Here is a 115,343-nt window from a genome sequence, read left to right as displayed (position 1 = left end):
GATCTGGAGATCATCGAATTTCCGGCTTGGGATTGCCTGCCCTATGACCGCGCTTCACCAGCCTTGCATACCACATCGGAACGCCTTGCCGCTCTGTCCCGGTTAGCCGCGCCCGCTTCGACGGCTCAGCTGGTGATTACCACGGCCAACGCAGTCACCCAAAGGGTTTTGACACCTGAACGGGTAAAAGAGCTCGTTACCCGACTGGCCCCCGGAACGATGATTGAGCAGGAAAAGCTTATTTCTTTTCTCTATGCAAATGGCTTTGTTCGGGTCGATACAGTCGCGGATAGCGGTGAGTTTGCCGCCCGCGGCGGACTGATTGATCTGTTTCCTCCAGGCGCCGAGATGCCGCTGCGTATCGATCTTTTTGGTGATGAAATAGACACATTGCGCCAATTCGATCCCGCCGATCAGCGCACTATTGGCAATATTGATGGGCTTGATCTGCTACCCGTATCCGAAGTTTTGCTGGATGAAGAGAGCATCACCCGCTTTCGCACCCGTTATCGGGAGCTATTTGGAGCCGTGGCTACCAGTGATCCGCTATACCAATCTCTTTCGGAGGGTCGGCGGCTTTCCGGGATGGAGCATTGGTTGCCTTTGATCGAAGATAATCTGGCGAGCTTCTTTGATTATTTTGCGGACGACTCGCTGATTTTTCGCGATGCGGCAGTCACTGCAGCGGCTGACGCGCAGTTTTCCTCCATCCAGGACTATTACAAGAACCGGCAAGAAGCGGACAAAGCCAATCTTTCGAGCTATCGTCCGCTGAAGCCTGAAATGCTCTATCTTGAATCTGCAGAATGGCGAAAGCTGCAGACCAATTGTCCCATCCATATCATCAGCGAATTTGATGAGCCGGAATCCGCTACTGTTCAGTCGCTATCCATATCTTCCCCACGTGACTTCTCTCCGGAACGTGCGCGTAACGAGAATATTTACAAGGCTTTGGCTGCACATGTGAATTCGCTCACAAAGTCTGGCACCACGGTTGTCTTGGCAAGTTATAGCAAGGGTTCTCGCGCCCGGCTTTTTGACTTGTTGAAAGACCATGACGTCAAGACGGCAATGCTCTGTGACGACTGGGAAGCCTGCAGTACGGCGGACGCGGCAGTTGCCTTGACCATATTGCCACTGGCAGCGGGTTTTCGCACAGACAGCCTGGCCTTGCTCACCGAGCAGGACATTTTCGGCGACCGCTTGGTCCGCAAGTCCAAAAGACGCAAAAGCGGTGATGCATTCCTCGCGGAATTGTCAGCACTCAGTCAAGGCGATCTGGTCGTTCATCTGGAGCACGGCATTGGGCTTTACGAAGGGATTGTCTCGATCCCGGTCGGTGAAAGCCCGCATGACTGCGTCTCCCTGAAATATGCCGGTGGCGACAAATTATTTGTACCGGTGGAAAATATCGACGTTCTCAGCCGTTATGGCGAAGGCGGTGAGACAGTCGTGCTGGACCGCCTGGGCGGAGAAGGCTGGCAGAGGCGTAAATCCAAACTCAAAGAGCGTATAAGAGCCATTGCGCATGAATTGCTCAAAACCGCAGCAGCGCGGGCATTACAACCTGCGACACCGGCGCAGATTGAAGCCGGGGACATGGCCGGTTTTGTGGATCGTTTTCCCTATCAGGAAACAGACGATCAACAACAGGCCATCGAAGAGGTCCTGGGCGATATGGGATCGGGCAAGGCGATGGACCGGCTCGTTTGCGGCGATGTCGGCTTTGGCAAGACCGAAGTCGCCATGCGTGCCGCTTTCGCAGCAGCCATGGCCGGTATGCAGGTCGCAATTATCGCTCCCACCACTTTGCTCGCCCGGCAACATTTCACCAATTTTGAAGAGCGCTTTCGCCCATTCCCACTTAACATTGGCCGATTGTCTAGACTGGTACCGGCTGCAGAGGCGAAGAAAACCAAAGAAGGTATGGCCAATGGTAATATCGATATCGTTATCGGCACCCACGCTCTTCTAGCCAAATCTGTCGAATTTCAACGCCTTGGACTGATCATCGTAGATGAAGAACAAAGGTTCGGCGTCACACATAAAGAACGTTTGAAGGCGATGAAATCGGACGTTCATGTCCTCACCCTAACGGCAACACCGATCCCCCGAACGTTGCAAATGGCGATGACCGGTTTGCGGGAGCTGTCAGTTATTCAGACACCGCCCGTCGATCGGCTGGCAGTGCGCACATATGTCATGCCTTGGGACCCGATACCCCTGCGCGAGGCATTAATGCGGGAACATTATCGCGGCGGACAGAGCTTCGTCGTCGTACCGCGCATTGCGGACTTGCCAGAAATTGAGGAATTTCTGAAAGAATATGTGCCTGACATCACCTATGTTGTAGCCCATGGCCAGATGCCTCCGGCGCAGGTCGAAGAGCGTATGTCCGCCTTTTACGATAAGAAATATGATGTGTTGCTGGCGACCACCATTGTCGAAAGCGGGCTCGACATTCCAAGCGCCAACACATTGATCATCCATCGCGCCGACCGGTTCGGTCTTGCGCAGCTTTATCAACTTCGCGGCCGGGTGGGACGATCAAAAACACGGGCCTATGCCTATATGGTCACACCAAAGGACAGGATCATCACCGAGAAGGCTGAAAAGCGCCTGAAAATTCTCGGTGACCTCGACAGCCTGGGTGCAGGCTTTGAGTTGGCCAGCCATGATCTCGACATTCGCGGCGCGGGCAACTTGCTCGGCGACGAGCAATCCGGTCATATCCGGGAAGTCGGCTTTGAACTTTATCAGTCGATGCTCGAAGACGCGATTTTGGAGGCCAAAGCCAAGGGTGCCGGTCTGGATGCAGAAACCGAGAGCTTCTCGCCGCAGATTACCGTGGATGCTCCAATCCTGATCCCCGAAAATTATGTGCCCGATCTATCGCTCCGCATGGGCCTGTATCGACGCATGAACGGGCTTGATAGTCATCAGGAAATTCAGGCTTTTGCTGCTGAAATGATTGACCGCTTCGGAGAATTGCCGGTCGAAACCGACAATCTGCTCAAGTTGATGGAAATCAAACTGAACTGCGTGAAAGCCCATATCGCCAAGATTGAAATGGGACCTCGCGGTGCGTTGGTGAGCTTTCACAACGACAAGTTCCCCAATGTTCCGGGACTACTTGCCTATGCTGACCGCCTCAAAGGAACGGCGCGGATCAGGCCGGATAATAAACTGTTTATCGAACGGCGCTGGCGCGATCCCAAGTCGCGTCTTCATGGCCTCACACAGCTGACCACGGGATTGTCAAAGCTAGCGCAGAAGCAATCTGCGTAGAAACCAAGGGCTAGTTGCTTTTCAAAGCAAATATCTCAAATTCGTCGGGTGATATTGGCCCAGATCGCAAGAAGCCTTGAAAATATTCACATCCTTGTTGTGCTAGCATTTCGAGTTGTGCTTCTGTTTCAACGCCTTCTGCAATCACAGAAAGATCAAGACTTCGGGCCATATCGATAATCGACTTCACCACCACCTGGTCTTTGACGGATCCGCCAATATCGCTAGTTAAACCACTATCGATCTTCAGATAGTCGAGCGGCAGGTTTTTAAGATAGCTCAGGCTACTATAGCCTGTTCCGAAATCATCTATCGCAATATGCAGACCTTTTTTTCTGATTGCTGAGAGCCTTTGCGCCGCACTCCTTACATCACCAATCAGCTCAGATTCGGTAATTTCAAGAGTGGTTCGATCTGGCTCAAAGCCGGTTTCATCAATGGCCTGGATGATATTTTGCACGAAAGCAGCGTTTGCGAGATCACCAGCGGTTATATTTACTGACAATCTCAAAAACGAGAGGCTGTCGGGCCATTTGGCTGCCGTGGCAAAAGCCAGCTTGTGTATATGGATTGAAAGCAATTCCATAAGCCCCGCCCGCTCAGCCACGGAAAATAATGTTGCCGCTCCTAGAAAACCGAGTTTTGGATGATTCCAGCGCGCTAACGCCTCGGCGCCTGCCAATTGACCGGTATCCACTTTAATCTGAGGTTGGAGCGCTATAGCGATTTCGCCCCGTTCCAGCGCATGGGCCAACTCCCCTTCCAGTTGATGTTCCATGAGTATATTTTTTTCTGAGGAACCACTGATCCTTATCGGCGATGCATCAGATATCATGGCTTCAGCCAGGGCAAGAGTTGCACGCCTGATCAGAAGGCTTTCATCAGTTGAATCCTCGCCCACAGCAATACCGGCCCGCGCCACCAACCCGATTTCGCGGCCTTCTATCGTGATCGATTCAAAAATATCACCAAGCAGCAGCCCGGCATAGTCGACACACTTTTGTATTCCACCGTCAGCGGAATCATCAAAGGTCATCGCAACACCAAAATTCTGGCCATCCAATCGGGCAACCATACAGTCATCTGGCGGATGATCTATCGTTTCCGCGATCAGGCGTTGGCCAACGCGGCGCATGACTTCATCACCGATTGCGCGCCCATAGGCAGCGTTTATCGTTCCAATATTCTTGAGACCAAGAATGATCAGTCCGAGGCTGTTGCCTCGTTCGAGGCAAGTCCGCATCCAACTTCGAGCCGCAGAACCGTTACGCAACCCTGACAGAAGATCCTGACCTGACCAACTATGATCCGTCGGACTGTCGGTATTTCTCTCAATTCGACCGTGTATACGTTCACCTGAATCATGAAGGTGGTGAATGACCTTTTCCCCGTTCAACATATGCGGCACCGCTGCCTGCGCAGATCCAGTCTTCAGCCGGCCCAAAGCCCCCCGGACGCGTTTGCGTTCATGATCCGACAATTTGCGATACATGCCGCTTACCGGATAGTGATCAAAGTCGGCGTCGTTCAAATTCAATTTCAGTTTTTCACTGACCCAATTATCCTTGATATCCTTTTTTGAGAAGAACCAATGCTCGTCGGCTTGTGCCAGCAGGCCATTGAAATAATAGGTCGATTCTTTGCCACCACGGATATTCTCAACATAACGATAAGCAAAATTTATCGCTTGATGGAGATCAGCATGCTCATTGGCGATATCAAGAAAATGGGTAGCCCCCGCATCATAGCAAAGGTGAGCGATATTTTTCTGAACTGATGGGTCTGCTAGAGCCAGGATCGCAATCCCGCGATTTTCGTCCAAGCCCGCAATCTCAGCGATGGCGGTTAAGCCATTCTCCGCCGCACCACGCATGTCAACAACCGCAATCAGAGCATGAGAAGACAATAACCGGCCCCGCAGATTATCCTTTCGCCGAGCAGAACTCACACGCCATCCCTGCACCGAAATCGCAGCAGCCAATGGGTCGCGATCATGAAAAGATAGCAAAAACAAATGCTTTGCTTCCTTTTGACCTGGTTCTGATGATCGGCGAGTGATTTACAATACCCCTATTCTGTCTATCTTCGGCTTCATATAACGCCGCAAAACTTCCCTATCCTTTTCCATAGCCCCAAATTCTTTATATGCCGTTGCCTGCCATCTTACAAAACGCTAGCATTTGGGTTCATTCTGAATTGGAACAATGTGATGCTCGACGGATTTGGCCGCAAAATCGATTATCTACGCATTTCGGTCACCGACCGATGTAATTTCCGCTGCCAATATTGCATGTCTGAAAATATGACGTTCATGCCAAAGAGCGAATTGCTGACTTTGGAAGAAATCACCCTGATTGCAGAGCGTTTTATTGGACATGGTGTGAAGAAAATTCGTCTGACCGGAGGAGAACCCCTCGTCAGACGAGATATGAGCGACGTGATTCAACGCCTTGGAAGAAAGGTGAATTCTGGCGAATTGGAAGAGCTTACACTTACAACCAATGGATCTCTCCTCAGCGAATATGCGGACCATCTCGCTGCCCATCATGTGCGCCGAATAAATGTCAGCATGGATACGCTCGATCCTGATAAGTTTTCCGAAATCACCAGAGGAGCATCGGTAGAACAGGTGCTCGTAGGGATAGCGGCGGCCAAAGAGGCTGGTATAAAAGTGAAGATCAATATGGTTGCCTTGCGCGGGTTTAATCAGGAATCGCTGATGCCGATGGCGGAATATTGTGCGACACAGGGCCATGATCTAACGGTGATCGAGACCATGCCTCTTGGCGATGTAGGAGCTGATCGAAAGCTCGAACATATCCCTGCGGAAGAGTTTATCGCTCCACTGTCCGACAATTACGAGTTACGCTCGATAGCGCATAAAAGTGCTGGTCCGGCACGTTATATGTCCGTTGAGCCGCTTGGCCTTCGCCTTGGCCTCATCACACCACTCAGCAATAATTTCTGCGATAATTGTAATCGTCTGCGCCTAACTACCGACGGTAAAATATTTATGTGCCTTGGCCACAACGCGCATGTTGATTTACGCGCCGCCGTGCGCAATGAAGGAATAGAGGCGGTTGATCGGTTGCTTCAGAAAGCTTTGAAGCTCAAACCGTTACGACATGAGTTTAATGCGCAATTGGACGGGTCCGCAGAGATATTGGAGCGTCATATGAACGTCACTGGCGGATGAGCGAAATAAAATGGGCACTGATCGTGTCCCCTACTCCTCAGGCACAAGAAGCGGGAGACAAGCTCAAACCTTTGATGGACTGGGTACCGGTTGAGGATGCGGATCAAGCCGTTGTACTGGGCGGCGACGGTTTCATGCTGCAAACCCTTCATCAGATGCTCAATCGGCGCAAGATTATGCCAGTCTATGGGATGAATCTCGGTACGGTCGGTTTCCTCATGAACAATTGGCATGAAGATGATCTGATTCGGCGGATTGAGGGTGCCCGTCCGTTTAAGGTTCGTCCTCTCAAGATGGAAGTCGAAACTATTTCCGGTGCCAGCTTCGTGTTGCCAGCGATCAACGAAGTTTCATTACTAAGAGAAACCCGCCAGACCGCAAAACTGGAAATTGAGGTAAATAACCGAATCATGCTCGAGGAACTGGTATGTGACGGAATTTTGATCGCAACGCCGGCAGGTTCGACAGCCTATAATCTATCTGCGAACGGCCCAATCTTGCCACTTGGCTCTAATTTACTGGCGCTAACACCTATCAGTCCGTTCCGTCCACGACGCTGGAAAGGCGCCATTTTACCAGACAAAATGCCAATCAGCATCAAGGTTCTAAATGCCGAAAAACGGCCTGTCAGTGCGGTTGGTGACCAGCAAGAGGTTCGCGATGTTGCTAATGTAACGGTCTCCATTGACCGCAATCAGACACTGACCATGTTGTTTGATCCGGAACATGCTCTGGATGATCGGATCGCGATGGAACAATTTGTTGTTTGATGGCTTGCCGGGTGCGAATGACGTTGCTATAGCCGCGCTCGTTGTGATGCAAATCGCTTCTATTCCCCGGTAGCTCAGTGGTAGAGCAATCGACTGTTAATCGATTGGCCGATGGTTCGAATCCGTCCCGGGGAGCCATTTTCTAAAATCTAGAAATGCACGATGTCACCTGACACAATAAGACGTTTTCAGGCAAATTGTTGCCAGATTATGCGGATTGCTACGTACAGGATCAATATAGCGGTCAATCGTTTAATCCACAGCTCTGGCAGTGCTTTGCTCGCCAGAATGCTGCCAGCCTGGCCGCCGACGAGAACCGCAAGATAGAGCGGCCAAAAGCCAAGTAAAACATCTACCCCCTGCTCCCAATTCGATTTCATCAACTGACCAGCAAGACCGCTAGCTGAGTTGACAAGTATGAACAGGCTGGCTGTTGCGGCTATCCTCCGTCCATCGGACCAGTTGGTCAGCAATAATATGGGGGCGAGAAATATTCCTCCTCCGATGCCTACCATTCCCGACAGAAATCCGATCCCACCACCGACGACCGGTGCAAAGCTTACATGCTTTGCCCAGTTACCTCGCTCTAAATTGCTGCGATCACGCAACGCGGGCTCCACCAGCAGCAATGCCCCGGCGACCAACAATGAAGACCCCAGCAGTATCAGAAAACTGTCACGATCAATCGGCAAACGTCCCCCTGCCCAGGCCGCTGGTACCGACAAGAGAAGAATGGGCCAAATTCTTTTCCAGTCGATCAAACCTCTAGCCTGAAACCGCAGCGTTCCGCCCAGAACAACGATGATGTTGCAAAGCAATGCGACAATTGGAAGCGCTCGATAATCGACATCAGAAAGCGCAAGCAGCGCGATATATGTTGACCCGCCACCAAATCCAACAGAAGCGTAAAGCGCCGCCGTCAGAAGAAACAATAGCGCTAGACCGGTGACACCAAGAGCCACATCAGGTCTCGCTCGGCATCGTGATCACGATATCAATACTTACCGTGGCAATGCTTGAATTTCCGCCCCGAACCGCAAGGACATGGCGCATTTCTACTTACGCCATCAAAGTTGATATCGGCTGCAACCGCCCCGCCTGACTGACGTGGCGGTAATGTCGCGGAGACCGTACCCAATGTGCCGCCATCAATATCATTACTGTCATCTTCGCCAGTAAGTGGATCAATATGCGTGGTGAGAAAGTCAGGCAGCTCCGGCAATTCCGGTACTTCGATTTCTTCCTGGCGATGGAACTGGCTGACCGCGATTGTCTTTGTAACGCTTTCGCGGATCACTTCCAACATGCGTTCGAACAGACCAAAGGCCTCTTTCTTATACTCATCCAGCGGTTTTTTCTGGGCATAAGCACGCAAAAATACGACCTGACGCAGTGCATCCAAGGTTGCGAGATGTTCTTTCCAATGATGGTCAAGAGACTCCAGCAATATCGATTTTTCGATCTGCACCCAGATCTCAGGATCGATTTGCTCTACTTTGGCATTGAAATCGGCGTCTGCCAGCTCAGCGATGCGAGTTTCCAGAATCTCTGGCTCTACCGCATCCTCTTGCATCCACGCATCAATATCGGGAGTTAAGCCGAACACCTCTTCAACGCGTTTCTTGAGCAAGTCTATTTCCCATTGCTCAGGATAGCTGCCAGGAGGGCAACTGTCGGCAACGATTGCATTAGCGGTCTCGTGCCGCATATCTTCTACAACATCGCCAACGGTTTCGGCGTCCATGATTTCAGAGCGTTGCTCATAAATCACCTTGCGTTGGTCGTTCATGACATCATCATATTCAACGACCTGCTTACGCGCTTCATAATTACGCGCTTCAACCTTTTTCTGAGCGGTTTCAATTGCCTTCGAGAGCCATTTGCCACCGATAGCTTCGCCATCTTCCAGATTCTTATTCATCATCTTGGCAAACATTGTCTCGGTGCCAAAAATCCGAAGCAAATCGTCTTCCAGGCAAAGATAGAAGCGACTGAGTCCCGGATCACCTTGCCGACCGGAACGGCCACGCAGCTGGTTATCAATGCGGCGGCTTTCGTGCCGTTCCGTGCCTAGAACAAACAAGCCGCCCGCTGCACGGACCTGTTCGCGTAAAGCCCGGACTTCCTCTTCAATTTTTGCAATGGCCTTATCCCGTTCAGGACCTTCTTCCAATTCGGCCAGTTCCTGCTCGATACGAAAATCAATATTTCCGCCGAGCTGGATATCCGTACCGCGGCCAGCCATATTGGTCGCGATTGTCACGGCACCCGGACTACCGGCTTGGGCAACAATATGCGCTTCCTGTTCATGAAAACGGGCATTCAGAACATTATGCGTCACATCTTCTTTCTTCAGAAAATCGGACAGGAGTTCTGATTTCTCAATCGACACTGTACCAACCAGAACCGGTTGGCCCTTGTCGCTATGTTCTTTGATCTTTTTTGCGATCGCAGCAAATTTATCGAGCGTATTCTTATAAAATTCGTCATTTTCATCAATCCGCTGGATCGGTCGGTTGGTCGGAATGGTAACAACGTTCATTTTGTAGATTTCAAAAAATTCTGCCGCTTCCGTCTCCGCTGTGCCGGTCATACCAGACAATTTGGGGTACATACGAAAATAGTTCTGGAAGGTGATCGATGCCATCGTCTGGTTTTCGGGTTCGATCTGAACGCCTTCTTTGGCTTCCACCGCCTGATGCAAACCATTGGACCAGCGGCGGCCATCCATCATACGTCCCGTAAACTCATCGATAATGATAACCTTGCCATCTTTGACGATATAGTCCGTGTCACGCTTGCGCATGACGTTGGCCATCAAGGCCTGGTTAAGGTGATGAACAACCTGCGTATTTTCATAATCATAGAGGTTGTCACCCTCAAGCAATCCGGCTTCTTCAAGCAAACGTTCTGCTTTCTCTGTTCCCTCTTCCGTCAGGGAGATATTGCGACTTTTCTCGTCCTTTTCGTAATCCTCTTCGTCGATATGCTGAACAATCTCGTTCACCGAGATGTAGAGGTCTGATTTATCGTCCGTCGGACCCGAGATAATCAGCGGTGTCCGCGCTTCGTCGATCAGGATTGAATCGACTTCATCGACAATTGCAAAGTTGAAAGGCCGTTGCACCATCTGACCACGATCATGTTTCATATTATCGCGAAGATAGTCGAAACCAAATTCGTTGTTGGTGCCGTAGGTGATATCGGCGGCATAGGCTTCGCGCCGCTGCTCTTCACCGATATTCGGAATGATTGTCCCTACACTCATGCCAAGAAAGTTATAAACCTGGCTCATCCATTCGCCATCGCGGCGAGCAAGATAGTCGTTCACGGTAACAACATGGACGCCTTTGCCTTCTATGGCGTTGAGATAACAAGCCAGCGTGGCGACAAGCGTTTTACCTTCACCCGTCCGCATTTCGGAGATTTCGCCCCGGTGCAATACGATACCGCCGACCATTTGAACGTCATAATGGCGTTGGCCCAAGGTTCTTTTTGCTGCTTCACGGACGACTGCAAATGCCTCTGGTAAAATATCGTCGAGTGTTTCGCCATTGGCTACCCGTTCCCGGAAATACGGCGTTTTAGCCGCCAGTTCTTCATCGCTAAGCGGTTCAATTTCTGGTTCGAAAGCGTTGATCTTATCAACCACTTTCATGATGGATTTGACGTAACGGTCGTTAGAAGACCCGAATAGGGATTTGGCAAAGCCGCCGATCATGATGATTTCCGATATTTCTTTAGATATTGGACGTATTTAGCGCCCAGTCTTGTCTGCATTTAGGGATGAATTGGAACAAATCAACGTACGTGATTGTCCGGGCGTACAGCTAAGGCGCGCCTTCTTCATGCTCCAGCTTGTCGCCGATCGTGAATTGGACCGGCAATACGGACCAGATAGATGCAATATCGCGTCCGCTTTGCAAGCGAATTGCAAAGGGTGCCTCACTTTGGATGAAGGTTTGGGCAACTTTACCCCAGTCTGATGGTGTAGTTGCTTCGGCTTCAGACGTGACCTCATTGCCAGCGGTCTCAGTTGCCATAGCAGCAGCCGGCGGATTAACGCCAACTGCATTGAAAAGCAGCAACATAAAACTTGCAATATAGACGTTCATCAATAAGCCCTGTGAGAAGATCTTCGCTTTAGCAAACCAATAGATAAAGGCAAGTTAAGTGTCAGAAACTATATCGCCTCTTGCCCCCGCAGACATCCCAGAGCTTCCGGACATTTCCGGCGTCACCTGCCGCATCGCTCGCGCCCAATATAAGCAATGGGACCGCTGTGACCTTACTTATATCGAATTGACCGAAAGTACATCCGTCGCCGGCGTGCTAACCCAGAGCAAATGTCCGTCCACAGAGGTGGAATGGTGCCGCAAAGCCTTGCCCGGCGGCAAGGCAAGAGCTTTGGTCGTTAATGCTGGCAATGCAAATGCTTTTACTGGCGCGCGCGGCATGGAGGCGGTGCAACGGATATTGTCCCTCACCAGCGATCATCTCGGCTGCACAGAGCAAGAGATATTTGTTTCCTCCACCGGTGTGATCGGTGAACCTTTGCCAAAAGACCGGGCCGAAGCGGGTCTAGACGCGGCTTTCACAGTCGAGCCTTGCAGCTGGCAAGAGGCTGCGGCCACGATCATGACGACCGACACCTTTCCCAAGATGGCGACCACTAGTGCGATTATCGGCGGGAAAACCGTTCATCTCAATGGTATCGTCAAAGGGTCCGGCATGATTGCGCCGGATATGGCGACGATGCTGGGCTATATTTTCACCGATGCGACCGTGGATTCTGATCTGCTGCAGGAAATGCTTGATGCGGCGACTGCAAAAAGCTTCAACTGCATCACGGTCGACAGCGATACATCGACCAGTGACACTGTTTTGGCCTTTGCTACAGGACAGCGTGACATCCCTGCCCTAACTTCATTTGATGATGCCGGCGCTGACGCGTTTCAAGCGGCGTTAAGCGATTTGTGCATGCAATTGGCACATCTTGTTGTCCGCGACGGGGAAGGCGCAAGCAAGTTTATCGAAATTGCGGTGACGGGCGCGCAAAGTGATGAAAGCGCCAAACATATTGCCCTCTCCGTGGCCAATTCTCCACTCGTTAAAACCGCTATTGCCGGAGAAGATGCAAACTGGGGCCGCGTGGTTATGGCGGTTGGCAAAGCCGGTGAACCCGCAGATCGCGACAAGCTCTCCATCGGCTTTGGCGGCATCACGGTTGCGCGCGACGGCCTGGTTGTTCCCGATTATGACGAAACACCGGTTACCGAGCACCTGAAAGGCGATGTAATTGACATCAGCGTTGATATTGGGATCGGTGACGGGAAGGCCACTGTCTGGACCTGTGACCTGACCCATGGATATATCTCGATAAACGCCGATTACAGGAGCTAAAATGACCGAAATCATCTTGCATCACTACGAAAACTCTCCCTTCGGACAGGCGATGCGGCTCGCTCTCGGTTTGAAGGGCATTGACTGGAAGTCGGTTCAGCAACCTGACATTTGCCCCAAACCCGACCTGAGCGCTCTGACCGGCGGATATGAACGCATACCAGTGCTACAAATCGGATCAGAAATCTATTGCGACACGGCTGTCATTGTCGATGCGCTGCAAGCCCTTAAGCCTGAGCCAAGCCTCTATCCAAAGCCTTTGGGCTTCGCCGGTCGGATCATTGCTTTATGGTCAGGCGGCCTGTGGTTCATGCCAGCAGTAGGGGTCGCTCTCGGCACCAACCCTGACATTGTCAGCGACGAATTTTGGGAAGACCGCGCAAAACGCTTCGGCATGGATCGGCAGAAATTTCTGCCGATGGTGCCCCATCTGACCGGGCAATTTGAAGCAGGAGCGGCTTTGGTCGCGGAAACCCTGGCCGATGGGCGAAACTATATCAGCGGCGACAGTGCCGGTCATGCGGACCTGATGCTATACATGAACATCCGTTTCGCCAGCTTTGCCGGTAAAAAACCATCGGACTTTGGCGCTGATGTCGCTGCCTGGTATGACCGTATTGACGGCATTGGCTATGGCAGTTTTGAAGAATGGACCGGGCAGCAGGCGATTGGCTATGCCAAGGCATCAGAGCCAGTGAGCAGCGGTTCAGTGGATACGGCATCCGGTTTTTCAGCCGGTGACAATGTTTCCGTGAGAACCGAGACGCCTGATCCTGCTGCCGTCAGCGGGACATTGGTGGGCCTCAATGATAGAGAGATAATCATCAAACGAGAGGATGAGCAAACCGGCGCATTGCACGTGCATTTCCCACGTCTGGGCCAGATATTGACTCCTGCATGAACTATTCCAGCCTCAAGCTCTCGGTGCAGAATATCCTGAAAGATGTGGCGAAAAAAGTCGTACTCCCACATTATCAAAACCTCAAAGCCGCCGACATTGAGGAAAAATCGCCTGGTGATCTGGTGACCATAGCCGACAAACTCAGCGAGGAAATGCTTAGTGAGAAGTTGGGTGCGCTTCTCCCCGATGCCGCCGTTGTCGGGGAGGAAGCCAGCGCTGCTGATCCTTCAGTCATGGATCATCTCGGCGATAATCAGACCTGGATTATCGATCCTATCGATGGGACCGGCAATTTTGCTGCAGGAAAGCCGCCTTTCGGTATGATTGTCGCACTGTCGCAGGAAAACGAAACCGTTGCTGGTTGGCTTTACGATCCTCTGGCGGATCGGCTATGCTATGCGGCAAAAGGGCAAGGTGCCTTTATCAATGGTCAACAGCTGACTGTGTCAGGCAATCTGGATGGAAAACCAGTGGCTGCGCTAGCGACTGGCTTCATGACGTCAGAGCAACGCGACATGCTTCTTCTCGCGGCTGAGGATCATTATAAGATTGTTGATATTCCGCGCTGTGCAGCAGAGCAATATCCGCGATTGGCTCTAGGCACCAATCACATCTCCACCTTTGAACGCAGCCTGCCCTGGGATCATGCCGCAGGCATATTATTTCTCAATGAAGCGGGCGGCAAGGCGGCGCGCTGGAATGGCGACGCTTACCGGCCTGCCGACCGCAAAACCGGGTTGCTCGGGGCCTCATCACCGCAATTGTGGGATGAGGCCGCCGAGCTTCTGGGGGATGTTCTCAGCAGTTAAGCTGGCAGACTTTCTTCCAACCAAGATTTCAGCTGGCTTTTGGGCGCCGCACCAACTTTGGTTTCCACCGGCTCACCATTGTTGAACAGGATCATCGTCGGAATGCCGCGTACACCGTATTTGCCAGGCGCATCCGGACTGTCATCAATGTTGAGCTTGGCAATGGTGACCTGCTCGCCCAATTCATCGCTGATTTCCTCCAGCGCAGGGCCGATCATCTTACAGGGGCCACACCATTCTGCCCAGAAGTCGACAAGCACGGGGCCGTCGGCTTTCAGGACATCTTGTTCAAAACTCTCGTCGGTAATTGCTTTGGTAGCCATAGGGAATCTCCTTTGCTGGTTTAAATACAATCTAGGCCTGCGCGATCCATTGCTCAAGTCTCTGCCCGAAAAGGATTTTCATGGGCGCGAAAAGCTGGTCTTGTTACGGGGTAATAAGGTCTGGCCTGTGCTGATCGATAATATCGTCGGAAAGCTCCAGCAAATATGGTCCGTGCGTATACAGCAATGCAGCTTTGATCGGTCGGTCGGGAAATATCTTCCGCAGCGCGGTAACATAGGCAGACATCTGGCGTAGATATGAAAGCGGGACATCTGAGCTGTCTTGCGGCACCAAACGACCGGTTTTGAAATCCACGACAGTAATATTCTCTTCCGTTATCAAAAGTCGGTCTACAGTCCCCGAAACAACATGCTGATCAACAACCGCAGCAATAGGTGCTTCGGCCAGACTTTCGGGACCGAAAAGCGAAGACCATGCCGGATTGTCCAGTACCGACAGAACAATATCGACCAGTTCTTTTCGATAGGCCGCATCAGTAATCTGCTTCTGTTTCTCGAGCCAACGATTTGCAACAGTCGCGCGTTTCTCGACGGCAATATCAGGCAAGCGCTCAAACAGACTATGCAGCAACTTACCACGCTCAGTTGCAATACGCATAGTTTTGGTGGGCGGCGGATTAGCAGCGTCATCGGGGCCGAGATCGGAAGGCGTCAGCGGTCGCGGGGGACGAGCTTCCTTAGGCGCAGGCGCACAGATCCATTCCGGTAATGGTTCGAATCCTTCGCCAGTTGTCTTCTGAATATGTCTTTCTCGGACTACTTGTTGCTTCAAAGCTTCAGGGCCGCCGTAAGTCCGTTCGGAAATCCAACGCGCAGAGTCATCCCATTCTGTTTGAAGTCCTGCCATCCCCTGCTCGACAGCTGCATACCAGCTGGTTTCAGGCACTTCACCGCGTGCTTTCGGCCCCAACGTCCCCGCTACCACCAAATGCTCTTCGGCCCGGGTCATCGCGACATAGAGCAACCGCCAATGTTCCTGCATGTCTCGCGCATCGGCTACGGTCGCATAAGCATCCAGCAGGCCGATCCGTTCGGCTTTACGGATCGGCACCACCGGGTATTCCAATTGGTCATCGGGGCGTATTGGATCCGGTATATCGAACCCTCCGCTTCTTTTGTTGGCAGGATCAAAAGTTGCATTTGCGAGGATAACCAACGGCGCTTGCAATCCTTTTGCCCCATGCACGGTCATCAATCGGACTTCGTTACCGCCCTCCAACTGATCACGTTTAATTTCAACATCGCCGCGATCAAACCAATCCAGAAATGCCTGCAATGTAGGGATATGGTCCTGCTCAAAGGCAAGTGCGGTATTGAGTAGTTCTTCGAGTGGATCGAGCGCTGCGTGGCTTAAACGCGAGGTCAGTTTCTTGCGCCCATCCATCGGTCCTGAAGCAATCGTTTCCAAAAATTGATAAGGCGTATTGAAATCCGCCATTGAGAGTAATGCGCGTAAAGGTGCTAATCGATCTTCAGCGGCATCCTGTGATCGTAAGTAGTCCCAGAGGCTTTTTTCCCTGTGCGCATCGCCACGATAACCACGCTCAAGCAGATCCTCCTGCGTCCAACCCAAAAGCGGTGACACCAATAGAGAGGCAAGGTTAAGATCGTCATTTGGTTGTAGCACGAAACGGATGGCAGCAAGCATATCCTGCACCACCAACGGTTGGTTTAACCTGATCCGATCAATGCCCGCCACTGGCACATTTTCTGCAAACAAACGCGCAACGATCAAGGCACTGAGATCATCCCGCTTGCTAACCAGAATCATTACGTCTTTGGGCTCCAGCGGCCGATTTTCATGATTTAGCCAGAGTGCGGTTTCGGGCGAGAGCCACTCTTTAATCTGAATCGCAAGTCTTTGAGCAAAAACTCGTTTTTCATCGCTCAACCAGTTTTCATCATCATCGATATTGCCAATCGCGCCATGAGCAACCGGCTTCCAGAGTGTCACGCTGCCTGTTTCTCCAGCATAATGACTTTGATGTCGCGGGATAGCTTTATCAAGCCCCAGCTCCTGTGCGCCAACATGATTCAGGACTTCATCGACAACCTCCAATACCGGCGGTGTAGAACGAAAGCTTCTGTCCAGGGAAAGATCGCTGAATGTTCGATCCGATGCTTCAGCGCGGGCGAAAAAATCGTCGCGCGCCTTCACATAGTTATGCGGGCTTGTCCCCTGAAAACCGAAAATCGCCTGTTTGAAGTCACCGACCGTGAACAATGTCCGAATTTTGTCGGCGCTTGCGCCCATGCCTGCGAAAAACTCACCAGCCAGTGCCCGGACGATGTCCCACTGCGCCAAATTGGTATCCTGCGCCTCATCGACCAATATGTGATCGGTGCGCTGATCCAATTTGTAACGAATCCACTCAGCCATATTGCCTTGATTGAGCAGTTTGGCGGTCATTCGAATCATATCATCAAAATCAACAACCCCTTGCAATTTCTTGGCCTCTGCATAGCGATGATAAAATGCCCGGCCTGCATTCAGAGCGCCAGCAAACAAGTCTGCATAATCAAATAATGCCTTGGTTTCGATCAACTGGCGGCAATGATCATAAAGATCGACGCTCAATGTTTCATATTGCGGTGCGACCTTATGCAGTCCCTTGGGCACCGAGCGCCAATCGCCGTTCGCTTTTGCCCATATCTTATGCAGTTCGGGTAACTGGGCCGCTCGTTCAGCGTTGTCCAGCGCCAGCCAGCTTCGTATCTGGGCTATATGTGCATGCGCTGTTTTGGTTCCCCAGGCTTCAAGCGCTTCCGCCATATCCTGTAAATTCGCCAGATCAAATGCGTTGTCGCTGCAATTCTGCTCCAGCCAGTCTCGCGCATCCATATCTCTTGGTAGATCGACCAACCCGCGAACAAACGGCAAAACAGCATTCGGAAGCTGGTCCATCGCCTCAGCCTTAGATGCGCATGCCATGAGGTATTTTTCCGTGTCCTCTTCGCCCATGCGAACACTGAGAGATTGTATTGCCTGGATTATTTCAACATTTTCTGATGCTTCCTCGTCCAACAACAGGTCGCCTAAGGCCTGACGTGCCAATATTTTCTGGTCCCGCTCTTCAATCGGCTTCAGCAATGCCGGGATATCAGCTTCTTCAGGAAAACTCGCAAGTAAGGCCTGACAGAAGCTGTGGATCGTCATGATCCGCAATCCCCCGCCCCGTGCATCTAGAACGCGAGCGAATAATGTCCGGGCGTACTCCCGCGTTTCCGGTCCCACTGGCGCACCGATTGCCGACAGGTCAGCGGCCAATTTGGCATCGTCCAATCTCACCCAGCTGGCCAGTTGCCGGTGGATGCGATTCGCCATTTCCGCTGCGCCTGCTTTGGTAAAGGTCAGGCATAGAATATGCTCGGGATCGACATTCTCCCGCAGCAAAAGGCGGAACACTCGCGCCGTGAGCACCTGGGTCTTGCCAGTTCCAGCGGATGCGCTCAGCCAGATATTATCATCTGGCTGTACCGCATCACTCTGCTTGTCAGCGAGCGGAAAAAGAGTGGGCGTTTCACTCATGTTCGCTCGCATCGTCTGGTATGTCCGCACGGCCGTACCATTCTTCGAGCCGCATCAATTGGTCGTAATCCGCATAAGGCGCATATTCAGGGTGCAGTTTCGCGGTCATCGGTTCTTTGCCCAAAATGTAGCTGTTCACCGCCTTGGTGACTTCAGTGACTGCATGATCCACCATTTCATTCGCGTCGACCCTGTCTGGGCTGCGGGGATTGGTAGGAGTTGCGATATAACCAAAGCGATCCTTGCCGCCTTGCTTAGCAAGCGACCAATATTCAAATCCGGTTGCTTTACCCGACAAGCCTCCGAAATCACCTTTTTCAGCGATCGCACCAAGCAGTCCGAGTTGTAATGAAAAGCCCTCTTTCACAGATTTATTGGAAGGCGGACCACCGGTTTTATAATCAACGATAGCAAGGCCACCATCAGGCATTCTATCGATCCGGTCGGCTATGCCAAATAGGTCTATACCAGCGACAGTTACACTGCCTATCTGCTCTGATTTTAGAGGTGTTCGTCCGTCAGTACGCTGCTGTGCCACCGTGTCAGAAACCCACAACAGTCCTTCCATCAACCGCGGCGCCCATAGTGTCCGCATGAGCGGGTGGGAGGAGCGTTCATTGAGGAAGGCCAGGGCTCGTTTTTTCAGGGCATCGGGATCATATTCGTCCTCTTTTGCCCAGCGATCCAGAATGTCATGAATGATCGTGCCTCGCCATGCAGCGCTTGGTTCTGCGTCGATCATGTCAAGTGATCCCAAACCCATAATCTTCGCAGCATAAAAGGCGAAAGGGTCTGCAATCAAACGATCAACATTCGTCACCGACAGTTTAACTTTGCGTTGATCCACCGTCGGCGCAGGCGCGGGTTGCCCAATCCGGAGCGAAGCTTCGGGTTTATCTATCCGGCTCGCCCAGTCTTGTGCGGTGGTGTGCTCTTTCAGGCTTTCCCCGCACATGGCTTTGAGACGCAACAGGAACCGAGAGGCGATTGCCGGACCTGATCCATCGCGCTGCGCTCGCGTGAGAACAACATTTTGTCCTCCCATGGCACCGACCAGATCATGAGCTGAAAGGCCTATTTGCCGTTCCTGCGCCGGCAATCCCAAGGATTTTCGAACCATTGGAGCAAGCCACGGATCCGGTGTGATCGCTTGTGGCCAGCTGCCTTCGTTGAGGCCGCAACAAATAACCAGATCAGCTTGCTGCAATCGTGCTTCCAACAGGCCGTAAAGGGCAATCCGGGGGTGACCACCATAAGGTGGACGAACCGGGATATCTGAAAGATATGTCTCGAAATAGCCGGCAATTTCTTGTGGCTGAATTTTCACTGGACCAAGTCCGGCACGCTCCTCCATGTCGGACAGGAAATCTGCCAATTGCCTGCCAGCAGGACCGGCCCAGACTTGTCCATTAGTCAAACGTTCGGCCAGTTGCCGTATTTCATCCAGCATGGCGGCCCAGCTCATCGTTCCACCAAGTGCAATGGCAGCCGGAGTGAAGACCTCACGCACGCCTTCCCACCACGGCAACAATTGATTTCTAAGCGCTTGGGTTCGGCGGTCATTGCTGTGAAACAATCCGTCAATACCAGCTAATCCGGGAGCTGGACGTGGCCCGCGCATCAAAAGGTCCAGCTTGCGAACATTGTTTAGCCATTCCAATCGATCATCGCCCGCGCGAACCAGAGGATGTTTCAGCAACGACAGAAACTCCGCCGGAGGGAAGCCGTCTGTTGTGGCAGACAAAAGCGCAAGAAAGAATATGCCTTCCGGTTTTTTAGAAAGCGGCTGCCCCGCGGTATCGTCCGCATTTATCATCCATCGTTGTAGATGCGCGGATATACGGCCCGCCAGCGCACGGTCTGGTGTGATGATTGCGACGCGGCGTTCCGGCATTTCCAAAGCCTCACGTGCCAATAGAGCGACAATCTGGGCTTCTTCGGCACTATTGCGCGCTTCGACGGTCTGCACACCAGCCAGACTCCGTTGATCCGCTCCAAGCGATTGCCATCTCGACGTAAGCTTCGGAATGGCAAAAGCGTTGCTTAAGGCGCGGCTGCGCTTGGCGGCGGCGCCGCTTATCCCGGTCCGTGGCCAGCGCATGATTTCTCCGCGAGCAATCGACATACGCTCAAGCAGCAATTTCATGTGATATTGCGGATGAGTCTCCTGTGCCCGTTTGACATGACCAGTTTCCGCGTCAGGTTTAAACGGTCCCAGCATCTCCCACTCTTCATCAGCCATGACCAGATCAAGATCCGGCAGGACAACCATACCCGTAGGGAGAAATGCAATAGCTCGCAAAAAACGTGCTATAGCCGGAGCGGAAGTGGTGATGCCGGCAGCAACAACAAAATGCGGTGGTGGTTCAGATTTCCAGACCTTCACGCTTTGATCGAATAGCGCATTTCGGCGAGCCGCCTCATCTACAGCGCCTAATTCAGACAGCCTGGTTTGCCATTTCTCTGCGATTACACGGAAAAACGAGAGCGAGTTCTGCCAATGTCCGGAAAGTTCGGGCTCTACGTCAATCTCAAATAGATCTTTGAGCCCGATTTCCTCGATAGTGAGCTGGTCCAGTGTCAGAGCGAATGCACGGGCCAACCGCAACGCTTCTTTCGACAGCATGGGTTGGCGTCTTGCCGCACTTTCCGTTTCGATCATGCGGGCCAACATTAACAGGCGATCTAGCGGATCGATGGCAGGAGGAATGTCCAACGAAAGCTCTCCACTATCCAGGGCCACGCCAATCGATTCGTCCAGTTCCAAATCCCCGATTACTGCCATTTGCGGAAGCAGCAGTCCGTCTTCACTCAGCCGCACAAACGCATCATGAACCGCACGACGCGCCCGATTGTTCGGCAAAATGACAAGACCGGACGCCAAACCGAGCGGATCCTTGGCAAAACGATCAATCAGCCCTTGCGCAAGAGCATCGGCAAAGCCGCCATGAGCGGCAATATTATATATCGCGGGCTGGAGCCGCTTGCTCATGCAGCTCTACACACGCGCCAGCGCCGCCTCGGTTGGGGCGATGGCATCCGGTGACCCGACTTCGAACCAACTGCCTTCATGAACCAATCCAAATAGCCGACCCTCCTCTATCGCTCGGGACCATAATATATTGGTTGAGAATGGTCCCCCTGGCGCATCGCGTAGCAAGCGCTTTGAAAGCAACTGGATACCGGTGTAGATAAAAGGTGCTTGCCGGTCAGGCAGACGCCGCGAAACTCGGCCAAGGTCATCAACATTGAAGTCCCCTGCCCCTTTGTAATTATGCGCTGACGTTTGCGGCACCAGCAGCAAAAGTGCATCCATCTCATCATCATTCCAACGCTGTTCCAGACGTTGCAAGTTATTGGTCGGACCGTCAGTCCAGAGATTGTCGCTGTTCAGAGCAAAAAATACATCCTCATCAATCAAAGGTGCGGCCTGTACCATGCCACCACCAGTTTCCATCAACTGCTCACGTTCATCGGAAATGCGGATATCGAACGGATAGTTCACCGAACCAAGGTGCGCTTCCAACGCATCAGGCAGATAGTGTGCATTGACCACCACTTTCATTACGCCCGCTTCCCAAAGTTTATCGAGACAATGATCGATCATCGGCTTACCTGCCACCTTGATCAACGGTTTGGGCCTTGTCGCGGTCAGCGGTCGCATTCGCTTGCCAAGACCGGCAGCCATGACCATTGCCGTTTCAACTTTGCTCATGCCGACACCGAAGTAATCGGCCGGCTGCGGACCTCAACGGGAACATTATCGTCGAACCATTCAGAAACCGAGGCAAGATCTGGATGCGCCAAATCCTTTTCCAGCAACCGCCACATCCGGGGTAAAAAATCGAGATAGCGCGCTTTGCCATCGCGCTTATAGAGGCGCGTAAAAATACCGATTATCTTGGTATTTCGCTGTGCTCCCAGAATGGCATAGTGGCTGCGAAATGCTTGTGCCTGATCTGTTGATTGATCGTCGAGATAATATTGCAGCATAGTTTCCTCTAGATCATCCGAAACATCCCGCCGTGCGTCCTGTAGCATCGAAACCAGATCATAAGCTGCATGACCAGCAAGAGCATCCTGGAAATCGAGCAAACCCAACCGATGATCATCAAGCAGCATGATATTTTCAGCATGATAGTCGCGCAGAACCGTCACTGGTGATGTTTGCGCGGCAAGTACCGATTCCAGCACATGTCGCCATGCATCAACAAAAGCAGGCTGATTGACGTTCAAAGATTGTGCCGGGCAGTACCATTCCGGAAGCAAGTTCACTTCCCTGAGATACTGATCCCAATCATATGCCGGCACATCGGCAGCTGGCTCCTGATGTAATGCTTTAATCAGATCGATGGTCTGGCGGTAAATCCGTTCTTCATCCTCGGGATGGTGATCAAGATGTTCCCGCATCCTTTGGTCCCCAAAATCTTCTAGTAGCACCAGGCCATGGGAAAGGTCTTCACCGTATATCTCTGGCGCCGCGAAATTCTGAGCCTTGAGATGGCGGGCTATATTGATAAATGGCCGAGGATCTTCATGTGGCGGCGGGGCATCCATTAAGATCGCTTTGCGATCGGGCGTGATAACGCGAAAATAGCGGCGGAATGATGCATCACCGGCGACTGGTAATATCTCGGCACCACCCCACCCTTTTTCTTTCAAGAATTCCTGCGCCGCTGCCGGCGGTGTCATGTTATTGGCCATCTGTCTTTCCAAGCGGGGCCAGCGACCCAAGTCAACCGGCGAATGTTATCAGATTCTATATCGAGAGAAATTTGCAAAGCATCACGCCAGAAACTGTCAGGGATCCGATCCGGCCATTCGGCAACCATGGCACCGTCGATCAGAATATCATCCAGACCGAGTTCCTGAATTTCGTCGGGTTCCTCGATCCGATAAAAGTCAACATGTGCCAGTGGTAACCGGACTTCTGGCTGTTCATAATGCTGGACAATCGCAAATGTTGGACTGGGCACATCCTGCGTAAACCCCAGACCGCGCAATATGCCTCTTGCCAACGTAGTTTTGCCAGCTCCAAGAGTTCCGGACAATGCGACCTTATCGCCTGCGCGCAAAACATCCGCAATCTGACTTCCGAGAGTGGTGGTCGCAGCTTCATCCTGCAGGATCATGGAGTGCTCAGTCATTGGCGCGGAAGATGAATTGTGACCAGTGTTCCCTGACCCGGCTCGGAAGTCAGCGTAAGCTCGCCGCCATGGGCCAGCAATAATTGCCGGGCAAGCGGCAAACCGAGCCCACCAACATTTTCTCCACCTGTCTTTCGGGAACGGGCAAAGCTATCAAAGGCCTTAGATTGCTGACCGGCGCTCATTCCGGGACCATTGTCCGAGATATGGATCACCGCTTGTTTGACATTGCCACTGGCGTTGATGAGTATGCGTCCGCCCTCTGGGGTGTAGCGAATACTGTTGTCAACAATCTGCGCAACGGCCTGTGCCAATCTCTTTTGATCGGCCAAAGCGGAACCGAGCGTCTCATCAAGCTGCAACTCGACTTCAATCTGCTTTGCCTTGGCATCATCTGCAAATTGCTCTGCGACATCCTCGACCAGCTTGTTGAGATTCACCTTCTCTTTTGCAATCGGCAAGGCTCCAGCCTCGCTCTGGCTGAGGTCAAGAACATTGTCGATCTGCATACCTAGCCGTTTTACAGATTGTAATATGGCTCGGGCATATTCATGCCCCTGCTCGGTCAATGGCCCTGCTACTTCATTGTCGAGCAGTTCTGCAAAGCCTCCGATTGAAGTCAGTGGAGTTCGGAATTCGTAGCTCATGTTTGAAAGGAAGGTGGCTTTGATTGAGTCCGCCTCCACCAACGCTTCATTGCGTTCCCGCAACGCCAGTTCGATCCGACGGCTGTCCGATATATCAAGCATCGTGAAAAGCGCATTCCCGTCGGGCAGAGGAATTGCTGCAAATTCAAATCGCCGCCCGTCGGCAAAGGAAATCTGGCCGCCTTGTTGCTCTCGCTCCGAAGTCGCGGTGCGGACCATTGATCGCACCTCCGAAATCCGTGCAGGCTGCTGCAACTGTACCGCCATTTTCTGCATCAGCGTGTCAACGCGTGGATGCTTGCCCAGATCCTCTTCAGCCAGATTCCAGTTGCTCGCAAACTGGTGATTCCAGATATTGAGCTTACCATCCGCCGCAAAGACAGCAACTGACTCAAACAGATTGTCGAATGTCGCCGTCCGAACCCGCAGCAATGTATCTCTTGCACTCGCTAGTTGGACCTGTTCAGTGCGATCTTCGATAATCATCAATAGGCCGCCATCTGGCGTCGGATTGGCAATGACCCGCAAATGGGTGCCATCGGCCAAGAGCCAGTTTTCCTCGATTGATTCGGTTGACTTGAACCACTGGGTCCGTTCCTCACGCCATTCTGGAAAATCCCGCATGTCAGGGACGCGATTCATTTCCCGCATCCGGTCCAACACTCTCGGAAACTCGGGCCGCTCTGCAATCCACTGCTGCCGCATCGAGAATATCCGTTGAAACGGCATATTGCAGAATTGCAGCGATTTATCCGCGTCAAATTGCACCACCGCAGCGGAAATCTTGTCCAGCATATCTCGCTGCGATTCGTTAAAGCGCCGCTGTTCCTTGCGAGAATCGATCAATTCCTGGATGTCGATCGCATAGCCGGCAATACCCGATTTTCCGAGCGGAACATCCACTACCTGGGTCGTCCGGCGCTCACCCCCGATTGTGGTTGCGACGACACGCTCATAGGGCTCCCCCTTCTGTTTGGCTTGTGACGCTGCATCGGTTGGGCTGATCCCGTTGATCGTCTCGATCAGTTCGATCCCCTCTTCCACAACCTGCGCCCCATCCTCTGCATCCACTGCTTTGACATAGGCACTGTTTACCAGCGTCAGCTTCATGTCCGTTGAGCGGTGCCACATCGGGACCGGTGCAGCTTCAATGAGAGCCGACAACGCATCAAAAGCCGTGCGAGCCTCTTCGTTTTCTGCACGTAACTCTTCGATTTGCCCTTCACTATCGGTGGCATCAAATATCCATAACAATGCGCTACCATTCGGAGCAATTTTCTGATCCGCCAGTCCACCCCTGATGAACAGAGCCTTGTCTGATCCCACGACCTTCATCGCGCGAGTGAAGCTACTGCCGGATTTCTGCGCAATATTAACATCTTGCGTCAGCCCTTCCAAATCTTCACGGCTCATCCCAGCACCGGGACTGTGCAACTCTGAAATATGTGCAGGTAAATGATCAAATCCAAACCAATGCATCAGGCGTTGGGATGCTTCGAGTTTCCCGTCAGAACGCACCAGCAAGGGTAAAGCCGGCGACGTTTCCAACAGTCTTCCCAATCGCCCCGACTGCCTTAGTGTCGCTTCTGCGCGGTTTTTCATCGCCAGGCCGGTCCATACAGCCCATGCGGCCGCAGCCAGCCATGCGGCGAGAATCAAGCCCAATATGACAGCGGTTAAATCCGGAACGTTCGACATTATTACAAGCGATTAGACGGTTACAGCTGCGGCGAAAACCCCCTATTCTTTATGGCTTAGAAAAGTCGGATAATATGGGTTATAAAGCAGCCGAAAAATCATCGGAGAAACGCATGCCTATCGACGAAAGCCGGACGTTTAAACCCATTAATATCGCTATTCTGACCGTATCTGACACGCGCAGCCTGAAAGAGGACACATCCGGTGAAATATTAGCGCAGCGTATCGCTGATAAAGGGCATAATCTGGTTGACCGCCATCTGGTCCGGGATGAAACTGCGAAAATTATTGCCCAGCTCCATCAATGGATTGATGATCAAGCGGTCGATGTAATTATCACCACAGGCGGAACTGGACTGACCGGACGCGATATCACGCCCGAGGCGCTCAATGCTGTCAAAGACAAGGACATACCTGGCTTTGGCGAATTGTTCCGCTGGCTCAGCTATGACAAGATCGGCACGTCCACCGTACAATCGCGGGCTTGTGCTGTGGTATCGCGCGGAACATATATTTTTGCGCTCCCCGGTTCCAATGGTGCGGTCAAGGACGGATGGGATGGCATATTGGACACCCAGTTGGACAGCCGCCACCGGCCTTGCAATTTTGTCGAACTATTGCCGCGGTTACAGGAAAAATAGATATTTGTTCTTTATATGTTCTCATGCTATATGATAAGTATGGAACAGAAGCAGCGCCTTACCCCGCCGGCCCTAAAGGGACGCGGAGCGGTTACCAATGATGACAGTCGTCGGTTCAACTTGCCGAGCCGCGACGCTGATGGCGACTGGCTTGACGAGCGCGACGCACTGGGGGATGCGAGTGGAAAACTGCGCACACAGGTTACCGTTGAAAGCCCGAAATCAATTCTAAGTTTCAACACTTCGCCAGATATTCCTTTTGATCGTTCGATCAACGCCTATCGCGGCTGTGAACATGGTTGTGTCTATTGCTATGCGCGTCCCACCCATGCTTATCACGACCTCTCACCCGGGCTGGATTTCGAAACGCGGCTTTTTGCCAAACCAAATGCCGCCCAGTTGCTGCGTGACACGCTCGCCAAACCGACCTATCGGCCCGCCGCTATTGCAATCGGGACCAATACGGACCCCTATCAGCCGATTGAAAAGCGCTACAATATCACGCATCAGATATTGGAAGTTATGCTTGAAACCCGGCATCCGGTAGGCATTACAACCAAATCAAACAGGGTGATCGACGATCGCGAAATATTGGCAGAACTCGCCGCTCTGAACCTGTCTGCTGTGGCTATTTCAGTTACAACGCTGGATCGCAAAATTGCGCGCCTGCTTGAACCACGCGCGCCATCACCAGCAAAAAGACTGCAGGCAGTTAAAGACTTACGAGCGCTTGGGATTCCGGTTCATGTGAACATCGCACCGGTCATTCCAGCAATCACTGATCATGAGCTTGAGGCCTTAGTCGCAGCCGCTGCTGATCATGATGCACAATCAGTTTCGGTTATTCCGGTGCGCTTGCCGCACGAAGTTGCGCCGCTGTTTGAACAATGGCTTGAGGCGCATTTTCCAGACCGTAAGAACAAGGTGATGCACATCATCGAATCACTCCGTAGCGGCAAGAAAAATGATCCTAATTTCCATAGCCGGATGAAAGGCCAAGGTCCGTGGGCAGAATTATTGCATCATCGCCTCTCCCTTGCCGTCCGCAAAAACGGGTTGGGCAAAGCCAAGTTTTCATTGCGAACAGATTTGTTTCAAAGACCCATCGTCAGAGGCAGTCAGATGGAGCTGTTTTAGAAGCCCTCTATCTTCATGTTCAAGGTTATGAGTATGACACGATCGACAAGCCAAAAGCATGTTTTCAGATCAAGCTATCTGAAGCTTTGCACTCAGGCGTCAGTTAGGCTTTTCAACTTATAATCCTTATATTCATCGCGCAGAGCCCGTTTCAGGATCTTACCGGTTGCCGTATGTGGCAGTTCATCGATGAATTTGACTTCATCCGGCAGCCACCATTTGGCGACCTTGTCGGTGAGATAAGCAACCACCTCTTCCTGAGTAACCTCAGCGTCCGGTTTTTTGACCACCAACAGCAGTGGCCGCTCATCCCATTTCGGATGATACACGCCGACGGCTGCTGCTTCAGCAACACCTGGACAGCCGACAGCCGCATTTTCAAGCTCGATCGAACTGATCCATTCACCACCTGACTTGATGACATCCTTTGCCCGATCGGTAATCTGCATAGTGCCATCGGGATGAAGCACAGCCACATCGCCGGTATCAAACCACAGATCATCCTCGACCGCATCCTCATCAGCGCGGTAATAGCGTTGAACGATCCAGGGCCCTCGGATTTCCAGCGTTCCACTAGACTCACCATCGCGCGGCAGGACGTTGCCCTCATCATCTACAACGCGCAATTCCACACCGAAGGGAGGGCGCCCCTGCTTACAAATCACATCAACTTGCTCGTCAAAACCAAGATCATCCCAATTGGCCGGCAGCGATCCGGCAGTGCCAATCGGTGATGTCTCTGTCATGCCCCAGGCATGAGCAACTCGCATGCCGTTTTTCATCAATCGTTCGATCATCGAGCGCGGACATGCCGATCCACCGATTGTGATCACTCGCAGCTTGCCGTAATCGCCACCGTTGGCGTCCATATCGGCAAACATGGAAAGCCAGACAGTCGGCACGCCTGCACTATGCGTGACCCCTTCCTCGCGAATCAACTTCCACAGAACGGGAGCCTCATTACTGGCAGAAAAGACCATTTTTGCGCCAACCGCAGCACAGGCAAAGGGCAATCCCCATGCATTGGCGTGAAACATCGGAACGATCGGCAACATCACAGAGCGGGTGGCTAAGTCCATTATGTCAGGCTGAACTTCGGTCAGTGCATGCAAGACATTGGAGCGATGTTCGTAAAGCACACCCTTGGGGTTGCCAGTTGTTCCGCTCGTGTAGCACAAGCCGCAGGGGTCGTTCTCATCGACATCCACCCAGTCAAAATTACCATCTTCAGCATCAACAAGCTCACGAAAGGTCGGATAGTCACCTTTCTCTCCGTCAAACTGGATATAATGCTCCACCGTTTTTAACTGCGGTTTAAGCATTTCGATAATCGGCGTGAACATCTTGTCGAACAACAGTACTCGGTCTTCAGCATGGTTGATGATATAGACCAATTGCTCTTCAAAAAGCCTCGGATTGACGGTGTGTAATATGCCGCCAATTCCTGCCGAGCCGTACCAACTGATCAAATGATGCGCATGGTTCATCGCGATAGTCGCGATCCGGTCGCCTTTTTCCATACCAAGACGCTTTAGGACTTGTGAGAACTTGCGCGCATCACTGCCAATTTCACCCCAGTTACTGCGGGTTAGCGTGCCATCTGCCCAATGGCTTACGATCTCTCGCGTGCCATGCTCACGTGCCGCATGATCAATCAGATTGGTGATTTTGAGCGCACTGCCCTGCATAGCTCCAGCCATTTGTCTCTCCGTTTTTATAGATTTGTTTTTTGACGCAAACGGCTCAGCTTACAAGCCTTAAATTGGGTTTGCGATGGCGGACTGGTCGTGATCCAGTGGCCGGCCCCAACCGGATATTCGACAGGCCCGCCACATGGCTAAGCGTTTCCGCAAATTGAGCATCAAGCTGAAAGGAGCGGCCGAGACAGATATCGGCGCTCTCACCTTCGAAGCTTGGCAAACGAGCGATCAATTCGCTCTTGCCGCCGGAAAGTGGTGCAACGAGATTCTTGAGTTCCTGAAGTCCCTGCAAATCATGCACATCCAGCTCCAAACGGGTTCTCGTAGTCTTTTCCAGACCGTCCATGGCCTGTGCACGGCGAATAACGACACGGGGACTTTCATCATCCGATCGCTGGTCAAGCTCGACATTCAGTAATGCACAACTGCCTTCCTTGGCCATATCAGCGAGCAGCTCACATTGCTCTTCTTCAAAACAGCTACCGGAAAACTGACCGCTGCTGTCCGAAAGATCGACAAGCACGAAACGCTTGCCGCGCTTGCTTTCCCGCCAACGCACGCCTTCGACCAATGCCGCCATAACCGCAGGTTTGCGCTGCCCTTCGGCAATCGGGCCCTCCTCACACAAGGCCGCATATGTCATTGCACCATGCGAAGAAGTGACCGCCTGAAACTGAGTCACGGGATGGGAAGCGAAATAGAAACCGAACGCATCGCGCTCATGGACCATGATCTCGCTCAAATTCCAGTCGCTATTGGCTGGCAGGCGGATCGCCTGCATATCGTCGGCACCCCCTTCACCGAACAGACCGCCCTGCCCGCTATTGCGGGATTCGGCAGCACTGTTGGCAACAGACATTAACATTTCCGCGCCCTCGTAAACCGCCGCGCGATTGGGCTCGATATCGTCAAAGGCACCAGCGGCGGCAAGGCTTTCAATCTGGCGCTTATTCATACCTGTCGGATCAATGCGATTGGCAAAGTCATCCATTGACTGAAACGCACCACTCTCGGCACGCTCATCGACCAGTGCCTGCATCGCCTTCTCGCCAACATTTTTAAGGCCGGCAAGGGCGTAACGTACAGCAAGGAGCGCCCCATCCTGCTCTTCAACAGCAAAAGAGGGTCGGCTTTTGTTGATAGAGGGCGGCAATATGGTCACGCCAAGCCGTTTCATATCATCCACAAAAATGCTGAGCTTGTCGCTCTGGTGCATATCAAAGCACATCGATGCTGCATAAAATTCATGGGGATAATGGGCCTTGAGCCAAGCCGTTTGATAGGCCAGCAACGCATAAGCCGCCGCGTGGCTTTTGTTGAAACCATAGCCGGCAAATTTATCGATCAGATCGAATAGCTCATTGGCTTGTTCCGGTCCGACATCATTTTTGGCGGCACCTTCGACAAAGATACTGCGCTGTGCGTCCATCTCAGCCTGGATCTTCTTACCCATGGCGCGCCGCAGCATATCAGCTTCGCCAAGAGAATAGCCTGCTATAACCTGAGCAGCCTGCATCACCTGTTCCTGATAGACGATAATCCCGTATGTTTCCTTCAGGATATCTTCGAGCAACGGATGCGGATAAGCGATATCCGCGCGGCCATTTTTCCGATCACCAAATAGCGGAATATTATCCATCGGCCCTGGGCGATAGAGTGAAACAAGTGCGATAATATCGCCGAAATTCGTCGGCTTCACGGCTGCCAGAGTACGCCTCATGCCTTCGGATTCCAGCTGAAACACCCCAACCGTATCACCGCGTTGAAGCAACTCGAATACCTTGGGATCATCCCATGCAAGAGCCGAAAGATCGACTTCGATATTGCGTTCAGCGAGCAATTCAACCGCCTTCTTCAAAACTGAAAGCGTCTTGAGCCCGAGAAAGTCAAACTTCACCAGGCCGGCCTGTTCAACAAATTTCATGTCGAACTGCGTCACCGGCAAATCAGAGCGCGGATCACGATAGAGAGGAACAAGCTGATCGAGAGGACGATCGCCGATAACAACACCGGCAGCATGGGTTGAACTGTGGCGAGGTAGCCCTTCCAGCTTCATCGCCAGGTCAAACAGACGCTTCACATCCCCCTGTTTGTAGTCCTGTGCCAATTCAGAAATGCCATTAAGCGCACGCTTCAAATCCCATGGGTCAGTGGGATGGTTCGGTACCAATTTGGTCAGCCGATCCACTTGACCATAAGGCATCTGCAATACTCGACCGACATCTCTGAGCACCGCGCGTGCTTTCAGTTTACCGAATGTAATAATTTGAGCGACTTGCCCCGTACCATATTTTTCCTGAACATAGCGGATCACTTCACCGCGACGGGTTTCGCAGAAATCAATATCGAAGTCAGGCATGGAAACGCGTTCCGGATTCAGGAAACGCTCAAACAACAGACCCAGCTTGATCGGATCAAGATCGGTAATGGTGAGTGCCCAGGCAACAACAGAACCCGCACCTGAACCACGACCAGGCCCCACGGGTATATCGTGATCCTTGGCCCATTTAATAAAATCTGCGACGATCAAGAAGTAGCCCGGAAAACCCATATTCACGATCACGTCGATTTCAAAATCAAGCCGATTAAAATATTCTTGACGCTGCTTGGCGTCGAGTTCGCCGACATGTGCAAGTCGCTCTTCCAATCCAGCGGTGGCGTCTCCGCGCAACTGTTCCGCCTCGCCTGCTAGATCACCAGCCAGGCTGGGCAAAATGGGATCCCGGCGCGGCGGAGAATAAGCGCAGCGCTTGGCAACCACCAAAGTGTTTTCAAGTGCTTCAGGCAGGTCGGAGAAAAGATCCTCCATAACCAGCGCGCTTTTTATCCATAGGTGCGGTGATGGCTTATCACGATCGTCATTCTCCACATAAGCGGACCCCGCGATGCATTTCATCGCATCATGCGCTTCATGAAAACCGGGCTCGGCAAAACAACTTGGATTGGTGGCAACCAACGGAATGTCGCGATCCATCGCCAACGCGATCAAACCGGCCTCGGCGGCCATCTCAACCGGGTCATCCCGGCGGGAAAGCTCAATATAGAGGCGACCTTCGAAATATTGCTGAAGCGATGACAGGTAGGCCTCGGCCTCCGATTGCTGCTCTTCTGCCAGCAATCGGGTTACGCCTCCTTCTCCACCGCCAGTTAATGCGAGCAAACCGGCATTATGGTCGGCAAGCATCTCGAACGGGATATGGGCATCCTGTTCTGCCGGTCGATCCAGATGTGATGCCGAAACCAGGCGACAGAGATTTTCATATCCCGTTTCATCCTGAGCATATAGGGCAATCCAATCCAGAACAGGTTTGTCAGAGCCTGCGCTGCCCGGTCGTGCAACCCTCAAGAAACAGCCCGTTATCGGTTGAACCCCATTTGCGCGGCAACCGTCATCAAATGCCATAGATGCAAACAGACCAATCCGATCCGTCAATGCAACCGCAGGAAAGCCGCGCTCCTTGGCAACAGCACCAATGGCCTTCGGTTCCATCGCGCCATCCAATATGGTGTAGGCGGAAAAGGCGCGCAGGTGGACAAAGGGAATCTGTGGCATAGTTAAACCCTAACGTGAGCCACAAGTTTTGGCCATGACCAGTTCGTTGTAATGCTACCTATCGACCAGTTTTCCACAATTTGTTGGTCTTCCTGTCAGAGCAACGCTTCTATTTCGCTCTTCAGCTGTTCCGGTTTGACAGCAGGTCCATGCCGTCCCACCACATTGCCTTCGCGGTCAACCAGGAATTTGGTGAAGTTCCATTTGATTCGAGAACCTAACAGTCCGGATTTTTCTGACTTCAGATAATCCCACAATGGGTCTGCGTCCCTACCGTTGACGTCAATTTTTCCCATCAAAGGAAAACTGACATCATAATTCAGCGTGCAGAAATTTCTAATTTCCTCGGCATCACCAGGTTCTTGATTTCCAAACTGATTGCAAGGAAAGGCCAATATTTCCAGACCTTTATCTGCATATTCCTTATGTAGCTTCTCCAGCCCTTCATATTGCGGTGTGAAGCCGCATTTCGATGCTGTGTTTACGATCAGAAGGACTTTGCCCTTATATGCGGACAGGTCCGACATCGAACCGTCTGCCTGCTTAACTTCAAATTCTGTGATTTGCATAGATTCGCCCCGTTCTTTGCAATTTTATTCCCCGATTATGTACAACAAATTGTTAGTCACTCGCTAAATGTCAAAGCCTATCTCGCTTCATTTTGAAAAGACTAGCTTAAAACTCCATCATGGAGTCTGACCACACGGTCCATTTTTGCTGCAAGGCGTTCATTATGCGTCGCGATCAACGCCGCACTTCCTTCCTCGCGCACAAGTGCCATAAGTTCAGCTAACACTATATCGGCTGTGGTTTCATCAAGATTACCAGTCGGCTCATCAGCCAAAACCAGTTTGGGCGCATTTGCCAATGCTCTTGCTACGGCAACTCGCTGTTGCTCGCCGCCTGAAAGCTTGCTCGGCTTATGATCCAGGCGTTCCCCGAGTCCCAAGCTGCGGAGCAATGATTCTGCTCTTTCCTCTGCGTTTTTTTGCGAAGTACCAGCAATCAACTGCGGCATGACCACATTTTCTTCGGCTGAAAAATCAGGCAACAAATGATGAAACTGATAGACGAAACCCAGCAATTCACGTCGAATACGCGTATGTCCGCTCGCTGACATTCGTGCAGTTTCTTCACCATCAAGTTTAATGGATCCCTCAAACCCGCCTTCCAGTAGCCCTACGGCCTGCAATAGCGTCGACTTGCCCGAACCGGATGGCCCGAGCAGCGCCACGATTTCGTTTGACCTAATATCAAGATCAACGCCCTTCAGCACATCGATATGCGTATCACCTTGTGTGAAACTGCGCCGAACATCCCGCAGTTCAACAACCTTGCTCCCTTGATCACTCATAGCGAAGAACCTGTACAGGGTCGGTACTAGCGGCCTTATAGGCCGGATACAGCGTCGCCAGGAAACTGAATAAAAGGGCCAGCATCGCTATGCCGAAGACCTCTACTGGGTCAGTTCTCGCTGGTAACTCTGTCAAAAACCGAATGGAGGGATCCCAGAGATTTTGACCGGTGATCATTTGCACAAAATTGATTACATTTTGTCGGAAATATATGGCGATCAACCCCAGTATAATCCCAGCAGCGATACCAAGTGTACCGATCGATGTTCCGACGGTAACAAATATTCTCGTAAGAGATGCGCGTGATGCTCCCATCGTTCGCAAAATTGCAATATCTCTGGTTTTCGCGCGTACCAACATAATCAGCGATGACAATATGTTGAACACCGCAACCAATATAATGATCGACAGGATCACGAACATCACCACGCGTTCCACCTGAAGCGTTTCAAACAGCGACGCATTCATGGCCTTCCAGTCAGTAATCACCGCACGATCCGCCACTTTGGGATAAAGCGGCGCGATAATTTCTGCGACATTGTCAGCATCGTTCGTTTTGATCTCGATCATGCCAATCTGATCACCCAGCAACATCAACGTTTGCGCATCTTTCATCGGCATTATGACAAAGGCTTTGTCATAGTCATAGACACCCACCTCAAATATCGCGGCAACCTCATAGGATATCTCTCGTGGTACGGTGCCAAAGGGCGTTGTTCGTCCTTGCGGATTGATCACCGTGATTCGGCTTCCCACTTGCGCGCCCAAAGCGGTTGCCAATCGACTCCCGATTCCAACACGTCCTGCTTCCGGCTCCAAACGAGCCAGATCTCCAGCGACCGTTTTGCCATCCAGCGTATCATTTTTCAGGATATCAGGAACGAGCATCCCGCGCACCAATATCGCCTCTACGCGCCCGTTGAAGGTCGTCAACAAAGGTTGCTCTATGAGTGGAGATGCCGACACAACACCTTCAGTTTCTCGCACATCGTCAAGCAAATCCCTCCAGTCCGGGAGACGTCCGCCATAACCTTGAATCACCGCATGACCATTCAGCCCGACAATTTTGTCGAATAATTCAGCGCGAAAACCGTTCATCACACTCATGACAACGATCAGCGCGGCAACGCCCAGCATGACCGCAACCAAACTGATGCTTGCCACCAGAAAAATAAACCCCTCACCCTTGCCGGGTAAAAGATAGCGTTTTGCGATGACCCATTCATAACGGGATAGGAGCATAAAAGTATGATCTTCCTGAAAAAACTATTGTGGCTTTACGGTCGCGAGGCGGCGCAGGCAAGAGTGATGCTGGCTAAAATGCTGTTGCTATTATGACACAAAGCTGAACCAATATTGCACATTTGTGAAAATTTGCATGACAATAGCGGCCATCCCGATCACAGATAGTTACAGAATCAATTACCGCATAATGGTCATGGTTCAGGGATCCTTTCTGGTTCCGTCGAATGTTGGGGGACAAACGGCGTTGAATAAGACAGGAAAACAGGGGGACGATATTATCGTCACCATTTTCGCCCGGAGTCAGAAATGGCTCCGGGCGTTTTTGTTTGCAGCCTCTTTGACCATATGCATCCCTTGAAATCAGAAATTCCTGCAATATCTTAGTAATACGAAATGCCGTTTTGGATTTCGTACAACAAAACCGGACGCCAATTTGGGTCCACAATTTTAATTGCTCATAAGAGGATAAAAATATGAATCGTTTTGATTTTACCCCCTATCGCCGCTCAACCGTTGGTTTTGACCGGCTTTTTGATTTGCTTGAGAATAATGCTCGCGCACAGCAATCGGAAAACTACCCCCCATTTAATATCGAACGCAGCGGCGATGACCATTATCGGATCACGCTTGCCGTTGCAGGTTTCAAAGATGACGAGATTGAAATCACCGCGCAGCAGAATCTTTTGCTTGTAGCTGGGAATAAGGGCAGCGACGAAAATGAAGGTAAGCAGTTTCTCCATATGGGCATTGCTAACCGCAACTTCGAACGCCGCTTTGAACTCGCCGATTTCGTTCGTGTCGACAATGCGGTGTTAAGCGATGGCCTGTTGATCATTGATCTGGTTCGCGAAATTCCAGACGCCATGAAACCACAGAAAATCGCGATCAACACTGGCGACAATGTCACCAAAATTGATCACAATCCTGAAAAATCGAGTGACAAGGCTGCTTAAGCCCTAGTCTGAACTTCCATAGAAGGCAGCCGATTAACGTTGGCTGCCTTTTCTACTTGTGTTCAGCAAACAAAAAAATGGGGCAGCCGGATGAGGATCCGACTACCCCTGACACCCGCGTGGTGTCACTCTTGACGAAATTAGCCCGGGTCGCAAATGGCCAACTTCGATCAAGAATCCGCATTGGCAATGTTGGAAAGTGTCGCGTGATTCAATATCCGCACTTTCCCGCTTTCAACCGAAACAATGCCATCTTCTGACCAGGTTGAAAGTTGCCGATTAATATGTTCCCGCGACATCCCGGCAAAGTTGCCAAGTTCGCTTTGACTCAAATCCAGTTTTAGGCGCCCCTCTTCTGCGCCGACGACTGATAGTCTTAATAAATAGCGCGCTAGCCGAGGCCCTGATGTATAGGCTCGGTCTCCCTCTATCATGGTATTGGCTGTCCGAATGCGGTTTGCCATTACCTTAAGTAGCCGTAATGCCATATTTTTGTGCTTTTTCAAAATTTCTTCAAAAGCAGCGCGTGTAATCGTCAAGGCTGTGGTCGGTTCAATCGCTGTTACACTGGCGGTTCTTTCACCACCATCAAGCAAAGCAATCTCACCCAAAACCTGGCCTGGCTCAGCATAATCCAGGACAATTTCATAACCATTGCTGGCGATCATACTGGTCCGCGCATTGCCCGATAATAATATCAGTAATGAATCTCCAGGATCACCCTGCATGATCAATTCATCCCCTTTGTCATATTGCACGAAATGCCCGCGCAATATCAAATCTGCCAGTTCTGCCTCGTCACAATCAGCGAACAAACTATGTTCCGCCAATATGCCCGCAAGTTCTTCGGCCCTCAATGTTTCTGCTCCAACCCTGTCCTCTACAATAAGTAAAAAACCTGATAACCAGTTCTTATTGCTTGGATGTGACAATAGTCACTTGCTGTAAAAAGGATTGGATAAATTAGACAAGTCGGCTTTGTTTTACCGCAGCAGCGATAAAAGAAGCGAAAAGTGGGTGCGGATCAAAGGGTTTGCTCTTCAGTTCCGGATGATATTGGACACCTACAAACCAGCTGTGGTCGGGACGCTCGACAATTTCCGGAAGTTCCCCATCCGGCGACATTCCAGAGAATATTAGCCCGGTTTTTTCCAGGCGCTCTACATAGCCCTTGTTGACCTCATAGCGATGGCGATGCCGTTCGCTAATCATGTCGGAGCCATAGATTTCGCTGACTTTGGAGCCCTGCTGCAACCGCGCGTCATAGGCCCCGAGCCGCATGGTTCCGCCTAAATCACCGCCCGACTCGCGTTTTTGCAGACCTTCTTCGGTCATCCACTCGGTGATCAGCCCGACAATCGGTTCTGCCGTTTCACCAAATTCGGTTGTCGAGGCCGCATCGATACCGGCGAGATTGCGGGCTGCTTCCACGCAAGCCATCTGCATACCCAGACAAATACCAAAAAACGGGACATCATGCTCACGGGCGAATCGCACAGATCCGATTTTACCTTCACTGCCGCGCTCACCAAAACCGCCTGGAACCAAAATGGCGTGCAGAGGCTCCAGATTGGCTGCAAGATCGTTTTCATCTTCAAATAGCTCTGCATCCAGCCAACGCACCTGGACTTTCACCCGGTTCGCAAGACCACCATGAAAAAGCGCCTCTTGGAGCGATTTGTAAGCATCTTGAAGCCCAACATATTTGCCGACGACACCAACAATAACCTCGCCTTCAGGATTCTCGATGCGCTCCATCACGTCGTTCCAGCGGGTAAGGTCCGGCTCGGGCGCGTTGATAATTCCGAAAGCGTTCAGAACTTCGCGGTCCAGACCTTCTTCGTGATATTGCATCGGTACATTGTAGATGCTGCTGGCATCCAATGCCGGGATCACAGCTTCTTTACGAACGTTACAGAATTGAGCAATTTTGGCGCGTTCACTATCCGGCAAATCATGTTCGCAGCGGCAAAGCAATATATCGGGCTGAATGCCCAATGAGGTCAATTCCCGAACGCTGTGCTGGGTCGGCTTTGTCTTAAGCTCGCCCGCAGCCGCGATATAGGGCACCAGCGTTACATGAACCGAGATCGCATTGGCCCGGCCAACTGTGTTGCGCAGCTGTCTGATAGCTTCGATAAACGGCAGGCTTTCAATATCGCCGACGGTACCACCTATTTCGCAGAGCACGAAATCGATACCATCGAGCTTGTCCTGCGCAAATTCCTGAATCGCGTCGGTGACGTGCGGTATCACTTGAACCGTAGCCCCCAAATAGTCACCGCGGCGTTCCTTGGTAATTATCGACTGATAGATTCGTCCAGAAGTCACATTGTCGGATTGCAGCGACGGAACACCGGTAAACCGCTCATAATGCCCCAGATCCAGGTCGGTTTCGGCACCATCATCCGTCACATAAACTTCACCATGCTGGTAAGGCGACATCGTGCCCGGATCGACGTTCAGATAGGGATCCAGTTTACGGATCCGCACCGAATATCCACGTGCTTGCAGAAGCGCGCCGAGGCTCGCTGCCATGAGACCTTTGCCAAGTGAGGAAACCACACCGCCGGTAATAAAAATATATCGCGCCATGGGAGGAAAGGCTTAAGGCGTGTCGAGCCGAAATGGCAAGCGTGCGAATCCGAAAAAGCGAAATTTATTTTCAAACGGTACCAAATTTTACGCGTGATTGCGCATCACCGCCGGCAAAATCTGCTATTGATCGAGCGGAACGGCACCATCTGTAGCAGCCGAAGCGTCTTCGTCGGTTGCCTCAGCCTGCGCCGCAGCCGCTGCCAGCGGATCATCGCCCACCAAAGGGACAGCATCAGCGGGGGCAGCAGGCGCTACAGGAATGCTGGTATCACGCTCTAACGTCTGATCAATCGTTGAGGGCTGTCCTTCAGAGGCCGCCAAAAAGGCCAGAGAAATAGATAGCGCAACAAACAAGACAGCCAATACGGTCGTCGTCCGAGTCAGCAAGTCCGCCGCGCCGCGCGCTGACATCATGCCAGATGGACTGCCGCCAACACCAAGACCACCGCCTTCCGACCGCTGCATCAATATAACGCCAACAAGGGCGGCTGCGACAATCGCCTGAACAACGGTAAGAAACAGAAACATAACTAGGTCCGAACGTAATGGTTTAACAATAGGCAGCGCACATAGCGATTGGATGGCGCGAATTCAAGCGGTGAAACATAATCCCTTCCCCCCTGATACCGGCACCAAACCGGCTGGAAAGGCAGATCCAGCCATTGCCGCGCTTTATTCCAAAGTTCACACAAGTCACAGCCCTACTCGCTCATTTGTTTCGCCATGGATTATGTTTCAAAGTTCACACAATTCTCACCCTGATTAACGCACAATATCTATTTGTTTTATATAGTTTATTCTGCATTTTCGAGTTTTAGATTCGTCAAATTCCCGCATCACAATGGCCCATCACAACGGATAGCCGCTTCGATACTCGACTCGGATGATGTAGGAAAGAGGCCTATCTGAGGAATCCTGAGATTAAGCCCAGATGGATACGGTACCCCTTGAACTTATTTTCCTATCAAGTCTGCCACCGCCTGAAAAACCACCTCAGGCTGCTGCCGCTATGCTGCGGCGGCGGCCTCGATTATCGGTCCGAACTTCTCCGCGGAAAGGCTCGCGCCGCCAACCAGCCCGCCGTCCACATTCGGTACGGCCAACAGTTCAGATGCATTACCCCCATTCATCGAGCCACCATAAAGAATGCGAACCTGCTCGCTACCGCCATTCATAAGCTCAGCTAATTTGCTGCGGATCGCAGCATGCATTTCTGCAACGTCGGACACCTCCGGCACCCGACCGGTGCCGATTGCCCAAACAGGTTCATAGGCAATAGTAAGCCAGCCCGCATCCGCCCCGCTGGGAAAAGAGCCCGCCAATTGTCCGCAAACTATCTCGATCGCCTGGCCAGCGTCGCGCTCTTCTTCTGTTTCACCAACGCAAATGATGGCGCCCAATCCGGCAGCATGCACCGCCTCCGCTTTGGCTTTCACATCAGCATCCGTTTCATGCTGGTCCGCACGGCGTTCGCTATGACCCAAAATTGAGAAACCAGCTCCAGCTTCCTTGATCATCGCGGCCGATATACAGCCGGTATGCGCGCCATTTTCGCTGAAATGGCAATCTTGAGCACCGATTGCGAAAGCAGCATTCTGCGATGAAGCGGCAGCAATCAAGGTTACAGGCGGACAAATCGCCGCATCAACGGTTGGATGAGAACTCGCAATCGCTGCTATATCTGCAATATCCGATAGTTCGGATTGCAGACCATTCATTTTCCAGTTGCCGACAATATATTTGCGATTTGCCATATTCTCTCCACCCCGTTGTTGATGCAGCTGACCAGCTAACAAATTCCACCTCCCCTGCCAAACGGCTTTCGCAAAAAAGGCTTTTAACTCGTGTCCTGCGCCCTTTTGCTTGAACGAAAATCGCAAGCCGCCTAAAGCATCGGAAAATCCATTTGCCCTAACAGAATTGCAATATTCTCATGATTACATTTTTCCGCAATATCTTTGCCTCCAAAATCGGTCTGTTCCTGACCATGTGCTTTGTCGCGCTGATCGCAATTGCGTTCGCATCGGCGGACGTGACCGGGTCAGGTGCCTTTGGTGGTGTGACCGGATCGGGAACGGCAGCGCAAATTGGTGAGTCCAAATTATCGACATCTGAACTCAGTCAGTCGGTCAACAACGCCTTTCGTGCCGAACAACGTCAAAATACCGGGCTTGATCTCAAAACCTATGTTGAAGGCGGCGGTTTTGACAGCATATTGGATCGGTTGATCAACAGTTTTGTGATTGCTGACTTCGGTAGGAAATACGGTATGACTGCAGGCAAGCGGTTGGTTGACGGCGAGATTGCCAGTATCCCTTCTTTTCAAGGCGCTGATGGTCAGTTCAGCGAAGAGAATTTCCGCCGTGCCTTGCAACAGCAAGGCATTAAGGAGCAACAGTTGCGCGATGATTTCACCCGCAATTTGCTCGCCGATCAATTGCTGACGGTTTCCGGCTTTGGGGCATCGGTACCGCAAAAACTGGTGACGCCTTATGCGTCTCTGCTGCTTGAGGCGCGCCAGGGCCAGATCGCGATTGTGCCTTCGGCGGCCTTTGTCGAAAATGTGAAACCTGCCGATGCCGCGCTGGCTGCATATTACAGTCAGAACGGCTCTCGCTACACTATTCCTGAGCGCCGCTCCATCAGCTATTCCCTGTTCTCCAAGGATCGTTTTAACGAGACCATCAAGCCTACAGAGAAAGAAATCGAGGGCCAATATAACCTAGATAAAGCCAGATATGCGGCCAGCGAGACCCGCAATATTGATCAGGTCATTTTGCCGACCGAAGCGGCAGCCCAAGCGCTTGCCGACAAGGTTGCTGACGGAATGTCCATCGGCGCCGCCGCGGATTCGGTTGGCCTGTCAGTGGCAGAAGTCGGGTCGGTGAGCAAAGGTGCACTGGCTGGAACGGCATCGCAAGCAGTCGCTGACGCTGTCTTTACGGCGGCGTCTGGCGGCGTTTCCCAGCCCGCGCAAAGCGCGCTCGGTTGGCATATCGCCAAGGTGAATGAAGTTCAAAACGTCGCAGCACAAAGCCTGGAGCAAGTGCGTGCGCAGATTGTAGCGGAGCTTAGTCGCGAGAAAATCGACCAGGCGCTGGCGGAACTTACAGTCACAATGGAAGACGAGTTTGCTGCTGGATCTTCGCTTGCTGACATTGCTCAGGCCGAGGAATTGAAGATTGAGTCAACGCCGATGCTACTTGCCAACGGTCAGAATCCTGACGATCCCAACTACCGCCCGATCCCTGAGATGCAGCGGATATTGCCTGTGGCCTTTTCGTTGGAAGAAGATTCCGACCCGCAGGTTGTTGAGATCATTCCCGGTCAGCAATATGCAATCATGGATGTGAGCAAAATTACCGCCGCAGCACCACCACCGCTCAAGTCTATCGAGCAGATTGTGGCAAGAGATTATATCCTCGAAGAAGGCTCGAAAAAGGCCAAGGTTGCGGCTGACAAGATTGCCGAACAGATTTCGGGCGGCGCAACGCTGTCGAAGGCCGTTGCTGATGCAGGAGTTAGGCTACCGGCTGTTGAATCGGTTAGAAGTTCCCGCGCGGACCTTGCCAGACAGAGCCAACAGGGACAGGTTCCACCACCGTTGACCTTGATGTTCAGCATGGCTGAAGGCACGGCAAAGACGTTGAAAGCACCACAGAATCAGGGCTGGTTCGTGGTCAATCTGAACAACATCGATCCCGGCGACGCATCCGAGCGCGAAGACTTGCTGGCGGCCACCAGAGGGCAGTTCAAACAGGTTTTCGGTAATGAGTATACCGAGCAATTCATCAATGCGATGAGAGCCGATGTCGGTGTCGAGAAAAATGACGATGCGTTGACGACGCTGAAAAACCAATTGGTCGGTCGCAACTAAATGCAGCTATTTCGGCCCGTTCCAGACTGATGGCGCATAGTTTCGGTATAGAGACCGCAGAACAAGCCTTGGGTGCGGGAAAGCCAGCGCTGATCTGGCGCAAACAGGTGGCCGATACCGAAACCCCTGTTTCGGCCGCGCTGAAGCTCATGGTCGCCGAGCGTGGCGATTTTCTGCTGGAGTCGGTCGAGGGTGGCGAAACCCGGGGAAGACACAGCCTGATTGGCCTTTCGCCTGATCTCGTGTTCCGCGCCGATGGCAGGAAAGCCGCTATCAATTCGCATTGGTTGACCGACCGTGAAGCCTTTGTCGATGAGCAAGCCGAAAGCCTTGATGCCTTGCGCACGCTGGTCAAGCGGTGCCAAATGGATGTGCCGGATGGCCTGCCCAGCGCGCTGGCCTGCCTGGTCGGTTATTTCGGTTACGAGACTATTGGCTTGGTCGAAAAATTGCCACGAGCGCCGCAGTCTGAACTCGACCTGCCAGATATGCTGTTTGTCCGGCCCACGGTGATCGTGATCTTCGACCGACTGGCAGATGAAATGTATCTTGTCGCGCCGGTCTGGCCTGAAACTTCCGGCAATGCGCGCAGCAAGATCACCAGCGCCGAAGATCGGCTGGACGAGGTCGAACGACAAATGGCGACCCCAGTTCCCTCGTCGGAAGCGGAGCCCCAAAACCTCAATCCTGATGATCTAGCTTTCGAAGCCAAGTTGCCGCCCAACCAATATGAAAATATGGTGCTGAGCGCCAAAGACTATATCGAAGCTGGAGATATTTTTCAGGTCGTTCTTGCACAACGATTCACCGCGCCATTTGCCTTGCCGCCGGTTGAACTTTATCGCGCTCTTCGCCGGATAAACCCCTCACCTTTCCTGTTCTTCCTGGATCTGCCCGGATTTGCCCTGATCGGATCCAGTCCCGAAATTCTGGTCCGTGCCCGCAATGGCGAGGTGACTATCCGTCCGATTGCTGGCACCCGCCCTCGCGGAGTCAATGCAGCCGAAGACAAAATCAACCGCGACAGCCTGCTCGCCGATCCGAAAGAGCGTGCGGAGCATTTGATGCTGCTAGATCTTGGCCGCAATGATGTAGGACGAGTCAGCTCGGCCAATAGCGTCGAAGTGACGGATAGCTACACGGTCGAGTTTTACAGCCATGTCATGCATATTGTTTCCAATGTTGTCGGCAAGCTGACTCCGGACAAGGACGCACTCGACGCTTTGTTTGCGGGCTTCCCTGCCGGCACAGTAAGCGGCGCGCCGAAAGTCCGGGCGTGCGAGATAATTGCGGAACTGGAGCCGGAAACGCGCGGCGCTTATGCCGGCGGTGTAGGCTATTTCTCTCCCGATGGCAGCATGGACAGCTGCATCGTCCTGCGCACGGGCATCGTCAAGGATGGTACCCTGCATGTCCAGGCAGGAGCCGGCATCGTAGCGGATAGCGATCCGGCCTATGAGCAACGTGAATGCGAAGCTAAATCCGGCGCGTTGCTAGCAGCAGCGAAAGAGGCCGTGCGACGTGCACAAGACATTGGGTTTGGGCAATAGGCCTGTCATTTCCCGTTCAACCAAGCCGCCTCTATTGCCGAACTTGCCACGTCAATGTCGACGCCGTCCAGAGACATGATCGTCCAGCCCCGTTCGCCCCATTTGTTTGGCACTGGCGTGAAACCATCAGGATGAAGCTCGCATCGAAGCTCTTGTTCTTCAGGAAGCAGCAGCAGATTCACTGTCGATTTGTCTGGAGCCAATGTCGCAAAATTTCGCTTCACCTTAAATGCTGCCCGATCAAAATGCGGTTTTTCGGTGACGCCATCCAGCGCTAGCACCAAATCGCGCAATTCTGTCTCCGAAATAGCCATCTCAAACCCCTCCCAGAAAACAGATAGGACTCCTCCAAAAGTAGAACAAATCCCTGGTGCAGCGAAATCCCCGTCCCAGAGCTGGCGTTATTTGCGCTCCGAGGGCGGACGTTGACTGACCGGCGGCAGATTGCCGATCATACCATCAGGACGAGCCGCAGCCAGCATGCGCTTATAGGCCGGACGGGCGCGGATTTTCTCTTTCCACGCCGCGATGTTCGGGAATTTCTTCTCGTCAACAAGGTTCAAACCCGTCGCAACGTTAAGCGGGAACATCATCATGATGTCGGCCGAAGAAAATTCCGGACCACCAAACCACGGGTTTTTTGCCAGATAGTTTTCTGAATACTGGACCACTGCCTCGCTATCGACAAATCTGGATCTGACAGTCGGCGGCGTTGTTCTCCAAGCCCGATAATCGCTGAACAACCGGGCAGCAAGCGATCCTTCGGCGTAGTGCATCCACATAAGATGTTCCGCATAATATTTGCTGTCGCGTGCCGGAGCCAATTTGCCTGGTGCATATCGGTTCTGGATTGTCTGAAGTATCGCACCTGATTCCACCAGAATCTGATCACCGATAACTACCGTCGGCACCATCGGCATTTCGTGACCAAGGCTGTGCACTTTGGCCATAGACGCACGTAAGTCACCACGCACATATTCAAGCTTATAGGGAAGTCGGAGTTCTTCCATCAACCAGACAACACGTTCCGAGCGCCGCCCCTCGAGATGGTAAATTGTCAACTCCGGCATCGGCATGACGTCTGTTTCTGCTGCCTTGGACTCAGCTTGTGCCGCCTGCGGCACAACCAATGCGGACGCCATTAAGGCCATGCTTGCTGCTATTGTACGGACCATATTCTATCCCCTCATCCTATTTTGCTTTTTATATTATTGGCACGTTTTGACAATTTTCAAAATCGTCAGTTGTAATACTTCTATTCCAGCATTTTCGGAGCTTCCTTCTGAAGCTTTTCCTTAATCTTGTTGGCAAACAGCGCGAGCAATGGCGGCAGATCGAAAATGGCATATACTTCGTCTTCTCGAACCTGCATTTCTCCGCCAATGCGCTGGCCCATCGCTTCCAGAGTGCAGTGCATGGTATCGCCATCCCAGTGATGGTCGGTCACGGTCGCGCCGGGGACAGATTCGCCTAATGTGTGCACCCCGTTACCAATGCGGCTGCGGGCCTCCGCAACCCCCAGTTTATGTGCTATGGATACCGTAACTGGCTGACCCATTGATTTATCTCCCCTCGCCCCTGCATAACATTCCGACTGCCTCCGTCAAACGATCTGCTTGATAGGCATCGGAAAAACTTGGCCTGCGGTCCTTTTGTCATTAGGCAGCGTTTCATGATTTTGGTTATCGACAATTATGACAGCTTCACCTTCAATCTGGTCCATTATCTGATGGAGCTGGGGGCGAAGGTTCAAGTCGAGCGTAACGATGCGCTGAGTGCGACCGAAGCGCTGGCAACCGGGGCTGACGCGTTTCTGATTTCGCCTGGCCCCTGCACGCCCAATGAAGCCGGCATATCTCTGGATCTGGTCTCGGCCTGTGCCGATGCCGAAAAACCGTTGCTTGGTGTGTGTTTAGGTCATCAAAGCATTGGCCAGCATTTTGGCGGAAAAGTGGTTCGCGGTGGTTTGATGCACGGAAAAACATCTCCGGTAACCCATGACAATAGCGGTGTGTTTAAAGGACTGCCTTCACCATATACGGCCACACGCTATCACTCGCTGATTGTCGAGGATATTCCGGAATGCCTGCCGGTCAATGCCACTGCCGAAGATGGGTCTGTCATGGGTTTCCGTCATGAAAGCTTGCCCATTCATGGTGTTCAATTTCACCCTGAAAGCATCGCCACCGAATATGGCCATGACTTGCTCGCCAATTTCATGACACTGGCTGGGATGACACCAAAACAGATCGCATGACCGAAAAAATCATCTTCACGCCGACAGAGGACGACCTGCGCGCTGCCTATGGACTGCATCTGAAACAAATGGGTTGGAAGCGGTTCGCTTATCTGCTGCTTTTCGGTTTGGCCATAGGCATCGCGATGGCAGCCTATGATGGCTTCGACGATATGACCAAAGCCATTGGCTTAGTCGCTGGCATGACTTTGTGGGCCGGGATTGTGGCGCTGGTCATGTCAGTCCTGGTTCCGACTTGGTGGGTCCCGCGCCTGTCCAAGAAAATCTATAATCAGCAGAAGGATCTGCGTCTGGAAACAACCAGCTGGTGGGATGATGAGAAACTCCATTCGAGCAACGAACAGGGACATGCCCATTTGACCTTTGCGGACATGATCAAATGGCGAGCAGACGATAAAATCGTTTTGCTTTATCGTTCGGACCATCTTTTCAATTTTCTGCCCGCCCGAATATTCAAGGACGACGCGCACAAAAATGGCCTGATCCGGCGACTTCAGGATGCTGGCGTTCCAGGAGAGGAGCAAACATGACATTCCTACCAGATCCAGCCAACAGTTTAATCGAAGCCGATGCGCGAGCCGCTTTTGCAGCTATATTAGATGGCAAAGCCGATAGCGAAGCGATCGGTGCTTTCCTGGTTAAGCTCGCCGACCGCGGAGAAACAGCGACCGAAATTGCCGCTGCAGTCCAGGAAATGCGGGCGCGCATGATTCCTGTCGATGCGCCCGCTCATGCGATCGATGTTTGCGGAACAGGAGGGGACGGCAGCCACAGCCTGAATATATCCACAGCCACGGCTCTGGTTGTCGCCGCATGCGACATACCAATGGCCAAACACGGCAACCGCGCCGCATCAAGCAAATCGGGAGCGGCCGATACACTCGAAGCTCTGGGCCTTGATCTGGTAAAAGCGGCAACCGGTGGCGAGCAATCTTTGCGTGAGATCGGAATAGCTTTTTTCTTCGCGCCCAATCACCACCCGGCGCTCGGGCCACTGGCTCCCATTCGCAAAGCGATCGGCCGACGGACGATTTTCAATTTGCTGGGACCGCTTTGCAATCCTGCTCGGGTCAAACGACAACTTATTGGGGTTGCGACTCCCGATCTGGTGGAAACCTATGCGGAGGCCGCAGCGCATCTGGGATATGACAAGGTCATGATCGTGTCGGGTGAAGAAGGGCTTGATGAACTGAGCATCTCCGGACCTTCGAAAATTGCAATTGTTGAGGGATCTTCGATTAATTACGGGCGGATCATGCCAGAAGATCTAGGCCTGCCAAGCCATGTTTCGGAGGCCATAAAGGGCGGTGATGCTGCCTATAATGCAGCGGCTTTGAGAGACTTGCTGCAAGGAGAACCGTCGGCCTATCGGGATGCGGTCGTGCTTAACAGCGCTGCCGCATTGATGGTCGCCGGTGAAGTCGATAGCTGGGAATTGGGTGCAGAAGAGGCGGCAGAGGCGATTGACAAGGGGCTTGCAAATGCCTTGCTCAATTGCTGGATCGCCAATCAATGAGGGGTCTCGATGAACAAGCTCACTGAAATTTGCGCTGAAAAACGCAGCCATGTGCGCAAGCGCAGAGCCAATATCACCAGCTCTGCCATGCATGATCAGCTGCGCATCCAATCTCGACCACGCGGCTTTATCAAAGCGATTGAGGAAAAATCAGCAACCGGCTTTGCGCTGATCGCTGAAATCAAAAAGGCCAGCCCGTCCAAAGGTTTGATCCGCGAAGATTTCGATCCACCAACTCATGCCCGCGCTTATGAAGCCGGGGGAGCCGCCTGTCTTTCTATCCTTACCGACATGCCCTTTTTCCAGGGTGCCGACGAGTATCTGGTCGCGGCACAGGCAGCATGCGGCCTGCCATGCCTGCGCAAGGACTTCATGATTGATCCCTGGCAGGTTGAAGAGTCGCGCGCGCTGGGCGCCGACGCGATCCTGATCATCATGGCGGCTCTGGACGATAGTCTTGCCAGCGAGATCGAGGCGACTGCGCATGAATTGGGGATGGATGTCCTGATTGAAGTCCATGACGAGATCGAACTGGAACGGGCTTTACAGCTCAAATCGCGGCTTTTGGGTATTAACAACCGGGACCTCAAGACATTCGAGACTAGCCTTGAACAAACCGAGCGCCTGTCGAAGCTGGTTCCCGATGGTCGGATCATGGTATCGGAAAGCGGCATTTTCACGCATGAGGATTGCCAGCGCCTGTCGCAATCGGGCGCGCGCACCTTTCTGGTCGGGGAGTCGCTAATGCGGCAGGATGATGTGGAAGCGGCAACACGGGCGCTTCTAACCGGTAATGAGGTATAGATGAGCAAACTCACGCATATTGATGGCGACGGCGCGGCCCATATGGTCGATATCTCGGCCAAGAACGAAACGGTGCGCGAGGCGCATGCCGAAGGCTTTATCAGCATGAATTCGGATGTGTTGGACGCGATCAAGGCCAACGGCATGAAAAAGGGTGACGTGTTGGCGACCGCCCGCATTGCCGGGATCATGGCGGCAAAGAAAACCAGCGATCTGATCCCACTCTGCCACCCGCTGGCGCTGAGCAAAGTTGCAGTTGATTTTGACTATCAGGATGATGGCATCAAGGTTCGAGCAATGGCACGATTGACCGGCAAGACTGGTGTTGAAATGGAAGCTTTAACAGCTGTTTCAACCGCACTTTTAACAGTATATGACATGTCCAAAGCCATGCAGAAAGACATGGTGATCAGCGATATTCGCCTATTATCTAAATCCGGTGGAAAGTCAGTAGACTGGACCGCCGAATGAAGCCGCTGCTGCCTCTGGAAGAAGCGCAAGAGCGCTTGATTGCCATGGCACAGGCTTTGCCTTCCGAAACCATTGCCATAGGCGATGCGCTGGAACGTTATCTTGCCGAAGACGTCATGGCTGGTCGCAATCAACCTGCAGCCGACATGTCTGCCATGGACGGTTATGCCATCCGTTTCGAAGATCGAGACGGACCCTGGAAGCTAGTCGGCGAATGCAAGGCCGGAAGCCCGCCCTGCCCGCCAATTCAGGCGGGTCAGGCCGCCCGCATATTCACCGGCGCCCTGATGCCCGAAGGAGCCGATACCGTCGTTATGCAGGAGAATGTCGAGCAGGAAGGCGACCATATTGTGCTGACCAGTGATCCTTCTCCCGTCAAAGGCCGGCATGTCCGTTTTCAGGGCGGCGACTTCAGGGCAGGTGATGTCGCGCTTAAGGCGGGTATCCGACTCAATGCAGCAGCTCTGGGCCACGCCGTTATTGCTGGTTCAGGTCACCTCAGCGTTGGCAGCTGTCCCACAGTCGCGATCCTGTCCACTGGCGACGAATTGGTTGCTCCAGGCTCGGATACCAAGCCGCACCAGATTCCGGCTAGCAATGATGTCATGATTGCCGCCATGCTGTCTCAGCTACCGACAAAGACCCGTTCCATCAGCCGCATAAAAGACGATCTGGATAGCCTGTGTGAAGCGTTGGAGAGCGCCAGGGACTGTGATGTCATCGTCACTATCGGAGGCGCATCGGTAGGGGATCATGATCTGGTCGCCCCTGCTTTTAAGCGGCTTGGCGGTCAAACGGATTTCTGGAAAATAGCAATGAAACCGGGCAAACCACTCATGGCAGGAAAGCTAGGCAACAGCCTTGTTCTCGCCCTGCCCGGCAATCCGGGTTCTGCCTTTGTTACGGCGACCCTGTTTCTGGTGCCGCTGATCCGCTATCTGGCCGGCGCGCAAGAATATATGCCTGTCATGCAAACAGCCAAGACTAATATAATACTTCCGGCCACCGGTCAGCGTGCCGAATTTCTTCGCGCACAGATTATTGACGGTGGCATTACCGCGTTTGACAGCCAGGACAGCGCCAAGCTTTCGATACTCGCCGCCGCCGACGCGCTGCTGTTTCGTCCCGCACATAGCCCGGAGCAACCGGTCGGCGCCACGGTTTCCTATATCGCTATCTAAAATACTTGACTTGGCACGGTTTGTTTCATAATTGTTCTTTATTCGTTCCCGATAAGGACATGAAATATGCTCACACCCAAACAACATGAATTGCTGTGCTTCATTCATAACAGCCTGGAAGAATCAGGCGTATCCCCCTCTTTTGAAGAAATGAAGGACGCATTGGGCCTGAAGTCGAAATCCGGCGTTCATCGGTTGATCAGCGCCTTGGAAGAACGTGGCTTTTTACGGCGTCTCCCTAACCGGGCACGGGCACTGGAAGTGACCAAACTCCCGGAAGGCGGCACTTCAAAACCCGTGGCGCCCAATGTCGTCAGCATAGCTCCTGAGCGAGCGCCCTCTGCACCGATGAAAGAAATTCCAGTTGCCGCCAATGATGTGATCGAAATTCCGTTGCATGGCAAAATTGCTGCCGGTGTTCCCATCGAAGCCCTTGAAGGTCAGTCGGCCCTCAGTGTCCCTGCGGCTCTGCTCGGCTCTGGCGAGCATTATGCCTTGGAAGTATCGGGCGATTCGATGATTGAAGCGGGCATCTTGGACGGTGACTATGCGCTTATCCAGCGCACGGAAACAGCCCGTAATGGTGAGATAGTCGTTGCGCTGGTTCATGATGAGGAAGCCACGCTCAAATATCTGTTCAAAGATGACGGGCAGGTTCGCCTTGATCCTGCAAACCCCGCTTATGAACCGCAGATTTTTGGCGCTGGTGAGGTGCGGATACAGGGTAAAATGGCAGGACTGTTGCGGCGCTATAATTAAGCGTAATCTTATTCCGGGCGGTTTTTGATTTCACCAGATTGTTTGGGATCTACCCCATTCGAGTGCTGATTTTTCGGCTCTGCAAAGCGCATCCACTGGTGACGTCCGGAACGACCTAGAACGGTTGCAATCTTCTGGTTTTCCAGATCTATCGTCATTCCCCCAACCTGGCTCAATAAACGGCGATCCGCCTTGAGCCAGCGGGGCTGACAACTGTCAGGAAGACGCCGCTCGCTAATCACAATATCGGCATGGCGGCAGGCCGCTGACAATGCCATGGCTGGAATATAGTAGGAACTGCGCGTCGCAACGATCACCCAATCTCTATCGCCAATTGCCATAGTGATGGTGCAGCTATCGCTGTTGCAATGCGCGTTGGGCCAATCTTCCAATGCTGTTGTTTCCCCGTCAATTCCCGCATTTTCCAGCAGCATATTGCGTACAAAATCACCACTGCGCGTACGGAGCATCGCCAGCTCTCCTGCATCATTCCGGATACCGACATGACGACCATCGCTAGTAATATAGAGATCAGGAGCGCGGGTTGTTGCTATGATGACTATGCCAAGACAAACCGGCGCCAAGCCCCAGATTCGCCAACGCTGACCCCACAGGCACAGCCACAAACCACCTGCAATTACCAACCCGAATGCGGTCAACGGCATGGTTGGCAACATTGTCACTGACCCCGGACGACTGGAGACAAAATGTGCCAACAGCAAAAGGCTGCCCAATGCTTTCTCACATAACCACCAGAACGGTGCCCCAAGACCGACTGTATCAAGTAGAAGCGCCAATGCCTCCAACGGCATAATCACAAATGTTGTCAGGGGAATAGCGACGATATTGGCCAGCGCGCCGTAAATGCCTGCTTTGTGGAAATGAAACAAAGCGATAGGCATCAATGCCAGCTCGACGACCAAACCGGTAAGGAAAAGCGCCAAAATGATCCGCCCCAATCGCTTGACAATGCCTTCCTCTCGCCGGGCAAATAATGCCTGAATCTTAGGATGTTCGTGCATCGCAATAATCGCGGTGACTGCCGCGAAGCTGAGCTGAAAGCTTGGACCGACAAGAGATTCCGGCCAAACGATCAACACAAACAGAGCGCCCGCAGCAACCATACGCAGCGTGATTGCATTGCGTCCCAACATTAGCGCCATCAAGACCAACAATGCAGCAACGCACGCTCTTATCGTTGGCACCTGTGCACCCGTCATCAACGTATAGGACAAAGCCGCAATTGCCGCGAAGCCGGCGGCAATAATCGGCAATCGGTAGCGGAGCACCAACGGCGGGAACAGTGCAAGCAAACGCAAGACCAACAGATAGACCGCGCCGACAACAGCTGTCACATGCAGCCCGCTGATCGAAAGCAGGTGCGCCAAACCGCTGCGCCGCATGGCCTCTGCATCTTCATCGCTGATCGCTCCGCGATCGCCTGTGGCCAAAGTTGCACCAATGGCCCCTGCCCCGCCCGCCATGCGAGATTGGACATGATGGGATAGCTTCTGACGATATTCCGGCATCGCCGAAAACGGTCCCCATGAGGGTTCTACTGGTTGAACGACGCGGATTTCTCCCAACAGTTGGCCGGTAGCCCCCAGTCCCATGAACCATGCACGTCGAGAAAAATCATAAGCGCCAGGGAGGCTGGACATCGCTGGTGGCATTAACCGCGCGCGCAGTTGGATAACCGTGCCAGCCTGCAAATCAACAACGGCCCTGTCGATGGGTATATTTACACGCACGCGCGGCGGCAATTTCTGCTTTTCGTGAGTTTTCAGAGTCAACCGGACAATGTCGCGGGCACTGACCACCTCCACCTTTTCAACCTCTGCATAAAAGGAGGTCACGGTTGGACGATCCAATACTGGCGATGCCACTGCCCATGAACGCAACCACATGACGGCACAGCCGACAGCCAATAAGATCATAAACCAGGAAAATGCGCTACTGAGGCGTTGCCCGCGATCCCCCGCTTTGACACTTAAGGCCAATCCAACGGAAAGCGCGATAAATGCGGTCCAAAGAGCAATGTTGGCGAGAATGAACCAGACCGCGATTCCCGTCCCGACACCGACCGGCACCCACAAGGCTAGCCGGTCGCGTTCTTTTTCAAGCTGAACTTCCAGACGCGTGAAAAATTGCCAATTTCTAATATATTCAGGCAATTGTCGTGCGCGAAACGGCATGCTAAGGGCCTTGCCAATCGAACCGGAAATGGTGGTCATACCGATATTATCGGGCGTTACGCAAGAGCTATTCGGATCAACGCCACTCTGCATTATTTTTGCCTAACACAGGGAAACACCAAGCGTGAATCTTAATAAATCAGAACAAGTCGTCACGCGCTTTGCGCCTTCCCCGACCGGGTTCTTGCATATTGGCGGCGCGCGCACCGCCATGTTCAACTGGCTGTTCGCCCGGCATCATGGCGGCAAGGCGCTGCTCAGAATTGAAGATACAGACAAGGCGCGATCCACGCAGGAAGCGATTGACGCGATATTGGAAGGACTTGATTGGCTGGGTCTTGACTGGGATGACGAGCCAGTTTTTCAATCCGAACGCGCCGCCCGCCATGCGGAAGTCGCGCATGAACTGCTTGCGGCTGGCAATGCCTATAAATGTTTCGCGACGCCGGAAGAATTGACCGCCATGCGCGAACAGCAAAAGGCAGAAAAGAAGCCGATGCGCTATGACGGGCGTTGGCGGGATCGCGATCCGTCCGAAGCTCCGGAAGGCGCGCCTTATGTCATCCGACTAAAGACGGAAACCGGTGGCAAGATGACCGTCACAGATGCGGTTCAGGGAGAGGTTTCGGTTCAGAACAGCGAGATTGACGACTTCATTCTCCTCCGCTCCGACGGCACGCCTACCTATATGCTGGCCGTGGTCGTGGATGATCATGATATGGGCGTGACCCATCTGATCCGCGGTGACGACCATCTCAACAATGCCTTTCGGCAACTCGCGATGATCCGCGCAATGGGCTGGAAAGAGCCGACCTATGCTCATATTCCGCTCATCCACGGCAATGATGGCGCCAAGCTTTCCAAGCGGCATGGCGCATTGGGCGTGGAGGCCTATCGCGATATGGGCATCATGTCTGACGCGATGTTCAATTATCTGCTTCGTTTGGGCTGGGGTCATGGCGATGACGAAATTATCTCCCGCGAACAGGCAATAGAATGGTTTGGGCTGTCCGGCGTTGGGAAATCCCCCTCGCGCTTTGATGCAAAAAAGCTCCAGAACTTAAATGGTCAATATATTCGTGAAGCAGATGACAACGGACTTGTATTGCTGACTTCCCCTTTGATCGAGGAGGAATTGGGCACGAAACTGGCACCCGCCGAAGCCGAATTGCTCGCGCAAGCAATGCCGGTTTTGAAGAGCCGGGCGAAAAACCTTATCGAATTGGCTAATAATAGCCTTTTTCTCTATAAAAAACGACCACTTGACCTCGACGAGAAGGCACAATCTCTGCTAGATGCTGACGCACGGCAACTGCTTGAATCGATTCATTCTACCTTGACCGACCTTGACGACTGGACGATCGAGAGCACTGAGGATCGGGTAAAAGCGATAGCGGAAGCCGCCGAATTGGGGTTAGGAAAGCTTGCACAACCTATGCGGGCGGCCTTAACAGGAAGTACCAGTTCACCCGGAATTTTTGACGTTCTGATACTCTTGGGCAAGGAAGAGTCATTGGGTCGTCTTGCAGATCAGATAAAATAACCTGAATTTCTCAGGAGCAGAAAGGACAATATTGTGGGCAACAATAGCGCATCATTCAACCTAGGCGGCGAAAATTACGAATTTCCCGTTATGCAGGGCACGGAAGGACCGGATGTCGTAGATATTCGGAAACTTTACGGCCAAACTGGTGCCTTCACTTACGATCCGGGTTTTAAATCAACGGCGAGCTGTGAATCAGAGCTGACCTTTATCGACGGCGGTGAAGGTGTATTGCTGCATCGTGGCTATCCCATCGGTCAGCTGGCTGAAAAAAGCAGTTTCATGGAAGTTGCTCACCTGCTCTTGCGCGGCGAACTTCCATCGGCAGACGAATATGCCGAATTCACCAACACGATCACACGCCACACCATGTTGCATGATCAGTTTTCCACTTTTTATAACGGGTTCCGCCGTGATGCGCATCCGATGGCGATCATGTGCGGTGTCGTAGGCGCTCTTTCCGCTTTCTATCACGACAGCACGGATATCAGTGATCCCGAACAGCGGATGATCGCCAGTCACCGGTTGATCGCAAAAATGCCTACTATTGCGGCAATGGCTTATAAATATGCCGTCGGCCAACCCTTCATGCATCCGGACAATAGCCTGTCCTACACCGGCAATTTCCTGCGCATGACCTTTGGCGTTCCTGCGGAACCCTATGAAGTTGTTCCTGCGGTTGAAAAAGCAATGGACCGGATTTTCATCCTCCATGCCGACCACGAGCAAAATGCTTCAACATCAACCGTACGGCTTGCCGGTTCTTCCGGTGCCAATCCTTTTGCCTGCATCGCAGCCGGCATTGCCTGTCTCTGGGGCCCTGCCCATGGCGGCGCCAATGAAGCGGCGCTCAATATGCTGCATGAAATCGGCCATCCGGATCGCATTCCTGAATATATTGCCCGCGCTAAAGACAAAAATGACCCCTTCCGCCTTATGGGCTTTGGTCATCGTGTTTACAAAAATCACGACCCACGCGCGACGGTCATGCAAAAGACCGTACGTGAAGTCTTCGATGCCCTGAAGGTCAATGATCCTGTCTTTGACGTTGCATTGCAACTCGAAGAAATGGCTCTGAATGATGACTATTTCAAAGAGAAGAAGCTATTCCCGAATGTCGATTTCTATTCCGGCATCATTCTGTCAGCAATTGGCTTCCCAACCTCTATGTTTACTGCGCTGTTCGCGCTGGCCCGGACCGTTGGCTGGGTTGCCCAGTGGAACGAAATGATTTCTGATCCCGGTCAGGTCATAGGACGTCCACGCCAGCTTTATACAGGCCCCACGCAGCGCGACTATGTGGAAATTGGTCAGCGGTAATCTGGACAATCACGAGTTAGAAAAAGGGAGCTTCATCGCTCCCTTTTTTGTGTCTAAACGGCCCGTGAAGGTAGACTGAGCTTAAATGTCGAACCTTTGCCAACAGCGCTTTCGACCGACAGACTTCCGTCCATCGCGTTGGCCAGACGGCGCGAGATGAACAGGCCAAGGCCGCTACCGCCATCGCCGGAACGGCCGAGCCTTTCAAACTTCTCAAAGATACGCTGATGATCATCTTCCGCAATACCGGCACCTTGATCGCGCACGGTAATCGCAGAATATTCGCCGTCTTGCACCACCTGCAATTTGATCACGGAACCATCAGGTGAATAGCGAATGGCGTTGCCAATCAGATTGACCAATATTTGCAATACTCTGCGAAATTCGCCCCTAACCGGCATTTCGATATCCTTGTCGGGCAAATCAATTCTGATCTGGTGGTCAGCGGCCTTCACCGCCAATAGTCCGGCAGCGCGGTGGCACAGATCAACTAGGTCAATATCGTCTGCCGCAACCGAAAAACCCGTGCGTTGAATCGCTTCCAGATCTGACAGATCATTGACCAGATCCATTAAATGGCGACCAGCGGACGCAATATCCTTGGCATAGTCGGAATAGTCGCCGCGCAGCGGACCTTCCAAACGACTGCCGATGGTCTCGGCATTGGCGATAATCTTGCCCAGAGGCTGCCGCAAAGCGGGGCCCAGTTGCGAACCGAACAGAGAATCACTGATCAGCTCATTTTTGGGAATGCTCGATCCGGGTTCGTCAAGAATATCCCCAGTGGCTTCATTTTCATCCAGTTCCAGAGAGAACCGATAGCCAGAGAACAGGCCCTCATTGTCGATCAGAGGCTGACCCGATAGAATATAGTGTAATTTCTTACCATATTTCTGACGGACATTTTGGCCGCGCACTGGCTGTCGTTCCGAGATCGATTCAATCAACACACTCTGCTTGGATGGCGCAATAAAATCTACGACATCGAGCAACGACTGGCCGATATATTTTTCGACCGCATCAAGGTCATCCGGCAACGATAGCGCCATGATCCGCAATGAAGCATCGGTCCGTATGGACCCACGTCCGTTCAAGCGATCGAAGTCCCTTTGACGGCCCAAAGACGCACCACTGTTCGAGGGCACAGGCGTTTCTTTCCAATCAATGATGCTGATCGCAATATTCCCGTCATTCTCTCCACGATGAAGACGGGTCTCAACCCACATATTGATCAAATTATCATCATCTGCTGCCTGCACTGGACGCGAGAGATTCATATTCAGTTGCCGGCTCAAGCGGCACAGGTTTGAAAGTTGCGGAACCGCCAATGGTCCACCTTCATAACCACCGCAATGCAAATGCAGACGCAGCAACAATGGATCGGCCGCGATCAAGCGGCCATCACTGTCTAGCTGCCCGCGCACGGGCTCAGCCAGATTGCCGGAAACAGTCATCAGTCCGAAACGCCTGAATCATAGCTGTTCAAGAAGCGTTGAGCATCTTGATAAAGCGAGTTACCTGACCAATTTATGACCAGATCTGAAGCCTTTTCACCGTCGATGTCATTGTAGGATGCCGGCGTAAGCAATTGACCGCTGCCGTCCAGACTTCCGAATATCGACAATGCCTGTTCTGTAGTCAGGTTAACCGCACGCATCGTCAAGACGAGACGTATCATATTTGGCTCAGCGGTAAATCGGATGAGTTGATCAACCGATAAATCCGAGCGACCTGCCAGACGCGCGAGAAACAGGTCCAGACCATCATGTAAAGGATGCAGGTTCTCTGAACCTTCCTCCAGTGGGTCGACAAGCTGTGCCAACCGCCTTGCCCGGTTTTGCGTCGCCGCGCCTTCATCATGACTACCAAGCAGTCTTTCAGCGGCCTTGGCGAGTTCCGGTCCATCATAACCTGACAGTTTTTGCAATGCCGCAACGATTGGCCATGTCAGTGCGAATATTATATCGGCGGGAAGATTGTCGATATGAGCATGAATTGATCCTGGGCCTGCATTGTCCCGGCTTTGCGCGACAAGAAGAGCCATTGCGGCATCTGCAACTGCAGAATCCTCATTATCAAGGTGGCGCGTCCAGACCGTTTCCAGATCTGCTTGCGATATTTTCTGCGCAAGTCGCGCCCCTAGCTCCACCCGCTGTACGCTCACGAAAACGTGATCAAGCAGTGGTTTGCTTTCCAGAAGGCCCGCCTTTTGAAGAAGCCCATAGCTATGACCTCTGCTGCTATTGCCTATCTCGATGATCGTGTCATGCGTCAAACCGAAGTCTTTGGCTGCGATCAGGCATATCTCAGCCTCAATATCCTGCACGATAGCCCGCAGATATTGGCGGCCATTAGACAGCATCCGGTCTGATAAAATTACGTCAGACTTGGGAAATAAAGCTGCAGCGAGATCATCAGATATATAAGCGCTCGAAGCACTTATCGCAGCAGCTTGCTGGACAAGGCCAACGCCTGATTTCTGATCCATTAAAATATCTCGCTTCGCCATAGTGTTCGACGTAAGCTAATGTGGTTAATATCTGGCTAAGTGCAATATGTTCTATTTGCTGGAATTCTGGGGCACTGACAACGACCAGCGGCCGTTATGCGCTACCACGAGATAAGCCAGACAGAGCAACGCAGCAAAATACAAGCCTATTGAGAAGAAACCAAACCCACTAGCAACAATAAATATTATTAGAATCAACGAGATATCTGGCCTTATCCAATTCAAGCGAAGATTATCCGGCGCAGAGTGAACCATCCACAAATTACCAAAAAAAAGCATCAATACGGTCATATCTCCAACGAGCGCCCCCGCCGGAGACATACGCAAAACCGAAACTGTCAAGACGATCGCTGCCATCAAGCAGAAAAACAGGCTTATTGGTCCGTAGTTTTCATTGCGGGTTGAAAATAGCGATATCCGGTTTCGCATTTGCATTGAGACTGAACCAATCAGTAGAAATACCAGCGCGACTACGGGCCAGTCCAGAACGGCCAATGCAATTGCACTCAGTGCGGTAACAATGCTTCCAATGCCGAGATATTTCTTAGATTCTGGCCTCTTCCAGAGAATTGGCAGCGCCTTGCGCATCAACGGCCAGCTGACAAGGCGATCGAGCAAATTCTGTTTGGAAAGCCGAAGCTTGCCAAGCCTCCTGTTTTGGTAGGTCATTGCTGTATCAGCGTTCAGCACTTGTGTAACCGCATCCGATTGCAAATCGTCATCCGACAGAACTTCACGCCTGCATTCCGACTGCACTGCCGTACGAAGCAATGCCGAACCGATATCCCAGTCATCTGGAATCTGGGATATCTCGGAAAGACGATCCGCCTTTACCAGCGCAATGCCAAGCCATCGATGGCCCAGGTCGATACGTTCGAAATCCGCATATTCCTCTGCATTTACAACAACATAAATCAGTTCACCGGACTGGTTCGACAGATGCTCCTCAATCGATTGATCTGGAAAAATTCCATCACTTAGAAAGATCAAATCATCTTCGGCCGATGCATATTGCCCGAGATCGGAAACATTGCGGGCAATCTCGACATCAATATCCTGCTGGATCAGGCTGTCGGTATATTGAAGTAAGCCGCTATGCATGGCGGGGCTCAGGAAGATGATTTTCTCGGCACCCATATTGCGTACCGATCGTACTTGCCGTTCGACAATGGTCGCGTCGAATAACGGCAGCATTCCAACCGGGCCATCGCCTGCGGAAACCTCGGTGGACAAGGAAATAAGTGCCAGTCTCAAAAAGTATATCCCAAATTGCCAGTCGGACGACTTGGGCTTCTTATAGGATCATCAATGGGGGCATCAAAGCGATATCTGACGATTATCAATCGCCATTCGCAAACAGCTTAATCGCGATGGTTTTCGATCGCCGCTATTGCCCGTTCCAGCTTCTTGAGCACTGTCGGCTCTCCGGGAGCAGCCGTTGCAGCTTCTTCAGCCAGCGCAATGACATGCGTAGCCCCGAAGCTTGCAGCCAGCCCCTTCAGGCGCCATGCAGCATATTCCCAATTGGCGTCGCAACGCGCGCGGTGAAGCAAATCCACCTGACGTTTTGCACTCTCCAGAAAAGCTGTGCGTAACTCTGCAATAAGTGACTGATCGTCACCAACTGCAGCGGCTAATGCTGCGTCGAGCGCTCCATAATCGAATGACATGTGGGTTTCTTAGGGTGCCATGGTTAACTTATAGTTTCTCTGAGCGATTTTTATGGTAAATACGACTCATGACAAGTGGATCAAAAATTATCGGGATCAGACGTGACCGCGGCGAAGAACCGCATATGGAGCATGTCGAATTTGACGAAACTGATGGCGGCGAGGCCCTGGAGCTTGACGATGAAAGTCACGACAGTTCAGAGGAAATCGAAACGGATCAAGAGGTTGATGAAATCAGCGGTGATGACGAATGGAGTCATTATTCTGATGAAGACCATGTCCCTACCTCTAAGAGCCAGTATATCGCGCCGGTGGTGTTGGGTCTCGCTGTAGCGCTTTGGACCGGCTTTTTTGCGTGGGCCAATCGCGACATATTTACAACAATCCCTACTATGAAGGGCGGAATCGATCTGCTCTCGCAATATTGCCTGCCTCTTGCGACCTTTGCGATCCTTTATCTTCTTTATATGCGTAACAGCAGCCGCGAGGCCAAACGCTTCGACGATGTGGCATCCTCACTAAGAGCGGAATCGGAGCAGTTGGAATACCGGCTGAAGACCGTGAATAACGAACTCGCCATGGCGCGCGAATTTTTGGCCGGCGAAACCAGAGAGCTGGAAACTCTGGGCTCCCAATCCTCGGAGAAGCTGAACAAGGCCGCAAGCAATATCAAAACGGCATTGAGCGATGGCCTGTCCAAAATGAAAAAATTGGATGATGTCGGCGGCGCTGCTTATAAAAACCTGGAACAGCTTCGCGAACATCTTCCGGTCGTTATCAATACCGCAAAAGATGTGACCAACCAGATCGGCAACTCCGGACGGTCTGCTCAAGCCGAGATTGCCGCAATGGTTACGACGCTGAAGCGCGTCGGTGATGTTGGCGCTGCTGCGAAACAAAGTCTCGATGAACTGACCCAACGATCAGAAGATTCGCTCGTCAACCTCTCTGAGACAGCAGAAGATATTAAAGTGAAATTCGCAAAACAGCTGGATGAAGCTGAGGCAGGATCAACACGCATAGCCAGCGTGATGAAAAATGCATCCACCGAAGTCATTGATGCTCTTCATAAGACCCGGGCGGAACTCGCGACCGAAACATCCGAAAGTTCACAGGCAATCAGAGCCGACCTAGCGGAACTGGAAGAAACACTTACTCTGGTTGGCAAAACCGCCGATGATGAAGATGCGCGCTTGAAAGAGCTTGTTTCTGATCTCCATCAGACCATCACGGAAATCACGACCAAGGTCGAAACTCTGGACAATGAAAGCGGCGAAAAAACCGCCAAGCTGGCTTTCGCTATGACTGCTCTGGAACAGAATAGCGCTGCATTGCAGAAATCAATCGCGGAAGGCCACGGCACTGCGGACGACATGATTGAGCGGATGGAACAGTTACTCGTTGCGCTCGACAGCGGCGCCAGGGAACTTGATGAAACCCTGCCAGCGGCCTTTGATCGTATGAACGAAAAATCGGAGGCCAGCTCTGCCTTGTTTAGTCGGATGGCTGATGAAGCATCAAAAGTGGGCGAGGTTACGGATGAGGTAACGTCGAAAATTGAAAAATCCGATGAGGCAATTGAAGAACAGCGTGCCAAGCTCGCTAAACTGAGCGACGACGGCAATATAGCCACAGACAATGTACTGATGAAGATCGATGGTCTGGCGAAAGAACTGCAAGAAGTACGTGATCAAAACGAGGCCCTGGCCGAGAGCGCCGGCGAAAAACTCATCAGCGCCTTGCTCCGCGTGAAAGAGACCGCAAGACAGGCCTCGGAACATTCTCGTGAAGCGCTGGAAAAATCAATTTCCGGATCAGCAGAAGCATTTGAGAAAGTGAGCGAAGAAGCGCTGAACAAGATTATTGATGAGAAGATTTCGTCAATAGCGCCCAAATTGGAAACCGCTGTTTCCAAAGCCGTTGCGACCACGGAATCAACCGCAGGACATCTGACCAGTCAGCTCAGCGCGATTGAGGACATGACGACCAAGCTCGAGCAGCGCATATTGTTCGCCAAGGAAAAAGCCGAGCAAAGCAGCGACGAGAATTTCACACGCCGCGTGGCGTTGTTGACTGAATCGCTGAACTCAACAGCGATTGATGTTACCAAGCTCATGTCAAACGAAGTCACCGACACTGAATGGGCCGCCTATTTGAAAGGTGACCGGGGTATCTTCACGCGCCGGGCCGTGCGCCTTCTGGATGCGGGTGAGGTTCGGGAGATATTGACCGAATATGACAATAACTCGGAATTCCGCGAACATGTAAACCGCTATATCCATGATTTCGAGACGATGTTGCGCGGCGTGCTCGCCACCCGAGATGGCAGCGCGATCAGCGTCACGCTCTTATCTTCAGATATCGGCAAGCTTTATGTTGCGTTGGCCCAGGCTATCGAACGTCTTCGCAACTAGGCTAGCGTCTTCATAACCAGGGTAGCTAAGCGCAGACTATTGCTGTTCCAGTCTTTCACGGCTGCCAAAAAAGTCGATATCGTCAACGGTGATCCACTGATAGCTATAGTTCAGATAGAATAAGCCGAAAGCCAATGTTGCCAGCAGGGTGGTCAAACCCAATATGCGGCCAGGTCTGAAATTGACCGGCGCCCCATCGGCTTGCCCCTTGACCATTTCAATATCCGATTCAGAGTGGCTGCGTATGCCAAAGGGCAATATTATAAAGGCTGAAAGCACCCAGAACAGAACATAGATAGCGAGAATGGACGTCCACGCCATTGATGTCAGGCCTCGACAACCAGAACCGAAACGACCGGCTTTTTGCCCGTCCATTCGGTTGCACTGCGTCTGACCAGCAGACGCAGCTCCTCGGAAAACCTGTCGACATCCCCTACCGGCTTTTTGAATTTCTTCATGATCGTCTCGTACATCTCGTCGAGGAAATCTTCCTCATCTTCTTCCATCGGTACACCTAGCAGGCGCAGCATTGGTTGCCCCATGATTTTACCCTTATCATCAAGACCAACGGCCACTGATATACTGCCATTATAGCCAATTTTCCGGCGTTCGTTAAGGGTCTTGCCATCCGCGGCTATGATCACATCACCATCGAGTACCAGGCGCCCTGTCCTCTCCTGGCTTATGATTTTTGGGCCATCAGGTGCTAGACGCACGACATCGCCATTTTGCTGGAAGATATTCTCAGGAACGCCCTGCTCCGCCGCAAAGCGAGCCTGTTCTTTCATGTGGCGAATCTCGCCATGCACCGGCACCAATATTTCGGGCCGTATCCACTTATACATGTCGGCCAATTCGGGACGACCGGGATGACCGGACACATGAATGTGTTCCTGCCGATCGGTGATCATCACAACGCCTTTGGCGGCGAGCTGGTTCTGTATGCGACCAATGGCAATCTCGTTGCCGGGAATCTGCTTTGACGAGAAAAGAACATGATCGCCTTCGGTCAGTTTGATCTTGTGGCTGTCACCCGCGATGCGTCCAAGTGCGGCCCTCGCTTCACCCTGCCCGCCAGTTGCAATGATCATGATCTCATCGCGGGGGATGGTCATCGCTTCATCAAAATCAACAGTGGGTGGAAAGTCTTTGAGATAACCATTTTCACGAGAATTTTCGATCATCCGGTCAAGCGATCGGCCGGCTACACAAAGCTGACGGCCGGCATGTTTTGCCACTTCCCCAAGCGTCTGCAGACGCGCAGCGTTGGATGCGAAGGTTGTCACCAGGACGCGATTGTCGAGATTTTCGACCACACGCATGAGGTTGCGATAAACATCACCTTCCGATCCCGATGGCGCGTCATTAAAGACATTGGTGGAATCGCAAACCATCGCCAATATCCCTTCATCGCCAACAGCGGTCAGCTGCTCCGGCGTCGATGGGGTACCGAGCATGGGTTCGTCATCCAGTTTCCAGTCACCGGTATGGAAAATCTTCCCATAAGGCGTATCGATGAGCAGCGCATTACCCTCTGCGATACTATGGGCTATCGGCAGATAGCGAAATCCAAACGGACCAAGATCAAAGCGGCCCTCATTGGGGATTATGTTGAGTTCCACGTCATTTTCCAGACCAGCTTCCGCCAGCTTCCGGCGGATAAGGCCCGCCGTAAATGGCGTCGCGTAGAGCGGAACATCGAGCTCGCCGGCGAAATAGGGTATCGCGCCGATATGATCCTCATGCCCGTGAGTCAGAACGATCCCGAGGAGGTTTTTGGACTGCTTCTCGATAAACTCCAGGTCAGGCAGAACAAGGTCAATCCCGGGATAGCCGGGATCGGCAAAGGTCATGCCGAGATCGACCATGACCCATTTGCCATCACAGCCATAGAGATTGACATTCATGCCGATCTCCGCCGACCCGCCAAGGGCCAGGAAGAGAAGTTCGTTTTTTGGTTTTATCATTAGGTGTTAGTTGCTCTCTGGTAGAGGAATAGAAGTCCGCGCAAGGTAAGATCGGACTCGAGATGATCAAATACGTCAGTATGTTCATCAAATAATATGGAAAGACCACCAGTTGCGATGACTTTTGTCGGACGGCCAATTTGCGCTTTTGTGCGCTCAACCAGTCCTTCAATCATCCCGATATAGCCCCAGAATATGCCAATCAGCATCTGGCTTTCGGTGGTTCTGCCGATGACATTTTCGTCATCTGGTGCCTCCAGTGCAATGCGTGGAAGCTGGGCCGTCTTGCCAACCAGTGCATCCAGCGACAGGTTGATACCCGGCGCAATAACGCCGCCCTTATAGGCACCGTCATAGTCAGCCACATCAAAGGTGGTTGCTGTACCAAAATCGATGATGACGACATCCTGCTTATATTTCTCATGGGCAGCAATGATGTTCAGGACCCGGTCGGCACCAACGGTATCCGGCTGGGTCACATCCAACGCCACGCCCCATCCGGCGTCGCCGCGACCGGCAACCAGCGGGGTTACGCCGAAATATTTCTCTGACAACACGGTCAGATTGTGCAACGCCCGAGGCACCACTGTACCGATGATCACCGCATCGATCGCATCGATACCCAAACCGTTCAAATCGAGCAGTTGGCGAAGCCAGACGACATATTCATCCGCCGTACGCCGTGGATCGGTCGCAATACGCCAACGCGCCTTGATCTCCGCTCCTTCAAAAAGCGCGAATACAACATTGGTATTGCCAGCATCTATCGCGAGCAGCATGTGTGATCCCTTCTTTTAACCGACATGAACATCACCGGCATGTATCTCGATAAGCGCTCCGTCCGGCTTTCTCAAGCGTAGCGCGCCATCATCGGACAGACCGACAAATTCACCCTCCAGACGTTCACCTTTTTCATCACTGGTCGAAAGGCGTGTTCCGACAGGATGCGCACATTGCTGCCACTCTTTCAAAATCGCGGGCAACCCCAGATTCCGCCATTTATCAAGCGTATCGGCAAATAGCTTTGCCAGTGTTTCCAGGAATTGCGCAGGGGCCAGATTTGTGTCCGAGCCTTCCTGATAAAGATTGGTCACCGTGCGGCCCTCCACCTCAGGGGCCACTGCAATATTCACCCCGATGCCAATAACAACCGCATTGGCTGATCTCTCTAGCAAAATACCGCAAATTTTTGAGCCTGAAACCAATATGTCATTCGGCCATTTCAACCGTATATCCTGATGCGAAAGATAGGCACTTATCGCCTTGTGCACGGCCAGTGCTGCCACGAAAGACAGGGATGAAGGTGCGGGATCTTCCCTGCGGCAAGCTACTAAAGTGCTGCAATAGAGATTGCCTTCGGGACTCTCCCATTTGCGACCCAGTCGCCCGACACCGCCGCTTTGTCTTTCGGCGCGGAGCCAAAGCCCTTCCTCTGCACCGCTTAAGGCACGCGCTTTCATGTCCGCATTGGTGGATGCGGTTTCAGCGACCGTTTCTATATGAAAGGTCAGAATAGAGCCTGTGCTGCCGTAGCTGTAACCGGGGCCAGAAGCGGGATCGTCAAATAACCAAGCGGCGAAACAGCTGTGGCCAAAATAGCGATTAAAGCATTTTCGGTCTTATGCCCGGTATGGACGATTTCATTGGCAGATTCGTCGAAGAACATGATCTTGACGACTTTGATGTAGTAAAATGCGCCAATAACCGAAGCGGCAATACCGATCACCGCCAGTGGCAACATGCCAGCGGCGACGGCGGCATCGAAGACCAAAAACTTGCCCCAGAAGCCGAAAAGTGGTGGAATTCCGGCCAAAGAGAACATGAAGAACATCATTGCCCATGCGAGAGCCGGACGTGTTTTCGCTAACCCTGCCATACTGGAAAGCGATTCAAGCGGTTTGCCTTCTGCATCACGCATTTCCATCACGCAGATGAAGCTACCCAGCGTCATCACGACATAGATGATCAGGTAGAATAGCATTGCAGAGATACCCTGTGCCGTTCCCGCAGCCAGACCGATGAGCAGGAAGCCGACATTGTTGATCGAACTATAGGCCAGCAGGCGTTTGATATTCTGCTGACCAATGGCCGCAACCGCGCCGAGCACGATGGATGCCAAAGCAACGAACACGATGATCTGCTGCCATGTTGATGTCTGTCCGCCAAAAGCGTCAATGATCACACGGACGGTCAGCGCAATAGCAGCCACTTTGGGCGCGCTTGCGAAAAAGGCGGTGACAGGCGTTGGAGCGCCTTCATACACATCCGGCGTCCACATATGGAACGGAACGGCACTGATCTTGAACGCAAGTCCAGCGAGCACCAGAACCACGCCAATCAGCGGTCCGGTTGCCAGGTCACCGGTCAACGTATCAGCAATGACTGAGAAATTGGTCGATCCGGCAAAACCGTAAACCAGGGAAATACCGAACAGCAACATCCCGCTGGCGAGAGAGCCCAGAACGAAATATTTCAAACCGGCTTCCGAAGAGCGCACATCATTGCGAATAATACTGGCCAAAACATAAGCAGACAGGCTGTTAAGCTCCAGCCCGATATAAAGCGTCATCATATCGACGGCCGATACCATCATGCCCATACCCACGGTCGCGAACAGGATCAGAACCGGATATTCCGGACGATAAGAACCGCTATCCTTGAAGAAACGCGGTGCAATGATCAGCGAAACAATCGCCGCAAAATAGATGAGCAGCTTTGCGAAACTGCCAAATCCATCCATCCGATAGAGGCCGTAAAAAGCATCACCACCAAATTCAAAGGATGGATTGGTCAGAAATTCAAACGCATAAGCCGAAGAACCAAACAGAGCGACAACCGCCAATATGCTGATCAGGCGTGCTGACTTCAAACCGCCCCACGCCGCTATGAGCAGCAATATCATGCCGCTCACCGACAATATGATCTCGGGAAGCGTGAAAATCAGTGAAAGTCTATAGTCCATTAGTGCGACTCCCCATGATCGGCTTCGGCCTCAAGGCCTTTGGGTGCCGCTTTTACCTGCCCCATTTTCAAATGCGCATCCCCCTCTGGCGCTGCACGGTCTATGCGAGCGACCAGCGCTCCGACATCACCGCGGATCGGAGCCATAAAGCTCTCCGGATAAACACCCATCCACATGACCGCTGCGGCGATCGGTGCGAGCAATGCCATCTCACGCGCGGTCAGATCCGGCATCGCCTTGACGTCCTCATGAACAAGTTCACCAAAGGCCACCCGGCGATAAAGATACAGCATATAACCAGCGCCTAAGATGATACCGGTCGTCGCTACCAACGTGACCCAGCTATTCACTTTGTAGAGGCCGACCAGCGACAGGAACTCCCCGACAAATCCGCTCGTACCGGGAAGGCCAATGGATGCCATCGTAAACAGCATGAACAAAAGCGCATATTTCGGCATATTGATCGAAAGACCGCCATAACGGTCAATTTCTCTTGTATGCAGACGGTCGTAGATCACCCCGACACACAGGAAGAGCGCGCCTGATACCAGACCGTGGCTGAGCATAACGATGATCGCGCCTTCAATGCCCTGACGGTTGAAAGCGAAAAGCCCCAACGTCACGATTGCCATATGGGCCACCGATGAATAGGCGATCAGCTTCTTCATATCCTGTTGCACCAGGGCGACCAACGACGTGTAGACAACAGCGACCATCGACAGTCCGAAAATCAACCAGATAAACTGCTCTGAAGCCTCTGGGAACATTGGTAACGAGAAACGCAGGAAGCCATAGCCGCCCATTTTCAGCAACACGCCCGCCAGAATGACGGAACCCGCCGTGGGCGCCTGAACGTGCGCATCAGGCAGCCAGGTGTGGACCGGCCACATCGGCATCTTGACCGCAAAGCTGGCAAAAAACGCGAGCCAGAGCCAGGTTTGTGCCTCGGGCGCAAAGTCATAGTTGAGCAAGGTCGGGATATCGCTGGTACCGGCATCCTGCACCATCCACAGCATAGCGATGAGCATCACGACTGAGCCAAGCAATGTGTAGAGGAAGAACTTGTAACTCGCGTAGATCCGATTGGTTCCGCCCCAGATACCGATAATCAGATACATCGGGATCAGGCCCGCTTCGAACAGGATGTAGAACAGGAAGATATCCTGCGCCGCAAACACTCCGATCATCAACACTTCCATGAACAGGAAGGCGGCCATATATTCGCCGACACGTTCCTTGATCGACTCCCAGCTCGCACCGATACAGATCGGCATCAGGAATACCGTGAGCATGATCAGCATCATCGAGATGCCGTCGATGCCAAGCGCCCAGGCAAAATTGCCGAACATCTCGACCCGCTCAACATATTGCCATTGCGGACCGCCGATATCGTAGTTGGCCCACAAAACCACACCAAGCACGAAAAGCACCAGAGTCGTTACCAGCGCAAGCAACCGGGCCGCATGTGCGCTCAAAAACAGACAGATGATCGCGGCCAGCATCGGCAGGCCCATCATCAGCGACAGGATCGGGAAATCAAGCTGGTTCATCAATTTGCCCCCCGCACAATAAGCCACGTCACCGCGGCCGCCAATCCCAGCAGCATGACCAGCGCGTAGCTATAGAGATAGCCGGTCTGGAATCTCTTCGCGACCCCTGCACCGCTTGCAACAACAGCAGCGACACCATTGGGACCAAAGCGATCAATTGTGCCTTCGTCACCGGCTTTCCAGAACAGCCGTCCAAACCAGAAGGCCGGGCGAACAAAGATCAGGTCATAAAGCTCGTCAAAATACCATTTGTTGAAGAAGAAATTATAGACCGGCTGGAAGGTTGCAGCGAGACGTGCCGGGCGATCGGTGCCGCGGAAGTACATCAGAAATGCTGTGGTCAGACCAATGAGCATGGCAACCGTAGAGGCCAGCTTTACCCACAACGGCACTTCATGAATTTCGTGCATCAGATGGCGATCAAACGCTAAGCTTCCGGCCCAGAAGCGGAAGCCTTCGGTCGCGTCGATAAACTGGTTGTGGAACAAAAAGCCTGCCGCAATCGCACCAAGGCCGAGCACACCCAATGGTATCAACATAGAGATCGGACTTTCATGCGGATGATAACCGCCGGTTGAATCATCAGTCGTTTCAGGTGTCTTGTGAACGCTATGCTGAATATGCTCGGACTGGATCCAGCGCGGCGTGCCCCAGAAAGTCAGGAACATCAGGCGCCAGCTGTAGAAGCTTGTCAGCAAGGCCGCTAGCACACCAATGGCAAATGCGAACTGGCCGGTGCTTGAGCCGCTTGCAAAAGCCGCCTCGATAATCGCGTCTTTCGAATAGAAACCTGCAAAGCCGCCGAGACCAACAATACCAACGCCTGTAATCGCCAGCGTACCTGCCATCATAGCCCAGAAGGTCAACGGGATTTCTTTCCGCAGTCCACCATAATAGCGCATATCCTGTTCGTGATGCATCGCGTGGATCACCGATCCGGCGCCAAGGAACAGCAGCGCCTTGAAGAAGGCGTGAGTGAACAGATGGAACATCGCAGCGCTATAGGCACCAACACCGGCAGCAAAGAACATATAACCAAGCTGAGAACAGGTCGAATAGGCGATGACGCGCTTGATATCATGTTGGACAAGACCGACCGTCGCAGCAAAAATCGCTGTACAGGCGCCGACTATAGTGACCACCGCCAATGCAACTTCGCTGGTTTCGAACATCGGTGACAGGCGGCAGACCATGAACACACCTGCGGTCACCATCGTTGCCGCGTGGATCAGCGCCGAAACAGGTGTCGGCCCCTCCATCGCGTCAGGCAGCCAGGTATGGAGTCCCAATTGTGCAGATTTGCCCATCGCACCGACGAACAACAGCAGACAGAGGATTGTCATGGTATCCAACCGCATACCGGCAAAGGTGATCGTTGAGCCTGCCATTGCCGGAGCCGCTTCCAGGATTTCGGGAATGGATACCGTTCCAAAAACCAGGAAGGTTCCGAAGATACCGAGCATGAAGCCGAGGTCACCAACGCGGTTGACGACAAAGGCTTTGATCGCGGCGGCACTGGCCGACGGTTTCTTGAACCAGAAGCCGATCAGAAGGTAGGACGCAAGGCCAACCCCTTCCCAGCCAAAGAACATCTGAACCAGATTATCAGCCGTCACCAGCATCAACATGGCGAAGGTAAAGAGAGACAAATAGGCGAAAAAGCGTGGCTGGTCGGGGTCTTCATCCATATAGCCCCAGCTATAGAGATGGACGAGAGCCGATACCGTCGTCACAACAACCAGCATGACGGCGGTCAGCGCATCGACCCGCAATGCCCATTCAAAATTGAGATCGCCCGACTGCACCCATGTCAGAACCGGAACCACTTCGGCCGCGCGGGACAACAGGATATAGTCGATAAACACCGGCCAACTGAGCGCGCAGGACGCGAACAGAGCGGCGGTCGTGACAAATTTCGCCGGCACATTGCCAATCATGCGATTGCCAAAACCTGCGACTATAGCTGCCAGCAAGGGCAGGAAAACGATAAGCTGGATCGTCAAGTCCCTAACCCTTCATCCGATTGACATCATCGACGGCAATTGTGCCGCGCTGACGGAAATAAATAACCAATATCGCAAGTCCAATGGCTGCTTCACCCGCAGCAACGGTCAGCACGAACATCGCAAATATCTGCCCGGTCATGTCACCCAGAAATGCGCTGAACGCGACCAGGTTCAAGTTAACCGAGAGCAAAATCAACTCAATCGCCATCAGGATGATGATGATATTCTTGCGATTCAGGAAAATGCCCAACATGCCCATCACAAACAGGATGGAACTGACCACCAGATAATGTTCAATGCCGATCATAGTTCGACCCCCTTGCCGACTTCAGGCTGTTCATTGCGTGTCGCGTCTTCAGGACGCCTTCTCACCTGTTCCTGGATAGACTGGATCCGGACGCCCCCGCGCTTGCGGTTGGTCAGAACAATCGCGCCGACCATGGCGACCAGCAGAACAAGGCCAGCAGCTTCGAATAGAAAGACATATTTGGTGTAGAGCAAAGTGCCGAGTGCTTCGATATTGGAAGGTCCGCCTGCCGGTGGCCCAACTACGGCAGTTGCTTCGCCCATACCGCCCGCACTCCATGCGCCGATGCCGAAGATGATTTCGGCCAGCAATACAAGCGCAAGCAACAGACCCAGTGGTAGGTTTTTCATGAAGCCGGCCCGTAATTCGGCAAAGTCGATATCGAGCATCATCACGACGAACAGGAAGAGAACTGCGACCGCGCCGACATAGACAATGACCAGCAAGGCCGCGATAAACTCTGCGCCGACCAGCAACATCAAGCCCGCGGCATTGAAAAACGCCAAAATCAGCCACAAAACACTGTGCACGGGATTGCGCGCAAAGATGCAAAACGCACCACTGGCGATCACGATCGATGCGAATAGATAGAAAGCGAATATTTGCATGTTTACGGTTTCCGCAACCCCCTTAGAATCTTGTCAGCGCCTTAACGATAGGGCGCATCGGCGGCAAGGTTGGACGCGATGGCTCGCTCCCATTTGTCACCATTTTCAAGCAATTTTGCCTTGTCGTAAATGAGTTCTTCGCGTGTCTCGGTCGAATATTCGAAATTCGGCCCTTCGACCACGGCATCGACTGGACAGGCTTCCTGACAGAAACCGCAGTAAATGCATTTGGTCATATCGATGTCATAGCGCGTTGTCCGGCGACTGCCATCTTCGCGCGGCTCCGCTTCAATCGTAATTGCCTGCGCCGGACAAACCGCTTCGCAAAGCTTGCACGCAATGCAACGTTCTTCGCCATTGGGATAACGGCGCAACACATGCTCCCCACGGAACCGCGGTGAAATCGGGTTCTTCTCATAGGGATAGTTGATCGTCTTTTTCTTTTTGAAGAAATATTTCAGCGTCAAAGCATGCGCTTTCAATATTTCCCAAAGCGTGAAGGCCTTTATGGTTTGTGCGATGCTCATTTGGCAAACTCTCTAAACATTCTAAATGCGTTTTCGTCATCAGCAATATCGCATTTTACATGGTAAACCCGCTCCAACAGGATATTTGAGTTTTGATCCCGTTCCTCTTGAATGACCGACATCAGCGCCACCGGCTGATCCGTCACTTTATGATAGAAGCTGATTCTGTCCCAATGCGTGTGATCGGCAATATGCCCATCCGACAATGCACCAATGACCCATTGGCCATTATTTTCACCTTCGAAAAAGGAATTGCCTTCACTATCGTTGAACATGTCCTTGGGAGCGTTGGTCATATGCTTCCAACGGATATCTCTGTAACTCGGTGTCTCGGCGCTTTTATCGAATTCAAACCAGATCAGAATGCCCATTTTCCGGTCACCAAATTCATCCGTGCTCTTCGGACCCTTAGTTTCTGTAAACTGCGCGCCGCCATAGCTGCTACAGTCGTAGAAAGTGGCATCCAGATGTTTTTGGGAGTCATAGCCTTCAAGCGACGTGGCGGCTGTTCCCAAAAGGGCTGCGGTGGCAAGAGCGCTCATGATCATCACCCGTACCTCGTGACCATGAGATAACCACTAACCAGGACGACCCAGAAAATGCTGATCGGCAGGAAGATTTTCCAGCCCAGGCGCATCAGCTGGTCATAGCGATAACGCGGGACGGTGGCCCAGGCCCAGCTGAAGATGAAGAAGATGAGGAACATCTTCAGGAACAACCAGATGATGCCGGGCACTGCATAAAGCGGTTCCCAATCAACCGGCGGCAACCATCCACCCCAGAACAGGATGACGTTGAGTGCACACATGAGCAGGATATTGGCATATTCCCCGAGCCAGAACAGCGCGAAGGACATGGACGAATATTCGGTCTGATAGCCTGCAACCAACTCACTCTCGGCTTCGGTCAGATCGAACGGGGCACGTGCCGTTTCCGCCATCGAACTGATGAGAAACATCACGGCCATCGGGAAAAGCAATGGGTTCAGACCATAAGCGCTTATGGTCCCGAAAATATGGCCTTCCTGGGCCTTGATAATATCATTCAGATTGAATGTACCTGCGAAAAGAACCACTGAAATCAGAATGAAGCCGATGGAAACTTCATAAGAAATCATTTGCGCGGCGGCACGCATAGCGGAGAAAAACGGGTATTTGGAGTTACTTGCCCAACCAGAAATCACTACGCCATAGACACCCAGCGAGCTGATCGCGAGGATGTAAAGCACACCGATATTAATGTTCGCGAGAACCATTTCCTCGCTAAACGGAATAACGGCCCACGCCAGCAAGGCCACGGTAAAGGTAATGATCGGCGCCAGCAGGAACAGCCCCTTATTGGCGCCGGATGGAATGATCGTTTCCTGAAGGAATACCTTCAAACCATCGGCAAAACTCTGTAACAAACCGAACGGCCCGACGACATTGGGACCACGACGCAGCGCCACGGCCGCAATAATCTTGCGATCCACATAGATGATCATCGCCACGGCCAGCAACAGCGGCAAAGCGATAAGCAGGATTAACGCCAGAGTGGCGACCAACCAGCCAATCTCAGGGCCCAAGAAAGTGGATTGGAGATATTCGGTCATTCTGCCGCCTCCAGCATATCTTCACCGTGCAGTAATTCCGCCGAACAACGCTGCATCGTAGCGCTGGCGCGGGCGATGCTGTTGGTTAGGTAGAAGTCCTTGATCGGGTGCACGCCCTGCCCTTTGGGCTTGTCCGGCAATCCTGATGGCGGTGCCCAGTCAAAGGAGACAAGGCCTTCGTCAGCCATTGCCGGATGATCCTTGTACATTTTTCCGCACAACTCTTCAAAGCTGTCAAACGGCAGCGTCTTGCCCATTACATCAGACAGAGCGCGCAAAATGCTCCAGTCTTCGCGGGCATCGCCAGGAGCGAAAATCGCCTTGTTGGAACGCTGCACTCGGCCTTCCAAATTAACGTAGGTGCCGTTTTTCTCGGTATAGGCTGCCGCTGGCAAAATCACGTCCGCCGCATGCGCACCGGCATCGCCATGATGGCCGATATAGACCTTGAAGCTTTTGTCGAAAGGCACGTAATCCATTTCATCAGCGCCAAGCGAAAAGAGCAGTTTTGGTTTCTTCGCAGCAATGGCCTTGATGCCGCCGTCATACGCATAGCCCAGCATCAAACCGCCTGTGCGGGAAGCGCCTATATGCAGGACATTGAAACCATTCCAACTGCTTCCATCTTCATTGGCACGGACCAACTTATATTTTGCAGCAAGTTGCAAAGCCGCGCCATGCGCGCCCTCAACACTCAATGCCCCGCCGCCAAGAATAAGTGCCGGTTTCTCGGCATTTTTCAAGGCATCAGCTGCGGCTTTCGGAAGCTTAGCCAGCAAGCCCATATCATCACCGAGCCACTCGACCGGATAGGTTTGATCCGCTTCTGGACCAATGCCAAAGACTTTCGCGCCGCCCTTGCGCACCGCCTTGCGGATACGCGTATTGACCAGCGAGGCTTCCCAGCGCGGATTGGTCGAGACCAGCACGATTACGTCGGCTTCCTCGATACCCGCTATGGTCGTGTTAAAGTTCACCGCAGCGAGATTTGACACGTCATAGGACAAGCCGGTCTGACGCCCTTCCAGCATTTCAGACCGCATGGATTTGAGCAGCCGCTTGGTCGCGTACATGGTTTCACAATCCACCAGATCACCGGCAATGGCCGCTACCGAACTGCCTGCCTTGACCGCCGCAATGGCTTCAAACGCTGCGTTCCAACTCGCAGGAACCAATTTGCCATCTTGCCGGATATAGGGCTGGTCTAGACGGCGCTTCATCAGGCCGTCAATCGCATGGCGAGTCTTGTCGGTCGCCCATTCCTCATTCACATCGTCATTGACCCGCGGCAGAGAGCGTAGCACTTCGCGGCCGCGGCTATCGATGCGTATATTGGTGCCAACGCCGTCCATGACATCAATGCCCATGGTCTTGGTCAGCTCCCAGGGGCGCGCTTCAAATGCATAAGGCTTGCTGGTCAATGCACCGACGGGACAAAGGTCGACAACATTGCCGCTCAACTCACTGTGCACCGCGCCTTCGAGATAAGAGGTAATCTCCATCCCTTCACCGCGCCCAATTGCACCGATTTCTTCGACGCCAGCCACTTCTTCGGCGAAGCGAACACAACGCGTGCAATGGATACACCGGGTCATGATCGTCTTGACCACAGGTCCCATATATTTTTCGGTTACGGCGCGCTTGTTCTCGTCATAGCGCGATCCGCCTTTGCCATAGGCCATGGCCTGATCCTGCAGGTCACATTCACCGCCCTGATCGCAAATCGGACAATCCAGCGGATGGTTGATAAGGAGAAATTCCATCACCCCTTCACGCGCCTTTTTGACCATTTCGCTGTCGGTGCGGATTTCCTGACCGTCAGCGGCGGGTAGCGCACAGCTCGCCTGCGGCTTCGGCGGTCCCGGCTTTACTTCGACCAGACACATGCGGCAATTGCCCGCAATGCTCAGACGTTCATGATAACAGAAACGCGGGATTTCCTTACCGGCAAGCTCAGCGGCCTGCAGCACGGTTGCGCCCTGTGGAACTTCAAGCTCTACGCCATCTACGGTAACTTTAGGCATTAGTTGTTTGCCCCCAGCATCTTTTTGCGCTGGTACACAGCGCGATACAGAGAAAATGCAAGATTTGCACGCAATGCGTTTTTGTTGAACGATATTGTGTCACCCTCGGCCAAACACTGGCCCAGTAAAGGTGTCAGAGCCTTGAACGCCGCACTTTCGGGCTGGGTATCCGGCACTGTATTTATGAGACCAAAAACTTTCATCCGATCCGCTTGCACAACACATTTACCAAATGTTTCACTTCCATTCCGCGGCCGCATGAAAATATTTTGCCAATCGGCTTCGGCCATGTTTCCCAAGGTGTCCATTGCTTCAGAACCATGTTGCAGCAGCACGAAATATTCAGCCATACCCCCGATAACCGTGGCCGATGGAGTATTCAATCCAATGTTCTTCGACAGCATACAACTGGAATCATATCGAAACAGCTTGAAAAATTTTTTCAGCGACCTGGTCTGACCATTACCCATATAAAGGTGGGACAACGCTTCCTTTGCTTGTGCGGGGCGTTTTTTTGCCCAACAGAGAGACATGACATTTATTCCAGCCCTCGAAGAATTCTGAAAAAACGGATCGTCAAAACCACCCATACGCTTTTGGATGCTGGCAGTATCCACTGCAATATCAGCCTGGGCGATTGACACGCTGGGCCACATCAAAGTGGCGACAATCATTGCACCGAATAGTTGAACGAGATACTTCACTCCGCCGCCTCCATAACCGGTTCTGCACCGGAATTTTCACGAATACGCCGCTCCAGCTCTGGCCGGAAATGGCGGATGAGGCCCTGGATAGGCCAAGCCGCTGCATCGCCGAGCGCGCATATCGTATGGCCTTCGACCTGTTTGGTAACTTCATGCAGCGTATCGATTTCTTCAATCGTCGCATCACCGTCGCGCAGCCGTTCCATAACGCGCCACATCCAGCCAGTGCCCTCACGGCACGGCGTGCATTGACCGCAGCTTTCATGTTTATAGAAATAGCTGAGCCGTGAAATTGCCCGTACAATATCAGTGCTCTTGTCCATCACGATCACGGCTGCTGTACCAAGGCCGGATTTGAGCGCGCTCAAACCGTCAAAGTCCATTGGAGCATCCATGATCTGCTCGGCAGGCACCAGCGGAACAGAAGAACCGCCCGGAATAACTGCGAGCAGATTATCCCACCCGCCGGTAATCCCGCCGCAATGTTTTTCGATCATGTCCTTGAACGGGATCGACATAGCTTCTTCGAATACAGCCGGTTTTTCAACATGGCCTGAAACCTGAAACAGTTTCGTGCCGTGGTTATTCTCCCGCCCGAAGCTCGCGAACCAACTGGCCCCGCGTCGAAGGATCGTTGGCACCACAGCAATGGATTCCACATTATTGACCGTTGTCGGACAACCATAGAGGCCAGCACCAGCAGGAAATGGTGGCTTCAGACGCGGCTGGCCTTTTTTGCCTTCGAGACTTTCGATCATCGCGGTTTCTTCGCCGCAAATATAAGCGCCCGCGCCGCGGTGAACGAAGACATCGAAATCATAGCCGGATTTGGAAGCATTTTTGCCGATTAGACCAGCGTCATAGGCTTCCTTGACGGCCGCCTCCATGACTTTGGCTTCCATGATATATTCGCCGCGAATGTAAATATAGGCCGCCCGCGCACGCATCGCGAAACCGGCAATCAGCGCGCCTTCGATCAGCTTGTGCGGATCATTGCGCAGGATTTCGCGGTCTTTGCAGCTGCCGGGTTCGGATTCATCGGCATTGATGACCAGAAAGCTCGGACGCCCATCGGGCGACTCTTTCGGCATGAAGGACCATTTCAGGCCGGTGGGAAAACCGGCGCCGCCACGACCACGCAGGCCGCTTTCCTTCATCTCGTTGATAATCTTGTCATTACCGCGCTTGATAATATCGGCGGTATTGTCCCAGTCACCACGCTTTTGAGCAGCCTTCAGGTCCCATGACTGAAAGCCATAGACATTGGTAAAGATACGGTCTTTGTCCTGGAGAAAGTCAAAAGCCATTATTTCTTACTCCTGCGGCCCCAAAGACCACCCGCAACCGCAATCGCGACAACCGCCAGCGCAACCCATCCTGCATATCCGTCGAGCAGCATCTTACCACTCCTTCCGATAGTCATGATTGGCCTTCACCATCTCTTTCAACACAACCGGTCCGCCTTTGGGTTCGCTGGTCTTGCGTCCAATTTGCGAACCGACAGAAATCTCTTTGCCGTCAGCGAGATCTTCCAGAATACGCGTCATGATGTCGTAATCGAGATCTTCGTAATTATCGTCATTAATCTGGACCATCGGTGCGTTGGAGCAATTGCCCATGCACTCGACTTCGGTCAGCGTGAACAGGCCATCCGGTGTGGTCTTGCCCTTGGCCATGCCTTTATTCTTGCAGGCCGCCATAACGTCATCGCTTCCGCGCAGCATACACGGCGTTGTTCCGCAAACCTGCACGTGGAAACGACCAACCGGCGCAAGATTGTACATGGTGTAGAAGGTCGCAACTTCATAAGCCCGCATATAGGGCATGTCCAAATAGGCCGCGACATATTCAATCACTGGAACCGGCAACCAGCCCTGTGTCTCGGTATCCGCGCCGACTTGGCGCTGGGCGAGGTCCAGCAAGGCCATAACCGCCGATTTCTGGCGACCTTCCGGATATTTCGCAATCTGCCATTTGGCGAGTTTTTCAATTGCTGGTGTGAATTTGAAATCGCCCCATTTGGCGCGGACTTCAAGTTCATCAGGTATATTTGGAGCTTCAGCCATCTACATCACTTTTGTTTCGCGTATCAAAACGCGCTTCCCCGATTTCGTCCCAATGCTTTGAGAAATAGATATTCAACCAGAACCCTGCGGCGATTAGACCCACCGTCATGGTCAATAAGATGATGTTCCACAGCATATTTGCCGGCTGCCACAATTCCCACAGCAGCATGATCGCGACGATCACAAAGACCGTTGCCCCGCCACCGAGCCGCCATCTTTTCGATGTGTCAGGAGCATCAGCCATAGCGCAGTCTCCGTTCGAGAAACCGCCCGGCATAAAGCCCGACAACCGCAGCGAAGGCAGTCGACAGCGTTTCCTTGAGACTGACTTCCCCATGAAATGCCGCAAGATAGGCCGCCACAAGTGACGCAAAGCCAGCGAACGCCACAATAAAAATGATGATCTCGCGTCCGATCACCGGTCACATTCCCCGAATACAATATCCATCGCGCCCAATATGGCGGTGGCATCTGCGAGCATATGGCCTTTGGACATGAAATCCATCGCCTGTAAATGCGAGAAAGCGGTCGGGCGGATCTTGCAGCGATAAGGCTTGTTGCTGCCATCGCTGACGAGATAAACGCCAAATTCGCCTTTGGGACTTTCGGTGGCGACATAGACTTCGCCAGCGGGCACGTGGAAGCCTTCGGTGTAGAGCTTGAAGTGATGGATCAGCGCTTCCATCGACTGTTTCATCTCGCCGCGTTTGGGCGGGACGACTTTACGGTCAGTACTGGCAACTGGGCCGTCCGGCATTTCATTCAGGCATTGGCGCATGATCCGTACGGACTGGCGCACTTCTTCAACCCGGACCATGAAACGATCATAACAATCGCCGCGCGTACCGACGGGCACGTCAAATTCCATGCGGTCATAGACATCATAAGGCTGTGACTTGCGGAGGTCCCAGGCAATGCCGCTGCCGCGGATCATCGGGCCGGAAAAGCCCCAACGCACAGCATCTTCCTTGGAAACGGTTGCAATATCAACATTGCGCTGTTTGAAAATGCGGTTGTCGATGACAAGGCTCATTGCATCTTCGAAAAAGGATGGAAATTCGTCCAGCCAATCCGCCATGTCGGTGAGCAGTTTTAGTGGTACATCCTGATGCACGCCGCCGGGCCGGAACCAGGCACTGTGCATCCGTGCGCCGCTGGCGCGTTCAAAGAAGGCCAGACATTGCTCGCGAATCTCGAATACCCAAATGTTCGGCGTCATCGCGCCGACATCCATGACGTGGGCGCCAATGTTGAGCATGTGGTTGCATATCCGGGTCAGTTCCGCGAACAACACCCGCAGATATTGACCGCGCAAAGGCACTTCGAGGTCGAGCAGTTTTTCAATTGCCAGAACATAGCTATGCTCCATCGCAAGCGGCGAACAATAATCCAGCCGGTCAAAATAGGGCAAAGCCTGTAAATAGGTTTTATGTTCAATCAGCTTTTCGGTGCCGCGGTGGAGCAAGCCAACATGGGGATCAAGCCGTTCGACAATCTCTCCGTCCAGCTCCATCACCAACCGCAAAACGCCGTGTGCCGCAGGATGCTGAGGACCGAAGTTGATCGTGTAATTCTGGATCTCCAGATCACCAACCGTAGGATCGGCCGCGTCTGCAATTCCATCCATTTCGTCGAGATAATCAGCCATTATTTCTTGGCTCCCTTATCATCACCATCTTCCGACTTTTCATCGCTTTTTTCGTCACCGGGCAGGATATAGTCCGCGCCTTCCCAGGGGGACATGAAGTCGAAGCTGCGGAAATCCTGCGCCAGTTTAACCGGTTCGTAGACCACGCGCTTGGCTTCCTCGGAATAGCGCATTTCAACATAGCCCGTGAGCGGGAAATCCTTGCGGAACGGATGGCCCTGAAAACCATAGTCGGTCAGGATGCGCCGGAGATCCGCATTGCCGTCGAACAATACACCGTAAAGATCGAAAACCTCGCGTTCAAGCCAGCCCGCCACTTCCCAAATATGGGTCACGGTGGGCACTGGCATGTCTTCGTCGGTTGTCACCTTTACACGAATGCGATGATTTTTGGTCAGGCTGAGCAGGTGATAGCAGACCTCGAACCGCTCGGACCGATCCGGATAGTCAACACCGGCAATCTCAACCAGTTGCTGATATTCATGCTCGCTCCGCAACTTTTCCATCACAGCGGGCAATTTCTTGCGATCAACGGTGAAGCTGATCTCATCATTGGCCTCGACCGTATCGAGGACAGCCGCGCCCAAGGATTTGGCAAGAGTGGCAGCAACGCCTTCGTTGCTGGACATGGTTGGAGCCCCGTTTGCCATATTAACGCTCTAACGTCCCGATGCGGCGGATCTTCCGCTGCAACTGCATCACACCGTAAAGCAGGGCTTCGGCCGTGGGCGGACATCCCGGCACATAGATATCAACCGGAACGATCCGGTCACAGCCGCGCACAACCGAATAACTGTAATGATAATAGCCGCCGCCATTGGCACAGCTGCCCATGGAAATGACATATTTCGGTTCTGACATCTGATCGTAAACCTTGCGCAGAGCGGGTGCCATCTTGTTGCACAGCGTACCGGCGACAATCATCACATCCGACTGGCGCGGACTGGCGCGCGGTGCAGCGCCGAAACGCTCCATATCATAGCGTGGCATGTTGACGTGGATCATCTCCACCGCACAACAAGCCAGACCGAAAGTCATCCACCAGAGCGAGCCCGTACGCGCCCACTGGAACAGGTCTTCGGTCGACGTGACAAGAAAGCCCTTGTCATTCACCTCTGAATTCAGGTCTTTAAAAAACGCCTCATCTGGCTGCGTATTTGGGGCCATTGGCGTACCATCAGCATTCAGAATAACGTTGCTGCCAGTTTCTACTCCCAATCGAGCGCTCCCATTTTCCATTCGTAGATAAATCCGACCGTCAGGATGAAGAGAAAGACCATCATCGACGACCATCCGATCCAGCCGATCTGACCGAGCGATACAGCCCAGGGAAACAGGAATGCTGCCTCCAGGTCAAAAATAATGAACAGGATGGCGACCAGATAAAAGCGCACATCAAACTGACTGCGCGAATCTTCAAAAGCAGGAAAACCACATTCATATTCGGACAATTTTTCAGGGTCCGGACTGTGCGTTCCCGTCAATCGCGATACGCCCATGGGCAGAAAGACAAACAGGGCAGAGAGGCCAAGAGCCACTGCCAGAAAAAGCAGTATTGGCGCGTATTCGGAAAGATCGACCACAAAAGACTCGTTTCGCTAAATTTCAGGGCCGCTTTTAGGGACAGGCTCGCCAAGCTGCAAGGGCCAAATGGCTCGAATTGGTCCTATCTATCGCTGTTTACAACGCTATAGCAGTGACCTCGCCAGAATTTTGTGCAACTTGCTGTGCAATGCCTCGTTCGCGGCCAATATTTCGCGCTGTCCGATCGGCTGATCGCCGCCGGTATAATCGCTGACGAAACCGCCGGCTTCACGGACCATCAATATCCCCGCCGCAACGTCCCAAACCTGAAGATCTGCTTCCCAGAAACCGTCATAGCGACCAGCCGCGAGCCAAGCGAGGTCGAGCGATGCCGCCCCGTTCCGACGAATACCTGCCACTTGCGGCGCAATCGAACCGAATATCCGTGACCACTCTGCCAAATCGCCATGGCCTTTGAACGGGATACCGGTAGCGATCACGGCTTCGGACAAATCCCGACGCGCAGATACCCGCAGTCTTTTGTCACCAAGATAAGCGCCCTTGTCCATCTCCGCCCACCATGTCTGGTCAGAAACCGGCTCGTAAATCAAACCGCTGGTAATCTTGCCCCAGCCTTGACCGTCATAGGCTCGTTCTTGCACAGCAATGGATATCGCAAAATGTGGAATGCCGTGGAGAAAATTGGTAGTTCCGTCCAACGGGTCGACAATCCAGCGCGGCTTGCCTTCCTCGCCCTCGATCATACCGCCTTCTTCCAGCACGAAGCCCCAACCCGGACGAACTTTCATCAGTTCATCATAAAGGGTCCGTTCTGAGCGCATGTCCGCCTTGGACACAAAATCTGCCGGTCCCTTTTTCGACACCTGAAGATGTTCAACCTCGCCAAAGTCCCGGCGCAGACGGGACCCCGCCTTGCGAGCGGCGCGTTCCATAACGGTAATAAGGGCGGAATGTGCTGGCATTTAAATTTCCAAGTTCAACAGGTTTAGGTCCAGAACCATCAGCCCTGAGCCTGTCACAGGACGGCATTCGTCCAGTAAATGTGGTTCGACAAGCTAACCACTAACGGCATCAATCTATACTAACTACGCCTTACCGACGTATTCGCGGGCATAGACATCGACAATGATCCGCGTACCGGCAGAGATAAAGGGCGGCACCATGACGCGCACACCGTTATCGAGAACCGCTGGCTTGTAGCTAGACGAAGCTGTCTGGCCCTTAACAACGGCGTCGGCTTCAACAATTTCTGCTTCAATCTGATCAGGCAGCTGCACTGAAATCGGTTTCTCTTCGTATAGCTCAAGCATCACATCCATGCCGTCCTGCAAAAACTCGGCTGCGTCACCCAGCAAGTCGCTCGGCAATGTGATCTGCTCGTAATTTTCCTTATCCATGAAGGTCAGCATATCGCCATCGGCAAACAGATATTGAAACTCCTTGGTATCGAGACGGACTTTCTCAACCGTATCAGCGCTGCGGAACCGCACATTTGTTTTGCGACCATCAACCAGATTCTTCATCTCCACCTGCATATAGGCGCCGCCTTTGCCAGGCTGGGTATGCTGAATCTTCGCCACCTTCCAGAGGCCGTTTTCATAATCCAATATGTTGCCGGGACGGATATCTACGCCGCTGATTTTCATGAAACATCTCGCTTTCGGAAATCTTGTGTTGCGGCCCTCTATAGCGATGGGCGCAGATAGGCAAGCACAGCGCTGGCCGATATGGCGATTTCATACAATACATTTCCCTATGCGCAATTTACCCCAAATTTAATGGAAGATATCCCGGATCTGGTGTCGCCTGAAGAAAACACTGCGCCTGCTGCTGGCCTTTTCAGCGGGAAGATTACTCCTGCGCCAGTGCCAGAAGCCACTCATTCAGTGGGTTTTTTGAGTGATATAGAACGATGTATGCCGCATTTCGGCATACCGTCAGAGGAGAGTTTCGTCCGTAATTTTTTGAAGGGGCGCAAGGGTCTTTTCCTCGTGGACGGTTAAACCCCATCGCTGAATCGGACGGGTCTGGATGTCCGAAGCGCGTAAAGAGTATCAATATTCGGCTGTTGTCTTTTTCATACAATATTTTGCACTGACATCAGTGTAACTAACAGACATGAGCGAAACAGATATTCTTGAACCGAAAAAAGAACCAAGCCTGCCGGAAAGCTTTCAAAGTGAAGTGACCGCAGCGGGGTTGTTCGGATATTCTATCGCCGAAGGGAAAATTCGATCTATCATCCCCCTACCCGGCTATGTCAGGGAATTGGAACAATTGCCAAACTTCGCGGCCCCTTCCATTGACCGGTTTATGGCTCAATATGTCCGTTCGACCATCGGGGTGACCAAAAGCTCGTCCTGAAGCCGTCAATCGACCGATAAAATCTCCGTGAATCGCGATACCGCATGGGCAGGACCCTTTGGATCCTTCCATACCGATCCGCTAACCGCCAGAAAATCGGCACCGGCTTCCACCAACGGTTTGCAATTATCTGGCGTGATGCCACCAATCGCAACGCAGGGAATTTCCATGACCGCCGACCACCATTGCAGCAGGTCCGCATCGGGTCGGTAATGCGTTTCCTTCGTCTGCGTTGGGAAAAAGGCACCGAAAGCCACATAATTCGCACCGCCCTCGCCGGCTTCCATGGCCAGATGGCGGCTGTCATGGCAGGTGATACCAATCTGCGCCTGATCCCCCAATTCCGCACGTGCGTCCTTTAGGTCATCATCGCCCTGCCCCAGATGTACACCGTCAGTCGACAGGCGTTTGGCAAGCGCGACATTGTCGTTCACGATAAAGGCGACATCATGCGCATCGCAGATCGCTTTTAGAGGCTCGGCCAATTTCGCGGCCTCATCTGGATCAATATCCTTTACGCGAAATTGGAAGGCGGCCACGGGGCCGGCATCCAGGGCAGATTGCAATTGCCCAGGAAAATCACCGCCTACATCAAGCGGCGAAATCAGATAGAGTTGGCAAGAAGGTATCGTCATTATCGCGGCCTCTTAAACGTCATGCACGCACGACGGCAAGAAGGAACCCATCCCAATTCTTGCTGCCCACGGTCTGTATAGCGGTTGCATCAACCTTGGAATGATTTTGCAAGGCCTCATAAAGCGCCCGTGTTCCAGGTACTTTAGGGTCATCGCTGTCCGGATCGATCACGCCCCCATCTCGCACGACATTGTCGAACACGAGCATAGCGCCTGACCGAGACAAGCGGATAGCATGGTCGAGATAAGCCGCATAATTCTCCTTGTCGGCATCGATGAAAACAAAGTCGAACAGCGGAGCCTGACTTTCTTTCATTGCAGATAGCGAGCTTACGGCTTCTCCGACGATGATATCGACTTTGCCGCTCTGCCCAGCTCTTTCCAGATTGGAACGCGCTATCGCCGCATATTGCGGTTCCAGTTCCAACGAGACAAGACGGCCATCGTCTGAAAGCGCACGCGCCAACCAAATGGCCGAATAGCCACCCAGCGTCCCTATTTCCAATATATGCCGTGCACCGATACTGCGTGCCAGCAGCTCGAGCATGCGTCCTTGCGCAGGTGAGACATCAATTGCCGGAAGACCGGCTTTGTCATTGGCGGCCAAACAAGCATCCAGCGCCGGGTCCTCACCGATCAGATGTCGGACGATATAATCATCCACATCTGACCAATTGGGATCGGACTTCGCCAAACGCCTTGTTCCTTATGCCTTAACCGTGGACGCCTTGTGAATCTGGTCAATGGCACCACCAAGCGAAGCATCAAATTCTGCATCGGTCATTGGGTGCCGCAGATCCTGCAATAGCGCACGTGAGAAACTGGCAATCATACCGCGGTTCTTGGCGAGTTCGCTGCAAGCCTCATCGCGGGAGAAGCCTCCTGAAAGAGCCACAACACGGGCGACACGAGGATGATCCACCAATGGTGCATAGAGATTCGCTTCCGTCGGGATCGACAATTTCAGCATGACTTTGCGATCTGCTGGCAGCGCATCGAGCTGCTTTGTGATCTCCGTGAGCAAAATGGCGTCGCACTCTGCCCGCTCGGCGCTCTTGATGTTCACTTCTGGTTCGATCATCGGCATCAGGCCATGATCCAGAATTTGACCGGCAACGTCAAACTGCTGCTTTACAATCGCCGCAATGCCGGTGGGAGATGCCAGATTGATAACCGAGCGCATTTTGGTGCCGAAAACGCCTTTTGCCTTGGCGCGCTCCAACAACGCGCCGAGTTCCGGCATCGGCTTCATCATCTGCACACCGTCAGCTTCGTCTTCCAGCCCCTTATCCACTTTCAGGAAGGGCACAACACCCCGTTCCCAAAGCAAGGTCGGCACAGGCTTTCCGTTTGCATCACCATCCATCGTTTTTTCGAACAGGATCGCGCCGATGACCTTTCCGCTGCCAAAGCTCGGTGCGGTCACGATGCGGCTGCGCATGCCGTGGATCAGGGCGAACATCTCGTCATCATTCGAATAGGCATCCTCTTCGACACCATAGCCCCGGAGTGCCTTTGGCGTAGAACCACCGCTTTGGTCCAAGGCGGCAATGAAGCCTGCGCCATTTTCGATTTTGTCCATCATCTTCGGATCATGCATGAAATTCGTCCTCGTTTAGTTAGATTGCTCGGCAAGAATATCGATATCCCGCCATATGATACGTTCATTGGGGACCGTGGCCCCATAAAGATCTTTATCTTCAACCCCGTCAGCTATGCCGCCAAGCCGGGTATACAGGTTTCTCGCGCGATCATTTCCGACGACAACATGCAGCCAGATTGATTTTCGACCATTTTCCTTGGCCGTACGAGCGGCTGCAGCAAGCAATTTGCGGCCAATGCCCTTGGACCGACAGTCACTGCGCACGTGGAGATTATCGAGATAGACCATCTCGTCATCCCAAGCCGCAACAAAGCCCTGGATCTGATCATCTTCGGCTACCAGCACAATGTCGTGCGCGCCAATCTCCGCATTTCTCCAGCGTTCGGCCATCAATTCAGGCAGCTGCTTATCCAGCAGGTCAGCAGACAGATAGTCGCGATAATTTTCCTGCCAGCTGCGCGCATGGATTTCGGCGATTATCGGCCTGTCCTTGTCTTCTGCAGACCGAATATTCATCGCTGAAGAGCCTTTACACCCGGCAGTTCCTTGCCTTCCATCCATTCGAGAAAAGCGCCGCCAGCGGTGGATATAAAGCTGAAATCTTCCGCGACACCGGCATGATTGAGCGCGGCAACCGTATCACCGCCGCCTGCTACCGATAGCAAAGAGCCTTCTTTAGTCAGTGCCGCCGCCGTTCTGGCCAAAGCAACCGTTGCCATATCAAAGGGCGGTGTCTCGAACGCCCCCATCGGACCGTTCCAGACCAGGGTTTTGCAGGTTTTCAGGACATCGGACAGGGCTTCAACCGCCGCGGGACCAACATCGAGGATCATTTCATCTTCCGCAACCTCGTGCACATTGACGGTGCGGGTTGGCGGATTGGGTGCAAATTCCTTCGCAACCACGACATCATAGGGCAGATGCACGGTACAATCGGCTTTATCCGCCGCCTCCAGGATCGCATTGGCTGTATCGGTCAGATCATGCTCACATAAAGATTTGCCAACATCGACGCCGCGCGCCGCCAGGAAGGTGTTGGCCATGCCGCCGCCGATGATCAGATGATCCACCTTCTCTACCATCTGCCGCAACACGTCGAGTTTACTGGAAACTTTCGCGCCACCTACCACGGCGACCACAGGATGCTCTGGATCACCGAGCGCCTTGTTCAGGGCGCTGAGCTCCCGCTCCATGGAACGCCCTGCATAAGCGGGCAAATGTTCCGCCAAGCCTGCTGTCGTCACGTGCGCCCGATGGGCAGCGGAGAACGCGTCATTGACATAGAATTCGCCAAAGGATGCAATCGCCTTGGCCATGCCCGGATCGTTTTTCTCTTCACCCGGCGCGAAACGGCTATTTTCGACCACCACAATGCTGCCATTTGGCAGTGCATCGATCGTATCCCGGTCGGGCATCTGCATGAAGCCGACATCGCGGCCCAAAACCTTGGCCAGAGGTGCGACTACAGGTTCCAGCGAATATTTCATGTCCGCCTGACCCTTCGGTCGTCCGAAATGAGCCAGCAACAATATTTTGGCACCGCGATCCGCCAATTCCGTGACTGTCGGGACAACTGCCTTCAGCCGCGTATCATCGGTAACCTTGCCATCTGCCATCGGGACATTCAGGTCCACCCGGACAAGCCCGGGCTTTCCTGTCACATCACCAAGATCATCCAGCGTTTTAAAATTGTTGTCAGCCATTGCTCAAAACCTCTCTGTTTAGAGCAAACCCGCCATGACGCCGGCAGTGTCGATCATCCGGTTGGAGAAACCCCATTCATTGTCATACCAGCTGACCACGCGGACCAGTTTGCCGTCCATGACCGTGGTTTCCAGACTGTCCACCGACGAACTCGCTGGCTGATGATTGAAATCGCTGGAAACAAGCGGCTTGTCTTCAAACACCAGAACGCCGTTCATAGGTCCGTCTGCCGCGGCTTTCAGCGCACCGTTAATCTCCTCGACGCTGGTGTCGCGATTAGGCGTGAAGACCAGATCTACCAGGCTCACATTCGGTGTCGGCACGCGAACCGAAGAACCGTCCAGCTTGCCATTTAGCTCTGGCAGTACCAAGCCGACAGCCCGGGCAGCGCCTGTGGTGGTCGGGATCATGTTGACCGCACCAGCGCGGGCACGACGCATATCGCTGTGCATCTGATCCAGCATACGCTGGTCATTGGTGTAGCTGTGAATCGTGGTCATGAAACCGCGTTCGATACCAACCGCGTCGTTGAGCACCTTAGCAACGGGTGCGAGGCAGTTTGTCGTACAAGATGCATTAGAAACAATGACATCCGCTGACGTCAATACGTCATGGTTGACCCCATAGACGACTGTTTTCAAGTCACCCTTTGCCGGTGCAGAGATCAAAACGCGTTTCGCGCCTGCATCAATATGAGGCTGCGCCGCTTCAACCGATTGGAAGAAGCCAGTGCATTCCAAAACGATATCAATGCCCATTTCACCATGGGGCAAATCGCCGGGGTTACGTTCTGATGTTACAGCGATTTTCTTGCCATTGACCGAGATACTGTCGCCATCGGCAGTAACTTCGCCCGGAAAACGGCCATGGACGCTGTCATAACCGAAAAGCAGCGCATTTGCCTCAGCATCAGCAAGGTCGTTAATAGCAACCAGCTCCAGCCCGCAATCTGGACGCTCAAGAATCGCCCGAGCCACCAAACGGCCGATACGGCCAAATCCGTTAATTGCTACTTTTGTCATAAATGTTGCTCCTTTGAATTCGATTTTCTAGCTGTTTTCAGCCCAGTTTTGTCATTATTTGCGGTGTAATCGCGTCTGCGGTGAGACCAAAATGTTCGAACAGATCGTTAATCGGTGCCGAGGCTCCGAAACTATCTATGCCGAAGCACAGGCCATTCAACCCGGTATACCGCTCCCAGCCAAATGTTGTACCGGCTTCAATGGAAACCCTCAAAACGTCATCACCGCCAAGCAGCTCAGTCTTGTAACCATCGGACTGTGCGTCGAACAATTCAGTACAAGGCATGGATACCACCTCGGCACCGACCCCATTTGCTTCCAATTGGGTTGCCACATCCATTGCCAGGGACACTTCAGAACCCGTGGCAACCAGGACAACGCGTTTTGCGTTTTCGGCGGACTTAATAGAATAACCGCCTTTTTCACAATGATTTACGCTGACGTCATGGCGTAACGGCGGCAGGCCCTGACGGGTCAAAGCCAATGTCGAAGGCCCTTCTGACCGCTTGATCGCCAAAGCCCAGCATTCTGCCGTCTCAATCGCATCAGCAGGGCGGAAGACTTGCATGTTCGGCATGGCCCGCAGGCTCTGCAAATGCTCAATCGGCTGGTGGGTTGGCCCATCTTCGCCCAAACCGATGCTGTCATGGGTCATGACATAGATCGCGCGGGTGTTCTGAATGGCGGAAAGCCGCATCGCACCGCGACAATAGTCGGTAAAGACCAGAAATGTGCCGCCATAGGGTATGATACCGCCATGCAACGCCATGCCGTTCATCGCTGCGGCCATGCCAAATTCACGGATGCCGTAATAGATATACCGCCCAGAATAATCATCTTTTGTCAAAGGCTTAGTGGACGATGTTTTGGTATTGTTTGAACCTGTGAGATCGGCGCTACCACCAACCATCTCCGGCAAAGCCGCCGTAATGGCGCCCAGCGCCATTTCAGAAGCCTTTCGGGTTGCAACTTTGGGTGGATCCTGCGCCAGACCATCAAGATAGTCCTGCATAGCGCTGTCATCCGGCAAGGCGCCTGCCATACGGCGTTCAAATTCCGCTTTATCGCCATGGCCAGAAAGCCGGGCATTCCAGGCCGCATGCGCTGCTGCACCCTTTTGACCCAATGCCGACCATGCTGCCCGCACATCATCTGGAACGACGAAAGGTTCGTGATCCCATCCCAGCGCTGCACGGGTTCCGGTGATTTCCTCTTTACCAAGCGGTGCGCCATGGGTTGCGGAAGTGCCCTGCTTTGTAGGCGCTCCATAACCAATCACGGTTTTGCAGGCGATGAGCGAAGGCCGCGGATCCGCTTCCGCTTCTTTCAGCGCTTTGCGGATATCGTCAAAATCATGACCGTCACAGGACACGACATGCCAACCAGAAGCCCGGTAACGCGCCGGAATATCCTCGCTGGTGGACAATTCCGTACCGCCATCAATGGTGATACCATTATCGTCCCACAAGACGTTCAGGCGGCCCAGGCCGAGATGACCAGCTAAACCGACGGCTTCATGGTTGATGGCCTCCATAAGGCAGCCATCACCGGCAATAACCCAGGTTTTATGATCCACCAGGTCATCGTCAAAATGCGCATTCAAGTGCCGCTCGGCAATTGCCATACCGACCGCCATGGCAAATCCCTGCCCCAACGGTCCGGTTGTCGCTTCCACGCCTGCCAGTTTGAAATTCTCAGGATGGCCAGCACAAGGCGATGATAATTGCCTGAAATCCTTGATATCCTGAAGCGTTGGCCGCTCATAACCGGTCAGGTGGAGTAAGGAATATATCAACATAGACCCATGGCCGGCAGACAGGACAAACCGGTCACGATCCGCCCATTTTGGCGCTTTCGGGTCAAATTTCAGAAAATCGCTGAACAACACGGTCGCGACATCCGCCATACCCATGGGCATCCCCGGATGCCCACTATTAGCGGCTTGGACCGCATCCATGGATAGCGCACGAATGGCATTTGCCATGGTTTTTTCAGTTATATTATCGGAAACGGTCATAATATATTCGGATCCCCCAGCAGTGATCAATTTATGACAACGGTGGACTTCGGAAATCTACCGATTCGCCAATTTGACACACCCTTTGCTGGCCTGCGCTCATATCGTCAAGGCTGCGCTTCACCGATCTGTTGTTTACGCAGCGGCTATTGATTGTTACCAATGAAACACAAGAACTTATATGTCGGAACCAAGTCATGGAAAACGAACGAGTGATCCTAGCGATCGGCCGAATAGAACGAGCGCTCAGCCGCATAGAAACGGCCAAAGAAACCGCGACTAACCATCAGCCTGATGCAGCGCTGGAAAAGCGCCACGCGGCCCTGAAAGAAGAAATGAAACAAGCTATTCATACGATTGACGGGCTGATCGCCCGACAGGAGCGCTAATATGGCACAGGTAAAGCTGGAAATTGGCGGACGATCGTTCATGGTCACCTGTCAGGATGGTGAGGAAGAACATCTTGGCAAATTGGGTGCCATGGTTGACGCAAAAGCAGGCGAAGCCGGCGATCCTGCCGGATTGACGGAAAGCCGAATGTTGCTGTTTACATCGCTTTTGCTCGCCGATGAGCTGCATGGCACCAAAGCTGTGCGGGGCAATAGCCCGGCACCGCAGGCCGCCATTCCACCAGCCACTAAACCGCAAAAAACCAACGATGCCGAGGATGAACGGATATTGCTAGCGCTTGAAAAACTGGCCGATCGCGCAGAAGCCTTTGCAAACAGCCTTGAGCAAACCGGTAATAATCCCTAGATATCTTTCGACGGGTACTGCCTGGCACGAGCCAGAAGCGAACATCCCTGAGGCGATATAACATCCAAGGGAGCTGTCCCTGCTCGGATTGCGGACTTTTCGGAAGTCGGGTTCGAAGCATATGGCGCCCACCTGACGTAATTGGCGTCAGAGGATTTTCCGGCAAACGACCCTGGCGGTCCCGTCACCTTTCTCCAAGAAAGACCAATCTTTGAATAACTTATCAGATAATAAGAAGAAATTACGTGAAGAGTATCGACGGCGGCGTGATGCCTTTTACAGTCAATTGGATACAGCAACAAAGGGCCTGGCTTTCCGCCGTCCGCCCTCTCCTTTAGCCAAGCTGATAGAGCAGAGCGACGTCGTCGCACTTTATAGCGCCATGGGGTCAGAAGCACCGACCGCAAGACTCGCCGAATATTGTACCGAAATCGGAAAAACATTGGCTTTTCCCGCAGTTATTGGCGATTCTCCATTGGAATTCCGCCAGGTCGATAATATCGAATTGCTGGAAACCGGATATCAGAATATCTCCGAGCCTGCAGCCGATTGTCCAGTCGTAACGCCTGATCTCATCATCACACCGATGATTGCCTTTGACCGATCCATGGGACGACTCGGACAAGGCAAGGGGCATTATGACAGAAGCTTTGCGGTGCACCCCAATGCAACCCGAATTGGGCTCGCATGGTCTGTCCAGGAAGCGGAGAATATCCCCATGCAGTCCCATGACGTCACTTTAGATATGATTGTCACAGAATCTGAAATAATTCAAAGAGTTGGCATGACGTCATGACGGTAGAACCAGACAAAAATACACCCCATAATCCACCGGACGCCCCCAATTGGCGCGCACCGGTTGGGGTAATCTTGATGCTGGTCTTCATATTGATCTGGAGCGGTATTATCGTCAACCTGATCGACTGGATCAGCGATTTGAATTTCTGGTTGCAGTTGCCGATCTACGTGACCGCGGGGATTATCTGGATATACCCGATCAAACCCTTGCTGCTTTGGATAAATACCGGGAAATTCCGTTCCTGAACCGCCAATTGCCTCGATTGAGGCAATGGCGCGAGTGACGAGACTTGAACTCGCGACCTCCGGCGTGACAGGCCGGCGCTCTAACCAACTGAGCTACACCCGCTTATGCACCGGCATGTTCGCCGGGATATGCAGTGGAGAAGCGCAAGTATAAGAGCTCTGCCTGACTGTCAACAACACTCTTGCAAAGATTCAAAGAAAATTTGCCTGACGTTGATTTGCTTGGAAAATTGTCGCGAATAGATTGACTGTTTTGACGTCGATTTGACGAGTGCGGCCAGTTCGCCCGTTACGCCCGCCGCACGAAAATTTGCGGGTGCCCATTTTACACCATTGTACCCATGTTACTACTTGTTACAGTTAACAGAGCGTTAAGCAAAACCCGAAAAATGCGTCTTAACAACTTCATAAACCGCTGATTTCAGGGATATTTTCTGATAGTGCCGTCAACCAGTTTCTGACGTCATCTTTACGAAATATTTGCCTTTCTCGTGCATATCTAACCCATGAATTATGCACCAAAAGCAAATTTGACCGGCCCTAAACGGTCTTCTGGACTACTCGCCATGCGTGCCGCCATGACTTTGGTTGCGGCCTGCTCTGCGATGGCATTCGGTGCGTCAACAGCTCAGGCTGCTGGCACAATTGCCGGAACCGATATTCTCAATACTGCGCAGGCAACTTATGATGGCCCTAGCGGACCGGTGGTTATTGACTCCAACACCGTAACAATCACCGTTGATGAGCTGCTTGATGTAACGGTTGCTTCCGGTGATCCCGGCGATATTGCATCTGATAGCGGTGCGGCACAGCAGGTGACATCTTATCAGGTCACCAATACCGGCAATGGCAACGAAGCATTCGCATTGACTGCAGATACCGCCAAAGGTGGCGATGACTTCGACACCAGCAATGCGGTTATCTACATAGATACGAACGATAACGGTGTTTTTGATGTCGGCGTCGACACATTATACTCCCCCGGCTCTAATGATCCCGTTCTGGCGCCGGATGCCAGCGTCAATATCTTCATTCTTTCCGACATTCCCGTCACGGCCACTGATGGCCAGCGCGCGGAAGTCGAGCTGTCCGCTGCAGCAATTACCGGCAGCGGCACTCCTGGCACCAGCTTCGCCGGACAAGGAGATGGTGGCGGAGACGCCGTTGTTGGCTCCACAGGTGCGGATGGGGAAGCCAGCAGTTTCTTTCTGATACAGGCCGCGCAGGTTGCCGTGGTTAAAAGTGCCACGGTCGTCGATCAGTTTGGCGGGAACCAGCCTGTTCCGGGTGCGACCATTACCTATCAATTGGTAGCGACCATTACCGGCTCAGGCAGTCTGACCAACCTGAATATCACTGACGATATCCCGGCAGACACCACTTACACGGCAGAAACCATCACATTGGAAGGCGCAGGCCTGACCGATAGCGATGCCGACCTTGATGCCGGCTCTTTTGACGGCAGCGCAATTGCGGTTGCTCTCGGCACGGTCTCGGGAGGCCAGACCCGAACCATCACCTTTCAAGTAACGATAGATTGAGGAATGATGATGAAAATCAATTTTTTCAAACGCTTAGTAGCATTTGCAGCGATAGTAATCCCGGGCATCACGCCTGGCATGGCTTTGGCTGCCAATAATGTCGCACTGACGAGCGACGTTTTTGTCGAACGCAAGGTCGAGAATCCGAACGGAAAAACTTCCGTCATGCTGGAAGAGCCGAAAACGGTCATTCCGGGCGATAATCTCGTCTTCGTTCTCAAATATAAGAATGTTGGCAGCACGCCGGCAACCGATTTCTCTGTCACCAACCCGCTCCCCAAAGCGGTCGCGTTCAATGGAACGTCTGATGGCACCGAAATTGTCTCCATTGATGGAGGCAAAAGCTGGGGGTCGCTTTCGGCCCTCAAATATACGCGCGCAAACGGGGAGGTTCGCCCTGCCCTGATGAGTGACGTTACACATATCAAGTGGAAATTTAATCGTGCCCTTTCAGTGGGTTCAGAAGGAAAACTTGTATTTCGCGGAACAGTAAAATGACCGCAAACCGTATCGGATCGCCGCGGGGGTGAAGGCGATCCACAGTTGAGTGAAACAGGAGATCAGTAATGACCAGTAAACTGAAACTTCTCGTTGCCACTGGCGCTGTTACTGCCGCAATGCTGGGTGCAAACCCGGCTTTTGCTGCAGGAACAACCGCAGGCGACGCGATTACCAATAATGTTACCGTAAACTATCAGGTTGGCGGCGTATCTCAGACGGCGGAAACCGATTCTGACACGTTCACGGTTGACCGTAAGCTAGACCTGACCGTTTCGGAAGCCAATGGCGCGGCCCAATCGGTTACGCCAGGCCAAACAGCAGGCGCGCCGAACCCGGCTTTCCTGACCTATACGGTTACCAACGATTCCAACGATGTGGTTGACTTTGAACTGAGCGCTGCTCAGCAGACCACCGGCACGGCAACGCCATTTAGTGGCACCGATGACTTTGATGTCACGGGCTTGCTGATTTTCGTAGAATCCGGCGCAACTCCTGGCTATCAGCCAGCGGAAGACACCGCGACGTTCATCGACGAGCTGGCTGAAGACGCCAATGCAACCGTCTATGTTGTGGGCAATATTCCTCTTGGACTAGCCACTGGCGATGCCGCAGGTATCACGCTGACCGCAGACATCAAAGAAGGTGCTACGGGCGGAAGCCTTGGTGGTGATTACACCGTCAGCGCGACCAACACCGAAGATGGTACGGTCAACGCAGCGAATATCGATAACGTATTCGTCAATGCATCGGCATCCGACACCGATAACTTCGTCATTTCCGCTGCAAATGTCAGCGTAGTGAAGTCCAGTTCGGTGCTTTGGGATCCAGTAAACGGTAGCACCAACCCGAAATCCATTCCGGGTGCGGTTATCGAATATTGTATCGCCGTGACCAACGCGACTGGCAGTGCAACCGCCACAAGCGTTAGCATTTCGGATGATATCTCCGCTCTGGACCTATCATTCTATGCAACGGCGCCTGGAACAGGCCCGGCCACAATTCCGGCTGCGAACGGTGTTCGTTCTGCCCTGGCATGTGATGGCACGGGTACCAATGCTGATGCGGGCACGCTCGCAGAAGCTGGCGGCGTGATTACCGGTGATCTCGGCGATGTCGCCGCAGGCGTCACCGAAACGCTGCTCTTCCGGGCAACGGTTGACTAGGAATTGAGGAATGCGGCGGCTTTCCGGTAGTTTCGGAAAGCCGCCGCTTCCCCTTTTTTGGATGCGTTGGTTAACCAATCTCATTAAGCCAGTCAGTCTGGCACTTGCTGCAGGAGCGATGATCGCGCCTGCCTCTATGATTCCTGCGCATGCCCAAAGCTTCCCAATCATAACCAATGTTGCGGAGGCCGAATGGGATGTGGGCAGTAGCCGCCTGCAAACCCCGTCCAATCGCGTCGACATTCAGGTCGTAGCACCCCCAACAGTGCCGCCTGAGATCACGTTATACCATTTTGATGATCCGCCAGGTGCGGAACAGCTTCGCCTTCCAGGCACCATCTGCAGAGGCTCCGGCGGCAATGTCCCCGTAGAGCTTCGCGGTGTGTTTGCCGGAACCAATACCGATCCGGCTGCTATCGCCACAACCGATAGTATCCGCGCCGGAGAACCATTAATTGTCTCAGTTCTTGCCCCAAACAAGAATTTGAGTAGTGCCGCTATCGACAGTTTCGATATTGTCCTCACCACGCCCTCTGGCGACCGTGAGACGATCAATATCGTGGAAACTGACGTAAATAGCGGCCGTTTCGTTGGCATGATCAATACCGCAGCGATACCGCCTGCGCCGGTTCAGGGCGATTGCGTCCTGTCCGTGCAGCCTGGCGATCAGCTCAATGTCGGTATTGATGAGGTCAGCGGTAGTGCCATTGGCACAGTCGAACTCGGGATTTTGATCGATCCCTTTGGTGAAACTTTCGACAGCGGCGATGGTGCCCCTGTCGATGGCACACGAGTGACGCTCATAAACGTCGCTACGGGCCTGCCAGCGGAAGTTTTCGGCGACGACGGCGTTTCTGTGTTCCCCAGCACAGTGATTTCCGGCGGATCTGTGACCGACAGCGGCGGCAATGTGTATGATTTCACCGAAGGCTTCTATCGCTTCCCGTTTGCCCGTCCCGGCCAGTATAGGCTGCTGATAGAGCCACCAGCGCCCTATACAGCGCCATCGGCGGCCACGCCCGAGGAGCTCGCAGGCTTCCGGCGCACGGACGGTCTGCCTTTCACCATTGTGGATGGCTCCTATGGCGGGATCATAACGCTAGAGGATCCGGCACCGGTGCGGGTGGACGTCCCGCTGGACAGGCCCGGCGTACCGATAACCATCACCAAGGAGGTATCCACTGCGATTGCCGTGCCGGGTGATGCCATTCAGTATCGGGTGACCGTGCAGAACAGCGATCCGGTGCGCACAACCGGTGCGATTACGATCGAGGACCAGCTGCCGAACGCGATGCGCCTGCGCATCGATACCGTTCGCTATAACGGATCTCTCGTAACGCCCATTGTGCGGCCCAACGGACAGGAATTTTCTGTCACCGTGCCCGCTCTCGCACCCGCGGGCAGCGGATTACTCACTTATTTGGCTGAAGTCCGTCAGGATGCCCAGCCTGGAGATGCAATAAACATCGCTCAAGCCCGCGATAATCGCGGTGCCGAAAGCCTTGTCGCCAGTGTGCCCGTGCGTATTGAAAGGGACGGCATCTCCGAAAGATTCACCATTATCGGCCGTATTACCGACGGCGGATGCAGTGTAGATCCTCGTAAAGCCGCAGGAATTGGCGGAATTCGGGTCATGCTGCAGGATGGAACCTATACCGTTACCGATGAAGACGGTCGCTATCATTTTGAAGGAATCAGGCCCGGCTTGCACGTCGTACAGGTCGATCCATCGACCTTCCCTGCCGATATGGCCCCGATTAACTGCGCGCAGAATACCCGCGCCGCTGGCAGTGATATATCACGCTTTGTCGAAGGCCGTGGCGGCGCACTGAAACGCGCAGATTTCCGGGCTCACAAAGTGGCAGCACGGGAAATTCAGACCATCCAAGCCTATCAGAAACCAGACATTGCTTCGGATGCAAAGGCCGCCGGCGCTGAGCGTAACTGGCTGGCTGGGCAAGCACCCGGTATCGCGTTTATTTTCCCTGAAACCGGCTATAATCCCCGGGTTAAGTCACTTCGGGCAGCGGTAAAGCATGGCAAAGGCCAGCGCGTGGAACTCTCTCTGAACGGAGAGAAGGTCAATCCGTTGTCATTTGAAGGCAAAGAGAAAAGCGCGAATGGGTCGGTACAGGTCAGCATATGGCGCGGTCTGGACATCAGAAACCGCAAGAACACCCTTGTTGCACGCGTTTTGGACAAAAACGGCACGCTGGTCGAAGAATTGACTCGCGAAGTGCATTATTCGGCCAGTCCGCTCAACGCGGAATTGCTCAAAGACAAATCTGTTTTGATCGCAGACGGTGTAACCCGGCCCATTTTGGCCGTGCGCCTGACGGATCGTGACGGCCGCCCTGCCCATCATGGCGCAACCGGCGACTTCAGCGTCCCTGCCCCCTATGCTCCCGCCATCGAGGTGGATGCGCAACAGGCGAACCAGCTTTCCGGCCTCGAACGCGGTGCCCCGGTGTGGCGCGTCGAGGGCGATGAGGGCATTGCCTATATCGAACTCGCTCCGACAACCGCATCTGGCTCTGTCAGCGTCACCTTCCCGTTCCGCGACGGCGAAGTAACGCGTGAGCAGCGTATCGAAACCTGGCTTGATCCCGGCGATCGCCCATGGACTGTGGTCGGTTTTGCAGCAGGTACCGTCGGCTTCAACACCCTTGACGAGCGCCTGGAAGACCTCACGGAGGATGATGACAATATCAATCTCGATGGCCGCGTCGCCCTTTACGCCAAAGGCCGTGTCACCGGCAAATGGCTGATGACACTCGCCTATGACACGGACAAGGAAGAAGATGAAACCCGCTTTGCCGGGGTGATTGACCCGCGCCGCTATTACACGGTTTATGCCGACCGTTCCGAGCAACGCTACGATGCCGCATCGGTTCGCCGCCTGTATCTCAAGCTCGAACGTCCGCAATTTTATGCGCTGTTCGGTGACTATGAAACCGGCATCAACGAACCGGAACTGGCTCGCTACCAGCGTGCCTTTAACGGCGTGAAAGCCGAATATCGCAGCGAACAGGTCAGTGCGCTAGCCTTTGGCGCGGATGCCGCCAATCGTTTCCGTCGTGAGGAAATTCAGGGCAATGGCCTGTCCGGTCCCTACGCTCTCTCCACACGTGACATAATCGCGAATAGCGAACGAATTACGCTGGAAACCCGCGACCGTCTGCGTTCTGACCGGATTGTTGAGCGCAAAGAACTAACCCGTCATATCGATTATGATATCGACTATCTCGCTGGCACCTTGCGTTTCCGTGAACCGATTTTGAGCCGCAGCAGCGGTCTGGATCCACAATTCATCATCGCCGAATATGAAGTGTTGGGCGTGGGTGGACGTGATCTCAATGCCGGCGGCCGGCTGACTTACGAGTCCAAGGACAAGAAGTTCAAAATCGGCGCGACGGCAATCCACGATGAGAATGAAAGCGTCAAAAGCGATCTTCTAGGAGTGGATGTTCGCTATCGTCCTAATCTGAAAACCGAATTCCGTGCAGAAGTGGCGTCCAGCGACAGCGAAGACAAAACCGCCGATGTGCTAAATGGTGAGCAGCGCGGAGCAGATAGCGCTGTGGCCTGGCTCGTCGAGGCTGAGCATCATGGTTCGAATTTCGATGTGCTTGCCTATGTACGTCAGCAATCCGCTGGCTTTGGCCTGGGACAGCTCAACGCGGCAGAAAGCGGCACACGCAAATTCGGCATCGATACGCGGGTACGCTTGAGCGACAAACTTTCGCTATCCGCCAGCGGCTATCAAGAGAATTTCCTGACCACCGATGCGCGCCGGCGTTCGGGAACAGCAGAGATTGAATATCGCAGCGATGATACGGCCTTGCGCGCCGGTGTCGTCCATGCGGAAGACAGATTGTCTGACGGCAGCGTCAATCGCTCTACACTCGCCCGCCTTGGCGCAACACAAAAACTATTCGACGGAAAGTTGGAACTGGACGCACAAACCGAGTTCGCATTGGGCGGTCAGGATGAAAGCATCGACTTCCCGGCCCGTCACAGCGTGACCGCTCGCTATGCGATCACCAACGATATCAAATTGGTCGGTACCTATGAGATTGCTGACGGTGAAAATATCGATGCACGCACCGCGCGTATCGGTGTCGATGTCGCGCCGTGGGATGGGGCCCGCGCCGTGGTCAGCGCCAATCAACAGGAAATTACCGAATTTGGCCCGCGCACTTTTGCGGCTTACGGTCTAACCCAGTCGATACCGCTGGATGACAAGTGGACGATCGATTTCTCACTCGATGGCAACGAAACCTTGGGGGGTTTTGACCGCAGCGATGTGATTAACGACGAACAGCCTGTTGCTTCCGGCGGTTTTCTCGGCAATGATGGTAGTTTGACGGAAGATTTCGTCGCCGTCACCGCTGGTGCGACCTTCCGCACCGATGATTGGAGCTGGGTATCGCGGGCAGAATATCGCGATGGCGATATTTCGGAACGCTATGGTTTCACCTCGGCCGTTTTGAAACAGATCGGTGAAGGCAGTGCTTTGGGAGCATTGGGCAGCATCTTTGTTGCCGAAGACGAAACCGGCACCAGCACGAGGGTGATCGAAGCGGAAGCCAGCTGGGCCCATCGTCCAGCCGACAGCCGTTGGTCGTGGCTTGAAAAACTCGAGTTCCGCGAGGACCGGGTGCGCAATGCGACCGCGGGCACGTCCGGACCGATTGGCGGCGCACCGCTTCTCGTCAACGGTGACGTTACTTCTCGTAGAATTATCAATAGTTTAAGCGTCAATTATACGCCGATTGACGCGGATGACGGAATTTTCACTGAATCCGGAGAATATAGCTTCTTTTGGGGAAGCCGCTATGTTTTCGATAAATTTGGTGAAGATGATGTCAAAGGCTGGAGCAATGTGGTCGGTGCGGACGTCAAGTTCGACCTATCCGACACCATTGATATCGGCGGCCAGGCGACTGCGCGGATAGGCACGGATTTCGAGTCCGTTGCCTATAGCGGGGGACCGAGCATCGGGATCACGCCGTTTAAAAACGGTTATATCTCGCTCGGCTATAATGTGGTGGGTTTTGAAGACCGCGACTTTGAAGAAAGCCGCTATACCAGAGATGGACCCTTCATCACCTTCCGCCTGAAATTTGACCAGCAAACCTTAGGAAGTTTGGGGCTTTAAGGGGTTAGTTGCGTCTAATATTCACTGCCTTTCAGTCAGCGAATAATAAAACAGGTGTCTCGAGCAAATGCTTGAGCGCTTGCACATAGCTGGCGGCATCATAGCCGTCCACGACCCTGTGATCACACGAGATCGACAGATTCATAAGCTTGCGCGCTTGAATCTCGCCGTCAATGATCATGGGGCGCTCGACGATCTTGTTAGGGCCGATAATGGCGACCTGCGGACGTTGAATCACGGGTGTGGTCGCAATGCCACCCAAAGGCCCCAGAGACGTCAATGTCAGCGTCGATCCCGACAATTCATCTGCTTTTGCACTACCATCGCGCGCAGCAGCCGATAAACGGCCGATATCTGCCGCCAATTGCCATATATTCTTGTCCTGTGCATCCCGTATAACAGGCACCATGAGGCCCTGTTCCGTCTGGGTGGCCATGCCCAGGTGCACAGCGCCATGACGCGTCACAAGGCCAGCCTCGTCGTCATAGGTCGCGTTGAGCATCGGGAACTGCGGCAAGGATTTGCAAATCGCAACGATCATCAGAGGCAACATAGTCAGCTTTGGCCGGTCACCACGATTGGCATTAAGGTCCGCGCGCATGTCCTCCAGCGCTGTCATATCAATCTCATCGACATAAGAAAAATGCGGAATATGGCGCTTCGATTCCGCCATGTTCTGAGCGATCTTGCGGCGCATGCCGATGACCTTGATTGTCTCGTCATCACGCTTCTGAGAGGCGCCAGCGGGACGATAGCCCTGCCCGCTGCCATAGCTCAGATAAGCGTCCAGATCACTATGCCGGATATGCTCACCCTGAGCCTTTACCAGGCTCAGATCGACGCCCAGATCCGCAGCGCGTTTGCGCACAGCGGGGGTCGCGAGAACCTTTGCCGATGGTGCGTTATCTGCTGCCATGACGTCACTTTGTGGTGGTTCCACCGCGTCTTTGGCAACTTCGGGCGCCGGCGTTGGAGCTTCGGCCTTTGGCGTACTTTCGTCTTTTATTTCAGTAACTTGTGGTGGCGTCATAGCGTCACTCTCGGCCGTCGCGCGACTTTGCGCCATGTCCTCTTCCGCGGCCCCTTCGTCAACTTCAGACTCTATCTGAACCAACATCGAACCAATCGCAATAATGTCGCCCTCTTCCCCAGCAACAGCAACAACCGTTCCTGATACCGGCGCCTCCATTTCAACCGTCGCCTTGTCGGTCATCATGTCGGCAATCTGGTCATCTTCCTCAACCCGGTCACCAACCTTCACATGCCAAGCAACGATCTCCGCCTCAGCAATGCCTTCGCCGATATCCGGCAGGTTAAAAGTGTATATGCTCATGATGTCAGCTCCCCGACTATCTTATCCAAAGCCTCGCCAATCCGAACCGGTCCCGGGAAGTAAGCCCATTCCAGCGAATGGGGGTAAGGCGTGTCAAATCCGGTAACCCGCTCAATGGGTGCTTCCAGATGATAGAAGCACCGCTCCTGCACCAATGCCGAAAGTTCTGCACCAAAACCGCTGGTTCGCGTTGCCTCATGAATGATCAGGCAGCGCCCGGTTTTCTTGACCGATGCTTCAATCGTCTCGATATCCAGCGGGACCAGTGTGCGCAAATCAATGACTTCTGCATCGATACCATGTTCTTCCACCACTGCGTTAGCAACATGCACCATCGTGCCGTAAGCCAGAACCGTCACCGCTTCGCCCTCCCGCACAATGTTCGCCTTGCCGAGCGGTATCTTGTAATAGTCCTCCGGGACCTCTGAAGCCTCAAATTTCGACCATGGTTCCACTGGCTTGTCATAATAGCCAGTAAACGGACCATTATAGATCCGCTTAGGTTCAAAGAACATTACAGGGTCATTGTCTTCAATCGCCGAAATCAGCAATCCCTTGGCATCATAAGGCGTCGAAGGAATAACCGTCTTTAACCCACAGACATGGGTAAACATACTCTCCGGCGACTGACTATGCGTCTGACCACCAAATATGCCCCCACCAAAAGGAGAGCGCACCGTGATAGCACTGGTGAATTCAGCCGCCGATCGATAGCGTAGACGCGCGGCTTCTGACACAAGCTGATCGAGCCCAGGGTAGATATAATCGGCAAATTGGATTTCCGGAACAGGCCGCATCCCATAAGCCGCCATGCCGACGGCCACACCAATAATCCCGCATTCGCTAATTGGTGTATCGAAACAGCGCGTCTTACCGTGCTTTTCTTGCAAACCAGCAGTCGCGCGGAAAACGCCGCCAAAATAGCCGACATCTTCACCCATGATGACGACATCATCATCGCGCGCCATCATATTGTCTAGGCCACTATTAATGGCTTCTATCATGTTCATGGTTGCCATTATTTGGATGCCTCCGCATCTGGCCATTTGATTTCTCGTTCCTTGTTCGCTTGCTCGCTCTGCTCTTTCAGATGCCAAGGCATTTCTTCAAAGACATCCTGGAACATCGTCTCAAATGGCTGGTGAAGCCCGTGACCCAATATGCCATTTTTCTCGGCTTCCTTGGTCGCCACTTTCACAGCCTCGATACATTCTTTGTCGAGTGCTTCATGCTGTTCCTTGCTCCATACACCGCGATGGATCAGATGCCGCTTCAGCCGGGTTATCGGATCACCCAAGGGCCATTCTTCGCGCTCTTGCGCACTCCGATAGGCGCTCGGATCATCGGAGGTACTATGTGCCTCCGCGCGATACGTGAAATGTTCAATCAAGGTCGGACCATTATTGGTGCGCGCACGTTCGGCTGCCCATTGGGTCGCGGCATAAACCGCCAGCGGATCATTGCCGTCCACCCGCAAACCGGCAATGCCGTAGCCTGCCGCCCGTGCCGCAAAAGTTGTCCGCTCTCCGCCGGCAAAACCGGAAAAAGAAGATATCGCCCACTGGTTGTTCACCACATTCATGATAATCGGTGCATTATATACCGTCGCAAAGGTCATCGCACTGTGGAAGTCGCCTTCAGCTGTAGAACCTTCACCGCACCACGTTGCTGCGATACGCGTATCGCCTTTGGCAGCGCTAGCCATCGCCCATCCAACAGCTTGCGGATATTGTGTCGCGAGATTGCCGGAAATGGAAAAAAATCCCAGTCGCCGCGAACAATACATGATGGGAAGCTGGCGGCCTTTTAACTTGTCTTCCCGATTGGAGAAAATCTGGTTGATCATATCGACCATTGGATAGCCCCGGACAAAAAGTATGCCCTGCTGCCGATAGCTCGGAAAACACATATCATCGCTATGCAGGGCCATGGCTGCCGCAACTGACGTCGCTTCTTCACCCGTCGATTTCATGTAAAAACTGGTTTTGCCCTGGCGCTGCATTCGGTGCAATCGGTCGTCAAAGGCACGCACCTGCGCCATGGTTTTGAGCATTTTGAGAAGCGTGTCGTCAGAAAGCTTCGGATTCCATGGACCAACCGCTTTATAGTCATCATCCAACACACGCACCATGTCGTACACCATATCGCGCATGCTCGCCGGGTCACTGCTCTCATCAGGCCGCGGTTGGTCGCCGGCCTTAGGAATTTCGACATCGCTATAGTCAACCGCGTCGCCTGGACGATATTTGGGTTCGGGAACATGCAAGGACAGTGGCGGCAAATTGGCTTTGCTATTTTCGTCAGCCATCCAAAATCTCCTGTTTAGCCAATTGCTGCGGTGCAACAATTGTTTCAATCGGTTGTTATATTATTTCAAATCATCAAAAAGGTCAATGTCGCTGTCCTATGCGCCTTCAATAAAAAAGGGGAGCAGATATCTGCTCCCCTTTTCCACTTTATCTTGGGAGATGTCTATATTCAGAAGCGTATAGCCATATTCACGACTGCACGATCATCTCTATAGATCTGCTGACCCAGCCTAGTTTCTATGGCAGCACCGAAACTCAATGGGCCGTTGGTCAGATTAAATCCTCCCTTCATCTCACCATAAGACGCATCCTGCAATCCTATGGGTAATGCGAACGGCAAGTTTTCGGCATCCAGGAATCTCACATTAAAGTCTGTATCATTCCCTGAAATCCGGTTCACATAGTCAAGTTTCATTTCAGGCTGGAATGACCATCCCGACGCAAAACCCATTTTTGTGTTACCGGAAATCTTAAGCCCAACTTTGGCCTCCAGACCAGACCGGCTGATTTCATCCACAGCCATTGCAAGACTCCCGGCGTTATCGCGGAAGCCATCAACACTATAGGACGAATAACCGATACTGGCGCGCGGCGTGAGCAGCAAACCATCAACATCGATATTATAGCCAGCCTCGATCTCGCTCGCAAAAGCCAAGGAACTCGTATCCAGATTATTCAGAGCAGTTCCACTGCTAACCCTGCTGTCGGAACCGATCCGGGAATGAGACATGGATGCTTGACCGCCGATATAGAAGTTACCACCGAGACGATAGTTGCCATAGACTGATGCTTGATTGGTCTCAACATTCGCCAGACTACCGCTCACTTGCTGGGCACCATCAGCGTAGCCAAAGGCCGTCCCGAAAGTTGTGCGGTCATCCAGACCGAATTCTAGCCCCATCGCGATATGCCAGCTTCCCTGTCTGTCCTCCGCACCATTGCCACCATAGGCCAATGTAGACTGGTTATATCCAGCCGACATAAAGCCGCTCATATTCTCTGGCAATTGGACTGCATTCCAGTTTGAAGACTGGTAGTTTCCGGCAAAGCTAAGTTGTGAGGCCGAACTATTGGTAATCTGTCGGTTATTCAAAACCCCTGGAGCACCAATAATCTTGATCCTGCCTTTCACACCGTCTTTGGCACCCAACAGCGACAGCCGATCAGACACAAGACTGCGCATAGCAGAACTTTGTTGTTGATCGAGCGTCGTTGTACGGCCCGCCTGGGTCGCCGATAGACTTTGGAAGGTAGCGTTCAACTGACCTGCCTCCATGACATCAATCAACCCAAACACATCACTCAAGTCAGAGTAGGAACTGCCGCGAGCTCCATCAAGCGCTCGGCCAAACGCCAATGAAAATGGATTGGTGACACCGTTACTGTTGAAGAAATCCGAGAAACGGAGAGCCCGCATTCTGGCGGTAACGTTGTTCGAACCGTAAATCAGCTCCGGATAAAGAACACCAATCCGGCCCACAACATCATCAAAGGTGTTTTCAACACCACCTTCGGCCGTAATAATCTCAAACGTCTGACCAAAGCGAGCACTACGGCGCCCAAAGGCATTCACCACAGCTGCGGTACCGCCTAGCGAAATGATGCCGGAGTTATCCGCGTCGCCGATCACTGCCAGCTTGTCATTACCGCGCCGGCTGACATCAAAAATTGCCAATGTTCCGGAAGCAAATATGACATCGCCTGCAATCGTCAGAGTTCCCCTGTCTCCAAAGTTGCGACCAGGCGCTATCGAACCATTGACAGACGTCAGGAATGTCGGATCGAACAACCCATTACCGGTTATTAGTCCTACACCGAGGAAGGCTTCACCGGTTGTCAGGGTGCCCCGAAGATCGAGCCAGCCACCGGTCTGTGTATAATCACCCCAGACTTTGAGGTTCCCACGCCTACGAATGTCGAGCCGAGCAGCGCCTTCGATATTTAGCCGGTCGATCGTCACATCGTCGCGAAGCCTTGTCGCTCCGTTTGCCGCTAATGTAACTTCAAAATAGCGTGCGCGAACGCCAGCTGATGGATCAGCGACCACATTATTCGGCACAAAATTGCGGCTACCCGGACCACCTTCTATGAAGACACTATTTGGTGTTCCTTCATCAAATTCTACGCTGAGTGTTGAGAGATCCAGACAGTCGTCCAGAAAACACACATTCCCGAATTTGGGTGTGTCACCCGTGACGCCTGGTGCCTCAAATCCAGGCAAGGCGTTGACGAGTTCACCATCAACACTAATGCCATAGTTCGGATCCATATCCTGCACCCAATGACGAGGGTTCATCCAATTGCGCGTTCCGGCGCGGCTGGAAGCATAGACATAGCTGTTATTTGCAACAATCTGATCCCAGAACAGATAAAGCGGCTGATAGAAGCTCTGTGTCCCGTAAGACGAAAAGGGTTGAAATGTCAGTGGATCCTCGGGATCACTTCCGAAAAATCTGGAACCACCGGACAATACCGACGTGATCACAGGCGTATCGAAAAGTTCGTCCGCGACCAATGCACTGCCGGAATCACCGCCAGCAGTAGTTCCTTCACGTGGCAGTGCAGCCCCATCGTAAAGATCGAAATCAAATCGACCATCTGTTGAGTCAAATACTGCTTCGCCGTCCGGGCTGTCAAAATCCGTGTTGTAAAGGGTTTGCGGTAATGCTGGATCACCGGGGCCGAAGAGAAAATTGTTCCTGTCATCTAGCGAGCTAGCGGACGAAATCATATTCTCTGCAATACGGCGACGGAAATCAATTCCAAGATTGGAACCGTCAGGCCCTAATCCTCGCGCGCCATACCCATTGATAACACCGTGTGTTTCTTCTCTCAAAGGAGAGAATAGGAGCGTCCAGGTCGGAACCCCATCAGCGTGTGTATCGAGCGTCGCAAGAGCAACATCTGCCTCGAGGAATCCGGTTGGAATTGAACGTTCATCATACCAGACTTGCTCCACATTATAGATATTGAAATCGACGTCAGTCTGATTTGCGGCGCCACCATCAAGTCCGACCCACCGTCTAACAGCAGGAAGATTATCAGCGCTAAAACCGAACGCAATCGCTGTACCACCCGTTGCAAATCCATAGCTTTCGGCCGCTTGGCTATTCACACAATGGGCTGCAAATATAACCGTCCGAGGATTGATCAATGTGCCAGTGCATAGGCCAAGCCCAAAAGTATTCTGGTCAGGTCGCGTGGTCATTTGTCCGACGCCTGTAACATCTACAATATTGTCAAAGACACCGACCGGGGGCGGGTCATCTAAAGTAAGATCGTCCCGAATTACAATACTGGGAGCATTTTCAACCATTACGGGACGAGATTGTGCAGTATTGTCTGCTACGTTCAGTTCTGTTTGAGCTTGTGCAGTTGCCGCCAATCCGGCGACACAAGCTGTTGCAGATACAGTTACGAATAAGGCACGACTAATGGTTTGAAGTGGCATTTCAGCTCTCCCTAAAGTTGGATGAACTACTCCGCACTACTATTTATTGAGAATCCCCTACGACTCGTCAATTCGATATTAATATCATACTTTATTGTAAACTTACATTCCCAGCTCGCAATAAAGTTGCTCAACCTTGTCCGGCAGTAACTGGTTGGCGCAATATTTTGACTTTTCCAGAACTTGTCTTTCAGACAGCTACAGGCGCAGAAATATGGGCCTGTGGAGCATAATCCTCAACTTTAAAATCGGCAATTTGATAGTGAAAAATGGATTCAGGTTTGCGTAGTATTTTGAACTTGGGCTGTCCTGATGGCTGACGTGATAATTGCTCCTCAACAAGCTCCGCGTGATTCAGATAGAGATGGACATCTCCGCCATTCCAAACTAGTTCACCAGGCTCAAGTTCGCATTGTTGTGCAATCATGCGAACGAGCAAGGCGGCTGAATATACATTAAATGCAAAACCCAACCCGAGGTCACAACTGCGCTGATAAAGCACTGCAGACAATTTTCCGCCAGCTACATAGAACTGATATGTTTTATGACAGGGCGGCAGTGCCATCTGATCAAGCTCAGCAACATTCCAACCCGTAAAGATATGCCGCCGCGAACCCGGATTATGCTTCAATCCATCAATCAACAGCTTGATTTGATTGATCCCTTTCTCTTCGCGGCGGTAAAGCCCCTCGCCTGCCGGCGTATAGCGAGGCCAGTTAACCCATTGCGTTCCGTAAACCGGCCCTAAATCACCCCATTGTTTTGCAAATTGATCGTCTTCAACTATCCGCTGCTCAAAAGCATCGCGATCAATATCTTCGCCGGTTTCTTTCCGATATTTATCCAACGGCCAGTCGGTCCAAATATGGACTTTCTGCTCTACCAGTGATCGGATATTGGTGTCTCCAGTCAGAAACCAAAGCATCTCCCGAGTGGCTGTCTTCCAGAAGACCCGTTTGGTTGTAAGGAGCGGAATCGAGTCATTTGCCAGATCGAAGCGCATTGTCGCTCCAAAAATTGATCTCGTTCCAACGCCCGTACGATCCGTCCGCTCATCACCATGAGTCCAAATGTGACGCATTAGATCGAGATATTGCTGCTCATAATGCTCGCCAGGAATCACAACTCTTACTCCAAATAGGTTTCGTACGACGCTATACCGCTCAACCGATATCCTCAACCTCACAATTGGATTGGATCAACCGGTTTCCAAGCTGAAGGCCTGAATAGGTGATCAGAACGCCCTAAAGCCGCAAGAGATTATTCCGCTTGGCCGATCGCCCAAGCCTTAAGATCATTCAAAATCCTTTTCTTCGACCGGTCGGCACAGCCAAAAACACCATTCAGTATTGCCGCCAGAAACTGACGCAGATCTATCAGTGCATAGGGTGAGCGGAACGCGTCCAACCCCTCGGGGGAGAGAATTTCCATCATATTTTTATGAGAGAGCAGCTTGACGGTCTGGCTCCAATCTTTTTCCTCTTTTAAGGACATCAGGTTGGATAATTCCACAATCAGGAAGCATCGAAAATCTTCATTCGCTTCATCTGAATTGCCAATAGCAACGCTTGCTACCGCCGACAAAAAAACATCCTCAAATTTTATGATTTCATTTACGCTCCGGTCTGGGGTGGAACCAATTTCCAAGCAGTCCAAGGCCAGACCAATCAGAAACAGCTCAGGCCACGAGTAGGAAGCCACCCTTCCCTTTCCTGTGTTGGCACCGGCGGGAAAACCAAGGCGCTGAAAATGCTGCAACCTTCCCCGAAAAGCGACTTGTTTGGCTTCTATCACCTTATGTTTGGTGGATAATATGTCCAGTATCTCGGCATGTGTGAATTCCATAGCCAGCCCCCTCGGCAACAAATGTCGACAAGAAACTGATGAACATCATTGTTCTTGTCTTAAACCCGTTCACCGACTGCTCAATTCCACCTGTTTTAACAAGGAACATTGAAACCAAATTGGACTAATCTCGACGCGGAGGCTCTGGAGATGGGACAATCATCCTCATAAACACCTATATTTGTCCACTAAGATCAACACCCAGGGTCCGCTTCACCTCTTCCATAACCGGAAAGGTAGTTGTTTGGTACACGCCAGGAAGACTGTTGATATCGTCGGTGAGGATGATGCGATACTCCTCCATGTTGCGGCAGCGGACCTTCAACAAATAATCGAAACCGCCAGCCATCATGTAGCAGGATTGAATCGCATCCATCTTGCTAACTGCAACATTAAACTGTTCTAAATGGCGGCGGCTGGTTGCTTCCAGCTTTACCTGAATGAATACAACATAATTTCTCCGAATTTTGCGCATGTTAAGACGCCCATGATAGCCCGTTATATACCCCTCTTCCTCCAGACGCTTGAGGCGGACCTGGCACGGCGTCTTGGATAAACCTACATGTGCCGATAGCGCCGAAAGAGAAAGCCGTCCGTCATTCTGAACGGCCTCCAATATACGCCAATCAAATTTATCGAGGCCCCTCACATCATTCATTTTATGGTCCATTTGGTCTATTTTATGCATGCTATTTAGTATATTGTTCTACAATAGCTCAAATATCAACCTCTGAATTCCTGCGGCTGAATGATAAATTCACCCAATGAATCAACATCTCGCTATCACCAAGGTCGATAATAACCTCCGAACAAAAATGGCCTCCGCTACGTGGCGGAGCGAGCGCGATTTGCATGAGCAGATGCAAAGAGAGCTTAATCTCGATCGCGCTGCGTGGAACCGGATATCAGAGGCTAGCACCTTGCTGGTTGAACAGCTCCGTCATTCTCAAAATCGGCCTTTGATCGATCAGTTTTTGACAGAATATGGTTTGTCGAGTGACGAAGGGGTGCAGCTGATGCGATTGGCCGAAGCACTATCGCGGACCACGAATGCAACTACCGCTGACGAACTTATCCAAGACAAGCTAATCGGCCGCGACTGGCTGTCTCATAGCGGCGTCGGACATACGCTAGCGATGAGCCTGTCAGGGCGACTACTCCATCTGACTGATCGCTGGCTACACTGGAACAAAAGCGCCAGTAACCCGCTCACAAAAGTCATTGCAAAAATAGGCAATGCCAAATTGCGCTTCGCGATCCGCACCGCAATCAAAGCGCTTTCTTCCCAGTTTGTGTTCGCAGAAACACTGGATAGCGCAATCAGGCGAGGCGAGAAATATAGTCGCCAAGGCTATGTTTTTTCCTTTGATATGCTGGGCGAAGCCGCACGCACGGCAACCGATGCGCAAAAATATTATAAGTCATATGCCGATGCATTGGATCGGGTTGCTGCCCACGCAGACTCCGATGACCCAAGCAGAAATCATAGCATCTCCATCAAACTATCTGCGCTTCACCCGCGTTATGAATTTGCACAGGCAGAGCATGCTGTTCCGGAAATAGCGGCAATGCTGCTTCCGTTGGCGATTAAAGCACGAGCGGCCAACATCCAGATCACGATTGATGCCGAAGAGACAGAACGGCTCGACATATCGATGGATGTTCTTGCCATGCTTGTCGCCACGCCCGAGCTGAAAGGCTGGAAAGGTTTGGGGTTCGTAGTTCAGGCTTATCAAAGGCGCGCCCTGCCCTTGATCGATTGGTTGGCCAAGCAAGCCGCTCAATTGCAGGCACCGCTTTTCATTCGTCTGGTCAAAGGTGCTTATTGGGATAGTGAGATAAAGCGCGCGCAGGAAATGGGACTCGAAACCTACCCGGTTTTTACCCGTAAGGAGATGACCGATCTCAGCTATCTCACCTGCGCACAAAAATTGTTAGCCAGCCCTGATCACTTTGTGGCTCAGTTCGCCACACATAATGCCGATAGCATTGCTGCTGTGAAGGAACTCGCAGGTCCCGAGCGCCCGATCGAAGTCCAACGGCTGTTTGGCATGGGACAAGAACTGCATGATGGACTTCTCGACCAACCCCAAATCTACAGTCGAATATATGCGCCGGTTGGCACCCAGAAAGACTTACTCTCTTATCTTATTCGGCGATTGTTGGAGAACGGAGCCAACAGTTCGTTTGTGCACAAGCTGGCCGATCCAAATATTGAATTATCGACATTGATTCGTGATCCGATTGCAGCATTGGCGCAACATCCGACCATCGCAAACCAAAAAATCCCGCCGCCGAAACAGTATCTGAGTAGTGAACGAAAAACCGCAAAAGGTTGGGATTTAGCGAACTCGATGCATCGCTTGAGATTTCAAGAAGAACTCAATACCGCGGCGAAACAAACACATATCTCCGCCCCGATCATCGCAGGTGCGGAAATTCAAGGCGATGAAGCACCTGTATTTAATCCAGCGATAACCTCAGAACAAATTGGCTCTGTTGTTATCGCGGACGAGAATGCGGCTAATATTGCGATGGTTACGGCTCAGGAAGCATTTAAAAGCTGGTCCCGTCGCTCCGCGGCAGAACGCGCCGGCTTACTTGAAGATGCGGCCGATCTTTTGGAAAAACGATCCGGTCTTTTTCATTATCTTGCGATCAAGGAAGCAGGAAAAACATGGGGTGACGCAATTGACGAGGTCCGCGAGGCCGTGGATTTTTGTCGATACTATGCTGAGCAGGCAAGAGCACCGTCTTTCAGCAAGCGCCAACCTCTGGGCGTGACCATATGTATTTCGCCCTGGAACTTCCCACTTGCGATTTTTCTAGGCCAGATCACCGCAGCACTTGCCGCAGGTAACACGGTGGTCGCCAAACCTGCCGAACAGACGCCGCTTATTGCTGCGGAAGCCATACGCTTATTGCATGATGTCGGAATTGATGGTGCAGCGGTTAACTTGCTTCCGGGTTCTGGCGCGCTAATAGGCGAGGCATTGATCTCCCATTCGCTGGCAGCAGCCGTCTGCTTTACCGGATCCACGACCACAGCCAAACGCATTACGCGAAGATTGGCTCAGGTCGGTCGACCGCTGACTCCGTTAATTGCTGAAACCGGTGGTATCAATGCCATGATTGTCGATTCATCGGCACTCCCAGAGCAGACTGTAGACGCTGTCATTTCATCTGCTTTTCAAAGCGCCGGACAGCGTTGCTCAGCCCTGCGAATATTGTGCGTACAGGACGACATCGCCGACCAGTTTATCGACTTGCTTCGCGGAGCAATGCAGGCCCTTAAAGTTGGCGATCCTTGGCATATATCCAATGATGTTGGTCCGGTTATTGATGCAGCAGCCAAACAGAACATCACCAGTCATTTGGACCGCTTGGACGAGATAGGACGAAAAATCGGCGTCTCATCAGAACTCATTATGGAAGATGGTCAATCAAACAAAGGACACTTTGTTAATCCGGTCGCATATGAGCTCAATGACATTTCCGATCTCGATCGCGAGATTTTTGGTCCCGTACTGCATGTTGTCCGCTTTAAGGCAGATGAGAAAATGGCTGTGATTGATAAAATCAACAATAGTGGATTTGGGCTGACTCTGGGAATTCACAGTCGCATTGACGGATTATCCGAAGACATGGCTGAACGCGCTCAAGTGGGCAACATTTACATCAACCGCAATCAGATTGGCGCCGTCGTAGGCGTTCAACCATTCGGTGGCCAAGGGCTGTCAGGAACAGGTCCAAAAGCTGGAGGACCGCTATATTTGCTGAGGCTTTCCAAAGGTGAAAAGTCTGACGAAAATATGATGGTGGAAAAGCCCATCAAAGAACCAATGGAGCATCAACGCGTTCCCTCTGTCAATTTTGCGAACTCGATCGCAGCTGGGATCAAGTCTCACGATCAATGGAGTGCTATTTCGTCTGACGACAATGGCCTGACTCTTTTGACGGAAGCTGCTCCAGATAAATTCGGACAAATCCTAAGTCGCGAACGCTCACTTCGAAATGAGATCCTAACCACAAATATCTCCCTCGCGTCTCCCGCAGGAGAAACGAATATATATAGTATCAAAGGGCGCGGCCTTGTTGTTTCCTTGCTTCAAGATCAAACGGCTGTCTTAACTGCCTGCGCTCGTGCCTTGGTCACCGGAAACAGTTTCCTGCAGATTGATCGGCAACAATCCGATGGGAATGTTGAACAGCTGAGCAACGCGATCAATGAAATAACCGGCATTGATAATTTGGTACAACAATCTGCGATCTCAGAACCGGAAGATATTTTCCGTCAGCTACAGGCCGGATTAATCGGCGGAATCATCGTCGACCCGATCGATCCAGCTATGATTGCCTTAGGAGCAGCAATTGCCGAAAGAAATGGAGCAATATTGCCAATTCTCACA

At 52.6% G+C, this 115,343-nt stretch carries 98 protein-coding genes and 2 tRNA genes (2 of these 100 running past the window's edge); 33 read left to right on the top strand and 67 right to left on the bottom strand.

Going from position 1 to position 115,343, the window contains the following annotated elements; translation table 11 throughout:
- Nucleotides 1–3,288, top strand: partial view of a transcription-repair coupling factor gene (mfd, locus tag DG177_RS01845; protein ID WP_108809927.1) — the 3' portion only. 183 nt of this gene lie to the left of the window's left edge; the window shows 3,288 of its 3,471 coding nt (coding positions 184–3,471); the start codon falls outside the window, past its left edge; its stop codon occupies nucleotides 3,286–3,288.
- A gap of 10 nt (nucleotides 3,289–3,298) precedes the next feature.
- Here mfd and DG177_RS01840 read toward each other — a convergent pair whose 3' ends face one another.
- The gene (locus DG177_RS01840; protein WP_108809926.1) at nucleotides 3,299–5,302 is read right to left on the bottom strand and encodes an EAL domain-containing protein; all 2,004 of its coding nucleotides are present in this window, start codon (nucleotides 5,300–5,302) and stop codon (nucleotides 3,299–3,301) included.
- A gap of 195 nt (nucleotides 5,303–5,497) precedes the next feature.
- On the opposite strand from DG177_RS01840, the gene moaA reads away from it, so the two are divergent.
- The 3 genes from moaA (at nucleotide 5,498) to DG177_RS01825 (ending at nucleotide 7,392) form a co-directional block, all read left to right on the top strand.
- Entirely contained in the window at nucleotides 5,498–6,484 is a 987-nt protein-coding gene (gene moaA / locus DG177_RS01835) for a GTP 3',8-cyclase MoaA (RefSeq protein ID WP_108809925.1), read from the top strand.
- Nucleotides 6,481–7,254: an NAD kinase gene (locus DG177_RS01830; protein ID WP_108809924.1), complete on the top strand. Its 774-nt coding sequence runs from the start codon at nucleotides 6,481–6,483 to the stop codon at nucleotides 7,252–7,254. Before moaA ends, DG177_RS01830 begins: the two co-directional genes overlap by 4 nt.
- Before the next feature lie 63 nt (nucleotides 7,255–7,317).
- Nucleotides 7,318–7,392, top strand: a tRNA-Asn gene (locus DG177_RS01825).
- 50 nt (nucleotides 7,393–7,442) lie between these two features.
- Here the strand turns inward: DG177_RS01825 and DG177_RS01820 are convergent.
- The 3 genes from DG177_RS01820 to DG177_RS01810 all read right to left on the bottom strand — a co-directional run bounded on the left by DG177_RS01820 (nucleotide 7,443) and on the right by DG177_RS01810 (nucleotide 11,369).
- Nucleotides 7,443–8,216 carry a TSUP family transporter gene (locus tag DG177_RS01820; protein WP_108809923.1) on the bottom strand — a complete coding sequence of 258 codons (774 nt, stop codon included), beginning with the start codon at nucleotides 8,214–8,216 and terminating at the stop codon, nucleotides 7,443–7,445.
- A gap of 32 nt (nucleotides 8,217–8,248) precedes the next feature.
- On the bottom strand, nucleotides 8,249–10,975 hold the full coding sequence (secA, locus tag DG177_RS01815) for a preprotein translocase subunit SecA (RefSeq protein ID WP_108809922.1): 2,727 nt from the start codon (nucleotides 10,973–10,975) through the stop codon (nucleotides 8,249–8,251).
- A gap of 109 nt (nucleotides 10,976–11,084) precedes the next feature.
- A complete protein-coding gene (locus DG177_RS01810; protein ID WP_108809921.1) occupies nucleotides 11,085–11,369 on the bottom strand; it encodes a hypothetical protein in 285 nt (94 codons plus the stop codon).
- Nucleotides 11,370–11,427: 58 nt separating this feature from the next.
- Here DG177_RS01810 and argJ point away from each other — a divergent pair, with 58 nt between their 5' ends.
- From argJ to DG177_RS01795, 3 genes are read left to right on the top strand one after another with little or no spacing between them, the layout of a single operon-like run.
- Nucleotides 11,428–12,657, top strand: coding sequence for a bifunctional glutamate N-acetyltransferase/amino-acid acetyltransferase ArgJ (argJ, locus tag DG177_RS01805; RefSeq protein WP_108809920.1), 1,230 nt, complete (start codon nucleotides 11,428–11,430; stop codon nucleotides 12,655–12,657).
- A gap of 1 nt (nucleotide 12,658) precedes the next feature.
- On the top strand, nucleotides 12,659–13,558 hold the full coding sequence (locus tag DG177_RS01800; RefSeq protein ID WP_108809919.1) for a glutathione S-transferase N-terminal domain-containing protein: 900 nt from the start codon (nucleotides 12,659–12,661) through the stop codon (nucleotides 13,556–13,558).
- Nucleotides 13,555–14,367, top strand: coding sequence for an inositol monophosphatase family protein (locus DG177_RS01795; RefSeq protein ID WP_108809918.1), 813 nt, complete (start codon nucleotides 13,555–13,557; stop codon nucleotides 14,365–14,367). The genes DG177_RS01800 and DG177_RS01795 overlap by 4 nt, the downstream gene beginning before the upstream one ends.
- Here DG177_RS01795 and trxA read toward each other — a convergent pair.
- The 7 genes from trxA to DG177_RS01760 all read right to left on the bottom strand — a co-directional run bounded on the left by trxA (nucleotide 14,364) and on the right by DG177_RS01760 (nucleotide 25,732).
- A complete protein-coding gene (trxA, locus tag DG177_RS01790; protein WP_108809917.1) occupies nucleotides 14,364–14,690 on the bottom strand; it encodes a thioredoxin TrxA in 327 nt (108 codons plus the stop codon). The two genes, DG177_RS01795 and trxA, sit on opposite strands and share 4 nt — an antisense overlap.
- Before the next feature lie 103 nt (nucleotides 14,691–14,793).
- Nucleotides 14,794–18,240: a double-strand break repair helicase AddA gene (gene addA / locus DG177_RS01785; RefSeq protein WP_108809916.1), complete on the bottom strand. Its 3,447-nt coding sequence runs from the start codon at nucleotides 18,238–18,240 to the stop codon at nucleotides 14,794–14,796.
- Complete coding sequence (addB, locus tag DG177_RS01780; protein WP_108809915.1) at nucleotides 18,233–21,232, bottom strand: double-strand break repair protein AddB; 3,000 nt, start codon at nucleotides 21,230–21,232, stop codon at nucleotides 18,233–18,235. The genes addA and addB overlap by 8 nt, the downstream gene beginning before the upstream one ends.
- Nucleotides 21,233–21,238: 6 nt before the next feature.
- Entirely contained in the window at nucleotides 21,239–21,955 is a 717-nt protein-coding gene (locus tag DG177_RS01775; RefSeq protein ID WP_108809914.1) for a sugar phosphate nucleotidyltransferase, read from the bottom strand.
- Nucleotides 21,952–22,932, bottom strand: a complete 981-nt coding sequence (locus tag DG177_RS01770) for a phosphotransferase (protein ID WP_108812724.1) — start codon at nucleotides 22,930–22,932, stop codon at nucleotides 21,952–21,954. Before DG177_RS01770 ends, DG177_RS01775 begins: the two co-directional genes overlap by 4 nt.
- Nucleotides 22,929–23,372: a tRNA (adenosine(37)-N6)-threonylcarbamoyltransferase complex ATPase subunit type 1 TsaE gene (gene tsaE / locus DG177_RS01765; protein ID WP_337658430.1), complete on the bottom strand. Its 444-nt coding sequence runs from the start codon at nucleotides 23,370–23,372 to the stop codon at nucleotides 22,929–22,931. Before tsaE ends, DG177_RS01770 begins: the two co-directional genes overlap by 4 nt.
- An 11-nt stretch (nucleotides 23,373–23,383) precedes the next feature.
- The gene (locus DG177_RS01760; RefSeq protein WP_108809912.1) at nucleotides 23,384–25,732 is read right to left on the bottom strand and encodes an ATP-binding protein; all 2,349 of its coding nucleotides are present in this window, start codon (nucleotides 25,730–25,732) and stop codon (nucleotides 23,384–23,386) included.
- A 113-nt stretch (nucleotides 25,733–25,845) separates the two neighbouring features.
- Here DG177_RS01760 and moaB point away from each other — a divergent pair, with 113 nt between their 5' ends.
- The gene (gene moaB, locus DG177_RS01755; RefSeq protein WP_108812723.1) at nucleotides 25,846–26,373 is read left to right on the top strand and encodes a molybdenum cofactor biosynthesis protein B; all 528 of its coding nucleotides are present in this window, start codon (nucleotides 25,846–25,848) and stop codon (nucleotides 26,371–26,373) included.
- A gap of 39 nt (nucleotides 26,374–26,412) precedes the next feature.
- Complete coding sequence (locus DG177_RS01750; RefSeq protein ID WP_443216404.1) at nucleotides 26,413–27,510, top strand: PA0069 family radical SAM protein; 1,098 nt, start codon at nucleotides 26,413–26,415, stop codon at nucleotides 27,508–27,510.
- Between the two features lie 92 nt (nucleotides 27,511–27,602).
- Here DG177_RS01750 and DG177_RS01745 read toward each other — a convergent pair whose 3' ends face one another.
- The 5 genes from DG177_RS01745 to DG177_RS01725 form a co-directional block, all read right to left on the bottom strand.
- Nucleotides 27,603–29,210, bottom strand: a complete 1,608-nt coding sequence (locus tag DG177_RS01745; protein ID WP_108809910.1) for a long-chain-fatty-acid--CoA ligase — start codon at nucleotides 29,208–29,210, stop codon at nucleotides 27,603–27,605.
- Between the two features lie 43 nt (nucleotides 29,211–29,253).
- On the bottom strand, nucleotides 29,254–32,763 hold the full coding sequence (gene dnaE, locus DG177_RS01740; RefSeq protein WP_108809909.1) for a DNA polymerase III subunit alpha: 3,510 nt from the start codon (nucleotides 32,761–32,763) through the stop codon (nucleotides 29,254–29,256).
- 95 nt (nucleotides 32,764–32,858) lie between these two features.
- Nucleotides 32,859–33,332, bottom strand: coding sequence for a redoxin domain-containing protein (locus tag DG177_RS01735; RefSeq protein WP_108809908.1), 474 nt, complete (start codon nucleotides 33,330–33,332; stop codon nucleotides 32,859–32,861).
- A gap of 101 nt (nucleotides 33,333–33,433) precedes the next feature.
- Nucleotides 33,434–34,117 carry an ATP-binding cassette domain-containing protein gene (locus DG177_RS01730; RefSeq protein WP_108809907.1) on the bottom strand — a complete coding sequence of 228 codons (684 nt, stop codon included), beginning with the start codon at nucleotides 34,115–34,117 and terminating at the stop codon, nucleotides 33,434–33,436.
- A complete protein-coding gene (locus DG177_RS01725) occupies nucleotides 34,110–35,360 on the bottom strand; it encodes a lipoprotein-releasing ABC transporter permease subunit (protein ID WP_108809906.1) in 1,251 nt (416 codons plus the stop codon). The genes DG177_RS01730 and DG177_RS01725 overlap by 8 nt, the downstream gene beginning before the upstream one ends.
- A 476-nt stretch (nucleotides 35,361–35,836) precedes the next feature.
- Between DG177_RS01725 and DG177_RS01715 the strand changes: the two genes are divergently transcribed.
- The gene (locus tag DG177_RS01715; RefSeq protein ID WP_108809904.1) at nucleotides 35,837–36,316 is read left to right on the top strand and encodes an Hsp20 family protein; all 480 of its coding nucleotides are present in this window, start codon (nucleotides 35,837–35,839) and stop codon (nucleotides 36,314–36,316) included.
- 170 nt (nucleotides 36,317–36,486) lie between these two features.
- Here the strand turns inward: DG177_RS01715 and DG177_RS01710 are convergent, their stop codons facing one another.
- From DG177_RS01710 to tpiA, 4 genes are all read right to left on the bottom strand, one after another.
- Nucleotides 36,487–37,173: a cyclic nucleotide-binding domain-containing protein gene (locus DG177_RS01710; RefSeq protein WP_108809903.1), complete on the bottom strand. Its 687-nt coding sequence runs from the start codon at nucleotides 37,171–37,173 to the stop codon at nucleotides 36,487–36,489.
- A 106-nt stretch (nucleotides 37,174–37,279) separates the two neighbouring features.
- Entirely contained in the window at nucleotides 37,280–38,911 is a 1,632-nt protein-coding gene (locus tag DG177_RS01705) for a CTP synthase (protein ID WP_108809902.1), read from the bottom strand.
- Nucleotides 38,912–39,034: 123 nt separating this feature from the next.
- Nucleotides 39,035–39,442, bottom strand: coding sequence for a preprotein translocase subunit SecG (gene secG, locus DG177_RS01700; RefSeq protein ID WP_108809901.1), 408 nt, complete (start codon nucleotides 39,440–39,442; stop codon nucleotides 39,035–39,037).
- Nucleotides 39,443–39,921: 479 nt separating this feature from the next.
- Nucleotides 39,922–40,668, bottom strand: a complete 747-nt coding sequence (gene tpiA / locus DG177_RS01695) for a triose-phosphate isomerase (RefSeq protein WP_108809900.1) — start codon at nucleotides 40,666–40,668, stop codon at nucleotides 39,922–39,924.
- Nucleotides 40,669–40,847: 179 nt separating this feature from the next.
- On the opposite strand from tpiA, the gene DG177_RS01690 reads away from it, so the two are divergent.
- Entirely contained in the window at nucleotides 40,848–42,791 is a 1,944-nt protein-coding gene (locus DG177_RS01690) for a SurA N-terminal domain-containing protein (protein ID WP_108809899.1), read from the top strand.
- Nucleotides 42,792–42,820: 29 nt separating this feature from the next.
- Complete coding sequence (gene trpE, locus DG177_RS01685) at nucleotides 42,821–44,341, top strand: anthranilate synthase component I (RefSeq protein ID WP_108809898.1); 1,521 nt, start codon at nucleotides 42,821–42,823, stop codon at nucleotides 44,339–44,341.
- Between the two features lie 5 nt (nucleotides 44,342–44,346).
- Here trpE and DG177_RS01680 read toward each other — a convergent pair whose 3' ends face one another.
- The 3 genes from DG177_RS01680 to DG177_RS01670 all read right to left on the bottom strand — a co-directional run bounded on the left by DG177_RS01680 (nucleotide 44,347) and on the right by DG177_RS01670 (nucleotide 45,899).
- On the bottom strand, nucleotides 44,347–44,655 hold the full coding sequence (locus DG177_RS01680; protein WP_108809897.1) for an MmcQ/YjbR family DNA-binding protein: 309 nt from the start codon (nucleotides 44,653–44,655) through the stop codon (nucleotides 44,347–44,349).
- 87 nt (nucleotides 44,656–44,742) lie between these two features.
- Nucleotides 44,743–45,516: a glutathione binding-like protein gene (locus DG177_RS01675; RefSeq protein WP_108809896.1), complete on the bottom strand. Its 774-nt coding sequence runs from the start codon at nucleotides 45,514–45,516 to the stop codon at nucleotides 44,743–44,745.
- An 80-nt stretch (nucleotides 45,517–45,596) separates the two neighbouring features.
- Nucleotides 45,597–45,899, bottom strand: coding sequence for a polyhydroxyalkanoic acid system family protein (locus DG177_RS01670; RefSeq protein WP_108809895.1), 303 nt, complete (start codon nucleotides 45,897–45,899; stop codon nucleotides 45,597–45,599).
- Between the two features lie 114 nt (nucleotides 45,900–46,013).
- Here DG177_RS01670 and DG177_RS01665 point away from each other — a divergent pair, with 114 nt between their 5' ends.
- The 7 genes from DG177_RS01665 (at nucleotide 46,014) to lexA (ending at nucleotide 51,329) form a co-directional block, all read left to right on the top strand.
- Nucleotides 46,014–46,598 (top strand): glutamine amidotransferase-related protein, encoded by a 585-nt coding sequence (locus tag DG177_RS01665; RefSeq protein WP_108812722.1) that lies wholly within the window; start codon nucleotides 46,014–46,016, stop codon nucleotides 46,596–46,598.
- Entirely contained in the window at nucleotides 46,595–47,128 is a 534-nt protein-coding gene (locus DG177_RS01660; protein WP_108809894.1) for a YcxB family protein, read from the top strand. The genes DG177_RS01665 and DG177_RS01660 overlap by 4 nt, the downstream gene beginning before the upstream one ends.
- Nucleotides 47,125–48,114, top strand: coding sequence for an anthranilate phosphoribosyltransferase (gene trpD, locus DG177_RS01655; protein ID WP_108809893.1), 990 nt, complete (start codon nucleotides 47,125–47,127; stop codon nucleotides 48,112–48,114). Before DG177_RS01660 ends, trpD begins: the two co-directional genes overlap by 4 nt.
- 9 nt (nucleotides 48,115–48,123) lie before the next feature.
- Entirely contained in the window at nucleotides 48,124–48,918 is a 795-nt protein-coding gene (gene trpC, locus DG177_RS01650; protein WP_108809892.1) for an indole-3-glycerol phosphate synthase TrpC, read from the top strand.
- Nucleotides 48,919–49,389: a cyclic pyranopterin monophosphate synthase MoaC gene (gene moaC, locus DG177_RS01645; RefSeq protein ID WP_108809891.1), complete on the top strand. Its 471-nt coding sequence runs from the start codon at nucleotides 48,919–48,921 to the stop codon at nucleotides 49,387–49,389.
- Nucleotides 49,386–50,570: a molybdopterin-binding protein gene (locus tag DG177_RS01640; protein WP_108809890.1), complete on the top strand. Its 1,185-nt coding sequence runs from the start codon at nucleotides 49,386–49,388 to the stop codon at nucleotides 50,568–50,570. The genes moaC and DG177_RS01640 overlap by 4 nt, the downstream gene beginning before the upstream one ends.
- 66 nt (nucleotides 50,571–50,636) lie before the next feature.
- A complete protein-coding gene (lexA, locus tag DG177_RS01635) occupies nucleotides 50,637–51,329 on the top strand; it encodes a transcriptional repressor LexA (protein WP_108809889.1) in 693 nt (230 codons plus the stop codon).
- A gap of 8 nt (nucleotides 51,330–51,337) precedes the next feature.
- On the opposite strand, the gene DG177_RS01630 is transcribed toward lexA, so the two are convergent.
- The gene (locus DG177_RS01630) at nucleotides 51,338–53,617 is read right to left on the bottom strand and encodes a ComEC/Rec2 family competence protein (protein ID WP_337658429.1); all 2,280 of its coding nucleotides are present in this window, start codon (nucleotides 53,615–53,617) and stop codon (nucleotides 51,338–51,340) included.
- 31 nt (nucleotides 53,618–53,648) lie between these two features.
- Here DG177_RS01630 and gltX point away from each other — a divergent pair, with 31 nt between their 5' ends.
- Complete coding sequence (gene gltX / locus DG177_RS01625) at nucleotides 53,649–55,067, top strand: glutamate--tRNA ligase (RefSeq protein WP_108809888.1); 1,419 nt, start codon at nucleotides 53,649–53,651, stop codon at nucleotides 55,065–55,067.
- A 33-nt stretch (nucleotides 55,068–55,100) separates the two neighbouring features.
- On the top strand, nucleotides 55,101–56,387 hold the full coding sequence (locus DG177_RS01620; RefSeq protein ID WP_108809887.1) for a citrate synthase: 1,287 nt from the start codon (nucleotides 55,101–55,103) through the stop codon (nucleotides 56,385–56,387).
- Between the two features lie 53 nt (nucleotides 56,388–56,440).
- On the opposite strand, the gene DG177_RS01615 is transcribed toward DG177_RS01620, so the two are convergent.
- The 4 genes from DG177_RS01615 to DG177_RS01600 form a co-directional block, all read right to left on the bottom strand.
- The gene (locus DG177_RS01615) at nucleotides 56,441–57,841 is read right to left on the bottom strand and encodes an ATP-binding protein (RefSeq protein ID WP_108809886.1); all 1,401 of its coding nucleotides are present in this window, start codon (nucleotides 57,839–57,841) and stop codon (nucleotides 56,441–56,443) included.
- Nucleotides 57,841–58,875 (bottom strand): hypothetical protein, encoded by a 1,035-nt coding sequence (locus tag DG177_RS01610; protein WP_108809885.1) that lies wholly within the window; start codon nucleotides 58,873–58,875, stop codon nucleotides 57,841–57,843. Before DG177_RS01610 ends, DG177_RS01615 begins: the two co-directional genes overlap by 1 nt.
- A 72-nt stretch (nucleotides 58,876–58,947) precedes the next feature.
- The gene (locus tag DG177_RS01605; RefSeq protein WP_108809884.1) at nucleotides 58,948–60,150 is read right to left on the bottom strand and encodes a hypothetical protein; all 1,203 of its coding nucleotides are present in this window, start codon (nucleotides 60,148–60,150) and stop codon (nucleotides 58,948–58,950) included.
- A gap of 107 nt (nucleotides 60,151–60,257) precedes the next feature.
- Nucleotides 60,258–60,566, bottom strand: coding sequence for an Hpt domain-containing protein (locus DG177_RS01600; RefSeq protein ID WP_108809883.1), 309 nt, complete (start codon nucleotides 60,564–60,566; stop codon nucleotides 60,258–60,260).
- A 68-nt stretch (nucleotides 60,567–60,634) separates the two neighbouring features.
- On the opposite strand from DG177_RS01600, the gene DG177_RS01595 reads away from it, so the two are divergent.
- A complete protein-coding gene (locus tag DG177_RS01595; protein ID WP_108809882.1) occupies nucleotides 60,635–62,980 on the top strand; it encodes a hypothetical protein in 2,346 nt (781 codons plus the stop codon).
- Between the two features lie 36 nt (nucleotides 62,981–63,016).
- Here DG177_RS01595 and DG177_RS01590 read toward each other — a convergent pair whose 3' ends face one another.
- The 24 genes from DG177_RS01590 to efp all read right to left on the bottom strand — a co-directional run bounded on the left by DG177_RS01590 (nucleotide 63,017) and on the right by efp (nucleotide 84,131).
- On the bottom strand, nucleotides 63,017–63,301 hold the full coding sequence (locus DG177_RS01590) for a DUF1467 family protein (RefSeq protein WP_108809881.1): 285 nt from the start codon (nucleotides 63,299–63,301) through the stop codon (nucleotides 63,017–63,019).
- Nucleotides 63,302–63,306: 5 nt separating this feature from the next.
- Nucleotides 63,307–64,944, bottom strand: a complete 1,638-nt coding sequence (locus DG177_RS01585) for an MBL fold metallo-hydrolase (protein ID WP_108812720.1) — start codon at nucleotides 64,942–64,944, stop codon at nucleotides 63,307–63,309.
- A gap of 2 nt (nucleotides 64,945–64,946) precedes the next feature.
- Nucleotides 64,947–65,726, bottom strand: a complete 780-nt coding sequence (locus tag DG177_RS01580) for a type III pantothenate kinase (protein ID WP_108809880.1) — start codon at nucleotides 65,724–65,726, stop codon at nucleotides 64,947–64,949.
- A 15-nt stretch (nucleotides 65,727–65,741) separates the two neighbouring features.
- Complete coding sequence (locus tag DG177_RS01575) at nucleotides 65,742–66,446, bottom strand: biotin--[acetyl-CoA-carboxylase] ligase (RefSeq protein WP_337659013.1); 705 nt, start codon at nucleotides 66,444–66,446, stop codon at nucleotides 65,742–65,744.
- Nucleotides 66,447–66,454: 8 nt separating this feature from the next.
- Nucleotides 66,455–67,909, bottom strand: coding sequence for an NADH-quinone oxidoreductase subunit NuoN (nuoN, locus tag DG177_RS01570; protein ID WP_108809878.1), 1,455 nt, complete (start codon nucleotides 67,907–67,909; stop codon nucleotides 66,455–66,457).
- A complete protein-coding gene (locus tag DG177_RS01565) occupies nucleotides 67,909–69,459 on the bottom strand; it encodes an NADH-quinone oxidoreductase subunit M (RefSeq protein WP_108809877.1) in 1,551 nt (516 codons plus the stop codon). Before DG177_RS01565 ends, nuoN begins: the two co-directional genes overlap by 1 nt.
- Nucleotides 69,459–71,462 carry an NADH-quinone oxidoreductase subunit L gene (gene nuoL, locus DG177_RS01560; protein ID WP_108809876.1) on the bottom strand — a complete coding sequence of 668 codons (2,004 nt, stop codon included), beginning with the start codon at nucleotides 71,460–71,462 and terminating at the stop codon, nucleotides 69,459–69,461. Before nuoL ends, DG177_RS01565 begins: the two co-directional genes overlap by 1 nt.
- A gap of 4 nt (nucleotides 71,463–71,466) precedes the next feature.
- Nucleotides 71,467–71,772 carry an NADH-quinone oxidoreductase subunit NuoK gene (nuoK, locus tag DG177_RS01555; RefSeq protein ID WP_108809875.1) on the bottom strand — a complete coding sequence of 102 codons (306 nt, stop codon included), beginning with the start codon at nucleotides 71,770–71,772 and terminating at the stop codon, nucleotides 71,467–71,469.
- The gene (locus DG177_RS01550) at nucleotides 71,769–72,380 is read right to left on the bottom strand and encodes an NADH-quinone oxidoreductase subunit J (protein ID WP_108809874.1); all 612 of its coding nucleotides are present in this window, start codon (nucleotides 72,378–72,380) and stop codon (nucleotides 71,769–71,771) included. The genes nuoK and DG177_RS01550 overlap by 4 nt, the downstream gene beginning before the upstream one ends.
- Before the next feature lie 41 nt (nucleotides 72,381–72,421).
- Nucleotides 72,422–72,907, bottom strand: coding sequence for an NADH-quinone oxidoreductase subunit NuoI (nuoI, locus tag DG177_RS01545; RefSeq protein WP_108809873.1), 486 nt, complete (start codon nucleotides 72,905–72,907; stop codon nucleotides 72,422–72,424).
- Nucleotides 72,904–73,449, bottom strand: a complete 546-nt coding sequence (locus DG177_RS01540) for a hypothetical protein (protein ID WP_337658428.1) — start codon at nucleotides 73,447–73,449, stop codon at nucleotides 72,904–72,906. Before DG177_RS01540 ends, nuoI begins: the two co-directional genes overlap by 4 nt.
- Before the next feature lie 5 nt (nucleotides 73,450–73,454).
- Nucleotides 73,455–74,498 (bottom strand): NADH-quinone oxidoreductase subunit NuoH, encoded by a 1,044-nt coding sequence (gene nuoH, locus DG177_RS01535; RefSeq protein WP_108809871.1) that lies wholly within the window; start codon nucleotides 74,496–74,498, stop codon nucleotides 73,455–73,457.
- Nucleotides 74,495–76,522 carry an NADH-quinone oxidoreductase subunit NuoG gene (gene nuoG / locus DG177_RS01530; protein ID WP_108809870.1) on the bottom strand — a complete coding sequence of 676 codons (2,028 nt, stop codon included), beginning with the start codon at nucleotides 76,520–76,522 and terminating at the stop codon, nucleotides 74,495–74,497. Before nuoG ends, nuoH begins: the two co-directional genes overlap by 4 nt.
- The gene (locus DG177_RS01525) at nucleotides 76,522–77,226 is read right to left on the bottom strand and encodes a hypothetical protein (protein ID WP_337658427.1); all 705 of its coding nucleotides are present in this window, start codon (nucleotides 77,224–77,226) and stop codon (nucleotides 76,522–76,524) included. The genes nuoG and DG177_RS01525 overlap by 1 nt, the downstream gene beginning before the upstream one ends.
- On the bottom strand, nucleotides 77,223–78,533 hold the full coding sequence (nuoF, locus tag DG177_RS01520) for an NADH-quinone oxidoreductase subunit NuoF (RefSeq protein WP_108809868.1): 1,311 nt from the start codon (nucleotides 78,531–78,533) through the stop codon (nucleotides 77,223–77,225). Before nuoF ends, DG177_RS01525 begins: the two co-directional genes overlap by 4 nt.
- Before the next feature lie 93 nt (nucleotides 78,534–78,626).
- The gene (locus DG177_RS01515) at nucleotides 78,627–79,292 is read right to left on the bottom strand and encodes an NADH-quinone oxidoreductase subunit NuoE (protein WP_108809867.1); all 666 of its coding nucleotides are present in this window, start codon (nucleotides 79,290–79,292) and stop codon (nucleotides 78,627–78,629) included.
- Nucleotides 79,285–79,536, bottom strand: coding sequence for a hypothetical protein (locus tag DG177_RS01510; RefSeq protein ID WP_108809866.1), 252 nt, complete (start codon nucleotides 79,534–79,536; stop codon nucleotides 79,285–79,287). The genes DG177_RS01515 and DG177_RS01510 overlap by 8 nt, the downstream gene beginning before the upstream one ends.
- Nucleotides 79,529–79,711: a hypothetical protein gene (locus DG177_RS01505; protein WP_108809865.1), complete on the bottom strand. Its 183-nt coding sequence runs from the start codon at nucleotides 79,709–79,711 to the stop codon at nucleotides 79,529–79,531. The genes DG177_RS01510 and DG177_RS01505 overlap by 8 nt, the downstream gene beginning before the upstream one ends.
- Nucleotides 79,708–80,940: an NADH-quinone oxidoreductase subunit D gene (locus tag DG177_RS01500; protein ID WP_108809864.1), complete on the bottom strand. Its 1,233-nt coding sequence runs from the start codon at nucleotides 80,938–80,940 to the stop codon at nucleotides 79,708–79,710. Before DG177_RS01500 ends, DG177_RS01505 begins: the two co-directional genes overlap by 4 nt.
- Nucleotides 80,940–81,590 (bottom strand): NADH-quinone oxidoreductase subunit C, encoded by a 651-nt coding sequence (locus DG177_RS01495; protein WP_108809863.1) that lies wholly within the window; start codon nucleotides 81,588–81,590, stop codon nucleotides 80,940–80,942. Before DG177_RS01495 ends, DG177_RS01500 begins: the two co-directional genes overlap by 1 nt.
- A gap of 1 nt (nucleotide 81,591) precedes the next feature.
- Entirely contained in the window at nucleotides 81,592–82,107 is a 516-nt protein-coding gene (locus DG177_RS01490; RefSeq protein ID WP_108812719.1) for a NuoB/complex I 20 kDa subunit family protein, read from the bottom strand.
- Between the two features lie 41 nt (nucleotides 82,108–82,148).
- A complete protein-coding gene (locus tag DG177_RS01485; protein WP_108809862.1) occupies nucleotides 82,149–82,523 on the bottom strand; it encodes an NADH-quinone oxidoreductase subunit A in 375 nt (124 codons plus the stop codon).
- Nucleotides 82,524–82,628: 105 nt separating this feature from the next.
- Nucleotides 82,629–83,447 (bottom strand): inositol monophosphatase family protein, encoded by an 819-nt coding sequence (locus DG177_RS01480; RefSeq protein WP_108809861.1) that lies wholly within the window; start codon nucleotides 83,445–83,447, stop codon nucleotides 82,629–82,631.
- Between the two features lie 123 nt (nucleotides 83,448–83,570).
- On the bottom strand, nucleotides 83,571–84,131 hold the full coding sequence (gene efp / locus DG177_RS01475) for an elongation factor P (protein ID WP_108809860.1): 561 nt from the start codon (nucleotides 84,129–84,131) through the stop codon (nucleotides 83,571–83,573).
- A gap of 81 nt (nucleotides 84,132–84,212) precedes the next feature.
- Between efp and DG177_RS01470 the strand changes: the two genes are divergently transcribed.
- Nucleotides 84,213–84,488, top strand: coding sequence for a hypothetical protein (locus DG177_RS01470; protein WP_108809859.1), 276 nt, complete (start codon nucleotides 84,213–84,215; stop codon nucleotides 84,486–84,488).
- Nucleotides 84,489–84,603: 115 nt separating this feature from the next.
- Entirely contained in the window at nucleotides 84,604–84,849 is a 246-nt protein-coding gene (locus DG177_RS01465) for a hypothetical protein (protein WP_108809858.1), read from the top strand.
- Nucleotides 84,850–84,854: 5 nt separating this feature from the next.
- On the opposite strand, the gene thiE is transcribed toward DG177_RS01465, so the two are convergent.
- Genes thiE through tkt form a run of 7 tightly spaced genes read right to left on the bottom strand, consistent with a single transcriptional unit; the run spans nucleotide 84,855 to nucleotide 91,830 of the window.
- The gene (gene thiE, locus DG177_RS01460) at nucleotides 84,855–85,484 is read right to left on the bottom strand and encodes a thiamine phosphate synthase (RefSeq protein WP_108809857.1); all 630 of its coding nucleotides are present in this window, start codon (nucleotides 85,482–85,484) and stop codon (nucleotides 84,855–84,857) included.
- Nucleotides 85,485–85,503: 19 nt separating this feature from the next.
- Nucleotides 85,504–86,178 carry a class I SAM-dependent methyltransferase gene (locus DG177_RS01455; RefSeq protein WP_108809856.1) on the bottom strand — a complete coding sequence of 225 codons (675 nt, stop codon included), beginning with the start codon at nucleotides 86,176–86,178 and terminating at the stop codon, nucleotides 85,504–85,506.
- Between the two features lie 12 nt (nucleotides 86,179–86,190).
- On the bottom strand, nucleotides 86,191–87,084 hold the full coding sequence (locus tag DG177_RS01450; protein ID WP_108809855.1) for a fructose bisphosphate aldolase: 894 nt from the start codon (nucleotides 87,082–87,084) through the stop codon (nucleotides 86,191–86,193).
- A gap of 15 nt (nucleotides 87,085–87,099) precedes the next feature.
- Nucleotides 87,100–87,603, bottom strand: a complete 504-nt coding sequence (locus DG177_RS01445) for a GNAT family N-acetyltransferase (RefSeq protein WP_337658426.1) — start codon at nucleotides 87,601–87,603, stop codon at nucleotides 87,100–87,102.
- Nucleotides 87,600–88,790 (bottom strand): phosphoglycerate kinase, encoded by a 1,191-nt coding sequence (locus DG177_RS01440; protein ID WP_108809854.1) that lies wholly within the window; start codon nucleotides 88,788–88,790, stop codon nucleotides 87,600–87,602. The genes DG177_RS01445 and DG177_RS01440 overlap by 4 nt, the downstream gene beginning before the upstream one ends.
- 18 nt (nucleotides 88,791–88,808) lie before the next feature.
- Entirely contained in the window at nucleotides 88,809–89,813 is a 1,005-nt protein-coding gene (gene gap / locus DG177_RS01435) for a type I glyceraldehyde-3-phosphate dehydrogenase (RefSeq protein WP_108809853.1), read from the bottom strand.
- A gap of 37 nt (nucleotides 89,814–89,850) precedes the next feature.
- Nucleotides 89,851–91,830, bottom strand: coding sequence for a transketolase (tkt, locus tag DG177_RS01430; protein WP_108809852.1), 1,980 nt, complete (start codon nucleotides 91,828–91,830; stop codon nucleotides 89,851–89,853).
- Nucleotides 91,831–92,027: 197 nt separating this feature from the next.
- Here tkt and DG177_RS01425 point away from each other — a divergent pair, with 197 nt between their 5' ends.
- The 4 genes from DG177_RS01425 to DG177_RS01410 all read left to right on the top strand — a co-directional run bounded on the left by DG177_RS01425 (nucleotide 92,028) and on the right by DG177_RS01410 (nucleotide 93,630).
- Complete coding sequence (locus tag DG177_RS01425; protein WP_108809851.1) at nucleotides 92,028–92,219, top strand: hypothetical protein; 192 nt, start codon at nucleotides 92,028–92,030, stop codon at nucleotides 92,217–92,219.
- Between the two features lies 1 nt (nucleotide 92,220).
- Nucleotides 92,221–92,586: a cell division protein ZapA gene (locus tag DG177_RS01420; protein WP_108809850.1), complete on the top strand. Its 366-nt coding sequence runs from the start codon at nucleotides 92,221–92,223 to the stop codon at nucleotides 92,584–92,586.
- A gap of 211 nt (nucleotides 92,587–92,797) precedes the next feature.
- Nucleotides 92,798–93,382 (top strand): 5-formyltetrahydrofolate cyclo-ligase, encoded by a 585-nt coding sequence (locus tag DG177_RS01415; protein WP_337658425.1) that lies wholly within the window; start codon nucleotides 92,798–92,800, stop codon nucleotides 93,380–93,382.
- Nucleotides 93,379–93,630, top strand: coding sequence for a DUF2842 domain-containing protein (locus tag DG177_RS01410; RefSeq protein ID WP_108809848.1), 252 nt, complete (start codon nucleotides 93,379–93,381; stop codon nucleotides 93,628–93,630). The genes DG177_RS01415 and DG177_RS01410 overlap by 4 nt, the downstream gene beginning before the upstream one ends.
- Nucleotides 93,631–93,656: 26 nt before the next feature.
- Here DG177_RS01410 and DG177_RS01405 read toward each other — a convergent pair.
- Nucleotides 93,657–93,733, bottom strand: a tRNA-Asp gene (locus DG177_RS01405).
- Nucleotides 93,734–94,136: 403 nt separating this feature from the next.
- Between DG177_RS01405 and DG177_RS01400 the strand changes: the two genes are divergently transcribed.
- From DG177_RS01400 to DG177_RS01385, 4 genes are all read left to right on the top strand, one after another.
- A complete protein-coding gene (locus tag DG177_RS01400) occupies nucleotides 94,137–95,171 on the top strand; it encodes a hypothetical protein (RefSeq protein WP_337658424.1) in 1,035 nt (344 codons plus the stop codon).
- A gap of 3 nt (nucleotides 95,172–95,174) precedes the next feature.
- A complete protein-coding gene (locus tag DG177_RS01395; RefSeq protein ID WP_337658423.1) occupies nucleotides 95,175–95,669 on the top strand; it encodes a hypothetical protein in 495 nt (164 codons plus the stop codon).
- Between the two features lie 68 nt (nucleotides 95,670–95,737).
- Entirely contained in the window at nucleotides 95,738–96,835 is a 1,098-nt protein-coding gene (locus DG177_RS01390) for a hypothetical protein (protein WP_108809846.1), read from the top strand.
- A gap of 10 nt (nucleotides 96,836–96,845) precedes the next feature.
- Nucleotides 96,846–101,996, top strand: coding sequence for a hypothetical protein (locus DG177_RS01385; RefSeq protein WP_337658422.1), 5,151 nt, complete (start codon nucleotides 96,846–96,848; stop codon nucleotides 101,994–101,996).
- Nucleotides 101,997–102,027: 31 nt separating this feature from the next.
- Here DG177_RS01385 and DG177_RS01380 read toward each other — a convergent pair whose 3' ends face one another.
- The 7 genes from DG177_RS01380 to DG177_RS01350 form a co-directional block, all read right to left on the bottom strand.
- Nucleotides 102,028–103,329, bottom strand: a complete 1,302-nt coding sequence (locus DG177_RS01380) for a 2-oxo acid dehydrogenase subunit E2 (RefSeq protein WP_108809845.1) — start codon at nucleotides 103,327–103,329, stop codon at nucleotides 102,028–102,030.
- Entirely contained in the window at nucleotides 103,326–104,339 is a 1,014-nt protein-coding gene (locus tag DG177_RS01375; RefSeq protein ID WP_108812715.1) for a transketolase C-terminal domain-containing protein, read from the bottom strand. The genes DG177_RS01380 and DG177_RS01375 overlap by 4 nt, the downstream gene beginning before the upstream one ends.
- An 8-nt stretch (nucleotides 104,340–104,347) precedes the next feature.
- Nucleotides 104,348–105,637 (bottom strand): thiamine pyrophosphate-dependent enzyme, encoded by a 1,290-nt coding sequence (locus DG177_RS01370; protein WP_108809844.1) that lies wholly within the window; start codon nucleotides 105,635–105,637, stop codon nucleotides 104,348–104,350.
- A 170-nt stretch (nucleotides 105,638–105,807) separates the two neighbouring features.
- Nucleotides 105,808–109,089: an autotransporter domain-containing protein gene (locus DG177_RS01365; RefSeq protein ID WP_108809843.1), complete on the bottom strand. Its 3,282-nt coding sequence runs from the start codon at nucleotides 109,087–109,089 to the stop codon at nucleotides 105,808–105,810.
- 190 nt (nucleotides 109,090–109,279) lie between these two features.
- Entirely contained in the window at nucleotides 109,280–110,212 is a 933-nt protein-coding gene (gene thyA / locus DG177_RS01360) for a thymidylate synthase (RefSeq protein WP_337658421.1), read from the bottom strand.
- 137 nt (nucleotides 110,213–110,349) lie between these two features.
- Complete coding sequence (locus DG177_RS01355) at nucleotides 110,350–110,883, bottom strand: hypothetical protein (protein WP_337658420.1); 534 nt, start codon at nucleotides 110,881–110,883, stop codon at nucleotides 110,350–110,352.
- A gap of 226 nt (nucleotides 110,884–111,109) precedes the next feature.
- Complete coding sequence (locus DG177_RS01350) at nucleotides 111,110–111,604, bottom strand: Lrp/AsnC family transcriptional regulator (RefSeq protein WP_337658419.1); 495 nt, start codon at nucleotides 111,602–111,604, stop codon at nucleotides 111,110–111,112.
- Between the two features lie 94 nt (nucleotides 111,605–111,698).
- Here DG177_RS01350 and putA point away from each other — a divergent pair, with 94 nt between their 5' ends.
- Nucleotides 111,699–115,343 carry the 5' portion of a bifunctional proline dehydrogenase/L-glutamate gamma-semialdehyde dehydrogenase PutA gene (putA, locus tag DG177_RS01345; RefSeq protein ID WP_108809841.1) on the top strand. Its footprint extends 93 nt past the window's final position, so only the first 3,645 of its 3,738 coding nucleotides appear in the window; it begins with the start codon at nucleotides 111,699–111,701; its stop codon lies beyond the right edge, outside the window.

Source organism: Sphingorhabdus sp. Alg231-15 (genome assembly GCF_900149705.1).
In the GTDB taxonomy this organism is placed as follows: domain Bacteria; phylum Pseudomonadota; class Alphaproteobacteria; order Sphingomonadales; family Sphingomonadaceae; genus Parasphingorhabdus.
Note: the sequence above shows the minus strand (reverse complement) of the source record. Positions and strands in the feature narration are given on the sequence as shown.

Bases quoted from the DNA above. Each gene is read 5' to 3' on its own strand.
- moaA (WP_108809925.1), top strand. From the start codon at position 5,498: ATGCTCGACGGATTTGGCCGCAAAATCGATTATCTACGCATTTCGGTC.
- DG177_RS01830 (WP_108809924.1), top strand. From the start codon at position 6,481: ATGAGCGAAATAAAATGGGCACTGATCGTGTCCCCTACTCCTCAGGCA.
- secA (WP_108809922.1), bottom strand. From the start codon at position 10,975: ATGATCGGCGGCTTTGCCAAATCCCTATTCGGGTCTTCTAACGACCGT.
- DG177_RS01810 (WP_108809921.1), bottom strand. From the start codon at position 11,369: ATGAACGTCTATATTGCAAGTTTTATGTTGCTGCTTTTCAATGCAGTT.
- DG177_RS01800 (WP_108809919.1), top strand. From the start codon at position 12,659: ATGACCGAAATCATCTTGCATCACTACGAAAACTCTCCCTTCGGACAG.
- DG177_RS01795 (WP_108809918.1), top strand. From the start codon at position 13,555: ATGAACTATTCCAGCCTCAAGCTCTCGGTGCAGAATATCCTGAAAGAT.
- trxA (WP_108809917.1), bottom strand. From the start codon at position 14,690: ATGGCTACCAAAGCAATTACCGACGAGAGTTTTGAACAAGATGTCCTG.
- addA (WP_108809916.1), bottom strand. From the start codon at position 18,240: ATGAGTGAAACGCCCACTCTTTTTCCGCTCGCTGACAAGCAGAGTGAT.
- addB (WP_108809915.1), bottom strand. From the start codon at position 21,232: ATGAGCAAGCGGCTCCAGCCCGCGATATATAATATTGCCGCTCATGGC.
- DG177_RS01775 (WP_108809914.1), bottom strand. From the start codon at position 21,955: ATGAGCAAAGTTGAAACGGCAATGGTCATGGCTGCCGGTCTTGGCAAG.
- DG177_RS01770 (WP_108812724.1), bottom strand. From the start codon at position 22,932: ATGACACCGCCGGCAGCGGCGCAGGAATTCTTGAAAGAAAAAGGGTGG.
- tsaE (WP_337658430.1), bottom strand. From the start codon at position 23,372: ATGATCCTGCAGGATGAAGCTGCGACCACCACTCTCGGAAGTCAGATT.
- DG177_RS01760 (WP_108809912.1), bottom strand. From the start codon at position 25,732: ATGTCGAACGTTCCGGATTTAACCGCTGTCATATTGGGCTTGATTCTC.
- moaB (WP_108812723.1), top strand. From the start codon at position 25,846: ATGCCTATCGACGAAAGCCGGACGTTTAAACCCATTAATATCGCTATT.
- DG177_RS01750 (WP_443216404.1), top strand. From the start codon at position 26,413: ATGGAACAGAAGCAGCGCCTTACCCCGCCGGCCCTAAAGGGACGCGGA.
- DG177_RS01745 (WP_108809910.1), bottom strand. From the start codon at position 29,210: ATGGCTGGAGCTATGCAGGGCAGTGCGCTCAAAATCACCAATCTGATT.
- dnaE (WP_108809909.1), bottom strand. From the start codon at position 32,763: ATGCCACAGATTCCCTTTGTCCACCTGCGCGCCTTTTCCGCCTACACC.
- DG177_RS01735 (WP_108809908.1), bottom strand. From the start codon at position 33,332: ATGCAAATCACAGAATTTGAAGTTAAGCAGGCAGACGGTTCGATGTCG.
- DG177_RS01730 (WP_108809907.1), bottom strand. From the start codon at position 34,117: ATGAGTGATCAAGGGAGCAAGGTTGTTGAACTGCGGGATGTTCGGCGC.
- DG177_RS01725 (WP_108809906.1), bottom strand. From the start codon at position 35,360: ATGCTCCTATCCCGTTATGAATGGGTCATCGCAAAACGCTATCTTTTA.
- DG177_RS01715 (WP_108809904.1), top strand. From the start codon at position 35,837: ATGAATCGTTTTGATTTTACCCCCTATCGCCGCTCAACCGTTGGTTTT.
- DG177_RS01705 (WP_108809902.1), bottom strand. From the start codon at position 38,911: ATGGCGCGATATATTTTTATTACCGGCGGTGTGGTTTCCTCACTTGGC.
- secG (WP_108809901.1), bottom strand. From the start codon at position 39,442: ATGTTTCTGTTTCTTACCGTTGTTCAGGCGATTGTCGCAGCCGCCCTT.
- tpiA (WP_108809900.1), bottom strand. From the start codon at position 40,668: ATGGCAAATCGCAAATATATTGTCGGCAACTGGAAAATGAATGGTCTG.
- DG177_RS01690 (WP_108809899.1), top strand. From the start codon at position 40,848: ATGATTACATTTTTCCGCAATATCTTTGCCTCCAAAATCGGTCTGTTC.
- trpE (WP_108809898.1), top strand. From the start codon at position 42,821: ATGGCGCATAGTTTCGGTATAGAGACCGCAGAACAAGCCTTGGGTGCG.
- DG177_RS01680 (WP_108809897.1), bottom strand. From the start codon at position 44,655: ATGGCTATTTCGGAGACAGAATTGCGCGATTTGGTGCTAGCGCTGGAT.
- DG177_RS01675 (WP_108809896.1), bottom strand. From the start codon at position 45,516: ATGGTCCGTACAATAGCAGCAAGCATGGCCTTAATGGCGTCCGCATTG.
- DG177_RS01670 (WP_108809895.1), bottom strand. From the start codon at position 45,899: ATGGGTCAGCCAGTTACGGTATCCATAGCACATAAACTGGGGGTTGCG.
- DG177_RS01665 (WP_108812722.1), top strand. From the start codon at position 46,014: ATGATTTTGGTTATCGACAATTATGACAGCTTCACCTTCAATCTGGTC.
- DG177_RS01660 (WP_108809894.1), top strand. From the start codon at position 46,595: ATGACCGAAAAAATCATCTTCACGCCGACAGAGGACGACCTGCGCGCT.
- trpD (WP_108809893.1), top strand. From the start codon at position 47,125: ATGACATTCCTACCAGATCCAGCCAACAGTTTAATCGAAGCCGATGCG.
- trpC (WP_108809892.1), top strand. From the start codon at position 48,124: ATGAACAAGCTCACTGAAATTTGCGCTGAAAAACGCAGCCATGTGCGC.
- moaC (WP_108809891.1), top strand. From the start codon at position 48,919: ATGAGCAAACTCACGCATATTGATGGCGACGGCGCGGCCCATATGGTC.
- DG177_RS01640 (WP_108809890.1), top strand. From the start codon at position 49,386: ATGAAGCCGCTGCTGCCTCTGGAAGAAGCGCAAGAGCGCTTGATTGCC.
- lexA (WP_108809889.1), top strand. From the start codon at position 50,637: ATGCTCACACCCAAACAACATGAATTGCTGTGCTTCATTCATAACAGC.
- DG177_RS01630 (WP_337658429.1), bottom strand. From the start codon at position 53,617: ATGCAGAGTGGCGTTGATCCGAATAGCTCTTGCGTAACGCCCGATAAT.
- DG177_RS01615 (WP_108809886.1), bottom strand. From the start codon at position 57,841: ATGACTGTTTCCGGCAATCTGGCTGAGCCCGTGCGCGGGCAGCTAGAC.
- DG177_RS01610 (WP_108809885.1), bottom strand. From the start codon at position 58,875: ATGGATCAGAAATCAGGCGTTGGCCTTGTCCAGCAAGCTGCTGCGATA.
- DG177_RS01600 (WP_108809883.1), bottom strand. From the start codon at position 60,566: ATGTCATTCGATTATGGAGCGCTCGACGCAGCATTAGCCGCTGCAGTT.
- DG177_RS01595 (WP_108809882.1), top strand. From the start codon at position 60,635: ATGACAAGTGGATCAAAAATTATCGGGATCAGACGTGACCGCGGCGAA.
- DG177_RS01590 (WP_108809881.1), bottom strand. From the start codon at position 63,301: ATGGCGTGGACGTCCATTCTCGCTATCTATGTTCTGTTCTGGGTGCTT.
- DG177_RS01580 (WP_108809880.1), bottom strand. From the start codon at position 65,726: ATGCTGCTCGCGATAGATGCTGGCAATACCAATGTTGTATTCGCGCTT.
- nuoN (WP_108809878.1), bottom strand. From the start codon at position 67,909: ATGGACTATAGACTTTCACTGATTTTCACGCTTCCCGAGATCATATTG.
- DG177_RS01565 (WP_108809877.1), bottom strand. From the start codon at position 69,459: ATGAACCAGCTTGATTTCCCGATCCTGTCGCTGATGATGGGCCTGCCG.
- nuoK (WP_108809875.1), bottom strand. From the start codon at position 71,772: ATGATCGGCATTGAACATTATCTGGTGGTCAGTTCCATCCTGTTTGTG.
- DG177_RS01550 (WP_108809874.1), bottom strand. From the start codon at position 72,380: ATGCAAATATTCGCTTTCTATCTATTCGCATCGATCGTGATCGCCAGT.
- nuoI (WP_108809873.1), bottom strand. From the start codon at position 72,907: ATGAGCATCGCACAAACCATAAAGGCCTTCACGCTTTGGGAAATATTG.
- DG177_RS01540 (WP_337658428.1), bottom strand. From the start codon at position 73,449: ATGAGCGCTCTTGCCACCGCAGCCCTTTTGGGAACAGCCGCCACGTCG.
- nuoH (WP_108809871.1), bottom strand. From the start codon at position 74,498: ATGACCGAATATCTCCAATCCACTTTCTTGGGCCCTGAGATTGGCTGG.
- nuoG (WP_108809870.1), bottom strand. From the start codon at position 76,522: ATGCCTAAAGTTACCGTAGATGGCGTAGAGCTTGAAGTTCCACAGGGC.
- nuoF (WP_108809868.1), bottom strand. From the start codon at position 78,533: ATGGCTTTTGACTTTCTCCAGGACAAAGACCGTATCTTTACCAATGTC.
- DG177_RS01515 (WP_108809867.1), bottom strand. From the start codon at position 79,292: ATGGCTGAAGCTCCAAATATACCTGATGAACTTGAAGTCCGCGCCAAA.
- DG177_RS01510 (WP_108809866.1), bottom strand. From the start codon at position 79,536: ATGGCTGATGCTCCTGACACATCGAAAAGATGGCGGCTCGGTGGCGGG.
- DG177_RS01500 (WP_108809864.1), bottom strand. From the start codon at position 80,940: ATGGCTGATTATCTCGACGAAATGGATGGAATTGCAGACGCGGCCGAT.
- DG177_RS01495 (WP_108809863.1), bottom strand. From the start codon at position 81,590: ATGGCAAACGGGGCTCCAACCATGTCCAGCAACGAAGGCGTTGCTGCC.
- DG177_RS01490 (WP_108812719.1), bottom strand. From the start codon at position 82,107: ATGGCCCCAAATACGCAGCCAGATGAGGCGTTTTTTAAAGACCTGAAT.
- DG177_RS01480 (WP_108809861.1), bottom strand. From the start codon at position 83,447: ATGCCAGCACATTCCGCCCTTATTACCGTTATGGAACGCGCCGCTCGC.
- efp (WP_108809860.1), bottom strand. From the start codon at position 84,131: ATGAAAATCAGCGGCGTAGATATCCGTCCCGGCAACATATTGGATTAT.
- DG177_RS01470 (WP_108809859.1), top strand. From the start codon at position 84,213: ATGGCGATTTCATACAATACATTTCCCTATGCGCAATTTACCCCAAAT.
- DG177_RS01465 (WP_108809858.1), top strand. From the start codon at position 84,604: ATGAGCGAAACAGATATTCTTGAACCGAAAAAAGAACCAAGCCTGCCG.
- thiE (WP_108809857.1), bottom strand. From the start codon at position 85,484: ATGACGATACCTTCTTGCCAACTCTATCTGATTTCGCCGCTTGATGTA.
- DG177_RS01450 (WP_108809855.1), bottom strand. From the start codon at position 87,084: ATGCATGATCCGAAGATGATGGACAAAATCGAAAATGGCGCAGGCTTC.
- DG177_RS01445 (WP_337658426.1), bottom strand. From the start codon at position 87,603: ATGAATATTCGGTCTGCAGAAGACAAGGACAGGCCGATAATCGCCGAA.
- DG177_RS01440 (WP_108809854.1), bottom strand. From the start codon at position 88,790: ATGGCTGACAACAATTTTAAAACGCTGGATGATCTTGGTGATGTGACA.
- gap (WP_108809853.1), bottom strand. From the start codon at position 89,813: ATGACAAAAGTAGCAATTAACGGATTTGGCCGTATCGGCCGTTTGGTG.
- tkt (WP_108809852.1), bottom strand. From the start codon at position 91,830: ATGACCGTTTCCGATAATATAACTGAAAAAACCATGGCAAATGCCATT.
- DG177_RS01425 (WP_108809851.1), top strand. From the start codon at position 92,028: ATGGAAAACGAACGAGTGATCCTAGCGATCGGCCGAATAGAACGAGCG.
- DG177_RS01420 (WP_108809850.1), top strand. From the start codon at position 92,221: ATGGCACAGGTAAAGCTGGAAATTGGCGGACGATCGTTCATGGTCACC.
- DG177_RS01410 (WP_108809848.1), top strand. From the start codon at position 93,379: ATGACGGTAGAACCAGACAAAAATACACCCCATAATCCACCGGACGCC.
- DG177_RS01400 (WP_337658424.1), top strand. From the start codon at position 94,137: ATGAATTATGCACCAAAAGCAAATTTGACCGGCCCTAAACGGTCTTCT.
- DG177_RS01395 (WP_337658423.1), top strand. From the start codon at position 95,175: ATGATGATGAAAATCAATTTTTTCAAACGCTTAGTAGCATTTGCAGCG.
- DG177_RS01390 (WP_108809846.1), top strand. From the start codon at position 95,738: ATGACCAGTAAACTGAAACTTCTCGTTGCCACTGGCGCTGTTACTGCC.
- DG177_RS01385 (WP_337658422.1), top strand. From the start codon at position 96,846: ATGCGGCGGCTTTCCGGTAGTTTCGGAAAGCCGCCGCTTCCCCTTTTT.
- DG177_RS01380 (WP_108809845.1), bottom strand. From the start codon at position 103,329: ATGAGCATATACACTTTTAACCTGCCGGATATCGGCGAAGGCATTGCT.
- DG177_RS01375 (WP_108812715.1), bottom strand. From the start codon at position 104,339: ATGAACATGATAGAAGCCATTAATAGTGGCCTAGACAATATGATGGCG.
- DG177_RS01370 (WP_108809844.1), bottom strand. From the start codon at position 105,637: ATGGCTGACGAAAATAGCAAAGCCAATTTGCCGCCACTGTCCTTGCAT.
- DG177_RS01365 (WP_108809843.1), bottom strand. From the start codon at position 109,089: ATGCCACTTCAAACCATTAGTCGTGCCTTATTCGTAACTGTATCTGCA.
- DG177_RS01350 (WP_337658419.1), bottom strand. From the start codon at position 111,604: ATGGACCATAAAATGAATGATGTGAGGGGCCTCGATAAATTTGATTGG.